Source organism: Rhodococcus opacus B4 (assembly GCF_000010805.1).
Classification (GTDB): Bacteria; Actinomycetota; Actinomycetes; order Mycobacteriales; family Mycobacteriaceae; genus Rhodococcus_F; species Rhodococcus_F opacus_C.
Genome location: NC_012522.1, coordinates 1,940,141 through 2,055,483, shown reverse-complemented (window position 1 = coordinate 2,055,483; position 115,343 = coordinate 1,940,141). Strand labels below are relative to the sequence as shown.

Genomic DNA, 115,343 nt, shown 5'->3' with positions numbered 1-115,343 from the left:
CATCGGCGATCCGATGACCCCCGGCGATCCCGTCCGGATCGGCCACCCGATGCGCGGCGTCCGCGAACTCGTCCTCGACGAGTGGTTGCGTCCGGTGCCGGTCGGGGTGGTGGGTGAGTTGTACGTGCTGGGGGACGGGCTGGCGCGCGGCTACCACCGGCGGGCCGGCGCGACTGCCGGCGCATTCGTGGCGAACCCGTTCGACCACCCGGGCTCGCGGATGTACCGCACCGGGGATCTGATGCGATGGACGAAGGACGGACGTCTGGAATATCTGGGCCGCAACGACTTCCAGGTCAAGCTGCGTGGCCAGCGAGTCGAGCCCGGGGAGGTGGAGGCGGCGCTCACCCGCTGCCCCGGTGTCGCGCAGGCGGTGGTCGTGGTGCGCCGCACACCCGCCGCCGAGGCGGTCCTCGCCGGGTACGTCACGGCCGGGGACGGCGCGGATCTCGACACGACCGAGGTGCTGCAGTTCGCCGCATCGGTGCTCGCGCCGTTCATGGTGCCCGCCTCGGTGACCGTCCTCGACCGGCTTCCGCTGGGAGCCAACGGCAAGGTCGACCGGCACGCACTGCCCGAACCCGAATTCGCCCCCCGCGTCTTCCGTGCGCCCGCCACCCCGTTCGAGTCCGCGGTGGCCGACGTGTTCGCCGACGTCCTCGGGACCGGCGTCGTCGGAGCCGACGACGACTTCTTCGCGTCCGGTGGCAACTCGCTGACCGCGACGCAGGTGGTCGCGCGCATCAACTCCGCGCTCGGTGCGGACGTCGGTGTGCGGGACGTGTTCGAGGCCCCGACCGTGCGGGCGCTCGCGGCGCGGATCGCCCGCGAGACCGCGGGCGGGGAGGCCCGCCCCGCGGTGGCGGTGCCCCGGCGCCCCGACCCGGTACCGCTGTCGTGGGCACAGCACCGGATGTGGCTCCTCAACCAGTTCGACCCGTCCTCGCCCGCGTACAACGTCGCGATGATCGTCCGCCTGTCGGGGGACCTCGACGTCGACGCGCTGACCGCCGCCCTCGCCGACGTCGTGGAACGGCACGAATCGCTCCGCACCCGGTACCCGTACGGCGACACGGGACCCACCCAGGTGATCGTCGGTGCGGGGCACGTCGCACAGCTCACCGTGTCGGCATCCGAAGATTCGGTACCGGGACAGATCTCGGATCTCGTGTCCGCGGGATTCGACGTCGCCGCCGAGGTGCCGATGCGGGCTCGGCTGTTCGCGCTCGGCGACCGCCGGCACGTCCTCGTCGTCGTGGTGCACCACATCGCGGCCGACGGGTTCTCGATGGTTCCGCTCGCCCGCGACGTGCTGACGGCCTACACCGCGCGGTCCGAGGGCTGCGCGCCCGGATGGGAGCCGCTGCCGGTGCAGTACCCCGACTACACCGTGTGGCAGCGGGAACTCCTCGGCTCGCAGGACGACCCGCACTCCCTGCTGTCCCGGCAACTCGGCTACTGGCGGTCCGCCCTCGCCGGCGCGCCGGCCGTGACCGAGTTGCCCACGGACCGTGACCGCCCGCCCCGCCGGTCGGCCGCCGGCGACCGGGTCACGTTCACGATCGGCGCCGACCTGCACCGCGAGGCGGTGGCGCTGGCGCGGACCCGGCGGTGCACCGTGTTCATGATCGTGCACACCGCCCTCGCCGTGCTGCTGTCCCGCTCGGGCGGCTCCGGCGACGTGGTGATCGGGTCGCCGGTCGCCGGCCGCGGCGAGGCCGTCCTCGACGACGTGGTGGGCATGTTCGTGAACACACTCGTGCTGCGGACCCACGTGTCGGGGACGTTCGAGAATTTGCTCGAGCAGGTCCGCGAGACCGACCTCGCAGCCTACGCACACGCGGACGTCCCGTTCGAGCGGGTGGTGGAAGCACTGAACCCGCCTCGCTCCCAGTCCCATTCACCGCTGTTCCAGGTGTTGCTCGAGTTCCGCAACACCGAGCACCCCGATCTCGCGCTCCCGCACCTCGAAGCCGAAATTCTCGAACCCGACGTCGAGGTCTCCCTGTTCGACCTGCACCTGACGATGCGGGAACGGTACGACGACTGCGGAACCCCGGAAGGGATGGCGGCCGGATTCACATACGCGACCGACATTTTCGACGAGGCGACCGTGCGGGCCCTCGCCGAGCGGTTCACCACGATCCTCGCCGCGTTCGTCGCGGATCCGAGCGTCCCCGTCGGCGCCGTCGACCTGCTGGCCCCGGACGAGCGCACCCGGATCCGTGAATGGAGCGCGGCGGCGGGGACGTTCGTGCTCGACCCCCGGCTGCAGCTCGCCCCCGAGGGTGTGACCGGAGCGGTGTACGCCGCCGACACGCGGGAGCACCACACCTCGGCACGCGCGGCGGCCGCCACGTTCGTGGCGCACCCGTTCGGGCCCCCGGGCGCGCGGATGGTCCGGACGGGCGCGCTCGCCCGGTGGACCCGGTCGGGACGACTGCTGACCGTCGACGCCGCCGGATCGCGGGCACGGTCGGTCGCGGACGTCGTGGAGAGTCACCCGGCGGTCCGCGAGGCCGTGGTCCTCACGACCGCGACCGGTGTCACGGCATTCTGGGTGCCCGCGGCCGCGGCGGCCGTGCTGCCGATGGCGGAAGACCTGCGGGAGTTCAGCGCCGCACGGCTCGACGCCCGCTCGGTGCCCGCCCGGTTCGTCGCACTCGGAGCGGTCCCGCGAACGGCGGGCGGCGAGGTGGACGAGAACGCGCTGCGCGCACTCGTTTCCGAGGCGGAGCCGGCGGCGCGACCCCGCTGGACGGTGCTGCAACGGTCGGTGGCCGAACAGTGGGCGGCCGTGCTGGGGCACGACGACTTCGGTCCCGAGGACGGATTCTTCGACGTCGGCGGCAACTCCCACCGCGTCGTGGAACTGCAGCGGCGTCTCGACGAACAGTGGCCCGGAGCCCTGCGGGTGGGCCAGTTGTTCGACCTCGTCACCGTGGCGGCGCAGGCCGAGGCGCTCTCTAATCCCACCGACAGCGAGGCGTCCGCGCCCGCCACCTACGAGTTCTGACCCAGCCGGGAGGAGGCAACCGTGACCGCGCGACATCCCACACCGGGCGAGGACGACATCGCCGTGGTCGGTATCGCCGCGCGCTACCCCGAGGCCGCGAACCTGGCGGAATTCCGCGCCAACCTCGCGGCGGGCCGGGATTCGGTGCGTCCGCTGTCGCGGTCCCGGGCCGAGGCGACCGGGCTGGGGCCGCCGTCCCACTACCACCCGATGGGTTTCGTCGAGGACATCTCCACGTTCGACTACTCCTACTTCACGCTGTCGAAACGGGAAGCGTCTCTGATCGATCCGCAACAACGGCTCGCACTGGTACTCGCGTATCAGGCGGTCGAGGACGCCGGCTATTCGGTGAGCGATTTCCGGGACAGCGCGACGGCGGTGGTGTTCAGCGCCGCCGCGTCGACGTATCCGGCGATGTGGGCGGAACCGGGTGTGCTGAGCACCCTGGGCAACGTCCCGTTCGCCGTCCCCGCCCGGATCGCGTACCACCTCGGCCTCACCGGACCGTGCTACGCCGTCGATTCGGGATGCAACGGGTCGCTCATCGCGGTGCACCACGGCTGCCGGGAGTTGCGGTCGGGTGACGCAGACTTCGCCATCGCCGGCGGAGTGAGCCTGCGGGTGAACGGTATCCGGGCCGACATGGCGGAGGGCTCCGCGGAACTGATGTCACCGGGCGGGCGGTGCCGCGCGTTCGATGCCGGCGCGGACGGCACCGCGGTCGGGGAGGGGGGAGCGGCGCTACTCCTCACCACGATGGCGCGCGCCCGCGCCGACCGGCTCCCGGTCCACGCCGTGATCCGGGGCACCGCAACGGTCTCCAGCGGCCATTCGTCCGCGACGATCAGCTCCCCGAGCGCCCGGGCGCAGGCGGCCGTCATTGCCCGGGCCTGGCAGAATGCGGGTCTCACCCCGGATGATGCCGGGTACCTGGAGGCGCACGGTTCGGGAACTCCGCTGGGCGACGCCGTCGAACTCGAGGGCATCGCGGCCGCGTTCCGGGACGGGCCGGGCGTCCTGCCGATCGGTTCGGTGAAGACGAACATCGGGCACCTCGACCACGCGGCCGGGGTCTCCGGCCTCGTGAAGGCGGTCCTCGCCGTCGAGCACGGCGAGCTGTACCCGTCGCTGCACTTCGAACACCCCACCGGCGGAGTCGATCTGGCCGGCAGCGGCATCGAGGTGGTCACCGCTGCCCGGACGTGGAGCGATCCGACCGGGCCGCGGCGGGCGGGGGTGAGTTCGTTCAGCCTCGGCGGCATCAACGCGCACTGCGTGGTGGAACAGCCGCCGGAGCGCGCCGCCGGCGCCCGGCCCCACGACGGCACGACTCGACTGGTCGCGGTGTCGGCGAAGAGCACGGGCGCGCTGGCCACGCTGTGCGCCGAACTGGCGACGGCAGTACGCGCGCACGACCTCGACGACGTCGTCTTCACCCTCAACCGCGGCCGCCCGCACCACGACCACCGGGTGGCGGTGCAGGCACGCAGCATTGCCGAACTCTCGCGGTCGCTCGCCGTGCGCGCCGCCGAACTCGGCGCCCGCGACGACGACTCCGCGCCGGCCACCCGGCCGCGTCCCGCCGTGGCGTTGCTGCTCTCGCCCGACCGGATGCCTGCCGCGCTGCGCGGCCGCGACCTGCCGCCGGAGCTTCCCGCCACCGGCGGCGAGGCGGACCTCCTCGCCGGGCAGATCGCGGTCCACCGGGAACTCCGCGCGGCCGGCGTCACCGTCGACGCCGTCCTCAGCGGCGGAGTGTCCCGCTACGCCGCCCGGTACCTGCGGGATCCGCTGTCGGCGGTGGACGCCGCCGACATCGCGGCCGCGGCCGAGAACCCCACATTCGACACGGACCGACTCGTCGCCGTCGCGAAGGGGATGCTCGCGGACGGACCCGTCGTCTTCGTCGAGCCGAGCCCGGCGGGACGCCTCGGCGCACTGCTCGCCGACGCGCTCCGCGGCAGCCGGGACGCCGACATACTCCGTGCGCCGGACACGGCCGACGCGGTCACGGACCTCCTCGCCGGGCTGTACGAGCGTGGCGTCGACCTCGACTGGGCGGCCGTCGACGCGGGCGACGACTCCGCCTGGCGGGTACGCCTTCCCGGTCACCCGCTGCGCGGGTCACGGTGCTGGTTCGACCTTCCCGGCCGTCCCGACTGGAGCGGCACCCCCGACGGTGCTGCGGCGGAACCGGGCCCGCGGCCGGTTCCCGCGGCACCGGAGGACAGCCTCGACTGGCTGCAGGCGACCCTGCGCGAACTGCTCCACACCGAGAGGGACGTCGACGCCGAAGACGACTACTTCGACCTCGGCGGAAACTCGCTCATCGGCATGCAACTCGTCGACCGGGTGTCGGACCGGTACGGAGTCCGGCCCAAACTCATCGATCTCTACGAACGGCCGAAGGTGGCGGACTTCGCCGCGCTCCTCGCGGACGGCACGTCCGCGGCCGGTGGGCTGCCACCGATCACACCCCGGGGACGGCACGTGATGTCGTTCGGCCAGGTACGCATGTGGTTCCATCATCAACTCGACGCCCCCACCACCATCTACAACCTCCCGATGGTCAGCGACCTGCACGGTCCGATCGACGAATCCGCCGTCCGCGGAATGTGGGACGACCTCGCCGCGCGGCACCGGGTGCTGCTGTCCAACTACGTCGAGGTCGACGGGGAGCCGGAACTGCGGATCCGCGACTCTCTCGGCGACTTCTTCCGCACCGCCGACGTGTCGGGGGAACACGATCCGGTGGCCGCCGCCCGGGCGCTCGTATCCGAGGCCGCGTCGGCGCCGTTCGACCTGGCCACCGACCCGCTCGTGCGGGCACTGCTCATCAGGCTCGGCCCGGACGAGCACGTCCTGCAGGTCACCACCCACCACTCCGTCAACGACGGGGGTTCGCCGAGGATCTTCGAGCAGGAACTGCCCGCCCTGTACGCGGCTCGCCGCGCCGGTCGCCCCGCCGACCTCGCGCCGCTACCCGTCCAGTACTGGGACTACGCCCTGTGGCAGCGGGAACTGATCGCGAGCGCCGCGCTCGACTCCGAACTCGAATACTGGAAACGAGTGCTCGACGACGTCCCGCTGCTGCGGCTTCCCACCGATTTCCCGCGCCCGGAGCGGAAGAACTTCACCGGGGCGTTCCACACGTTCACCGTCTCCGACACGCTGACACGAAGCCTGCGGGACGTGGCGCGGCGGGAGTCCGTGTCGCTGTTCGTGGTGCTGCTCTCCGCGTTCTACCTCCTCATGGCGAGCCGCAGCCACCAGCGCGACCTCGTGGTCGGCACACCGACCACCGGACGCAACCGGCCGGAACTGTCCGGCATGATCGGGTACTTCAACAGCACGGTGGCCCTGCGCGCCGACCTGTCCGGCGAGCCGAGCATCTCGGAACTGTGCGCACGGGTGCGCGACGTCGTGCTCGGTGCGCTCGAACACCAGGAGATTCCGTTCGACCGCGTCGTCACCGCACTCACCGGCGACCGGGACCTGAGCCGGACACCGTTGTTCGACGTCTGCCACGTCCACCAGGAACTGCCGGCGCTGCAGTCGCAGCACGGACTCACCGAGACGCTGTTCGACCAGGACGACCCCGCCGCCATCGCGTTCGGCGGGGTGCCGTCCGGCACGGCCAAGTTCGATCTCACCCTCGTCACCACGGAGCGGGGCGGCGAGGACGGCATGGCGGCCGGGCTCGAGTTCAGCACCGAACTGTTCACCGAGCAGACCGCCGCCGCACTGTGCGCCGAGTACGTCCGCATCCTCGACGGTGTCGTGGAAGCGACTCGCACACAACCCATTTCCTTGTTCCTGACCGACGCGGCCCCAACGCCGGAGTCGCGGCTGTTGGCACCGCCCCTGGTCCCGGCCGACCGGCCCCGGCAGCCCTCGACCGGCGCGGAACCGCCGAGCTACTCGACCGCACGGGTGACGGCGCCGCTCGACGGGCAGCCGGGTCACCCGGAACTGCTCGCCGCCTGGCTCACGCTCCTCGCCTGGTACACGGCGCAGGACGAGGTGGCGGCGGGCACCGTCGCGGGGCCGGGGAGACCGCCGCGACTCGTCGCCGTGGACCTGTCCGGAGAACCCACCTACCCGGAGCTGGTGGAGACCGTACGCGGGGAGCTGTCCGCGGACCCTCGCGCGGCCGACTCGGCGGTGCAGCACTTCCCGGTGCGCTGCGACGGGGAGCGTGACGGCGGTGACAATCGGGCCGGCCCGTCGCCCGTCGAACTCGGACTGTCGTGGACCCGCGGTCCCACGGCACTCACCCTCGAACTCGACTACGCCACCGACCTCTTCGACCGGAGCACCGCTACCGCGATGCTCACCGACCTCCGGCGGCTGCTCGCCGGACTCGAGGCTCATCCCGACCTGCCCACCCAGGAGGTGGCGATGGAGTACGTGCAACAGGACGACACAGGCTTCTCGACGGAGGCGGCGCGATGAGTGAAGGCAAGGCGATGAGCGTCGGTGTGGTGGGGGCCGGCACCATGGGCGCCGGGGTGGCCGAATGTCTCGCGCAGGCCGGCCATGACGTGATCGTCGTCGACCCCGACCCACAGGCTGTCGAACGGGCCCGGTCCCGGATGCGCGACTCGCTGCGGCTGGCGATACTCCTCGGCCGGGCCGACGGTCCGAAACCCGCCGAGGTCACCGCGCGGGTGCGCTGGACCGGGCAGCTGACCGATCTGCGCGACGCCGCCATCGTCATCGAATGCGTCCCCGAGCGAATCGACCTCAAGGAGAAGATCTTCGCCGAACTCGATCGGGTGTGCGCACCCGGCACCCTCCTCGCGTCGTGCACGTCGGGCATCCCCGTCGACCGGCTCGCCGCGAGCACCACCAGGCCGGAACAGGTGGTTGGGCTGCATTTCATGAACCCCGCCCCGCTCAAGGACACCGTCGAGGTGGTGCGGGGCCCGCGGACGTCGCCGCAGACGCTGGACCGCGCGCTGGCACTCCTCACCTCGCTGGGAAAGACCGGGATCGTCGTCGGAGACGGACCAGGATTCCTGCTGAACCGGGTCCTCATGCTCTGCATCGCCGAGGCGGCCGCCGCCGTCGGCGACGGCATCGCCGACGCGGAGACCGCCGACGCGTTGTTCGAAGGCTGTCTCGGCCACCCGATGGGACCGCTGCGGACCGCCGACCTGATCGGCCTGGACAACGTCCGCGACACGATGACCGCGCTGCGCGAGTCGACCGGCGACGACCACTACCGCCCGCCCGCCACGCTCGTCGCCCTGGTCGAGGCCGGCCACCTGGGACGCAAGACCGGACGGGGATTCCATGAGTACCGGTGAGGTGCTGCCCCTCACCTACGACCAGCTCGCGGTACTCCGCGCCCACCTCCCCGACGACACGTTCGCCCAGTACCTCGAACTCGAGAGTCCGCTCGACGAAGACCGGTTCCGCCGCGCACTGCACCGGACGCTGACCGAATGCCGCGGCCTGCACAGCACTTTCGTGCTCGACGGACCCGAGCCCGGTCAGATCGCCGGAGCCGCGGTGACCGGTCCCGACGTCCTCGACGGCACCGGCCCCGGGCTGCTCGCCGCGACGTGGATCGACCGGGAACTGACCCGCGCGATGGACCCCGCGACCGGACCCCTGTACGTGCACGTCCTGTTCCGGCTGCCGCACGGCCGATACGGCTGGTTCCAGCGCTACCACCGCCTGGTCAACGACGAGCCGGGAATGGCGGCGATCGTCCGCCGCACCGCCGAGGCCTACGAGTCGGGGGAGGCGGCCCCGACCGCGCCGCCGGACACAAGGCCGTTCGCGCCGCCCACCGTGCCGCTCACCTCCGACGCCCGCTACCGCGAGAGCGACGCCTGGGCCGACGACCGGCGCCACTGGGAGCAGTTGCTGGCCGGAGCACCGCGACAACAGTTTCCACCCGGACCGGACCCCGAAGACGGCAACCGGCGCCGCGTCACCGTTCCCGCCGACGGCGCCCTCGTACGGCTCGCGCGCCGCAGCGGCGGCGGCCCGGCAGCGGTCCTGCTCGCCGCGCTGGCGGTATACGCCCACAGTCGCGCCGGTGTCGACGACGTGGTGGTCGGATACCGGGAGCGCGGGTCCACCGCACCCGTACGACTCACCCTCACACCGAATCTCACGTTCGACGCACTGACCCGGAACGTCGGCCTGCAACTGCGCAGATCCCGCAGGCACCGGTTTCTCGCCACCGAAGACGGTGCGGCGGACGCGTGGTCGGTGACAGGCGGAATACGCGAAACCCTCGGCGTCGAGCGCATCGGTGAGAGTTCCGTCGCCGTCGCGCAGAGGTGGCCCTGCGAGGGCGACGGCGTGGACGTGGACGTGGAGGACCGGGGCGGCACGTGGGTCGTCGACGTCCACGGGCCGGCGGACGCCGAGGGATTCGCCCGAATCCTCACCGCCGCAGCAGCGGATCCGGGTGTGCGGTTGGGTGGGGTGGGTGTGTGGGGGTCGGGTGTGGGGTTGGTGTCGGGTGGTGTGGGTGTGGGGGTGCGGTTGTTGCCGGAGATTTTGGCGGGGGGTGTGGGGTTGGGTGGGGGTGGGGTGGCGGTGTCGTGTGGGGGTGTGGAGTTGTCGTATGGGGAGTTGGATGGGTGGTCGAATCGGTTGGCGCGGGTGTTGATCGGGTGTGGGGTGGGTCCGGAGGTGGTGGTGGGGGTGGTGGTGCCGCGGTCGGTGGAGTTGGTGGTGGCGGTGTGGGCGGTGGTGAAGTCGGGGGGTGTGTTCGTGCCGGTGGATGTGGGGTTGCCGGAGGTGCGGGTGCGGGAGATTTTGGTGGATTCGGGTGCGGTGGTGGGGTTGTCGGTGTGGGGGGTGGTGGTGCCGTCGGTGGTGGAGTGGTTGCGGGTTGATGATGTGTCGGTGGTGGAGGGGGTGTCGGGTGGTGTGGTGTCGGATGGGGAGCGGGTGGGTCGGTTGGGGGTGGGGAATGCGGCGTATGTGATGTATACGTCGGGGTCGTCGGGGCGGCCGAAGGGGGTGGTGGTGTCGCATGGGGGGTTGGCGAATTTGGTTGAGGAGGTGCGGGTTCGGTTTGGGTTGTGGTCGGGGTGTCGGGTGTCGCATGTGGCGTCGCCGGGTTTTGATGCGGCGGTGTACGAGTGGTTGATGGCGTTTTCGGTGGGGGCGTGTTTGGTGGTGGCGCCGCCGGGGGTGTTCGGGGGTGCGGTGTTGGGGGAGTGGTTGGAGGTGGAGGGGGTGTCGCATTGTTTTGTGACGCCGTCGGTGTTGGGTTCGGTGGAGGGGTCGTTGGGTTCGGTGCGGGTGTTGGTGGTGGCGGGGGAGGTGTGTGGGCCGGAGTTGGTGGAGCGGTGGGCGCCGGGTCGGGAGTTGTTCGATGCGTATGGTCCGACTGAGGTGACGGTGCAGGCGACGGTGAGTGATGCGTTGGTGCCGGGTGGGGTGGTGTCGGTGGGTGGGCCGGGGGTGGGTGTTGGTGTGGTGGTGTTGGATTCGTGGTTGCGGCCGGTTCCGGTGGGGGTGGTGGGGGAGTTGTATGTGGGGGGTGTGGGGTTGGCGCGGGGGTATGTGGGGTTGGTGGGGTTGACGGCGGTGTCGTTTGTGGCGAGTCCTTTTGGGGTGGGGGAGCGGTTGTATCGGACGGGGGATTTGGTGCGGTGGGATGGGTTGGGGGGTTTGGTGTTTGTGGGGCGGGCGGATTTTCAGGTGAAGGTGCGGGGGCAGCGGGTGGAGTTGGGGGAGGTGGAGTCGGTGTTGGTGTCGTGTCCGGGGGTGGGTGCGGCTGTGGTGGTGGTGGGTTCGGGTGGTGGGTTGGTGGGGTATGTGGTGCCGGAGGTGGGGGTGGTGGTGGATCCGGGTGTGGTGGTGGAGTTTGCGGGGTCGGTGTTGCCGGGGTTCATGGTGCCGTCGGTGGTGGTGGTGTTGGGGGAGTTGCCGGTGACGGTGGCGGGGAAGGTGGATCGGGCGGCGCTACCCGCACCCGACACGGCCCCGCGCGGACCGGACCGCGCGCCACGGTCCGCGGCGGAGGCGACGCTGGCGTCCGTGTTCGCCGAAGTACTCGGTGTCGACAAGGTCGGCTACGACGAGTCGTTCTTCGCGCTGGGCGGCGACAGCATCCTGTCCATCCGGCTCGTGTCCCGTGCCAAGGCACGGGGATTGGTATTCACCCCGCAACAGGTGTTCGAGCACCGGACGGTGGCCGCTCTCGCAGCGGAATCGGAGATCGCGGACCGTGAGACCCCGGTCGCCCTCGCCGAACTCGCGGGCGGCGGAATCGGGACCTTCCCGCCCACCCCGGTGGTCCGGTACCTGATCGAGCGCGGTGGACACTACGAGCGATTCAGCCAGAGCGTGCTGCTGGACCTCCCGGACGGCGTCGACGCCGACCGGCTCCTCGCGACCGTCACGGCGGTGATCGCCCGCCACGACATGCTGCGGTCGCGGCTGTACCGGGACGCGAACGGGCAGTGGCAGATGGAGACTCGCGCCGCGGTCGACGTCGACGCCGCGTCACTGCTCCGGCATGTCACGGTCGACACGGCCACCGGTCCCGGCGGACCGGCAGAGCTGATCGCGGCCGAGCACCAGGCGGCCGTGGAGAGGCTGCGGCCGTCCGACGGGGTCGTCGTCCAGTTCGTGTGGCTCGACCCGGGTCGATTGATCGTGGTGGCACACCACGTCGCGGTGGACGGGGTGTCGTGGCGGATTCTGCTGCCCGACTTCGTGACCGCCTGGCTTCAGGTGGGCGCCGGGACCGTGCCGGTCCTCCCGGAACCGGCGACGTCGATGCGCCGGTGGGCGCACGCGCTCGCGGAGGAAGCCGTCCGCAATGAGCGGACCGCCGAACTGGGGTGGTGGCGGAACGTCGTCGAGGGACCCGACCCGCTGATCACCGGCCGTCCCCTCGACCCGAGCGTGGACGTTGCGACCGCCCTGCAGGACGTGAGCGTCGAGACCTCCCGCGACGACACGTCCGTGCTGCTCACCGGGTTGCCGGACCTGTATCACGGGGGCGCCCTCGACGTTCTGCTGACGGCGCTGGTGGTGGCGTCGTCGAGGTGGCGAGCCGAGCGGGGGATCCCGGGAACGTCGATGCTGATCCGATTGGAAGGGCACGGCCGGGAGCAGCAGGTGGTGCCGGGCGCCGACCTGTCCCGCACCGTCGGCTGGTTCACGACGGTCTTCCCGGTCCGCGTCGACGTCCGCGGCGTCGACCTCGACGACGCGCTCGCCGGTGGTCACGACCTGGGCAGCGCGCTGAAGCGGGTGAAGGAACATCTCCGGGCCGTGCCGGACATGGGCATCGGCTACGGACTGCTCCGGTACCTGAACCCGGACACCACGGGCCGCCTGCCGGTCACAGAACCGGGACAGATCAGTTTCAACTACCTCGGCCAGGTTCCGGATCCGGCCGACGGCGGCACCGCGGCCGGCTGGACCCCGGCCGACGGATTCGGCGACCTGCGGTACGTCCCGGACCCGGACATGCCGGCGTCGGCGGCCATCGAGGTCAACGCGATCGTCATCGGCGGACGGCTCCGGGTCGGGTTCGGGTTCCCGGACACGCTGCTCGCGCGCGCCGAGGTGGAGCGGCTGGCGGCGAGGTGGCGGGAGGCATTGTCCGCACTGGTGGTCCACGCGCGCAGCGGGAGCGCCGGCGGACTCACACCTTCGGACGTTCCCCTCGTCGACATCACCCAGGACGACCTCGACACGTGGGAGGAACGCTTCGGCGCGCTGACCGACGTGTGGCCGCCCACCCCGCTGCAGGCCGGGTTGCTGTTCCACGCCCTCCTCGCGAAACCGTCGATCGACGCCTACACGGTGCAGGTGGAACTGCACCTGAAGGGCGCCGTGGACCCGGACCGGATGCGCCGGGCCGCGGCGGCGCTCCTGGAGCGGCACGCGAATCTGCGGGTGGCGTTCGTTCCCGCGCGGGACGGAACGTTCGTGCAGGTGGTGCCCGCGACCGTCGACGTACCGTTCCGCGAACTCGACCTCAGCGGCCTCCCGGCGGCGGCGCGGGCCACCGAACTGGACCGGGTCCGCACCGCCGACCGGGCGGCGCCGTTCGACCCTTCCGGGGCCCCGCTGGTGCGGTTCCTGCTCGTGTCGACCGGCAGCCGGGAATCGCGGCTCGTGTGGACCAACCACCACACCCTCCTCGACGGATGGTCGATGCCGCTCGCGATCCGCGAACTGCTCGCGCTCTACGTGGCCGGGGACGCCGATACGTCGGCATTGCCGCGGCCCCGGCCCTACCGGGACTTCCTGTGGTGGCTGCACCGCCGGGACCCGGCCGAATCGCGGGCGGCCTGGGCGACCGCGCTCGCCGGCATCGACGGTCCGACACTGCTGTTTCCCGACGCGCGGGGGCGGCAGCTGTCGGCTCCCCCCGACAGCGCCCGGTACACCGTGTCCGAGGAACTGACCGCCGGCCTCACGACCCTCGCGCGGAACCGCGACACGACACTGAACACGATGACGCAGGTGGCGTGGGGCATCGTGCTCGGCGCCGCGACGTCCCGCGAAGACGTGACGTTCGGGAGCACCGTGTCCGGGCGGTCGGCGCACCTGCCCGGTGTGGAGTCGATGATCGGCCTGTTCGTCAACACGGTGCCCACCCGCATCGCCCTCGACCCCCGGGAGACCCTGGGTGGGCTGCTCGACCGGACGCAAGCGGAACAGGCGGCCCTCCTCGACCACCACCACCTCGGCCTCGCCGACATCCAGCGCGCGGTCGGCACCGACATCGGGTTCGACACCGCGACCGTCTTCGAGTCGTACCCGATCGACCGGGGAGGCCTGACCGAGGACACCGACCTCGCCGGCATCCGGGTAGTCGACGTGCGCGGCGTCGACGCCACGCACTACCCGCTGAGCGTCGCCTTCTCGGTGGACACGCAGTTGCGCATGACGTTCCACTACCGGCCCGACCTGATCGACCGGGCTGACGTCGACTCGGTCGCGGGACGGGTCACCCGGGTGCTCGAGGCGATGGTGTCGGATCCGGGTGTGCGGTTGGGTGGGGTGGGTGTGTGGGGGTCGGGTGTGGGGTTGGTGTCGGGTGGTGTGGGTGTGGGGGTGCGGTTGTTGCCGGAGATTTTGGCGGGGGGTGTGGGGTTGGGTGGGGGTGGGGTGGCGGTGTCGTGTGGGGGTGTGGAGTTGTCGTATGGGGAGTTGGATGGGTGGTCGAATCGGTTGGCGCGGGTGTTGATCGGGTGTGGGGTGGGTCCGGAGGTGGTGGTGGGGGTGGTGGTGCCGCGGTCGGTGGAGTTGGTGGTGGCGGTGTGGGCGGTGGTGAAGTCGGGGGGTGTGTTCGTGCCGGTGGATGTGGGGTTGCCGGAGGTGCGGGTGCGGGAGATTTTGGTGGATTCGGGTGCGGTGGTGGGGTTGTCGGTGTGGGGGGTGGTGGTGCCGTCGGTGGTGGAGTGGTTGCGGGTTGATGATGTGTCGGTGGTGGAGGGGGTGTCGGGTGGTGTGGTGTCGGATGGGGAGCGGGTGGGTCGGTTGGGGGTGGGGAATGCGGCGTATGTGATGTATACGTCGGGGTCGTCGGGGCGGCCGAAGGGGGTGGTGGTGTCGCATGGGGGGTTGGCGAATTTGGTTGAGGAGGTGCGGGTTCGGTTTGGGTTGTGGTCGGGGTGTCGGGTGTCGCATGTGGCGTCGCCGGGTTTTGATGCGGCGGTGTACGAGTGGTTGATGGCGTTCTCGGTGGGGGCGTGTTTGGTGGTGGCGCCGCCGGGGGTGTTCGGGGGTGCGGTGTTGGGGGAGTGGTTGGAGGTGGAGGGGGTGTCGCATTGTTTTGTGACGCCGTCGGTGTTGGGTTCGGTGGAGGGGTCGTTGGGTTCGGTGCGGGTGTTGGTGGTGGCGGGGGAGGTGTGTGGGCCGGAGTTGGTGGAGCGGTGGGCGCCGGGTCGGGAGTTGTTCGATGCGTATGGTCCGACTGAGGTGACGGTGCAGGCGACGGTGAGTGATGCGTTGGTGCCGGGTGGGGTGGTGTCGGTGGGTGGGCCGGGGGTGGGTGTTGGTGTGGTGGTGTTGGATTCGTGGTTGCGGCCGGTTCCGGTGGGGGTGGTGGGGGAGTTGTATGTGGGGGGTGTGGGGTTGGCGCGGGGGTATGTGGGGTTGGTGGGGTTGACGGCGGTGTCGTTTGTGGCGAGTCCTTTTGGGGTGGGGGAGCGGTTGTATCGGACGGGGGATTTGGTGCGGTGGGATGGGTTGGGGGGTTTGGTGTTTGTGGGGCGGGCGGATTTTCAGGTGAAGGTGCGGGGGCAGCGGGTGGAGTTGGGGGAGGTGGAGTCGGTGTTGGTGTCGTGTCCGGGGGTGGGTGCGGCTGTGGTGGTGGTGGGTTCGGGTGGTGGGTTGGTGGGGTATGTGGTGCCGGAGGTGGGGGTGGTGGTGGATCCGGGTGTGGTGGTGGAGTTTGCGGGGTCGGTGTTGCCGGGGTTCATGGTGCCGTCGGTGGTGGTGGTGTTGGGGGAGTTGCCGGTGACGGTGGCGGGGAAGGTGGATCGGGCGGCGCTACCCGCACCGGAGTCCCCGGTGCGGGTGTTCCGGGCGCCGGCCACCCCGTTCGAGGCCGTCGTCGCCGACGTGTTCGGCGAGGTCCTCGGCGTCGACCGCGTCGGGTCCGGAGACCACTTCTTCCGGCTGGGTGGAGATTCACTGTCCGCAACCCGTGTGGTCGCCCGCGTCGACGCGGCACTCGGCATCGATGTCGGCGTGCACGCCCTGTTCGAGGCGCCGACCGTGGCGGAGTTCGCCGAACGCGCGGCGAAGGCCGGAACGCCGGCGCACCGGCCGGAACTGCGGGCAGCGCCGCGGCCCGAGCGAATTCCTCTGTCCCTGGCTCAGACCCGGATGTGGTTCCTCAACCAGTTCGACACCTCGTCGCCCGCATACAACATCGCCATGGCGTTCCGGCTCACCGGCGCACTCGACCTCGGCGCCCTCCGGTCCGCGGTGTCCGACGTGGTGCAACGCCACGAGACCCTCCGCACCCGGTTCCCGATGGCCGGCGAGGAACCGGTCCAGGTGATCCTGCCCGCCGCCGACACGGTGCCGGACCTGCCCGTCACCGCGGTGTCGAGCGAGGTGGAACTGCGCGAACTGCTGTCGGCAGCGGTCGCGCAGGGATTCGACGTCACCGAACAGATTCCGTTGCGGGCAGCGGTGTTCGAGACGTCCGGCACCGACCGGACGCTGCTGGTGGTGGTCCATCACATCGTCGCCGACGGGGTGTCGATGGTCCCGCTCGCGCGCGACGTGACCTCGGCGTACACCGCGCGGGCGGCCGGGCACGCCCCCGACTGGCCGCCGACCACCGTCCAGTACGCCGATTTCGCGCTCTGGCAGCGCCGCCTCCTCGGCTCGGAGGACGATCCGCAGTCGCTGGTGTCCCGGCAACTGGACTACTGGCGCAGCACACTGGCCGGGCTCCCCGCCGCGCTGGATCTGCCCGCCGACCGCCCGCGGTCGCTGCACCGCACCCCGGACGGGAGCAGGGTCGGATTCGAGATCGACGCCGATCTGCATCGCCGGCTGCTGACGACGGCGTCCACCCACCAGTCGACCGTGTTCATGGTCGCGCACGCCGTCCTGGCCGCGTTCCTCGCGAGAATGTCCGGTACCGGCGACATCGCCGTCGGCACCCCGGTCGCCGGACGCGGCGAGGCCGCACTCGACGACGTCGTCGGAATGTTCGTCAACACCGTCGTCCTGCGAACCGTGGTCTCCGACGCGGACCGGTTCTCCGACCTGCTCGACCAGGTGCGCGACGTCGACCTCGGTGCATACGCGCACGCGGAGGTGCCGTTCGAGAAGGTCGTGGAAGCGCTCGATCCGCCCCGCTCCACGGCGCACTCACCGCTGTTCCAGGTGCTGCTCGAGTTCCAGAACGTCGAGCGCCCCGACCTCTCGCTGCCGGGCGTCGAGGTGCACGGCATCGACCTCGGGGCCACCATCGCCCGGTTCGACCTGCAGCTGACGCTGGCAGAGGAGTACACGGACGACGGATCACCCGCCGGCATTACCGCCGGTTTCGCCTACGCCACCGACCTTTTCGACGCCGAAACCGTTGCCGGGCTGGCCGACCGGTTCGTCCGGATGCTCGATGCCGCTGTATCGGATTCGTCGATCCGGGTCGGCGACCTCGAGATCCTCGACGCCCTCGAACTTGACGAACTCGTGCCGATGCGCGGCTTCCCCGCGGTCGCGGAACGCCTGCTGCCGGACGTCCTCACTGCGGGCGCCGCACTCGCACCGGGCGCGACCGCGGTGTCCTGCGAAGGTGTCACGCTGTCGTACCGGGACCTCGACGAGCGGTCGAACCGGCTGGCCCGGGCGCTGATCGAGCGCGGCGCCGGACCGGATGCGTTCGTCGCGATCGGTGTGCCCCGGTCGATCGACTGGGTGCTGTCGATGTGGGCGGTCGCGAAATCGGGGGCGGCCTACGTGCCGGTCGACCCCGCCCTGCCGCCCGCGCGCATCCGCGGCATGCTCGAGGATTCGGGTGCGATGCTCGGACTGACGGTGACCGCGCACCGCGACCGACTGCCCGGGGTGCTGCCGTGGCTGCTGCTCGACGATCCCGACACCGCGAACGGGTATTCCCCCGGCGCGGTGACCGACACCGACCGTCCGCGTCCGCTGAGAGTCGAGCACGCCGCGTTCCTGCTCTACACGTCCGGGTCGACGGGAACACCGAAGGGCGTCGTGCTCACGCACGGCGGCATCGCGAATCTCGCTGTCGAGGAACGGGAACGGTTCGCGTCGATGCACGGGGCGCGGGTGTCGCACCTGGCGTCGCCGAGCTTCGACGCGTCCCTGTTCGAACTTCTGATGGCCTTCGCCGTCGGCGCGACACTGGTGGTCGTGCCGCCGACGATTATCGGGGGACGGGAACTGGCCGAGCTGCTCGAGGTGGAACGCGTGTCGCACGCCTTCTTCACCCCCACGATTCTGGACACCCTCCGACCCGAGGACCTGCCCTCCCTGCGGATACTCGCGATGGGGGGCGAACGGTTTCCACCCGAGTTGGCGGACCGCTGGACCCCGGGGCGTTTCGTCTTCAACGGGTACGGCCCGGCCGAGGCCACGGTCCAGACGACGATCAGCGAGGTGCTGTCGCCCGACGAACCGGTGAATATCGGCGGGCCCGGTCGCGGCGTCGACGTGATCGTGTTGAACACCTGGCTGCAGCCCGTTCCGGTAGGGGTGATCGGCGAACTGTACGTCGCGGGGCCGGGGCTGGCGCGCGGCTACCACCGGCGTCCGGCACTCACGGGTGCGTGCTTCGTGGCGAACCCGTTCGGCGAACCGGGCTCCCGGATGTACCGCACCGGCGACCTCGTGCGATGGACCGAAATCGGGCGGCTGGAGTATGTGGGACGCAACGACTTCCAGGTGAAGGTCCGGGGACAGCGGGTGGAGCTCGGTGAGATCGAGTCGGTGCTGTCGCGCTGCGACGGCGTCGGCCGGGCGGCGGTCACCGTGCACAGCGGCATCGGCGACCGGCTGGTGGGATACGTGACGGCGGAGGCCGGCGCGAGCATCGACACCGCGGAGGTGCTCCGGTACGCCGGGTCACACCTCGCGCCGTACATGGTGCCCACCCAGCTGGTGGTGCTCGATCGGCTGCCCGTCGGCCGCACCGGCAAGCTGGACCGCCGGGCGCTCCCGGCCCCCGTGCTCGCGCCCCGGGAGTTCCGGGCACCCGCCACCCCGGTGGAGGAGGCCGTCGCGGAGGTCTTCGCCGACGTCCTCGGCATCGACCGCGTCGGCGCCGACGACGACTTCTTCGAACTGGGCGGCAACTCGCTCGTCGCGACCCGGGTGGCGTCCGCGCTCCGCGACCGGCTCGGCACCGACGTCGTCCTGCAGTGGATCTTCCGCAACCCGACCCCGGAGGGTCTCGCCCGCCGGATCGTCGACCCGTCGGTGCTCGGAAGCATGCCGGCAGACGACGTGCTGAACGTCGTCGTCCCGCTCCGAGCGTCCGGTTCCCGACCCGCCCTGTTCTGCGTGCACCCGGCGGGCGGACTCGCGCTGGGCTACGCCGGACTGATCAGGCACCTCTCGCCCGACCGTCCGGTGTACGGGCTGCAATTGCCGATCCTCAGCGGCGGAACGACGTTCGAGTCGATGGAACAACTCGCCCACCGGTACGTGGTCGAGATGCGTGCCGTCCAGCCGCGGGGGCCGTACCACCTGATCGGCTGGTCACTCGGCGGTGTCATCGCCCAGGCGATTGCGGTGGAATTGCGTGAGTCGGGCGCCGAGGTCGGCACCCTCGCAATGATGGACAGCTACGTCGCGGAGGGTGACGACTTCGGTGACCTCGAGGTGAACGCCGAGGAATGGCTGCACGGGCTGGGCGTCGAATTCGAGGGCGGCGACGACGCAGGCCCGTCGTACCGCGAGCAACTGCTCGACATGCTCGGACGTTCGTTCGGCCGGGACCCCGCGTTCGCGTCGACCCTCCTCGGCCGCATCAGCACCGGGCTGGAGAACTCGAAGCAGATCTCCACCGGATACCGCCCGCGAGTGTTCGACGGCGACCTGCTGTTCTTCAGCGCCGCGCAAGCCGCCGACGGGGAGGAAGGCGAGCGGCCGTCGCCCGGCGTCTGGCAGCCCGTGATCACCGGCCTGATCGTCGAGAACAAGGTGGAGTGCGACCATCTGCGGATGACCACACCGGAAGCCCTCGCGGTGATCGGACCGATCCTGGAGAACTCCCTGGGGTCACGCCCCGATCGCTCTGCCGATGACGGCCCAGGACTCGCGTAGCTCCGTCTCGAACAGCCCCCACGAATGGGTGCCCTGCGAGAGATACGCGAACGTCGCCGGAAGGCCCAGCGAGTGCAACCGCGACTGGAACGCTGCCGCACACACGTTGGTCACCATTTCGACCACACTGCCGCCGATCGTCTGGGGCACCACCAGCACCGGGTCGTGGTTGTCGATGCCGCCCGGAAGCCCGTTGCCGCTCGAGACGAACAACTCTGTGCCGCGCAGACGTTCGGCGTTCACCATCGGATCGTGCACCCGCCACCGTGGGTCCACCGCAGGGCCCCACATGTTGGTCGCGTTGCCGCCGCCCCGCAATTCCACCATCGACCGCACCATCGCCTGGCCGAGCAGTCCGCTCGTCGCGGCGCAACCACTGTACGAGCCGACGGCCCGGTAGAACCCCGGAGCCTGGATCGCGAGGTCGAGCACCGCGCCGCCCGCCATCGACACCCCGCCGATGGCGTTCGCTCCGGTGGTCGCGAATCTGCCGTCGATGGCGGCGGGAAGTTCGCTCGTCAGGTACGTCTGCCACTTGTTCCTGCCGAGGACCGGGTCGTCGGCGTCCCAGTCGGTGTACATGCTGTACTGCCCGCCGATCGGCATTACCACGTTGACGTGCTTGTCGGCGAAGAAGTCCCGCACACCGGTGTTGTTGAACCACGAGATTCCGTCCGAGCCGCCGCCGATGCCGGTGAGGAGGTAGAAGGTGGGCGCCGGACCTCCCGACGCGGGAGAGATCACGTCGTTGGCCACCCACCGGCCCATCGACTCCGAATAGACGTCAACCCTGGTGATGCGCGGCTCCGCCGAGGCAGGCGACGGTCCGAGCGCCGCCCACGCGGGAAAGACCAGCAGCATCACCGCCAGCACACGCAGTGAGATCGTGGATCGCAGAGCTTCGAACGGTCGCATGGACGCCCCCTGGCTGTGGCCTGCCCTTCCAATCTAGGACCGCGGGGTACCTGCTTGGTGCGGTTCCGGTGAACCGGTGTAAAGATGATTCGGTGACCGACAACGACCGGCCCGACGAACGTTTCACGCTCGCGAGCGAGCGGACTTTCCTCGCCTGGATGCGGAGTTCACTCGCACTCCTGGCCGGTGGCATCGCGATGATCCACCTGGTCCCCGAATTCAGCACCGGGTGGGTGCGGACAACCCTCGGACTGATCCTGATCGGCCTCGCCGCCGCCGCGGCGCTCGTCGGCATGCGGCGGTGGTCGCAGGTCGAGAAGGCCCTGCGTGACGGCGCGCCGATGCCGCCTCCCCACGAGTTGTGGTTGTTCGCGGTGACACTGACGGTGGTGGCACTGGGAGCGGCGGTCGCCAGCCTGGTGGCCGCGTTCTAACCTGCAGAAGAGGTTTGCATCTCGCGAACCGGACGTGAAGACGAAGGAGTACACGGTGGCCCACGAACTCAAGCTCGGTTACAAGGCGTCCGCGGAGCAGTTCGGTCCGCGGGAGTTGGTGGAGCTGGGTGTTCTGGCGGAGCGGCACGGGATGGATTCGGCGACGGTGTCGGATCATTTCCAGCCGTGGCGGCACGAGGGCGGGCATGCGCCGTTCTCGCTGGCGTGGATGACGGCGGTCGGGGAGCGGACGGAGCGGTTGCAGCTGGGGACGTCGGTGATGACGCCGACGTTCCGGTACAACCCGGCGGTGGTGGCGCAGGCGTTCGCGACGATGGGGTGTCTGTATCCGGGGCGGATCATGCTCGGGGTGGGGACCGGTGAGGCGCTCAACGAGATCGCGACCGGGTATGCGGGTCAGTGGCCGGAGTTCAAGGAGCGGTTCGCGCGGCTGCGGGAGTCGGTGCGGTTGATGCGGGAGCTGTGGCTCGGTGACCGGGTCGATTTCGAGGGCGAGTATTTCTCCACGAAGGGGGCGTCGATCTACGACGTGCCCGAGGGTGGGATTCCGGTGTACATCGCGGCGGGGGGTCCGGTGGTGGCGCGGTACGCGGGCCGGTCGGGTGACGGGTTCATCTGCACCTCGGGTAAGGGGATGGAGTTGTATACGGAGAAGTTGATGCCGGCGGTCGCGGAGGGTGCGGCGAAGGCGGAGCGGGATGTGTCGGAGATCGACAAGATGATCGAGATCAAGATTTCGTATGACACGGATCCGGAGTTGGCTTTGGAGAACACCCGGTTCTGGGCGCCGTTGTCGTTGACGGCGGAGCAGAAGCATTCGATCGACGATCCGATCGAGATGGAGAAGGCGGCGGATGCGTTGCCGATCGAGCAGGTCGCGAAGCGGTGGATCGTGGCGTCGGATCCGGACGAGGCGGTGGCGCAGATCAAGCCCTATCTCGATGCCGGGTTGAACCATCTGGTGTTCCACGCGCCGGGGCACGATCAGAAGCGGTTCCTGGAACTCTTCGAGCGCGACCTCGCGCCCAGGCTTCGGGCGTAGGCGGCTTCGCCGCCCGTGCGCCTTTTTGGTAGCTGGAACAACCAGAAAGGCGCACGAGCCCGGAGGGCCTCAGAGCATGTTCACGCGCTTGTAGAGCCGTCGCGAGGGACCGCCCAGCAGATCGGCCTCGTCCAGAAACCGCATGAGCGGCTGCGAACTCTCCCGGATCTTCTCGGCCCGGAACCGGTTGTTCTTCGCCTCGCGCACCGCGCGTTCCGTGTCGAGACCGGCCGCCGCGTACACGGCCGGGTTGATCATGCTGGAGACGATCAGGTTCGATGCGATCGCGATGCAGGCACGGCTCGCGGCGCGGTGCACCTTGCTCATGCCCTCGGCCCGGCGCAGGGTCTCTTCCCGGGCGAAACGCATGTGCCGGGCCTCCTCGACCACGTGGATCTTACTGGTGACGCGGACGATCGGCTGGACGCGTGTGTCTTTCATCCAGTCGCGCTGCATCACGTCGAGGATCTCCTCGGCGACGAGAATGCCGGCGTACGCGACCTCCCCGGAGGCAAGCGCCTTGAATCCGCGACCCAGCGTGACCACGGACTTGCGCGGAACGTAGGAGGGGCAGCCGAACTTCTCGGCGGTGCGGGCGAACATCACCGAGTGCCTGCACTCGTCGGCGACCTCCGTCAGTGCGAACTGAAAGTGTGCCTGCGACGCGTCCTTGGCGTACATGTCCCGGATGACCATCTGCTGGAGGATCATCTCGAACCAGATTCCGGTGCCCATGATCGACGACACCTCGTGCTTCGTCAGCGTGATCTGCTGCTCGAACGTCATCTCGTCCCACATCGCCGTGCCGTACAGCGACGACCATTCGGGTGTGAGGCCGTACAGGTCGTCGGGGACGGGCGCGTCCCAGTCCACCTCGACGGTCGGGTCGTACGACATGCGTGCAGAGGACTGCAGGAGCCGGGCGCCTGTGTCCTGACGATCCGTGATCCTGGGATTGCCGAGAGCGAGCGTCGAGCGTGCCATGAATGTCCTCCATGTCAATGTTACCAGCAGTTACATCTAATCGTGGACCGAAATACTCTTGACGTCAATAGGCTTTGTGTACAAATGATGGACAGAATGGCCATGGTTTCGCGGGCGTCAAGCCCTCGGTGATGATCCCCACAACTCCCACTCGGGGCTTGCTCAAAATTTGCCGATCGTCTGTAGTGAGTTCTCGGCAGCGGGCCCGGATGATCCCTTGCCCTGGCATCACCCGGCAGAAAGCGGAATGAACCCATGTCTGATCAGAAGAGTGCCGCACAGCCCCACAGTGCCGATGTCGTCGTCGGTGCCCGCGTTCGGGTGCGCCGCGACGCCGACGCTCCCGCACCGGGCGTCGTGATCGAGGATTTCGCGGACCTGTCGCAGTCGGAGGGGCTCCTCGGACGCGATTGGGCGCCCGTGCACCGCTGGGCTGTCGCCCTCGACGACGGACGCCTCGTCTTTGCCGACGACGGCGAACTCGACCTCGACACCGAGTCGCCCAAGGCTGCGTGCGGCTGATTCAGTCGAGTCCGTCGGCGATCTCCTGAAGTTGGTCGACGGTGCCTGCGGCGATCGTTCGCACATGTTCGGTGACGACGGAGATCGGCCAGTCCCACCACGCGATCCGCAGCAGCGCGGCGACGTCGGATTCCGAATGGCGGTACTTGATGTGGACGGCCGGGTTTCCGCCCACCACGGCGTAGTCCGGCACCGATCGCGTCACCACCGAACCGGTCGACACGATCGCGCCGTGCCCGATGTGAACGCCGGGCATGATCGTCGCATTGCCCCCGATCCACACGTCGTTGCCGACGACGGTGTCGCCGCGCGACGGTAGATCCGCGAGCAGATCGGCATGCTCGGCCCATGCGCCTCCCATGATCGGAAAGGGGAAGGTCGAGACTCCGCTCATCCGATGGTTCGCGCCGTTCATGATGAACGTCGTAGCCGTCGCGAACGCGCAGAACTTCCCGATGATCAACCGGTCCGGACCGTAGTGGTGCAGGACATTTCGCGTCTCGAACTCGTCCGCGAACTCGGGGTCGTCGTAGTAGCTGTATTCCCCGACTTCGATCAGAGGGTTGTCGATCAGGGGTTTGAGCAGGACCACCCGGGGCTGACCCGGAACGGGATGCAGTGTCATCGGATCCGGTGCGGCACTCGTGGGCAACTGCTTCTCCATTCCTCGGCGCAGGCGTGCGCGACCTCCTGTATAGCGCCGTGCGGCGCTGCGCTGCACGTGTTTTACGGCGGATTCGGCTATTGCTAATGGGCAGGTCGGTTGCTAGAGTCGAACAAAGTTTCGAATGACCTTGGGGGAGGTTGGTCGTGGGGGATGTGGTGGCACCGGATCTTGAGGAGTTGCGGGCGTTTACGGCGCGGTTGCGGTGTGTCGAGGCGTGTGGTGACCGATGATGTCGCCACTGTTGTGCGGGAGGACCGTCAGGCTCGTCGGTTGCCGCGGGCGGAGTGGGACGGGGGGATCGCGTCGCAGATCGGGTTGGCGCGCAGGGAGTCTCCGAATCGGGGTGGCCGGCATCTGGGGTTCGCGCGGGCGGTGGTGCACGAGATGCCGCACACGTTGGCGTTGTTGCGGTCGGGTCGGTTGAACGAATGGCGGGCCACGCTGCTCGTGCGGGAGACGGCCTGTCTGTCGGCGCATGACCGGGGAATCGTGGATCGGCGGTTGTGTTCGGATCCCGACATTCTCGATGGGGTGGGTGACCCGGGCTGGTCGCGAAGGCGAAGGCCCTGGCGCCGGATTCGATGGCGTATCTGAGTGTGCTGATGCCGATGGAGCAGGCGGTCTGCGTGCAGGCCACGCTGGGGCGGGATGCGGACAGCCTGATCGCGACCGGGGACGGTGGCGGTCGGACGCGGAATCAGGTGATGGCGGATCTGTTGTTCGAGCGTGGTACCGGGGTGTCGGTGGCGGCGGGGGTGCCGGTGGCGGTGGATCTGGTGATTTCCGACGAGACGTTGTTGGCGGGTGAGGGCGAGGCGGCGGAGCTTCAGGGGTTCGGGCCGGTGCCGGCGTCGATTGCGCGGCAGTTGGTGGCGGACGCGGTGGATTCGGAGACCGAGGCCACCCTGCGGTTGATGTACGCGTGCCCGGTGTCGGGGGTGTTGACGGCGATGGAGTCGCAGGCGCGGACGTTCCCGAGGAGCCTGAGAAAGTTGATCGATCTGCGGGATCGGACGTGCCGGACGCCGTGGTGTGATGCGCCGATCCGCCATCACGACCACATTCGTTCGCGCCGGAACAAGGGTGTCATCACGGCGCAGAATGGGGCGGGTTTGTGTGCGGCGTGCAATTACGCGAAGGAGGGTGACGGGTGGGCCGCTCGTCCGGTGTGTCGGCCCGATCGCCGGCATCTCCTCGATCTGCGGATTCCGACCGGGCATCATTACCGGTCCGCGGCGCCCCGGCTGCCGTCCGCGGCGCGACGGTCGGAGATCGAGGCGATCCTGATCGCACACCTCCGAGCGTCATGAACCGGGAGGCGGTGTCCGGATACGCTATGGCCATGGCTGCGCCCGCGACACCTTCGCCTGTGAATCCACCCGCACGTCCCCAGCCGTCGAGTATCTTCATCGCCTCACCGGAGGGGGACACCGGAAAGTCCACCATCGCGCTGGGTGTCCTGCAGATGCTGTGCGCGTCGGCGGCGAGGGTGGGTGTCTTCCGTCCCATCGCCCGGTCGACGGAGGAGACCGATTACATCCTCGAATTGCTCCTCGAGCACACGACGGCGGATCTCGGGTACGAGGAGTCCCTGGGGGTGACGTACGAGCATGTCCACGCCGATCCGGAGGGCGCGCTCAGCGAGATCGTCGCCCGATACCATCAGGTGGCGGCCCAGTGCGATGCCGTCGTGGTGATCGGCAGCGACTACACCGACGTGGCCAGCCCGAGCGAACTCGGCTACAACGCCAGGATCGCCGTGAATCTGGGCGCACCGGTGCTGCTCGCGGTGAAGGGAGTCCGGCGCACCCCCGAGGAGGTCGCGCAGCTCGCCCAGCTCGCCATCGGTGAACTGACCGCCCACCACGCGCACCTGCTGGCCGTGGTGGCCAACCGATGCGACCCCGACGAACTCGACGCAGTCACCGACGCGCTGGCGACCACCGGTGTGCCCGCGTGGAGCCTGCCCGAGATCCCGCTGCTGGTCGCACCGACCATGGCCGAGCTTCTCGAGTCGATCGACGGCAGCCTGTTCAGCGGCGACCCCGAGTTGCTGCACCGGGAGGCACTGCGGGTGCTGGTCGGCGGAATGACGGCCGAGCACATTCTCGAACGGCTGACGGAGGGCACGGTGGTGATCGCGCCGGCCGACCGGTCCGACGTGCTGCTCGCGATGGTGAATGCGCATGAGGCCGAGGGGTTCCCGTCGCTGGCGGGCATCATCATGAACGGTGGGCTCGTGCCGCACCCGGCGATCGCGAAGCTGATGGCCGGCCTCAAGCCGCGGCTGCCGATCCTCACCACTGATCTGGGCACGTTCGACACGGCCAGCGCGGCCGCGCAGACCCGCGGCCGGGTGGCGGTCGGCTCGCAACGCAAGATCGACACGGCCCTGAGCGTCATGGAACTTCGAGTGGACACGCCGACGTTGCTGGAGCGGTTGAAGCTGCCCATCCCGTCGGTGGTGACTCCGCAGATGTTCGAGTACCAGCTGATCGACCGCGCCCGCCGCGACCGCAAGCACGTCGTGCTGCCGGAGGGCGACGACGACCGCATCCTCCGGGCGGCGGGGCGGCTGCTGCAACGGCAGGTGGCGCAGCTGACCATTCTCGGCGACGAGGTGCAGGTACGTCGCCGCGCGGCGGAACTCGGTGTCGACCTCGCGGACGCGCAGGTCCTCGACCCGCGAACGTCCGAACACGCCGGTCCGTTCGCGGCGGAGTACGCGCGGCTCCGCGCCCACAAGGGCATGACCGTGGACCGCGCCCGCGAGGTGATGACCGACATCTCGTACTTCGGAACCATGATGGTGCACTTGGGAATCGCGGACGGGATGGTGTCCGGTGCCGCGCACACCACGGCGCACACCATCCGGCCGTCGTTCGAGATCATCAAGACGCAACCGGGTGTGTCTACCGTGTCGAGTGTGTTCCTGATGTGCCTGTCCGATCGGGTGCTCGCGTACGGAGACTGTGCGGTGGTGCCCGATCCCACCGCCGAACAGTTGGCCGACATCGCGATCTCCTCGGCGCAGACGTCGTCCCAGTTCGGCATCGATCCGCGGATCGCGATGCTGTCGTATTCGACGGGTGACTCGGGCAGCGGCGCGGATGTCGACAAGGTGCGCTCCGCGACCAAATTGGTGCGGGAGCGTCGCCCGGACCTGTTGGTGGAGGGCCCCATTCAGTACGACGCCGCCATCGAGCAGAGCGTGGCCGACAAGAAGATGCCCGATTCGGAGGTGGCGGGCAAGGCGACGGTCTTCATCTTCCCGGACCTCAACACCGGCAACAACACGTACAAGGCCGTGCAGCGCAGTGCCGGTGCCATCGCCGTCGGGCCGGTGTTGCAGGGGCTGAACAAACCGGTCAACGACCTGTCGCGAGGCGCGCTGGTCGAGGACATCGTGAACACCGTGGCCATCACGGCGATCCAGGCGCAGGGAGCAGAGCAGTGACCGAGGGGTCCGTACTGGTAGTCAATTCCGGTTCGTCGTCGATCAAGTTCCAGCTGATCCACCCGGACACCGGTAAGTCCTGGGGGTCAGGCCTCATCGAGCGGATCGGGGAACCCGAGGGGCGCATCGTCTATCACCACCGCACCGGATTGGCGGAGCGCCACGTGCACATCGCCGACCACCGGGCCGGGCTGAAGATGGTGTCGGACATCGTCGCCGAGGTGGGCCGCCCGCTGCGGGAGTCGGGGATCGTCGCGGTCGGACACCGCATCGTCCACGGCGGCGACGTCTTCTTCGAGCCCACGATCATCGACGATTCGGTGGTGCAGGCCATCTCGGACCTGTCGGCCCTTGCGCCGCTGCACAACCCGGCGAACGTGATCGGGATCGAGGTGGCGCGGGAGGAGTTGCCGGACATCCCGCACGTCGCCGTGTTCGACACCGCGTTCTTCCACACCCTGCCCGCGGAGGCGTCGACGTATGCGATCGACCGGAAGGTCGCGCGGGAGCACGCCATCCGGCGGTACGGCTTCCACGGCACCTCGCATCAGTACGTGTCGGGGCGGGCCGCCGAGTTCCTCGGCCGGGACCTGTCGGAGCTGAATCAGATCGTGCTGCACCTCGGGAACGGCGCCTCGGCGTCCGCGATCCGCGGGGGGCTGGCCGTCGACACGAGCATGGGTCTGACCCCGCTCGAGGGACTTGTCATGGGCACGCGGTCCGGCGACGTCGATCCCGGGGTGATCCTGCACCTGCACCGCAGCGGCATGGGTGTCGATGAGATCGACGACCTGCTGAACCGGCACTCCGGACTCAAGGGCCTGTCCGGAGTGAACGACTTCCGGGAGCTGCTGACACTCGTCGGCAGAGGCGACCAGGATGCGGCGTCGGCCTACGACGTGTACGTGCACCGGCTCCGCAAGTACATCGGCGCCTATCTGGTGGAACTGGGCGGTGTGGACGTCATCACGTTCACCGGGGGAGTCGGCGAGAACAATGTCGACGTCCGCCGCGACAGCCTGGCGGGGCTGGGGCGCCTCGGCATCGTCGTCGACGACGAACGTAACCGGGCGAGTTCCCGGGACGCCCGCCGCATTTCGGCGGACGAGTCCGACGTCGAGGTGCTGGTCGTGCCGACCAACGAGGAGTTGGCGATCGCCCGGGCGGCGGTGGGGCTGATCGGGTCCTGAGCGTTCACAGCAGGCTCCTGGGCCTGATGGCGTTGGCGAGATCCACCAGCGTGTATCGGTGGGTGCGCTCGGGGGCGTTGCGGGCCAGTGCCCGCAGACCTGCCTCGGCGCCCTTGCGGAGACCGCGTTCGGTGAACGGCACACCGAGGATCTGTTCGAGTTCCGTCGCCGACGTGTGACCGGCACGCGTCCAGTCCAGGGCGGTGCCCAGCACGAGCGTGCGCATCTGCAGCGCCCGGCTCTCCTCCGGCGCGAGCGCGGTGACGCGGAGCGCCGCCTGCCGGAGCGCCGATTCGTCGATCTCCTCGATCGGCCGTCCGGACAGCAGCATCAGCACACTCGTCATCCGGGCCATGGTGAAGTGCCGGGACGTCACGGGAACCTGATCGAGGGCGGCGATGGCGCCGGGCAGATCTCCGCGTTCGGTGAGTTGACGTGCCAGGCCGAATGCCGCACTCACCAGGCTGTGGTCGGTGCGCCACACCGTCCGGTAGTACTTCTCGGCGAAGGTCCGCCACCGGTGGGAATCGGAGCTATCGCAGTGCTGCAGAATCAGTTCGGCGGTGGCCGCCAGCGCGAGTTTGGGAGCCGTCTCCCCGGGCATCGCCTGCAGGACGGACTCGAACCGGGAGAACGCCGTCTCGTACTCGCCGTCGATCAGCGTCGTGAGTCCGGCGTACCAGTCGACGCGCCAGTTCCCGACCGTCTCCGTCTCCAGGTCGCGCAGGAGTGTGGTGGCGGTGGCGGCGTCCCCGAGGTCGAGGTGCGCCTTCATCTCGGCGAGGGTCAGTTCGCGGGAGAACGACACGTCGAGGTCGCCGACGACCCGTTCGATACCGTTCTCGCGAGCGTGCCGAATGGAATCGAGGGTCTGCTGCGGTTCGCTGTGCACCGCGGCGGCCAGCAGTGGGGCGTTGGGGTCGGCCGGGTCGATCAGCGGCACCGCCAGCGCCTGCGCGACGGACTGCGGGTCGAGGTTCCGGTCCCGTTCGACGCCGTCGACGTACACGTCCGTCTGCTCGACCGCGTCGTCCGTGCCGAAAGTCGTTCGCTGCTTGCTGAACACGGTCGACAGTCCGGGATGCTCCTCGCCGGTCTGCTGCGCGAGCACCTCGCGGAGCACGGCGGTGAGCTGACCGGCCATCTCCTCGGCGGACGCGAACCGCCTGCTCGGATCGGGGTCGGTGGCGCGCAGCAGGAGTCGGTGGAAGAACTCGTATTCCGCGAGCAGCGGCGCCTTTTCGGGGGACGGGATCCCGTCGAGATACCGGCCCTTGTCGGACGGCATGTCGAGCGTCAGCACCGCGAGTGTGCGCCCCACCGTGTAGATGTCGGAGGCCACGGTCGGGCCGGTCTTGACGATCTCCGGCGCCTGATACCCCGGCGTGCCGTACAGGTAGCCGTAGTCCTCGATTCCGGCGACGGCGCCGAGGTCGATCAACTTCAGGGCGTCCTCGGTGACCATCACGTTGTCGGGTTTGAGGTCGTTGTACACCAGACCGGTGGAGTGCAGATATGCCAGTGCGGGAAGGATTTCGAGCACGTACGCGATGGCCTGTTCGACCGGCATGCGCTCGGGCCTGGTGTGCGTCGAGAGGACGTCGCGCAGCGAATGACCGCCCACGTACTCCATGACGATGTAGCCCATCGGGGTCCCGTCCGCCCGGGGGTGCTCCACGAAGTTGAAGATCTTCACGATGCTGGGATGCGCGACCTCCGCGAGGAACTGGCGTTCGGCCACCGCCACGGCCTGGGCCTCGGCGTCGCCGAAGTGCAACAGCCCCTTGAGAACCACCCACCGGTCACTGACGTTGCGGTCGATGGCCAGGTAGATCCAGCCGAGACCGCCGTGCGCGATGCAGCCCTGCACCTCGTACTGGCCGCCGATCAGTTCGTTCGGATCGAGGAGCGGACGGAAGTCGAAAGTGGCTCCGCACGAGGGGCACAGGCCGAACTCCGAGGCCTCGGACGTGGAACTGCCGCGGCCGACCGGCTTGTTGCACTTCCAGCAGAAACGTTTGCCCTCGGGAACCTTCGGGTCGGTCATCACCGCCGAGGCCGGATCGAGAGTTGTGACGACGGGCACCTCGACGAGTCCGCCGCCGAGACGCAGGCGCTGCCCGGACCGGGTGCGCGGTGACCGTGTCGAGCGACCGGTGCCGGACGCGCCGGACGGCCGGGACGTGGGCGCCGCCTGGGTGGCCGGCCCTTCGTCCAGCTCTTCCCGGACCGCGGCCCGCGTGGCCTCGTCCTCGGGTTCCCGGACGGCGGCCTGGGTGGCGAGGTCCTGGTCGGTGGACTCGGGGTTCTTCGAATGTTGCGGCATGCGTCCCTCAGTCCTGGTACACGGCGGACGGCGGGGCGGGGGACGGGCCCAGCACCGACAGCCACCGGTCGTACATTCTGGTCCACGTTCCGTCGCTGCGGATCCGTTCGAGTGTGCCGTTGACGAACCGCACGAGGTCCTCGTTCGCCTTGGTGATGCCGACGCCGTACGGTTCGGCGCCCATGCTGTCCCCGACGATCTCGAGGTACGGGTCCTGGGACGCCAGGCCGGCGAGGATCGTGTCGTCGGTGCTCACCGCGTCGACCTGCCGCTGCTGAAGGACCACCAGGCAATCCGACCACATCGGGACCGTGAGGATCTCGGCGGTCGGCGCGACCTGCTGCAACCGGGTCAGCGACGTCGTGCCGCGGACGACGCAGACCCGCTTCCCGTCCAGGTCGGCGGCGCTGCGGATCGGGGAGCCCTTCACGACCAGAACCCGCTGCTGCGCCTCGAAGTACTCGGAGGAGAACGCCACCCGTTCCTTGCGGTCGCAGGTGATGGTCATCGTCTTCGCCACGATGTCGACCATCGACTCCTGCAGCGCCTTCTCCCGATTCGCCGACGTGAGGATGCGGTAGTCGAGCCGGTCCGGGTCGCCGAACAGGTCCCGCGAGATCTCCCGGGCGACGTCGACGTCGAAGCCCTCGATGGCGCCGGTCGCGGGATCGCGGAAACTCATCAGATTGCTGCCGGTGTCGAGGCCGACGACGAGACGCCCCCGCGCGCGGATGGCGTCGACCGTCGGCATCGGAGTGCCGGTGTCGGGGAACGGGCGCAGGCTCGCGGTCGGGTCGCCGCAGTCGTTCGCGGGCGCAGGCGGTGCGGCACTGGTCTCGGGGGCCGGTGTCGCCGCCGCGGGAAGCGGGGGTTCGGTATAGGACACGCTCGGCGATCCGACGTGCTCGGGAGCGGCCTCGGCGCACCCGCCGGCCAGCACCGTGGCCGCCAGCAGCACCATCGCGATCCGGCGCCGCCTCACTGGTATTCCCTCAACCGAGGCCACAACCCGATGATAATTCCGCCGAACGCGACGAGTGTGAGGACGAGGGCACCGGAGCCGAGCGCGGTCAGCACCCGGGCCGCGGACTCGACGTTGGACCGCAGATGGTCGCGGGCGGTCCCGATCCCGTCGGTGAGCGCGTCGTCGACGGCGGTGAACTGGGCCGCGGAATCCGACGGTCCCGGCCCGATGGCAACTGTTGCCGCCGAGGCGAAGTCGCCTCGGGCGAGGATCTCGTTCATCCGATCGTGCGCGGAAGACCAGTTTTTCCAGGCCTCCTCGGCCCGCGCCACCTCGTCGTGGCCGACCGCGCGGTCGCCGTCGTGCGGATAGGCCGACAGCAGGGCGTCGAGCTGACCGGACTTGTCCTCGAAGACGGCGTCGTGGCCGCCGTTCGAATCCCGGCGGACCAGTTTGAGCGTCTCCTCGGTGCGCGCCTGCTGGGCCAGGATGCGCGCCGCGGTCAACTCGTGCATCGGGCGGGCACCCTGGGTCAGTGCGCGCTTGGTGTCGAGCGAGGAGATCAACCCGGCGACCAGCATCCACACCAGGAGGATCGCGGTGCACGACGACGCCAGGATCAGCCCGAGATTGAACGTGCGCCTGCTGAGCCTCGCGAGGACGACCTGCGCGACGAGCAGCGCAATGAGCGCGACGAGGACCAGGACCAGCGCCGTCCAGGGCGGACGGGAGTAGTCCCGCTGGATGTCCGCGACGTCGGCTTCCTGCCGGGCGTGCAATTCCTGGGCCATCGGCAGCATGCTCGTCTGCATCAGCGTGGACGCCTCGCTGAGGTAGGCCGCGCCCACCGGGTGACCGGTCCGGTTGTTGGCCCGCGCGGTCTCGACGAGACCGGAGTAGACGGTGAGGTCGGTGGAGATGGCTGCGAGCAGGCGCCTGCTGTCGACGTCGCTGGGGGCGAGCCCGCCGGACGCGTACACGAGGTCGGCGGAGGCGGTGCCGATCGCCTGCGCGTACGTGTCCCGGAGTTCGGGGGGTTCGAGACCGCCGGAGATGAACGCCGTCGTGGCCGCGGCGTCGGCCACCGACAGCGCGCTGTAGAGGTTCTGCGCCGAGAACGACAGCGGTTCGGTCTCGGCGAGGACGCTGTCGAGGGTGGCTTCCCTGCTGTTCACGGTCGATGCGGCCACGAATCCGGCGGTCAGGGTGAGCAGCACCAGGAGCGCGCCGAGGGCGGTGAGCTTGGCGGGTGTCGACCCCAGAAACGCGCGAAATTCCTTACGACGTGCGACGGCGGGGGCGACATCCTCGTCCGCGACCGCAGACAGGGCGCGGCTGCTGTGGGGTTCGATCGACGGCGCTTCACGCAGAACCACGTCGCACCCCTCCCGTGTCACGGCCGCACCTTGTGGGGAGCATATAAGCAGGAGTCGGTGACTGGGGATATCGGGCACTTCCGGCAGAAACCGTTAGTGTGAGGGAACTGCAGGGAGACCCATCAGGTCGGACAGGGGTAGTCGATGCGTGGTGACGGTGACGGCTGGGCGACCGGGCCGGACGGCAGTCGTCATTGGGGCAAGCACGGTGCAGCCGGGTTGTTGCTGCGTGCGCCGCTCCCGGACGAGACGCCGGCCGTGCTGCTCCAGCACCGTGCGGCCTGGAGCCACCAGGGCGGGACGTGGGCGCTGCCCGGCGGTGCCCGGGACAGCCACGAGACCACGACCCACGCCGCGGTACGCGAGGCGCACGAGGAAGCCGGCATCGAGAGCGCGGCCATCCGGGTCCGCTCCGAGGTCGTCACCATGGAGGCCGCGAGCGGCTGGAGTTACACCACGGTGATCGCCGACGCCGAGCGCCCGCTGCCCACCGTCGCGAACGGTGAGAGCACCGAACTGCGCTGGGTGCGGGAAACCGATGTCGCCGGGCTGCCGCTGCACCCCGGATTCGAAGCGGGGTGGCCGGGGCTGCGCACCACCGAGGTGCGACTGCTGCTCGACCGGCACGACGTGCTGGGTGAGAGCGGCGCGCCGGCGCAGCTGTCGCGGGCGCTGCCCCGCACGGTGCACCTGCCGGACGGCACCTACGGGTGGCTGCCGCGCATCGAGGTGCTCGAGGCGCTGGACACGGTCGGTCGCCTCGCCGAACCGGCAGGTCACGGCACCACGCTGGGCACCGTGACCGCGGTCGTCACCACCGACCCCGCCCTGATCGAACAGTTGCCCGCCACTGTCGTGGTCCTGCCGCCCGCCACGGTGCGCGACTGGCTCGAGCAGGCGTAGCTACGCGTTCTTCTGCAGCAGGGCCGACAGTGAGCGCGCGGCGGCCTGCGGGTCGCGGGCCTCGGTGATGGCCCGCACGACGACGATGCGGTCGGCACCTGCGGCGAGGATCTCCGGAACCCGGGACTCGTCGATGCCGCCGATCGCGAACCACGGGCGGTTCGGCTCGGAGTCGGCGGTCGAGCGCACCAGGTCGATGCCCGACGCGGTCCGTCCGGGCTTGGTGGGCGTCTCCCACACCGGTCCGGTGCAGAAGTAGTCGACGCCGTCCTCGATCGCCGCGAGGCTGGCCTGCGCGCGGCTGTGGGTGGACCGGCCGATCAGTACCTCCGAACCCACCACGGTCCGCGCGTACGGGACGGGCAGGTCGCCCTGGCCGAGGTGCAGGACGTCGGCCCCGGCCGCGAGCGCCATGTCGGCCCGGTCGTTGACGGCGAGCAGCGCCCCGTGCCGCCTGGCCGCGGCCGCGAGCACCGACAGCGCGGCCAGTTCGTCCCTGGCGTCCATGGTGCCGAATTTCTTCTCACCGGCCGAGCCCTTGTCGCGGAGTTGGATGATGTCGACGCCGCCGGACAGTGCGGCCTCGGCGAACTGCGCCAGGTCGCCCTTCTCCCGCCGAGCATCGGTGCACAGATACAAACGTGCTGTTCCGAGGCGGCGCCGACGGTCCGTGAGGTTGCTGTGATGCGAGGTGGTCACGGCATGACGGTAGCCTCTACGGTGAAAGTGCAACACGGGAGTCCCGGGGAACGTGGGGCTGAGAGGGGCTCACGCCGAGCCCGACCGTCATACCTGACCCGGATCATGCCGGCGCAGGAAGTGAGGTGGAGTTCAATGGCGAGATCGGTATCCGTCGTCGGAGGCGGAGTGATCGGCCTGTCCATTGCGTGGCGCGCAGCCCGTAACGGCTGGTCGGTGAAGCTGTATGACCCGTCGATCGGTTCGGGAGCGTCCTGGGTGGCGGGCGGCATGCTCGCCCCGCTGTCGGAGGGCTGGCCCGGTGAGGAGAGCGTCCTCGAACTGGGGAGCGCGTCGCTCGACCGGTGGCCCGAATTCGGGAAGGAACTGGAGGCCGGAGCCGGCGTCGACCTGTTCACGTCGGAGAGTTCGCTCACCGTCGCACTGGACGGAGCCGACGCCGAGGACCTGCGGACCATCGCCGAATGGGTGGGTGCGCAGGGGCGGGATCTGCAGATCCTCAACCGTGCCGAAGTCCGTGCCCTCGAGCCGATGCTGGGTCGCGGAGTCCGGTTGGGACTGTTGGCCGTCGACGAACTGGCCGTCGACAACCGGCTGCTGCTGCAGGCGTTGCAGCGGTGCGCCGTCGACGCCGGGGTGGAGCTGATCGGTGAGGCCGTGCGCAGTCTCGACGGGCTCGGCACCGACCAGATCGTCGTCACCGCGGGCATCGCGTCACCGGCCCTGTGGGCGGGACTTCCGGTGCGGCCGGTGAAGGGCGAGATCCTGCGGTTGCGGGCCCGTCCCGGGGTGACTCCCGCGCCGGGCCGGACCATCCGCGGCAGCGTCCACGGCAGGCCCGCCTACCTGGTGCCGCGTGCCGACGGCATCGTCGTCGGCGCCACCCAGTACGAATCGGGCAACGACACACAGGTCACGGTGGCCGGTGTGCGGGACCTGATCGCGGATGCCGAGGCGCTGATGCCCGCCATCGGCGAGTACGAACTGCGCGAGACCGCGGCGGGTCTGCGTCCGATGACCCCGGACAACCTGCCGCTGATCGGCCGGGTGTCCGATCGGGTCGTGGTCGCGACGGGACACGGCCGCAACGGCATCCTGCTCACCCCGGTGACCGCCGACGCGACGGTGGCATTGTTGGAGGGCTCGGCACTGGTCGAGGCGAAAGCCGCCGACCCCGGACGTTTCGAGAAAGTAGCGAGGTAGAGATGAGTGAGCAGCAAGTAGTGGTGCCGATCGGCATCAGCGTCAACGGCGAGGATCACGAGTTCACGGAACCGCTGACCGTCACCGGGCTGCTGGAGGCGCTGAACCTGCCGACCAAGGGCATCGCGGTGGCCGTGAACGGCGCCGTGTTCCCCCGCGCCCGGTGGGACGAGCTCGTGGTCCGGGGCTGGGAGATCGAGATCCTCACGGCGGTGCAGGGTGGCTGACGCGACTTCCGGCGTGCAGAAGGGCCTCACGATCGCGGGCCGCACGTTCGGTTCACGGTTGATCATGGGCACCGGCGGCGCCGCCAACCTGACGGTGCTCGAAGAGGCGCTCGTCGCGTCCGGCACCGAGCTGACGACGGTCGCGATGCGCCGCGTCGACGCCGCCGGCGGCACCGGGGTGCTGGACCTGTTGCGCCGGCTCGACATCGCGCCGCTGCCCAACACCGCGGGCTGTCGCGGTGCGGCCGAGGCGGTGCTGACGGCGCAACTCGCCAGGGAGGCGCTCGAAACCGACTGGGTGAAGCTCGAGGTCATCGCCGACGAACGCACCCTCATGCCCGACGCCATCGAGTTGGTCAGCGCCGCCGAGCAACTGGTCGACGACGGATTCGTCGTCCTGCCCTACACCACCGACGACCCGGTGCTGGCCCGCAGACTCGAGGACGTCGGCTGCGTGGCCGTCATGCCGCTGGGTTCGCCGATCGGCACCGGGCTCGGCATCGCGAACCCGCACAACATCGAGATGATCGTGGAAGGTGCCGGGGTACCGGTCATCCTCGACGCCGGCATCGGGACCGCCAGCGACGCGACGCTCGCGATGGAACTCGGCTGCGACGCCGTGCTGCTGGCCACGGCCGTGACCAGGGCGAAGGATCCGGCGCTCATGGCGTCGGCGATGCGCGGCGCCGTGGTGGCGGGGTACGAGGCCCGGCACGCGGGCCGCATCCCCAAGCGGTTCTGGGCGCAGGCGTCGTCGTAGATCTCGGGGTCGCGTCGGGGTCCGGTTCGGGGTCCGACCGGTACCAGGGGACGAGTCGGGAGTAGACCTGCGGCCGATGCGCGCCGGCCGCAGGTTCCGGCATCCTTCTCATCATGATTGAAGTGAGGGGACTGACAAAGACCTTCGGTGCGACGAAGGCGGTGGACAACCTGACGTTCAACGTGAAGCCGGGTATGGTCACCGGCTTCCTCGGCCCGAACGGTGCAGGCAAATCGACGACGATGCGCATGATCCTCGGGCTGGACCGCCCCACGGCGGGCAGCGCGCTGATCGACGGCAAGCCGTACAGCGACCTGGTGCAGCCGCTGCGGACGGTGGGGGCCCTGCTCGACGCGAAGTGGGTGCACCCCAACCGCTCGGCCCGCGCCCATCTGCAGTGGATGGCGGCGTCCAACTCGCTGCCGAAGAGCCGGGTCGACGAGGTGTTGCATCTCGTCGGGCTCACCGAGGTGGCGGGGAAGAAGGCCGGCGGTTTCTCGCTCGGCATGTCCCAGCGCCTCGGCCTGGCCGCCACGCTGCTCGGCGACCCGAAGGTGCTGCTGTTCGACGAGCCGGTGAACGGGCTCGACCCGGAGGGCATCGTCTGGATCCGGAAGTTCATGCAGCGCCTCGCTGCCGAGGGCCGCACCGTGCTGGTGTCGAGCCACCTGCTGTCCGAGATGGCGCTCACCGCAGAACATCTGGTGGTCATCGGCCGCGGCCGGCTGATCGCCGACACCACCGTGTCCGAGTTCGTCAGCAAGTCCTCGGAATCGACGGTGCGCGTGCGGAGCCCACAGCTGGACGCGCTGCGCAGCGCGCTCACGTCCAACGGACTCACCGTGCGCGAGGACGGATCCGAAGGGCAGCAAGCGCTCGTCGTGGTGGATTCGTCGACGGACGTCGTCGGCGGGATCGCCGGTTCGCAGGGCATCGTCCTGCACGAGTTGGCATCTCAGCGCGGATCGCTGGAGGACGCCTTCATGAAGTTGACCGGAGACGACGTGCAGTACCACGCAGAGGGCGTCGAAGATGTGATGAGGGGTGCACTGTAATGGCTGTTCTCAACGCCGAACGGATCAAGATCACGTCGACGAGGTCGCCGTGGTGGTGCACGGTCATCATCATCGTGCTGGGACTCGGCCTCGCCGCGGTCATCGGGCTGAGCGCGAAGGCCAGCATCAACTCCTTCAACAACCAGATCGCGGACGGTAAGCAACCGGATTTCGATCCGTTCCTGCCGCAGATGGCGGACGCCGTGGGCGGTGTGTCCGGTTTCGGCGTGCTGGTGCTGATGATCCTCGCCGCGCTCGCCGTGACCAGCGAATACCGGTTCGGCGTCATCCGCACCACGTTCCAGGCGATCCCGAACCGGGCGTCCGTCCTGATCGCGAAGGCAGGCCTGATCGGCGCGTTCGGCGCCGTGCTGACGTTCGTCCTCACGTTCGGTGCGTACGCCATCGCGAAGGCGACGGCGGGCGACGAGGCGGGAGCGGCCCTCACACTGACCGGTGCGGACGCATGGCGGTCGATCTACGGCGTCCCGATCTACGCGTTCCTGTGCGTGGTTCTCGCCGTCGGAGTCGGCACCCTGCTGCGCCAGTCGGCGGGCGCGATCGCCCTGCTGCTGCTGTGGCCGCTGCTGATCGAGAGCCTGTTCAACCTGTTCGGCTCGTTCGGCCAGAAGATCATGCCGTTCCTGCCGTTCCTCAACGCCAACAACTTCCTGGGGGCGCCGCAAGGGGTCGAATTCCACTGGGGCCCGTGGGGCAGCCTCGTGTACTTCGCGGTGTTCGTCTTCGTGATCTTCGGGGCCGGACTGGTGGTCGTCAACAAGCGCGATGCCTGACACCCGATACAGTGTTCTCGCCCTGCTCCTCCGCCAGGTGATCGTCGGGAGGCCTGGCTGAGGGCGACGGTGGGGCGGGAGCCTGTGGGCCGGTGCGAAATCCATTCGCGCCGGCCCACAGGTGCTTCTGCGTTAGGCTCCCGACATGCGACTACGGGGAGTTTTCACAGTCGGAGTGGCCGGTGCGATGGTCCTGGCCGGGTGCTCGTCGACGAGCGAACCCGATTCGCCGCCGGTCGATGCGAGCGCTCTCGCGGCCTCGGTCACCGAGAGTGGTGTGGTGGGGCACCTCGAGCAACTGCAGACCATCGCCGAGAGCAACGACGGCAACCGCGCGGCCGGAACGGCCGGCTACGACGCGAGCGTCGACTACGTCGCACAGATATTGGAAGACAAGGGCTTCGACGTCCAGACCCCGGAATTCGAGTTCCACAAGTTCGACGTGCGCACGGAGGCGCTGCGGTCCGGCGACCGGGACTTCGACGTCCGTGCGCTGTCGTATTCGCCGTCCACCGGTCCGCAGGGGCTCACCGCCCGCCTGGTGCCCGCCCCCAAGGACGACAGTCCGGGATGCGAGGTCACCGATTACGACGGCCTCGACGTGACGGGTGCGATCGTCCTCGTGAACCGCGGGGTGTGCCCGTTCGCGGCCAAGCAGCAGGTGGCGTCCGAGCGCGGGGCCGCAGGGGTGATCGTCGTCAACAACGAGGACGGGCCGATGAGCGGCGGCACCCTCGGCGACCCGGACGCGGGCAAGGTCCCCACCGGCGGGGTGAGCAAGGCGGACGGCGCCGCGCTCGAGCAGGCGGGGGGCGACGTCACCCTCACACTCGACACCACCACCGAGTCGAGCACCGCGCGCAACGTCATCGCGCAGACGAAGACCGGCTCGACCGAGGACGTCGTGATGGTCGGCGCGCACCTCGACAGCGTCCCCGACGGCCCCGGCATCAACGACAACGGCACCGGCGTCGCCGCGACCCTCGAAACGGCCGTGCAACTCGGCGGTTCGCCCGACGTCGACAACGCCGTGCGCTTCGCGTTCTGGGGCGCCGAGGAATTGGGTCTGCTCGGATCGGAGGCGTACGTCGACAGCCTCAGTGAGGAGCAGCGCAACGACATCGCGCTGTATCTCAACTTCGACATGCTCGGTTCCGAGAACGCCGGCTACCTCGCCTACGACGGCGACAATTCCGACAACGTCGGCGAGGGGCCCGGACCCGAGGGTTCCGCGGGCATCGAGCGCACGTTCACCGAATTCCTCCAGGGCGACGGCATCACCGCGGATGGCACGGACTTCGACGGCCGCTCCGACTACGGCCCGTTCATCGAGCACGGTATTCCCTCAGGTGGGGTGTTCAGCGGCGCCGACGAGACGAAGACCCCCGAGCAGGCGCAGAAGTGGGGCGGCACCCCGGGCGCCGTGTACGACAAGAACTATCACAGCGCGACCGATACGCTCGAGAACGTGGACCGGGCCGCGCTCGCCAAGAACGCCGCCGCGGTCGCGTATGCCGTCGGGGTGTACGCGGAGTCGCTCGCGGGGCCGAACGGAGTCCCCATCGGCGCGGACCGGGAGAAGGCGCGGGCCTCCGAGTGATATCCGATTCACCCCGGGGTTGTGCATGTGACGCTGAGTTACTCTTACTCTCGTGAGTGACGACCCGGCCGAAGAGAACAGTGCCGAGCCGGGCGCTGCGCAGACACCGAAACGGGGCGACAAGGTGCTGGGCTGGGTGGGATCGGTGAACCGGCAGCCGCAGCTGATCGAGGGGCTGCGGAGGGTTCGTCGCGCGCTCCCCGGCGATCCGGCGTTCGGCGACCCACTGTCCACGGCGGGTCCCGGGAGCGCCCGGGCCATCGCCCGCGTCGCCGACCGCTTCCTCGACCACCAGCCGGGCGCGTCCCGCGAGATGAGCCTCGGCGCGCTGCAGGTGTGGCAGGCGCTGCTCGAGCGCGCCGGACGCGGCCGGGGAACGCAGGAGGTGACCATCGTGTTCACCGACCTCGTCGGGTTCTCCAGTTGGTCGCTGCCCGCCGGTGACGGCGCCACGCTTGCCCTGCTGCGCGACGTCGCCCGAGCCGTCGAGACCCCCATCGTCGATCGGGGCGGACACGTGGTGAAACGGCTGGGTGACGGTGTGATGGCCGTGTTCTCCAGCCCGGACCGCGCGATCGACGCCGTCTTCGCCGCGCAGGAAGCGCTCGCGGGGGTCGAGGTGGACGGCTACCGCCCCCGCATGCGCGTCGGCATCCACACCGGTGTGCCCCGGCAGATCGGCAGCGACTGGCTGGGCGTCGACGTGACCATCGCGGCCCGCATGATGGAACTGGGCGGCGACGGCAACGTGATGGCGTCGTCCGCCACGCTGTCGAGCCTGCAGCCGGGCACCCTCGACGAACTGGGGGTCGGGGTCAAGCCGTGGCGGCGCGCCTTCTTCGCCCCCGCCCCCAGCGGGGTGCCCTCCGACCTCGGTATCTGGCGGTTGCGGCTCCGCCACCCGTGAGTACTGGTTAACCGCCGGACGTTAAGAAGTACTCACAGGTGCCGCAGGCGCCACAGGGGCGAGACGGGGCCGTGACCGGCACCCAGGTCGTACGACGCCTCCAGGCACTTGGTGACCCACTCCTTGCCGAACGCCACCGCATCGGGCACGGACCACCCGTGGGCGAGCGCGCTCGCGATGGCGGCCGCGAGGGTGTCGCCGCCGCCGTGGTCGTTGCCGGTGTCGATGCGGGGGCTGCTGAACTCGAGGAATCGGTCGCCGTCGAACAGCAGGTCGGTGCTCGACGCCGACGTCCGGAGATGCCCGCCCTTCACGATCGACCACTGCGCCCCGAGGGCGTGCAGCGCCTCCGCGGCCCGGCGCGCGGTGGCGTCGTCCACGACCTCGATGCCGGTGATCAGCCGGATCTCGTCGAGGTTCGGGGTCACCACCGTGGCGATCGGGATCAGCGTGTTGCGCACGGCGTCCAGCGCCTCGGCGTGCAGGAGCGGATCGCCGTGCATCGACGCGCACACCGGGTCGACGACCAGCGGGACCGGCCGGTCCCGGCCGATCCCGACCTCGGTGCACACGGCGGCGACGGCCTCGATGATGGCCGTCGACGCCAGCATGCCCGTCTTCGCTGCCCCGACCCCGATGTCGTCGACGACGCACCGCACCTGCGCGGCCACCGTCTCCGGCGGAATCTCGTGGAAACCGCTGACGCCCACCGAGTTCTGCACCGTCACCGCGGCGACCGCGACGCATGCGTGGACGCCGCACAGCGCCATCGTCCGCGAGTCCGCCTGGATTCCGGCGCCACCGCCGGAATCGGTGCCGGCGATGGTGAGGACGCGGACGGGGGTCTGGCCGTCGGGGGTCAGGGGCAGCAGCTTCACGAAGGGGACCTTACCGATTCTCTGAGGTGACGGATTCGAGGGGCAGATACACGCGGCCACCTGCGTCGACGAACTCGCTGGACTTCTCGGCCATGCCCGCCTCGATGGCTTCGATGGAGTCGAGGCCGTGCTTCTGCGCGTACTCGCGGACATCGGCGGAGATCCGCATGGAACAGAACTTCGGGCCGCACATCGAGCAGAAGTGGGCCGTCTTCGCCGGCTCCGCGGGCAGGGTTTCGTCGTGGAACTCCCGCGCCGTATCCGGGTCGAGGGACAGCGCGAACTGGTCGTGCCAGCGGAACTCGAACCGGGCCTTCGACAGCGCGTCGTCCCGTTCCTGCGCCCGCGGATGCTGCTTCGCGAGGTCCGCGGCGTGCGCCGCGATCTTGTACGTGATCACGCCGATCTTGACGTCGTCGCGGTTCGGCAGCCCCAGGTGCTCCTTGGGAGTGACGTAGCAGAGCATCGCGGTGCCGGCCTGCGCGATCATCGCCGCCCCGATCGCGGACGTGATGTGGTCGTACGCCGGTGCGATGTCGGTGGCGAGCGGTCCGAGCGTGTAGAACGGCGCCTCCTCGCACAGCTCCTCCTCGAGCCGCACGTTCTCGACGATCTTGTGCATCGGTACGTGCCCGGGACCTTCGATCATCACCTGCACGCCATGCGATTTCGCGATCTTCGTGAGCTTCCCGAGGGTACGGAGTTCCGCGAACTGGGCCTCGTCGTTGGCGTCCGCGATGGACCCGGGACGGAGTCCGTCGCCGAGCGAGAACGTGACGTCGTAGCGGTGGAGGATTTCGCAGAGTTCGTCGAAGTGGGTGTACAGGAACGATTCCCGGTGATGGGCCAGACACCATGCCGCCATGATCGAACCGCCGCGCGAGACGATGCCGGTCACGCGTTTCGCGGTCAGCGGGATGTAGCGGAGCAGCACCCCGGCGTGGACCGTCATGTAGTCGACACCCTGCTCGCACTGCTCGATCACGGTGTCGCGGTAGATCTCCCACGTCAGTGCCGTCGGATCTCCGTTCACCTTCTCGAGCGCCTGATAAATCGGCACCGTCCCCACGGGCACCGGCGAATTGCGCAGGATCCATTCCCGGGTCTCGTGAATGTTCTTGCCGGTGGAGAGGTCCATGATGGTGTCCGCGCCCCACCGGGTCGCCCACACCATCTTCTCGACCTCTTCCGCGATCGACGACGTCACCGCGCTGTTGCCGATGTTCGCGTTGATCTTGACCGCGAACGCCTTGCCGATGATCATCGGCTCGAGTTCGGGGTGGCAGCGGTTGGCCGGGATCACGGCGCGACCCGCCGCGACCTCGACGCGCACTGTCTCAGGCGAAACGCCCTCTCGTGCAGCGCAATACCGCATCTCGGGGGTGACGATTCCGGCACGGGCGGCGTCGAGCTGGGTGTCTGCCCGGTCGGCGATCCACGGCGCACGCAGATGCGGAAGCCCCGCGTCGAGGTCGATCGTGGCGTCCGCGTCGGTGTACGGACCCGACGTGTCGTACACGTCGAGGTGCTCACCGTTGGTGAGGTCGACGCGCCGGACCGGGACGCGGATGTCGTCGCCCGACTGCAGGTACTGCTTGGTGCTGCCCTGGATCGGTCCCGTGGTGACGGACGTGGCTGTAGATATGTCTGTGCTCATTGATGATGCTCCCTACGCCGGCATTACCCGGACAGGTTCGACGGTCGACGGCCCCTAGCCGTCCTCTCAGCCCGCTGGTGCGAGCCCCCGTGGATGTGTAGTTGTCCCGGAGACTGTAACCGAGATCTCTGTGAGTGAACATTCGGGGGAAACTTGGACAGCGGTTCCCTGCATCGGTATAAAGGGTGATGAACATCACATTTCGATTACGACACATATCCCCAGGAGATAGCCATGCTGACGGACGCGCAGGTCGTGGACGTGATCGACAACGCCGATCAGAACCGATTCGAACTCCGGCTGAGTGGTGACCTGGTCGGGATACTCGGGTACTTCGCCCTCACGGACACCCCGCCGGGCGCGGGTGCGGGAGTGGGAGTCGTGGCCCGGCCGCCGGGACAGCGGGGCCGGGGGCGTCAGGCCCCGGTGGTCTCGTTCATGCACACGGTGATCGTGGAGGATTTCGGTCACCGCGGACTCGCCGCACTCATGGTGGGGCGCTCCCTCGACCTCGCCCGCGGGTACGGCTGGAAGGTCCGGCCCGTATGCACGTACGTGCAGCGCTTCCTCGCGGGGCACCCCGAGTACCGCGATCTCGTGGCTCCGGTGGAGGCCTGACCGCGGTCGGGACACGAATCGACCACCCGTCGGCAACGAAACGGTTCCGGGGCCGGTGATTCCACTCGCGACGGTCCTCGTGAACTGATTCCATGAGTGGCATGGATCACATGTCGAACGGTTCCGAGTCGTCGGGGAGCATCACGGCCGCTGAGATGCGCGTGCTCGACAACCCTGCCCACGAACGATTCGATCTGTGGCTGGGGGACGAGCTGGTCGGCATCCTCGGCTATCGCGACGAGGACGACATTCCCGGGTTCACCGCCAAACCCGGCGAGGTGGTCGCGTTCATGCACACGGTGATCGTGGAAGACCTCGGCGGCCGCGGCCTCGCCGCGGTCCTCGTGGGCGAGGCGCTGGGTTCAGCGCGCCGGCGTGGCTGGAAGGTGCGTCCGATCTGCACGTACGTCCGGCGCTACGTGGCGCTGAACCCGGAGCATCTCGACATTCTGGTCGCGGAATAGGTCTCAGTCGCCGAGGTCGACGATGACCGGCGCGTGATCGCTGGCGCCCTTGCCCTTGCGTTCGTTGCGGTCGATCTCGGCCTTGTCGACACGGCCGGCGAGGGCGGGCGACCCGAGTACGAAGTCGATGCGCATTCCCTGCTTCTTCGGGAACCTCAGCTGGGTGTAGTCCCAGTAGGTGTAGACACCCGGGCCGGGGGTGTGCGGGCGGACGACGTCGGCGAATCCCGATTCGACGAACGCCTGGAAGGCCTCGCGCTCGGGCACGGACGTGTGGGTCTTGCCCTCGAACAGCGCCGGATCCCAGACGTCCTCGTCGGTGGGCGCGACGTTCCAGTCGCCGACCAGCGCGATCTGCGCGTCCGGATTCCGATCCAGCCATCCGACCGCATCCGTGTGCAGCTTCGCCAGCCACTCCAGCTTGTACGTGTAGTGCGGATCGGCGAGCTCACGGCCGTTGGGAACGTACAGGCTCCAGACACGGACGCCGTTGCAGGTGGCGCCGATGGCGCGGGCTTCCTGCGCGGGGGCGACCTCCGGGTCCTTGTGGAACCCGGGCTGACCCTCGAAGCCGATCTGCACGTCGTCCAGGCCGACGCGAGACGCGATCGCGACACCGTTCCACTGACTGAGGCCGACGTGCGCGACCTCGTACCCCAGTTCGCGGAACCGCTCGTACGGGAACTGCTCGTCCTTGCACTTGGTTTCCTGTATCGCCAGCACGTCGACGTCGGACCGCTGGAGCCAGTCCAGGATCCGGTCGGTACGGGCACGAACAGAGTTCACGTTCCAGGTTGCGATGCGCACGGCAGCCACCCTAGCGGCACGCTACGACAGATCCTCAGCCGCCGGGTTCGGTGGCGTAGCGGTACCGGTGGTGCGCCACGAAGCCGACGTTGCGGTACATCGCCTGCGCGCCCTCGTTCTCGACGGCGACCTGCAGGCACGCGTGGGTCGCGCCGTGCTCGCGTCCCCAATTGATCATGTCTCCGCAGATCAGGCTGCCGATTCCGCGGCGGCGGTGGTCCTGCGCCACCTCGACGGCGGTGAGCCCGACCCACCTGCGGTCGTCGGGAGCGGTCGTGACGGATCCGCGGGCGACGGCGAGGAGCGTCGAGTCCGCGGCGCCGATCCGGCCGAAGCCGAGCGTCCCGCCACGGACCGCGTTCAGCACGTCGACCGCGAAGTCGGGCAGCGCGGACCCCCGGTACCGATACAGGGCGAGCCAGTCCGGATCGGGGTGATCGGTGACGGTCGTAATTCGCGGGCCCTCGGGCAGCGCCAGGTTGTCGACGTCGGCGGCCATCACGACCACGTCGTCGCTGACGTTCCAGCCCAGCGGCACCTCGCCCAGGCGGTCGGGGATCAGCAACCGCAGCGGGCGGTCCCGCTCGGCGTACCACCCGCGCAGACGGTCGAGCGTGCCGCCGGGGGAGGGGTCGTCCAGACTCCCGACCGACCCGCGGTCGCCGAGCGGCGCCGCCGAGTTGGCGCGTCCGGTGAAGCCGTGGCCGTACCGGGCGAGCCAGCCGTCGATCCATGCATGCTCGATCCCCGGCCAGCCGTCGGCGGAGGCCAGTTCGAGCGACCGGATCTCGCTCGCCCGCACCGGGCGTGCGGGGACGGCTTTCAGCGCGACCACCCGCTCCGGCTCCACTTCGACCGCGGAGCCGGCGGCGTCGCGGACGACCACGACCGGATCGATGCTTTCGAGCACCCCGATGACGTCGGTCATCGGATGGCTGGAACCGGGCGGCAGCTGGTATCGCAGCACCACCCGGCTTCCGAGCGGAATGTCAGTCGTCATGCCCGAACGGGTCTTCGACCGTTCCCGGCACCCAGCTGAGACCGGGAACTCCCCAGCCCGCGCGCTTGATGGTCTTCTTGGCGGCGCGTGCGTTACGGCCGACCAGCATGTCGACGTAGAGGAAACCGTCGAGGTGACCGACCTCGTGCTGCAGCATGCGCGCGAAGAAGTCGCGTCCCTCGATCTCGACGGCGTTGCCGTCGGCGTCGGTGCCGGTGACCTTCGCCCACTCGGCGCGGCCGGTGGGGAACTGCTCGCCGGGAACGGACAGGCAGCCCTCGACGTCGTCGTCCGGGTCCGGCATGGTCTCGGGCCGTTCCGACGTCTCGAGGACCGGGTTGACGACGCATCCCCGGCGGCGGAACGGCTTGCCGGTCTCGTCGACGTCGGGGCAGTCGTAGACGAACAACCGCAGCGGTATTCCGACCTGGTTGGCGGCGAGCCCGACGCCGTTGGCGGCGTCCATCGTGTCGTACATGTCCGCTATAAGTTCGGAGAGTTCTGCCGGTGACTCGGACACCGTCTCGGTCGGTTCGTGCAATACCGGGTCGCCCACGATCCGGATGGGGAGGATGGCCATGGTCGTCAAGGATAGTGCGGCGCGCCCGAGCCGTTCGCGCTGCCCGCAGCGTTCGCCGTGGTTGAATAGTCGATGAAGTACAGCTGTGTAATTCGTTGCTCGGTCGGCCACGCGATCGAGGAGCCGGGGGAACGTGGTTTCGCTGAGGGCGAGCGAGAGCTAGCAGTCGAGGAGTGAGATGGACGGCGCAACAGCGCGTAGTCGGAACCAGTCCGAGCGCATCGACAGCGACAACTCCGTAGGGGTCGACCACGTCGGCGACGACGACGGCCTCTCGCGTCGAGAGCACGACATCCTGTCCTTCGAGCGCCAATGGTGGAAGTACGCCGGCGCCAAGGAAGAGGCGATCAAAGAGCTGTTCGACATGTCCGCCACCAGGTACTACCAGGTGCTCAACGCGCTGGTGGACCGGCCCGAGGCACTGGCAGCCGACCCGATGCTCGTCAAGCGCCTGCGACGGCTGCGCGCGAGCAGGCAGAAGGCCCGCGCGGCCCGTCGCCTCGGGTTCGACGTCACGTAGCTGCCGGTCGCTAAGGTCGACATCGTGAGTACTCCGAAACCCGAATCGTCCGGCCCGCCGTTACGTGCCCTCGCGATGGTGCTGATCGCCCTCGCGATTCTCTTCGCGGGTCTCGGGTTCGCCTCGCTCGGAGGTTCGGACTCGGAGGAGACCGCGGCCACTGTCACGACCTCGGCGGCTGCCACGACCACCGCCGCCCGCCCGACGACGGCCGCCGGAGCGGCGGGGGGCACCTCCGCTTCCGCGGCGAGCACGACGTCCGGCGCGTCCAGCACCACGAAGGCCGCCGACGCGGCGTCGGTTCCGGTGCGGGTGCTCAACAACAGTAACGTCACGGGTCTCGCGAGCCAGACCGCCACCGAACTGATGTCCTCGGGGTGGACGGTGTCGGAGACCGGCAACTACAGCGACGGCACCATCTCCGAAACCACGGTGTACTACGGGACTTCCGCCGCCGAGAAGGAAGCTGCCACGCAGATCGCGACGCAACTCGGGGTGTCGGCCGAGCCGAAGTTCCCGGGTATCGCGAATTCGTCTGCCGGTGTGGTCGTCATCGTCACTTCCGCGCAGTAGACCGGACGGTCGGTGCACCGGTGCCGCAGTTATGATCAGGTGCACTTCTTCGCCACCTCAAAGGAGCGGTTTGATGGCCTCGAGTTCTACCCGTCGGATGTCCTGGCGCATTGTCACCCCGGTGGTGGCCCTTGCAGCTTTCGGACTGACCGCCTGCAGTAACAACGAGGAGCCGACCGACGTTCCCGGCACCACGCCTCCCGTCTGGACCGGCGCCGCCGATCCCAGTGCCGCAGGCGTTCCCGGCGACGCCGAGAGCGGTTCGGGCGAACACGCGGAGAGCGGTGCGCTCACCGCGACGCTGAAGAACGCGGAGGGCGAGAACGTCGGTACCGCCACGTTCAAGCAGTCGGGAAGTCACGTCGAGGTCACCGTGTCCGTCAAGGATCAGACGCCCGGATTCCACGGGTTCCACGTGCACTCCGTCGGAAAGTGTGAGACGAACTCCGTTGCACCGACCGGCGGTGCGCCCGGAAACTTCCTGTCCGCGGGCGGGCACTTCCAGGCCGAGGGCCACTCGGGGCACCCCGCGAGCGGCGACCTCACCTCGCTGCAGGTGCTCGAGGACGGCACCGCCGAGTTGGTCACCAGCACCGACGCCTTCACGGTCGAGGACCTGAAGAACGGCGACAGCGGCACCGCGGTCATGATCCACTCGGGTCCCGACAATTTCGCGAACATCCCCACCCGTTACGCGCCCGCTCCCGATCAGGAAACCCTGAACACCGGTGACGCAGGCTCTCGCGTGGCCTGCGGTGTCATCGGCGCCGGCTGAGTCGCGTGACACCCCGGCTGCGGCCGGGGTGTCGGTGCGCTGCCGCGGGCTGCGGCCTGTGGTTGGATCGAAAACGTGGTAGTTCCCTTTCCCGGTTCGCCGCGGCCGACACTGGGTGTCGAGTGGGAGATCGCGCTGGTCGACAGGGTCACGCGGGATCTCTCCAATACGGCCGCGGAGGTGTTCGACGCGGTCGCGAATCTCGCGGGTCCGGAGGATCCCCGGATCACCAAGGAGTTGCTGCGCAACACCGTCGAACTCGTCACCGGCATCCACTCCACCGTCGGTGAGGCGATGGACGACCTCGGCGAGTCGCTCGACCTGCTGCGGCGGGCGGCGAACCCGCTCGGGGTCGATCTCATCTGCGCCGGAACGCACCCCTTCGCGCAGTGGTCGACCCAATTGGTCACGCGCACACCGGATTACGACGAGCTGATCGAGCGCACCCAGTGGTGGGGCCGTCAGATGCTGATCTGGGGCGTGCACGTCCACGTGGGTGTGTCCTCGCCGCAGAAGGTGTTCCCGATCCTCAACGCGCTGTTGCAGCGGTACCCGCATCTGCTCGCGCTGTCCGCGTCGTCACCGATGTGGGCGGGGGTGAACACCGGCTACGCGAGCAATCGCGCCCTGATGTTCCAGCAACTCCCCACCGCGGGGTTGCCGTACCAGTTCGCGAACTGGGCGCAGTACGAGGATTTCATCAGCGATCAGATGAAGACCGGCGTGATCACCAAGATCGGCGGGATGCACTGGGACATCCGGCCCGCGCCGCGGTGGGGGACCATCGAGGTCCGGGTCTTCGACGGCATCTCCACCCGCGCCGAACTCAGTTCTCTCGTCGCGCTCGTGCACTGTCTGATCGTCGATCTCGACCGGCGTTTCGAGGCGGGCGAGAACCTGCCGAACCTGCAGCCGTGGCACGTGAAGGAAAACAAGTGGCGGGCCGCGCGGTACGGGCTCGACGCCGAGATCATTCTCGACGAGGACAGCAACGAACGGCTCGTCACCGACGACCTGAACGACCTGCTCGAGAAGCTGGCGCCGACCGCCGCGCGTCTCGGGTGTGCGGACGAATTGGCCGCCGTGGCGGAGATCCCCCGCCGCGGCGCCTCCTACCAGCGGCAACGTCAGGTCGCCGAGGCGACCGGCGGTGACCTGGTGGCCGTCGTCGATGCGCTGGTGAAGGAGCTCGGGACCTGAAAGTCGGTCTCGGGCAGGACACTCGTCCACTTCCCGTTCACGTGTTGTTTACACTTGGCGGGTGTCGATCGACGATGTTGCCGTTGTGCGGTCGGGTGGGCCCGTCGATCGTTCCCGCATGTTCGCTGCGGGCGGGGCGCTCGGTGTGGCGATCCTGCTGGTCGTGGTCCAATCGGTCGCGTCCGTCCAGGGTTTCCAGGGCCCCCTCGAGAGCCTGTTCCGCGACTATGTCCTGACCCCCAAGTCGGCGTCCGTTCCGTGGGCCGGCCTCGCACTCGCGATGGTCGGTCTCACCAACCGGCAACGGGTTGTCGCGCTGTCCGCGGCGGCGGGCATCGATGTGGTGGTCGCCGCCGTGCGCTACCTGTCGGGTGGCCCGCTGACCGTCGGGAATGGCGCGACGTGGGTGCTCACCGCGGTGGGTATCTACGCCGCGGTCCGGTGGACCGGTGAGCAGCGGCGCAGCGCCCTCAAAGGTGTCGGGCTGGGTGCGCTGCTGATTCTCGCGACCAAGTTCGGCGACGCCTGGCTACAGGTCACCATCATGGCCGGGCCGATGGTCCTCGACGAGTTCGCCCAACTCGCGGATCACGCGCTGGGAAGCCCGTCGTGGCACATGGGGCAGTTCGTCGACGCGCTCGGCCCCGTCGGGTACGGCGTCCTGCACTGGGTCTACATCGAACTGCCCGTCGCGGCGATCGCGGTGGCCGTCTACCAACTGCGGAACGGATGGCCCTCGCACTACCTGGTGCGCACGTTCCTGCTGATCGGGCTCGTCGGTCCCGTGTTCTACGTGCTCTTCCCGGTGGTCGGTCCGATCTTCGCGTTCGGCACCGAGGGGCAGGGGTTCCAGGTCAGCGACTACTGGCCCAACCTCGTGCCCGCACCCGACTTCGCGCCCGAAGCGATACCGTTCGATTCGACGACCCCCCGCAACTGCATGCCGAGCCTGCACACCGCGTGGGCCCTCGCACTGTTCATCCATTCCCGGCAGGGCGCCTGGTGGCTGCGGCTCGGCGGTACGTTCTGGCTGGTGTGCACGCTGACGGCGACCCTCGGGTTCGGCTACCACTACGGCGTCGATCTGGTCGCCGGCGCAGTCCTGTGCCTGACCATCGAGTCCGCGCTCCGCGATCCCGAACGGGGGTGGGGCTGGTTCCGGGTCCGTCTCGTCGGCGGTGGCGTGCTCGTCCTGGCGGGACTGCTGCTCAGCTACCGCTACCTGGCGGTGCCGATGGGCCGATTCCCGGAGGTGTCCGGACCGCTCGTTCTCGGTGCCCTCGCCGCGGTGAGCCTCGGCTTCTACGCGACGTTCTTCGCCCGGCCCGACACGGCACTCGCCCGGTGGGGCAGCGGCGCGAAGGTGGCCGTCACGGACGTTCTGGCGGCTCCAACTCGTTGATCATCAGCAACCCGTCCTGATCGCGCTGCTCGCGGTACGCCACCCGGCCGACACTGTGCGCGATGACCGGTGCGGTGAACAGGGTGAAGATGCCGACGAGGATCAGCATCCAGATGTCGACGTTGCCGCGCAGTTCGAGGACTGCGCCCGCGAGAACCATGATCAGGCCGACCACCTGGGGTTTGGTGGCGGCGTGCATGCGGCGCAGGGTGTCCGGGAAGCGGACGATGGCGATGGCGGCCGTCAGCGCGAGCAGCGACCCGCACAGCATGAGTGTGGCCCCGATGACGTTCAGCGCGGTGGTCACGACTTGTCACTCACCCGGAACCGGGCCACCGACACCGAGCCGATGAATCCCACCAGCGACAACGCGACGATGGCGGGCACGATTGTCGTGTCGCCGGTGTATGCCGCCCACACGGCGAGTCCGCACATCGCGAGCGCGATCAGGGTGTCGAGGGCGACGAGGCGATCCAGCGAGTTCGGGCCGTCGAGCAGCCGGAACGTCGTGAGCACCCCGGCGACGACCAGGATGATCCCGGATATGACCGATACGACTGTCATGAGCTGCCCTCCTGAGCGGGGTCGTCGTACTGCTGGTCGCGGTTGTGCCAGGGGCTCGGTTTCCAGTCGGAGTCCCGTTCGAACGCCTCGATGAACAACCGTTCCAACTGCGCGACCGTGCGGTAGAACTGGCTGACCGCCTTCTGCGAGCCCATGTCCAGGACGTGGACGTAGACGATCCGCCGGACCTGGTCGATCTCGAGGACCATGGTGCCCGGAATGAGGTTCAGCACGTCGATGCACAGGGTCAGGACGAGGTCCGACTTGATCCCCAGCTGGTAGCGCAGGACGCCGGTGACGGGCGGGGGTCCCGGCCGCAGCGCGAGCCACGCGATCTGGAGGCTCGACTGCAACGAGTAGTACACGAACATCACGGCCAGCCGCAGCAGCGGGAGGACATGCACCCGGCCCTCCACGGGCACCCGCGGCAGGGGCATGAGCACCATGATGATCGCGCCGACGGCGAGCCCGCCGAGGATGTTTCCCCAGCTGACGTTGCCCCACAACAGGATCCACACCGACATCAGCCACAGCAGCGCGCCGAACTGGAGAATTCTCTCGCGTTTCATCGCGGCGCCTCCTGAGCCTCGCCGCCGGGGTGACCGCCGAGGACGGCGTCGATGTAGACGGACCGGTTCTGCAGATCGCTCGCCGCGCGATCGCTGATCTGGATGATCTGGCCCGCGAACACCGTCATCGCCAGCCCGACCGCGACGAGGGCGACGGTGGGGATCAGCATCATCGCGGGGATCCGGCCGACGTCGGCGCGGTCGACGAACGCGATGTCGGCCTCGGACTCGTCGAGCAGGGCCGACGGGCTGACGTCCGCGAGGTCGCCCTCGGGGGCGTCGGCGCGGGCCCGCCAGAACGCCTTGGTCCACACGCGTGCGACGACGTACAGGGTGAGGAGGCTGGTGACGGTGCCGCCGGCGACGAGGATCCAGGCCAGCACACTCGCGTCCGCCGAGCCGGCCTGCAGCAACGCGACCTTGCCGATGAACCCGGAGAACGGGGGAATGCCACCGAGGTTGAGGGCCGGAATGAGGAAGACGATCGCCAGGACGGGACTCGCCGCGGCGAGCCCGCCGAGACGCCGCAACGAAGACGACCCGGCCTGGCGTTCGATCAGACCGACCACCAGGAACAGTGTGGTCTGCACGAGAATGTGGTGGGCCACGTAATAGATGGCACCCGAGAGCCCCGACTGCGTGGACAGCGCCACACCGAACACCATGTACCCGATGTGGCTGACCAGGGTGAACGACAGTAGACGCTTGATGTCGCTCTGCGCGATCGCACCGAGGATGCCGACGAGCATCGTCAGCAGGCCGCAGACCATCAGCACGTTGTCGAGTTCGCCCTCCGGGAAGAGCAGCGTGTGCGCGCGGATGATCGCGTACACACCCACCTTGGTGAGGAGGCCGGCGAACACGGCGGTGACCGGGGCGGGCGCGGTGGGGTAGGAGTCGGGCAGCCACGTCGACAGCGGGAACACCGCGGCCTTGATGCCGAATGCGACGAGCAGCACACCGAAGATGGCGGTCCGCGTGCCGGACGGGATGCCGTCGAGGCGAGTGGCCATGTCGGCGAGGTTGAGGGTGCCGGTGGCCGCGTACGCGAAGGCGATGCCCGCCAGGAAGATCAGCGAGGACACCATCGACACCATCACGTACGAGACGCCCGCGCGGACGCGATCGGCGCTCGCACCCAGCGTCAGCAGCACGAAACTGGCGGCGAGGAGCACCTCGAAACCGACATACAGATTGAACAGGTCGCCGGCGAGGAACGCGTTGGAGATGCCCGCCGTCAGCGCCAGATACGTCGGCAGGAAGATCGAGACGGGCTGGTCCTCGCTGCCGTCGCGGATACCCTGACCCACGGCGTACGCCATGACGGCGAGCAGCACGATGGACGAGACCACCAGCATCATCGCGGACAGCCGGTCGACCACCAGCGTGATGCCGATCGGCGAATCCCAGCCACCTACCTGAACGGCCGTCGTCCCGTCGCGGTCGGCGAGGAACAGCAGCAGTCCCGACACGACGAGGACGCCGATCAACGCGACGAGCGTGATGATTCGCTGGGCCCGCGGACGCCGGCCGAGCACCAGCGTGGCCGCGGCGGCGAGCATCGGGACGAGGACGGGCAGCGGCGCGAGCGCCGTGACGACGTGCGGGGAAATGGTCACAGCTTCTCCCCGATCCCGGCCTTGTCGGTGTCCTCGTCGTCGTCGAAGTCACCCTCGTGCAGGTCTTCGTAGCATTCGAGGTCTTCGAGGTTCTTCAGTTCTTCCAGGGGAATGGGGTTTCCGTCCTTGTCGAAGGCGTCGCCGCTGAAACTGGGCTCGCCGGTGACCGGGTCGTCGGAGCGGTCGCGGTCGGGGGCCTCGGCCGGCGACCGGCGCCGCAGGACCTTGGTGTCCTCGGGGTCGTTCTCGACGGCGTCCTGCGTGGTGATCTTGAACGACCGGTACGCGAGCGCGAGCACGAAGCCGGCGATGCCCATCGTGATGACGATCGCGGTCAGGATCATCGCCTGCGCCAGCGGGTCGGCCATCGACTCGTGAATGGACCCGCGGCCCACGATGGGTGGGTTGCCGTCCGGCCCACCGGACGTGAGGATGAGCAGGTTGATGCCGTTGCCGAACAGCAGCAGCCCGAGCAGCATCCGGGTGATGCTGCGTTCGATGAGCAGGTAGACGCCGGCCGACACGAGGACGCCGATGATGACGAGAAATCCGATGTTCGCGCTCATTGCTGGTTCACCTCGACCTGTGCGTCGAGACGTGCCCCGAGGCTGCGGAGGACGTCGAGTACGAGTCCGACCACGATGAGGTACACACCCAGGTCGAAGAAGAGGGCGGTGACCATCTTGACGTGACCGATCACCGGCAGTGTCACCTCGAACACCGCGGACGAGAGCGCGGGGGCGCCGAGGAACAGCGACGCCAGCGCGGTGCCGGCGGCGAGGGTGAGCCCGAGCCCCAGGATCTTGCCCGCGTCGATCGGGACGGTCTCGCCGAGTTCGTATCGTCCGCCCGCGAGGTACCGCAGGACCAGCGCCAGACCGGCGGTGAGGCCGCCGGCGAACCCGCCGCCGGGCGCGTTGTGACCGGCGAAGAAGAAGTACACCGACAGCACCATGATGGTCGGGAAGATCAGCCGCGTCGTCACCTCGAGGACGAGTGACCGGTGTTTCGGGTCGATGAGGTCGCCGCCGAGCAGCCACGTGGTCTCGGAATGCGAGGCCGAAGAATCGGCGGTGACCGCGGGGGCGTCCGCCACCCGGGGGGCGCTGCCGAAGCGGCGATTCCGGAACACGAGGCTCGCGACACCCGTGGCCGCCACGAGCAGCACCGAGATCTCGCCGAGCGTGTCCCAGGCGCGGATGTCGACGAGCAGAACATTGACGACGTTCTTGCCGTTGCCGAGGTAGTACGCCGCGTCGGGGAGACGCTCGTAGATCGGCACCGAGTTCCGCGCGTTGATGGCGTACGCGCCGATCGTGGTGATAGTGGCACCGACCGCGACCGCCAGTAGTGCCCGCGGAATCTTGAAGCCGATCGCCCGGCGCTCGTCGACCTCGGCGGGCAGTTTCCGGAACACGAGGACGAAGATGACGAGGGTCAATGTCTCCACCAGGAACTGGGTGAGCGCGAGGTCGGGGGCACCGTGGAGAGCGAACAGCACACCGCAGCCGTAGCCGCTGAGGCCGACGAGGATCACGCTGGCCAGACGGTTGCGCATCACGGTCGCGGCGAGCGCGGCCGCGACCATCATCAGCCCGATCACGAACTGGACCGGCGAATCCCACAGGCGCACGTCGGCGCCGGTGTCGGTGCCGACGACGAGCAGCACCAGCGGCACCAGCACCAGGGTCCCGAGGATGGTCGCCTGCGTCAGCGGCAGCGAACCGCGCTGGGTGGCGCCGGTCAGCCGCATCGACAGGGCGTCCATGCCGCGCAGTGTCGCGTCGTAGATCCGGTCGGCGTTGCCGAGCGGCGGATGCTCGAACCGCAACCGGTTGACCCAGCGCTGCGCCACGAACAGCGCGGTGCCGACCGCGAAGACGAGCAGCGTGAGCAGCAGCGCGGTGTTGACGCCGTGCCACAGCGCGAGGTGGTAATCGGCGGCGCCCTCGGCGGGCAGGGTGCGCGAGTACGGCGTCAGCAGCTTCTCGAGCTGCGGCGCCACCAGTCCGGCCGCCAGGCTCAGGACGGAGAGAGCTGCGGGCGCGGCGAGGAACAACGGTCCGGGAGCGTGCATGCCCTGCACGGCCGGGCTCGGCCGCGCGAGCCGCTTGCGCCCGAACGCACCCCACATGAACCGCACGCTGTACGCGAGCGTGAGGATCGAACCCAAGACGACGACGCCGACGGTGACGACCCGCGCCGGGTCGGCGAGGACGGTCGTGCTCAGCAGGGAGTCGAAAGCGGCCTCCTTGCCGACGAACCCGAGGAACGGCGGCAGCCCGGCCATGCTGGCCGCGGCCATCGCGGCGAAGATCGTGAGCGCAGGCGCACGATTGCCGAGGTGCGCGAGTTTGCGGATGTCGCGGGTGCCCGTCGAGTGGTCGATGATGCCGACGACCATGAACAGTGCGGCCTTGAACATCGCGTGCGCGACGACCATCGTCATCCCGGCGAGCGCGGCGTCCCGGGTGCCGAGACCGACGAGCACCATCATGAAGCCGAGTTGGCTGACGGTGCCGAACGCGAGCACCAGCTTGAGGTCGAAGGCGCGCATCGCCCGCCACCCGGCGAGAACCATCGTCAGCAGGCCGAGCGTGATGATCGTGAACCGCCAGGGCGCCGCGTCGGCGAAACCCGGCGACAACCTGGCCACCAGGTAGATGCCGGCCTTCACCATCGCCGCGGCGTGCAGGTAGCCGCTGACCGGGGTCGGGGCGGCCATCGCGCCGGGCAACCAGAAGTGCAGCGGCACGATCGCCGATTTCGACAGCGCGCCGATGAGGACCAGCACGACGCCGACACCGGCGAGCCAGCCGCGCGGTGCGACCTCGATCAGTTCGGACAGGTTGTACGTGCCGCCTACCTGACCGAGGATGATGATGCCGACGAGCATGGCCAGGCCACCCGCGGTCGTGACCAGCAGGGCCTGCGTCGCGGCGCGGCGGCTCGAGGCGCGTTCGGCGTAATGCCCGACCAGCAGGAATGACAGGACCGTCGTCAGTTCCCAGAAGGTGTAGAGCAGCAACATGTTGTCGCTCGCGACGAGCCCGAACATGGCCCCGGCGAACGCCACCATCTCGGCGGCGAAGATGCCGAGTCGGGGTTCGTCGTCGGTGAAGTAGCGGGCGCAATAGACCAGGATCAAAGTGCCGATGCCGAGCACCAGCACCGACATGATCGCGGCGAGCGGATCGAACCAGAAGTCGAGTTCCATCGACAGACCCGGAGCCCACTCGATGGAAACCGTCTGAACCGTTCCCCAGTTCGCGATCACCCATCCGAGCGACGCCAGCGGAACGAGGGAGAGGGGGTAGAAACCGTTGCGGCCGAACTTGCGCACCACAAGCGGAGCCAGAACGGCGGCAACGGCATGGGCGAGCAGAACAGCAAGCAAAAGGCACTCCGTCGGGGGTCAGCGGGCGGCGGGGTGTCGGAACGAAACGAACCGAGTCTGTAGACCGTTCGCTTCGCTAGCGAACTGGGCTACGGGTACATCCTACTGGGTCGGTTATTCGGACCCACAATCGCGGCAAATCGGACTAAAGGGGCGCGCTGTGTTACGGGCGCGTCCGCGGACTGCACTATCTTGGGTCCGTGCCAGCCGAGATCCGAACCGCCGCGCTCGCCCACATCCGAGACCGCAAACTCCTCCAGACGCGATCGGCGGGGAAGTCCGCGTTCTACATGGCCGGCGGCAAGATCGACCCCGGGGAGAACGCCGAACAGGCTCTGCACCGCGAGATCCGGGAAGAACTCGACGCCGGAATCGTCGACGGGACACTCGAACGCCTGGGGGTCTTCGAGGCGCCCGCATACGGACATCCCGAGGGCACGGACCTGCACATGACCTGCTTCCTCGCCGAACTGAGCAGCGAGCCGCGGCCGACGAGCGAGATCGCCGAACTGCGGTACTTCACCGTCGACGAATATGCGGCGATGCCGGACGTCGCGCCCGGCTCGATGCTCGTGTTCCGCCGGCTGCAGTCGCTCGGCCTCCTCGATTAGGTGAGCGGCGCGGTGCCCTCCGGTGCACTGTGACGCTCACGGAGCGAGTAGACGCAGAACGCGACGACGAGCAGCATCGCCACGCCGGCGAGATGGTCGGACGCGGCGGTCGAGGCCGGCGACGACGGCAGACGGTGTTCGCTGGGTGCACCCGAGTACACCACCCGGCTGCGGGGGACCGTGGTCGCCGCGACGAACACCAGCGACGCGAACGGCAGTGCCAGACCGAGCACCGCGACAGGCGCGGAAGCAGGCAGCGCAGAGGCGAGCGCGAAACCCGTCCCCCCGCCCAGGACCGCCAGCCGGAGCAGGAGCCCGACGCCGTCGTTGCCGAAGTCGGGCGAGATGGTGGCGACCAGTGGAACGACGGCGGCGAGGCACAACCCCCACCCGGGCCGTCGCCGCTTCGGCGGAACCCTGACCGCCACCGCCATTCCCGCGGCCAGGGTGACGACGCCGACTGCCAGCAACGCGGGCGCGGGCGTCGTCACCCGCGGGGTCCGGAGGTCGTCGAGGACGAGGACGGCCGCGGCGGTGATCCCGGTCGCGGCGACGAGGAAGTGTCCGTCGATCCCCGGGAACCGTCGCCCGATCAGCACGGTGACCCCCAGGATCACGGCGAGCGAGAACGCCACGATCAGCCAGACCGTCAGGGGTTCGCCGAATTCCTGATCGTCGATCCACGCCCCGAGCAGCCGGTTGAGCAGGGCGAGCCCCAGGGCCCCGACCAGCGCGGTCAGGAGAGTCTTTCGTTCGGGGCGTTGGACCCGGAACTGCGACCGCGCCACCATCGCCGACGCGAGCGCGAGCACGAGAACGCCGCTCAGCAGCCACTGCGGGGGTTCGCCGATCGCCGAGGTGCTCATGCTCGCGGGCTCGACATACGCGGTGTCGCTGCGCGGCAGTTTCTGCACGCTCGCGAGGAGGAACGCGCCCGCGACCCCCAGCGTCAGGGCCAGCTGCGAAGCCCAGCGACCCCACACCGCGGCCACGGCCGCGCCCAGCAGGAACCCGGCCGTCGCGGTCTTGGCGAAGTGCAGGGCGATCAACGTGTCGACGCCGCCGGCGCCGGGCACCGCCCAGCGCGCGCCGATCAGGACGAGCGCACACGCCGCGGCCAGGAGCCACGACACCCGGCGGGAGCCCGACCGTTGCAGACCGCCCACCGCGATGACGGCGAGAACCAGCGCCACCACCACACCGGTCGGCTGGCTGCTGATCCACCGGTCGATCTCGCGATCGGAGGCGTTGATCGTCCAGGCCCGGTTGCGGGGATTGGTGAGGACGAACCCGGCCAGAGCGCCGGACGCGAGGGCAGCCGCGGCCGACAGGGGTTCCCGGAAGTCCATTTGCTCACGGTACTCGAGCGGGCAGGAATGGAAACGGCGAACCGGGCGTTGGCACCGAAGGCGTGCCCGAGAACGACTCCGATCGAAGAACCCGAGGCGAGGAGCCCCCTATGACGTCGATCAACGAGAAGGCCACCACCCTGCTGGAGCTGCACCGGCCCGGCAACCCCGTCATCCTGCCCACCGTGTGGGATGCGTGGTCCGCGAATCTGGCTGTGTCCGCCGGGTTTCAGGCGCTGACGGTCGGAAGCCACCCGGTGTCCGATTCGATCGGCAAGCCCGACAACGAGGGGATCACGTTCGACGAGCTGCTGCACCGCATCTCGCAGATCACCGCCGCCGTGGAGCTGCCGCTGTCGGTCGACATCGAATCCGGCTACGGGCTCGAACCCGCCCGGCTGATCGAGGGTCTGATCGGTGCGGGCGCGGTCGGCCTGAACATCGAGGACACGGTCCACAGCGAGGGTGGACGCCTCCGCGAGCCGCAGGAGCACGCCGACTTCGTCGGAGGGTTGCGGCAGGCCGCCGATTCCGCCGGGGTCCACGTGGTCGTCAACGCACGGACCGACCTGTTCGTGAAGCAGGTGGGCGAGGAGTCGGATCGTGTCGAACGCGCGATCGCGCGACTGAAGCTCGCCGCCGAGGCGGGAGCCGACGTGCTGTACCCCGTCGGCCGTCACGACGACGCCACCCAGAAGCGGCTCACGTCGGAGCTCCCGCTGCCCGTCAACGCGATAGGGCTGCCCGATCAGGACGATCCGGCGAGCTTCGGACCGCTCGGCGTCGCGCGGGTGAGTTTCGGCCCGTTCTTCCAGGCCGCCCTCGCCGCACACGCGGCCACGCTGCTCGGTCGCTGGTCCTGACCCGTGAGTACTTGTTAACCGCCCGCGGTTGAGAAGTACTCACGGGCGCGACAGCGCATACGCCTTCAGGTGCGCCACTTGCTCGGGATCGAGTGAGGGGCGCACCTTTTCGCGTGCCTCGGCCACGTCGGCCGCGGTGACGTCGGCGGCGTCGATGTTGCGGCGCATCGCGGCCAGCGCCGCCTCCCGCAGCAACGCGGAGCAGTCGGCGGCTGAGTAGCCGTCGAGATCGTCCGCCAGCGCGTCGAGGTCGACGTCGTCAGCGAGCGGGACCGCCTTCCCGGACGTCCGGAGGATCGCGCGGCGGGCGTCGCCGTCCGGCGGCGGCACGAACACCAGGCGCTCCAGGCGGCCGGGGCGCAGCAACGCCGGGTCGATGAGGTCGGGCCGGTTGGTGGCGCCGACCACCACCACGTCGCGCAGCGGTTCGACGCCGTCGAGTTCGGTGAGGAGCGCGGCGACCACCCGATCGGCCACCCCGGAATCGGAACTCTGGCCGCGGCGCGGGGCCAGGGCGTCCACCTCGTCGAGGAAGATCAGCGACGGGGCCGAATCCCGTGCCCGCTGGAACAACTCGCGCACCGCCTTCTCCGACGCGCCCACCCACTTGTCCATCAGCTCGGCGCCCTTGACCGCGTGCACACTCAGGTGTCCCGAACTGGCCAGCGCCCGAACGAGATACGTCTTGCCGCAGCCGGGCGGGCCGTAGAGCAGCACTCCGCGCGGGGGGTCGACGCCCAGCCGGGCGAACGAATCCGGGTGCTGCAGCGGCCACAGCACGGCCTCCGTCAGCGCCTGCTTGGTCTCCACCATGTCCCCGACGTCATCGAGGGTGACGCTGCCGATCGCGAGTTCCTCGCTACCCGACCGCGACAGCGGACGGATGACGTCGAGGGCGCCGAGCAGATCGTCCTGCGTCAGCGCCGGCTCGACGGGTTTCCTGGCCGCGCGGGACGCGGCGCGCAGGGCGGCTTCCCGGCACAGCGCTGCGAGGTCGGCTACGACGAACCCCGGTGTGCGGGCCGCGATCGCGTCGAGGGTGACGCCGTCGGTGGGGACCTGGCGCAGCAGCAGTTCCAGGAGAGCCCGGCGGGTGGAGCCGTCGGGCAGGGTGAGGGCGAGTTCGCGGTCGCACAGGTCCTGCCCGCGCAACCTGGTGTCGACCGACTCCGGGTGCGCCGACGTCGCGACGAACGCGACCCCGACGGTGTCGACCGCGCCGCGGAGCTGTTCGATGATCAGCGCCGACACCGGTTCCGGGGTGGACGGCAGCAGGGCGTCGATGTCGGTGATCAGCAGGACCCCGCCGCTGCGGATCGATTCGACCGCCGCGGTGACCCGCTGCAGCCGGGAGCCTGCTTCGAGCGCGCCGGCACTCGGCCCGTCGAGTTCGACCACCCGCCGGGACGCGAGAACCGAACGGGCGAGCGTCGCCTTCCCGACGCCGGCGGGACCTGTCACGAGGACCCCCAGATGGGGGGAGGCCCCGAGCGTGCGGAGCAGCTCGGGTTCGTCGAGTGCCAGCCCGAGCCACTCGGTGAGTTTGGCCGCCTGGGTGTGGGCGCCGACCAGATCCTCGACCGGGACCGGGGGCACGTCCTCGGCGGGACGGACGGGCGGCGCGGGCAGCCGGGACGGCGCCGCGGTCACCGTCGCGCGCACACCCTCCCCCCACCCGACCGCGGTGTTGGGCTGCACGCTCACCGGACCACCGGCCGGGTCGACCCCGGTCACGGTGAGCAGTTCGGACGTCCAGGCGACTCCGAACGTCCGGGACAGGGCCTGGGTCGCGGGGGCGGTACTGGTTCCGGGGCCCAGATCGCGGGGCAGCAGCGACACCGTGTCGCCGACCGTGAGGACCTTGCCGAGCAGGGCGTGACGCAGGGTGACGTCGGAGACGGAGGTGACGGCCAGATTCGAGCCGCTGACCGTCACCGTCTTCCCGCCGTACACGGTCACCGGTGTGACGACGACGGTGCTGTTCTCGGACAGCCCGGCGTTGGACAGTGTCACGTCGTCGAGGAGTGCGGTCCCGGTGGGGGTTCCGGTCGGCGCGCGACCCGCCACCGCGGCGGTGCGGCGCGCGCCGACGAGGGCGATCGCGTCCCACTCGCGGACGCCGAGCGCGGCCAGGGCTTCCGGATGCAGCCGGACCACGCCGCGCCGGGCGTCGGCGGCCGAGGTGTTCAGTCGGACTGTGAGCGCGAGTTCCGGTGAGGTCACGCCGTCGAGCCTACGTGCGGGAGCGAACTACCGGGCCCGGGGACGACGCAGTCCGAGCCGTGCCGCGGATCGCCTGCCGCGGGCGTCGGGCTGACGCCGGATGGCCCGCCGCTCGGACGGCTTGATGTCCCAGGTCTCGGGGCGTGCGGCCACCCACCGCTTGGAATGGACCGCGAACGGAATGTGCACGAGGTACACGGCCACGAGCGCGATCAGCAGGATGTACGGGTAGGTGACCAGGGCCGCCGCCGCGAGCGCCACGAGGACGAGTAGACCGGCCGCCATCCGCGGGGGCACGGACACCGTCTTCAGCGCCAGTGTGGGAATCCGGCTGACGATCAGCGCCGCGGAGATCACGGTCCACGCCACGACGACGGGATACGACGACCACCAGCCGTCACCCCACTGCGCGGCGGCGGCCAGCGGGGTCAGTGCGATCAGCGCACCCGCCGGCGCAGGCACCCCGGTGAAGTACTCGTTGGTGTAGCCCGGCGCGTCGTCCTCGTCGAGGAGCGTGTTGAACCGTGCCAGCCGCAGCACGATGCTCACCGCGTAGATCAGGGCGATGATCCAGCCGAAACTCTGCCCGTCCAGCAGTGTGACGTAGAGGACGAGGGCCGGTGCGACACCGAACGAGATGGAATCGGCGAGCGAGTCCAGTTCCGCGCCCATCTTGCTGGTGGCGTCGAGCAGTCGCGCGATCCGCCCGTCGAGCGAATCGAGGACCGCGGCGGCGCCGATCATGGCCAGCGCCGTCCCCAGATCGCCGTCCAGCGCGAACTTGACGGCGGACAGTCCCGCGCACAGCGCGAGGATCGTGACGACACTCGGCAGGATCCGCACCGCCTGCTGGGGTCGTCCCCTCCGCTGTTGCTTCGCGTTGGCGATCACGGCAGTTGAGCGATGACGGTCTCGGCGCCGATCGTCCGCTGTCCCCGCTCGGCGAGCAACGTGGTGCCCGCCGGGAAGTACGTGTCGACGCGGGAGCCGAACCGGATCAGGCCGTACGTGTCACCGATCGGGAGGGTGTCGCCGACCTTGGCGTCGCAGACGATCCGGCGGGCGAGCAGTCCGGCGATCTGGATGACCGCGACGTCGTGACCCTCCGCCGTGTGCAGCAGCATGCTGTTGCGTTCGTTGACCTCGCTGGCGTCGGCGAGGTCGGCGGACAGGAACTGCCCCGACCGGTGGACGACCTTCGTCACCTCACCGCCGACGGGGCTGCGCTGGACGTGCACGTCCAGCACGGACAGGAAGATGCTGACCCGGGGGAGCGGTTCGGTTCCCATGTCGAGTTCGGACGGCGGGACCGCGGAGTCGACGAGCGCGACCTCACCGTCGGCGGGCGCGACTGCGACGCCGACGCGGTTCGGCGGTACGCGGTGGGGATGCCGGAAGAATGCGGCGCAGGCAGCGGCGGAGGTCAGTGCCCCGCGGCGGACCCACTTGCGGTTGCGGCCGAGGACGGCCACGCCGAGTGGTGCGAGGACGAAGGGCAGCCCGGCCGGATGCAGGGGCGGAACTGCTCCGCGGACGAGGTCGACGATGTGACCGACGCTCGTGGGTTGCGGGGTTCCGGGGGGTGTGGGCTTGCGTGCCACGGGCTCCTCTAACTGTGTTCGGACGGACGTGCTGCCTGCGCGCCATCGCGCCGCACCCACAGATTACGTGAGCGCTTCCGGCTGCAACGGCATCAGGAGAGAGTACGCACTCGCGGGGTCGGATGTGTGAACGGATCGTGGCCGGACGGCGAGGGGCGTGATGGGTCCACCGACCCGGAACGTCAACTGCTCGCCCGGCAGCGCGTCGACGGCTTCGAGGAGAAAACCGGCATTCACCTGCACGTGGAAGCGGACCGGCTGTTCGGTGCCCGGATGGCCGACGACGATCTCGCCCGACTCCAGAACCCCCAGATCCACCCGGTCGCCCGCGTCGGTGAGGAGTGCCCGCAAGGCCGCCGAGGAGAAGGTGTGTTCGATTCCCGGGTCGCGGGGCGACAGGGCGCGATGGTCGGGGAAGGCGCCGTGGACGAGGCCGGTGGTGAGCTGTTCGGTGTCGCAGCGGAGGGTGACGGAGTCGGCGCCCACGCAGACGGTCACCGTCCGGTGGCGCCGCAGCAACCCGGCAGCGTCGTCGAGGAACGTGCACGGGACGACGGCGGAGATCGGTCGGTCCGGCGGTTCGAGCACGGCCGCCGTTCCGACCGCCAGCCGGTAGCGGTCGGTGGTGACGAGCCGCAGCACGTCGTGGTCCGTCTCGAAGAGGCAGCCGCGCAGCACCGGGAAGTCCGAGTCGGCGTCGGCGGCGAACCGCACGGCGCTCACCGCGGCGAGGAGGTCGGCGGTGCGGAGGACGACCCTCGACGCGCGGTCCGCGCGGACGTCGAGCAGTCGGCGAATTCTCGTCAGTTCGCGGCGGGCGTCGTCCAGCCCCTGCTCGAGCCGGTGGAGATGCCGGTCGAGAAGTCCATGGGCGTCGGTGCCGCCCAGCACGGCCGCCATCTCCTTCACCGGCATCCCCACCCGGCGCATCGCGGCGACGAGGACGGCGGCGTCCACCTGCCGGTCGGTGTACCAGCGGTACCCCGTGCGCGGGTCGACCGCGTGCGGGATCAGCACTCCGGCCTTGTCGTAGAACCGCAGCGCGCTGACCGACAGACCGGACGCGCGGGCGAGTTCACCGATGCTCAGCACGGCGTTCACTCTGCCCCGGCGGTCCGACAGTCGCGTCCACTTCGGCCAGTCGCGTCCAGTTCGTCACGGAGCCGGGTGATGGCCCCGCGGATCATCCGCCCATATCCGTCCTCGGCGAGTGACCCGCAGTTCTCCGCCGCCCGATCGAGATGGTGGCGTGCCTCGGCCGACTGTCCGAGGGCGTGATGAGCGGCCGCCGCATTGAGGTGCAGCGACGGGTAGAAACCCGCGACCGACAGCGACGGGTGATGCGCGCGGGCGCGGTCGTCGGTCAGCGAGTCGGCGGCGCGCAGGGCCCGCAGATCCCAGCGCAACTCCTCGGCGGGGTCTGTCTGGACGTCCGCCATGTAGTGGGCCAGCGTGACGACGTGCAACGGGTCCGGCGCGGTGTCGCCGGACCCCTGGAGGGCGTGCCACACCTCCTCGAAGATGTGCCGGGCGCCCTCCCGATCACCCGCTACTGCCCGTCCCTGCCCCTGCGCGATCCTCGCCATGACGGCGTCCGGTGTGTCCATGCGGACCACGCTGAGGCCTCGACGAGGTCGAGGGTCAACCCGGTTACTTGCGCTCGGCTGCCGACTTGATCCGGGCGAGGGTGGTGTTCATGCCGTTCACGAGGTCGACCTCGAAGTCCTCGTTGCCGCCGAGGACGGTCTTGACGAGGAACTGCGACACCTTGGACGTGCCGGTCGGGGCTTCGCGGCGCTCGATGACCTTTGTTCCGCCTGAGGTCGGCTCGAGTTCGTACGACCAGATCGTGCGGTTCTCGAGGATCCGGAAGGCGATGGCCTTGTTGGGCTGGAACTTCACGACCTTCGACGTGGTCGGCCACACGAGCAGGCCCTTGCGGTTGATGTTGACGGTTTTCGTGCCCTCCTCGACGACGCCGCCGAGGACGCGCATCTTGCGGCACTGGGGGCTCCATTCGCCCATCCGCTTCAGATCCGAGACGACAGCCCACACGTCTTGCGGTGTCGCGTCGATGTCGATGCTTGCTTCGAGGGTGGTTGCCATCGGCTGTCTCCAGTCAGGGAAGGTGGTACGTACGGTAACAATTACTTTCGCGTCATGGTAGGCCCTGTGGCCAGAGGAGTGTGCGGTAGGTCACTGAAACCCGGCCCGGACCGCAGTTTTCCAGCACTTCCGCGCGCCTCATCGAAACCGTGTAACCAAACGGGCACGATGGGCGATGAGTCAATAGTGCGACGAACTGTCGCCGATGCAATGGCGCAAATTGGAAAGTTGTCGAGTCGGTGTTCGGAAGTGATCGGTAGTGAATGTTCATTCGATCCTGCGGTGGGACCGCAGCCCTCTCCCTCTACTCGAATCAGCCCGATTGCAAGGACGTCCGTCCTCGTGGCCGAGTGAAAAACTCGAACGTCTGATGACGCCACGCGAAATCGAGGAAGCTCTCCGCGGCCGGTTGTAGACGCGTCGTGGCTCCCGCAATCCCGCCACTCTCCGCCAGGACGCGGGGGAGACTGGGGTTGTGGGAGCCGAAGAGTGCGTCGTGGTCGGAACCGGTGCGGTCTCCGCCGAGGAAGTGGTCCGGGTGGCGCGCCTCGGCGCGCCGGTGCGGATCTCGCGGGACGCGGTGTCGGCGATGGCCGAAACCCGCAAGCGCATCGAGGCGCTGGCCGAGGACCCGAAACCCGTGTACGGGATCTCGACGGGTTTCGGGGCGCTCGCCACCCGGCACATTCCTTTCGCCCTGCGCACGCAGTTGCAGCGCAGTCTCGTCCGCTCGCATGCCGCCGGAAACGGGCCCGAGGTGGAACGCGAGGTCGTGCGCGCTCTGATGCTGCTGCGGCTGTCGACCCTCGCGACCGGCAGGACCGGGGCCCGGCCGGAAGTCGCGCAGGTCTACGCCTCGCTGCTGTCGGCGGGGATTACTCCCGTGGTGCACGAATACGGCAGTCTCGGGTGCTCCGGCGATCTGGCGCCGCTCGCGCACGTCGCGCTCGCGGTGATCGGCGAGGGCACGGTGCGGGATTCGGACGGCGAACTCGTGCCGGCCGCGACAGCGCTGTCCGTCGCCGGGATCGCACCGGTCGTGCTGGAGGAGAAGGAGGGGCTCGCCCTCATCAACGGCACCGACGGCATGCTCGGCATGCTGCTGCTGGCGTGCGAGGACCTGCACGCGCTCCTGCGGCTGGCCGACGTCACGGCCGCAATGAGCGTGGAGGGACTGCTCGGCACCGACAAAGTCTTCGCCCCGGACCTGCAGGCGCTCAGGCCGCACCCCGGCCAGGCCTGCGCCGCCGCGAACATGGCCCGGTTGCTCGCCGGCTCCGAGATCGTGCAGAGCCACGCCAACCCGAGTTGCACCGTGGTACAGGACGCCTACTCGCTGCGGTGCGCGCCGCAGGTCGCGGGCGCCGCGCGGGACACGCTCGCGCACGCGGAGCAGGTGGCGTCGTGGGAACTGGCGAGCGCGATCGACAATCCGGTGGTGACCCTCGACGGCCGGGTGGAGTCGAACGGCAACTTCCACGGGGCGCCGGTCGGGTACGTCCTGGACTTCCTGGCCATCGTCGTCGCGGACGTCGCGAGCATGAGTGAGCGTCGCACCGACCGGTTCCTCGACGTCGCCCGCAATCACGGGCTGCCGCCGTTCCTGGCCGACGACCCGGGTGTCGACAGCGGCCACATGATCGCGCAGTACACGCAGGCCGCGATCGTGTCCGAACTGAAGCGGCTCGCGGCGCCGGCGAGCGTCGATTCGATTCCGTCGTCGGCGATGCAGGAGGACCACGTGTCGATGGGGTGGTCCGCAGCCCGGAAGCTGCGCCGGGCGATCGACGGGCTCACCCGGGTCCTCGCGATCGAGGCGCTGACGGCCGCCCGCGCGCTCGACTTGCGGGCCCCGCTCGCACCCTCGCCGGCGACGGGGGCGGTGCGCGACACGATCCGCGAGCACGTCGCCGGACCGGGAACCGACCGTCACCTCGCTCCGGAGATCGAGGCCGCAGTCGCCCTCGCCGCCTCCGGTGCGCTGGTCGCGAGCGCGGAGGCGGTGGTGGGGCGGCTGGACTGCGTCCGTTGATGGCTCGAGTCTCGAGAACTACCGTGGAATGCAGGAGATGGTCCGCATGACTCTCGCGGAGTTCGACACGCGCCGGAAGACCGTCGACACCGACCGTGGGCCGGTCAGCTACCTCGATTCCGGCGCCGGCCGCGTGGCGTTCTTCATTCACGGCGTCGGCACGTCCGGCTACCTCTGGCGCAACGTGATCCGTCAACTCGAGAACGAACGACGGTGCATCGCCCTGGACCTCCCGCTCCACGGTCACACCCCCGCCGCGCCCGATCAGGACTTCACGCTGGGCGCGCTGGCCGACGTCGTCGCGGCCACCTGCGACGCGCTGGGTTTGGAGACGGTCGACGTGGTCGCCAACGACACCGGCGGCGCGGTCGCGCAGATCTATGCCGCCCGACACCCGGACCGGTTGTCGACGCTGACGCTGACGAACTGCGAAACCCACGACAACGTACCGCCGAAGGCGTTCCTGCCGACCGTGTTGCTGGCCCGGGCGGGACTGCTCGCCCGCATCCTGCCGCCGTTGACGAGGAAGGTGACGAGAGCTCGTACATTGTTGTACGGCATGGGGTATCAGAACGTGCATGCCCTGCCGGACGAGGTCGTGGCGGCGTACGTCGAGCCGCTGCTCGGCACCCGCGACCGCGCGTTGCTCTTCCAGCGCTGGATCGCCTCCCTGCATCCGCGCGACCTGCTCGCGGTCGAGCCGGACCTCGCGGCGCTCGAGGTGCCCACGCTCCTCGTGTGGGGGACCGGGGACATGTTCTTCCGGACCACCTGGGCCTACCGGCTCCGCGATCTCGTTCCGGGAGCGCGGGAAGTCGTGGAGATCCGGGGCGGCAAGCTGTTCTTCCCCGACGAGCGTTCGCGCGAACTGGTGGTCGAACTGCGCCGCTTCTGGGCGGCCCGGTCCTGAGCCGCGCTCAGCGCAGCGGGTCGAAATGCCGCATGACGGACGGCACGTCGCCGCCGGTCATGGAGTCGGCCATCATGCGTCCGGTGAGCGGCCCCAGCGCGATGCCCCACATTCCGTGGCCGCCCGCCACGTGCACACGGGGGGAGCGGGTGGCGCCGACGAGCGGAAGTCCGTCGGTGGTGCACGGCCGGGATCCGACCCACTCCTCTCGACGCGCTTCCCAGTCGATGCCGGTGAACATCGGCGTCGCGGCCGCGATGATCGCCTGTACGCGGCGCGGGTCGAGAGGTGCATCGGGACTGCGGAATTCCATCATTCCGGCGACGCGGAACCGGTCGTGCAGCGGAGTGCACGCCACGCGCTGGGTGGGGAAGTAGATCGGGTTCTTCGGCATCTGATCGGGCTGGACGCTGAAGCTGTATCCGCGGCCCGCCTGCACGAGGGCGCGGACACCGAACGGGCGGGCGAGAGTATTGAGGTGTGCACCGCCGGCGAGGACGACGGAATCGGCGGTCACCGTGCCGCCGGACGCCGTGACCAGCCGGACGCCCGACCGTCCCAGATCCTGCACCGCCGCGACGTCGAAGCCGGACCTGATCTCGCCGCCCCGGGCCCGGACCGCGTCGGCGAGCGAATGGACGAAGCGCGGCGGGTCGATGAAGCGCTGGTTGCGCAACCGCAGACCGCAGTGCACGCCGTCGCCGAGACTCGGTTCGAGAGAGTGGATCTCGTCCCGGTCGACGCGGTCGTACTCAACCTCGCCGCCCGCGGCCTCGACGTGCCGGAACTCGTCGACGAGCGCCTCACGGTCCTCGTCCGACTTGAACGCGGTGAGGAACGGGTCGGCCAGATGGGTGTGCTCCCGCACGCCGCCGTCCGCGAGTTCGTCGTAGGCGCCCAGGGAGATCCGGTTGACCTCGGCGTACACCTTCATCGCCGCCGCCCACCGGGACGGGGTGCAGTGCCGGGCGAAGCCGGCGAGGAAACGCACCAGCCGCAGATCGGTCGTGAACGGAACATAGACCGGCGAGGACGGATTCAGCATCGCGCGCAGGCCGTACCGCAGCACGGCCGGTTCGGGCAGCGGCAGCGTCAATGCCGGTGCGAGCCAGCCCGCATTGCCCCAGGACGCATCCGCCGCGACACCCGTACGGTCGACGACGGTGACGCGCACGCCGCGCTCCTGGAGGAACCACGCCGTGGACAATCCGACGACGCCTGCTCCGACGATCGCGACATGGTCAGGGCGCTGCACTGTGCTCATGACTCCATGATCGGCGGGTGACGGAGCCGGGGCAGTGGCCGTTCGGCCAGTCCCGGACAGCACCCCCTGTGCAATCGGCCAGGGGTCACATATTCCGCAGTCCCGTCAGCTTCAGGTGCAGCATCAGGATGAGCCGGGTGTCGGCGTCGGTCAGGTCCACTTCGCACGAATCGACGCAGCGCCGCAGCCGATTCCTCAGGGTGTTGGGGTGCACGTGCAGCGCCGCGGCGGCATCGGCGACGTCGCCGCCGTGCGCAAGGAAGGCGCGGGCCGTGGCGACGAGATCGGTGCCGTGCTGCTCGTCGTGCCGGGTGAGCGCGGCGAGCGGGGTGAGCTCGCCGAGGCCGTCGAAGATGTCGGCGACGCGCAACGCCAGCACGGACGCGAGACTGTCCCGCATCGTCCCCGCGACACCGCCGGACCTCGTGTGCTGCAGCACGGTGAGCACCCGATCGGCGTCCCCGCGCGACAGGTGCGCCTGGCTGGCCGTGCTCACCTCGCGCCCGACGGCGACGACGAACGCAGCCCCGCTGCGGGCGCGACCGAGGAAGTCCTCGGCGAGGCGCCGGACGTCTTTCTCCGACGCGGCGATGACCACGTAGATGACGTCGTCGAGCTGGGCTGCCACCGAATCGACCGCCAGCGTGTCGAGGTACAGGCCGAGGGAGGCGAGCAGACCGGAGGGCAGCGGGCGCCCGACCGCGACGGGGGCGGCCGCCGCGACGGTCAGCCGTCCCTCCAGCCGGAGGTCGTCGGCGGCGCGGAAGGCGGGCTCGCCGCCGTTGATCAGCGCGCGGACCCGGTCGACCTGCATCCGGCGCGTCACGTCCACCCTTTCCCGCTCCGCCGCGATGTGCTCCGCGACGACCGGGACCGCGGACCGCAGGATCGATTCCTGTTCCGGGGTGGGGGCCGACGTCATCGCCGCCCAGATCGACCCCACCGACCGTCCCGCGTCCCGCACCGCGATCACCGCGCGGGGAGTCATGTTCGGCAGTCGCATGTCCACGTAGAAGACGTCGGCGTCCCGGTGCAGACGCTCGAAGACGCCCGCGTCTTCGAGGAGTTGCCGGTACTTCCCGGGGACCTGCCGTCCCAGGATGGTCTCGATGCGCGCTTGGTCCACGGCCTGCTCGCCGCTCGAATAGGCCAGGACCGTCGAGTTCTCGTCCTCGATCGTGATCGGGGCGCCGATCAGCTCGGCCAGCGACCCCGCCACCGTGAACAGGTCTTCACCGCGCAGGTCCATGGGGCGAGCCTAGTTGGCGGGCGCGGTCCGGCCGGGTCTTCGCCGCGGTTCCGTGTCATCGAGACACGGCACTCCGGGTCCTGGCGGTGGCCACCCGTCAGGGGCATTGTGGGGGTATGGCGGCGACGCAGGGCGGAACCGGAACGATGACCGCGTGGCGCGTGGTCGCTCCGGGCCCCGTCGCGGGCCACCCGCTGGAACGGGGAAGCGAACCCGTTCCCGAGCCGGGACCGGGCGATCTTCTCGTGAAGGTTCTGGCGTGCGGAGTGTGCCGGACCGACCTGCACGTGACCGAGGGGGATCTTCCCGTGCACCGGCCCCGGGTGACTCCCGGTCACGAGGTGGTGGGGGAGGTTGCCGCACTGGGTGATTCGGTGACCGGGTCCTTCGCCGTCGGAGACCGTGTGGGGATCGCCTGGCTCCGGCACACGTGCGGACAGTGCGCGGCCTGCCTGCGCGGTGCGGAGAACCTGTGCAGGCAGTCGCAGTACACGGGATGGGACGCGGACGGCGGGTACGCCGAATTCGCGACGGTCCCGGCCGGCTACGCGCTGCACCTGCCGGAGGGCTACACGGACACCGAACTCGCCCCACTGCTGTGCGCCGGGATCATCGGCTACCGGGCACTCGAACGCGCCGCGGTGCCCGTCGGCGGCGCGCTGGGCATCTACGGGTTCGGCGGCAGCGCGCACCTCACCGCCCAGGTCGCGGCAGCGCGTGGCGTCCGGGTGCACGTCATGACGCGAGGGGCGCAGGCCCGGGCGCTGGCCGAACGGCTCGGGGCGGCATCCGTGCAGGGCGTGCGCGACGTGCCGCCGGAGCCCCTCGACTCCGCGATCCTGTTCGCCCCGGTCGGCGACCTGGTGCCCGTCGCGATGGAGGCGCTCGCCGACGGCGGCACCCTCGCCGTCGCCGGCATCCACCTCACCGACATCCCCGCGCTCGAGTACCAGCGGCACCTGTTCCGGGAACGGCAGATCCGCAGCGTCACCGCCAACACCCGTTCGGATTCCGTCGAATTCCTGCGCATCGCAGCGGAACACCGGCTGAGCATCGACACCCACCCGTACCCACTCGACCGCGCCGATCGGGCCCTCCGGGACCTGTCCGGCGGAAAGTTCAGCGGTGCAGCAGTTCTCGAGCCGTAGAGGGAGAGAGATATGAGCGAACATGCAGGGGCACCCGTCGTCGTCGGTATCGACGGTTCCCGCGCCGCGCTCGATGCGGCGCGCTGGGCCGCAGGCGTGGCGGTCCGGCTCGGCGCCCCGCTCCTGCTCGCCCACACGTACCCGGACGAGGCCACGTTCTACAACGGCACCGCCATGATGATCGACGCCCAGTTCATCCAGGAACTGCGCGAGGACGGCAATACGATGCTCGACGCCGCCACCGCCGCCGCCCTGCAGGATCGGCCCGGTCTCGCCGTCGAGCGCGACGTCCGATCCGGCACCGCGGCATCCCACCTGATCGAGTTGTCGCGGGCGGCGCGGATCGTGGCGGTCGGCGCGCAGGGTGCGGGCGCCGTCACCGATTATCTCCTCGGATCGACGGTCCTCCGAACGGTCAACCACGCGCACAGCCCGGTCGCGGTGGTCCGGGGAGCGCCGGCACCGGCGTCGCCGGACACCCGCCCGATCGTCGTCGGCGTGGACGGCAGCAAGGTCAGCGAGAAAGCCGTCGAGGAGGCGTTCGCGCTCGCGTCCGCGTTCGGGGTCGGCCTGGACGCGGTGCACGCGTGGAGCGGGGAGAAGCAGCACGGACTCGCGCACGCGTCGAAGTACGTCGACTGGGCCGCCTACGAGGAAGCGGAGAAGGCGGTCGTGTCCGAATGCCTCGCCGGTATCCGGGACGAGTACCCCGACGTTCCGGTGACCGAGGTGACGACGCAGGGGGCGTCCGCCGACATCCTGCTGCGGCACGCGGCGACCGCGCAACTGCTGGTGGTCGGAAGCCACGGCCGGGGCAAGCTGATGGGTGCCCTGCTCGGATCCGTCAGCCAGAATCTCGTCCACCACGCCCCCTGTCCCGTCCTCGTGTGCCGGACTCGGCAGTGATCCCGGGATACGCTCCTGTCATGGCTGGGGTCGAGGGTGTCCTGCTCGATATAGACGGTGTGCTGGTTACGTCGTGGCATCCGATCGACGGCGCCGCCGCCGCGGTGCGGGAGGTGCGCGAGCGCGGACTCGCGTGCGCGTACCTCACCAACACGACGTCGAGGACGTGCGACGAGATCGCCGACGCTCTGCGGTCGGCGGGCATCGAGGCCGACTCCGGCGAGATCGTCACCGCGGCCCGGCTCACCGCCGAGTACGTCCGGTCGACCTATCCCGGTTCGCGGGCCTGGGTCCTCAACAGCGGCGACATCACCGCCGATCTGTCCGGCATCGAACTGGACGACGAGAACCCGGAGGTGGTGATCCTCGGCGGCGCAGGGCCGGAATTCACCCACGGCGCACTCAGCCGCGTGGTCGAGCTGATGCTCGACGGCGTCCCCGTCGTCGCGATGCACCGGGGCACCACGTGGGCCACCCACGACGGGCTGCGCATCGACACGGGCACTTACCTCCCGGGTATGGAGGAGGTCGCGGGAACCAACGTCGTGTCTGTGGGCAAGCCGTCGCTCGCCGCGTTCCTCACCGCCACCGATCTGATGGGCACGGGTCCGGACGTGACGATGATGGTCGGCGACGACCTGACCGGTGACGTCCTCGCCGCGCAGCGGGTGGGACTCACCGGTGTGCTGGTGCGAACGGGCAAGTTCCGCCAGTCGATTCTGGACCTCGCCGCGCAGCGGCCGGACCACGTCGTCGACTCGGTCGCGCAGCTGCCGAAGCTCCTCGACGAACTCGCCTGACCGGGGTCCGCGACGAACCGGCCCGGAGCGGGTACTCTCGCGGCGAATCCTCCAATTCGACGTTCCCAGAAGGAGCTTCCATGCTCGCTGTCTCCACCCCCGTCACCTCGACCGCCTCGGCATCGCGTACTCGTATCTCGTCTCTGTTCGGCCGACGGCTGGCACGTGTGGGAGCGGCGATGGCCGTCGGTCTGGGTGTCGCGGCGGGTATCTCGGTGGCCGGCGCAGGCGTCGCCGGTGCCGCCCCCGTCAACTGCGTCTCCCCGCCGTCGGCAAACGACGTCCAGGTGTCGGACACCGCGAGCTGCGGCGCCAAGGCGACCGAGGCAGGCACCGCCCGCGCGATGGCCGCGGACAGCGGCACCGCGGTGAGCGTCGCCAACGGACACAGCGGGGCCACCACGTACGCCAACGGATACGGAACGTCGCTCGGTGCGTCGACGGGCTCGGGTCAGGCGTACGCGGTCTCGCTCGGCGGCGGCATCGCCCGTTCCGGTGCGGCCGACGGCACCACCACCGTCGCGATCGCGGGCTGGGGTTCGGGTGCGACGGCCGACGCGAACGGCGTGGATTGCGTCGGCGCGCTGTCCCTCGCCTTCAACCTGAACACCGGTCAGGTCTGCGCGATGCGCTGATCGCCCAAGCGCAGCGCTTCCGTCCCGACCTTGCACTCACCCTGTTCGAGTGCTAAAAATGCACTTGGCACTCGCCGCGGGTGAGTGCCAGGTCGGGACGGTGAGACCGGGAACCAAAGACACCCCTGGTCGTCCGTCGCGGGCACCGAACTCGGCCGAAGGCGTAAATGAGGCGACCCGAACAGCGGTCGCCTTGTGTGTCACCCCCAATCCGGAGGATCACTTCGCAATGGCCAAGATCATCGCGTTCGACGAAGAGGCCCGTCGCGGCCTCGAGCGGGGACTCAACGCCCTCGCCGACGCAGTCAAGGTGACGTTGGGCCCCAAGGGTCGCAACGTCGTGCTCGAGAAGAAGTGGGGCGCCCCCACGATCACCAACGATGGTGTGTCCATCGCCAAGGAGATCGAGCTCGAGGACCCCTACGAGAAGATCGGTGCCGAGCTGGTCAAGGAGGTCGCCAAGAAGACCGACGACGTCGCCGGCGACGGAACCACCACCGCTACCGTTCTCGCCCAGGCGCTCGTCCGTGAGGGCCTCCGCAACGTCGCTGCCGGCGCCAACCCGCTGGGTCTGAAGCGCGGCATCGAGAAGGCCGTCGAGGCCGTCACCGTGTCTCTGCTCGAGACCGCCAAGGAGATCGACACCAAGGAGCAGATCGCTGCTACCGCTGGTATCTCCGCCGGCGACCCGTCCATCGGCGAGCTCATCGCCGAGGCCATGGACAAGGTCGGCAAGGAAGGCGTCATCACGGTCGAGGAGTCCAACACCTTCGGCCTGCAGCTCGAGCTCACCGAGGGCATGCGCTTCGACAAGGGCTACATCTCGGCGTACTTCGCCACCGACCCGGAGCGTCAGGAAGCCGTCCTCGAGGACGCGTACATCCTGCTCGTGAGCTCCAAGATCTCCACGGTCAAGGATCTGCTGCCGCTGCTGGAGAAGGTCATCCAGTCCGGCAAGCCGTTGGTCATCATCGCCGAGGACGTCGAGGGCGAAGCCCTGTCCACCCTGGTGGTCAACAAGATCCGTGGCACCTTCAAGTCCGTGGCCGTCAAGGCTCCCGGCTTCGGTGACCGTCGCAAGGCTCAGCTCGCCGACATCGCCATCCTCACCGGTGGCGAGGTCATCAGCGAAGAGGTCGGACTCTCCCTGGAGACCGCCGGACTCGAGCTGCTCGGCCAGGCACGCAAGGTCGTCATCACGAAGGACGAGACCACCATCGTCGAAGGCGCGGGAGACCCCGAGGCCATCGCCGGTCGCGTGTCCCAGATCCGCGCCGAGATCGAGAACAGCGACTCCGACTACGACCGCGAGAAGCTGCAGGAGCGCCTGGCCAAGCTGGCCGGTGGCGTTGCAGTCATCAAGGCCGGCGCTGCCACCGAGGTGGAGCTCAAGGAGCGCAAGCACCGCATCGAAGATGCCGTGCGCAACGCCAAGGCTGCCGTCGAAGAGGGCATCGTCGCCGGTGGTGGCGTGGCTCTGCTGCAGTCGGCTCCCGCACTGGACGACCTGAAGCTCGAAGGTGACGAGGCCACCGGTGCGAACATCGTTCGCGTCGCCCTCGAAGCACCGCTGAAGCAGATCGCCTTCAACGCGGGCCTCGAGCCCGGCGTCGTTGCCGAGAAGGTGCGCAACCTGCCCGCAGGTCACGGCCTCAACGCCTCGACCAACGAGTACGGCGACCTGCTCGAAGCCGGCATCAACGACCCGGTCAAGGTCACCCGCTCCGCGCTGCAGAACGCAGCGTCCATCGCGGCTCTGTTCCTGACCACCGAGGCCGTCGTCGCCGACAAGCCGGAGAAGGCCGGAGCGCCCGTGGGCGACCCGACCGGCGGCATGGGCGGTATGGACTTCTAAAGGCGGCTACGCCTCCCGTGAGTGGCTGAGGAGTCTCCGGACTCGTCGACCGCTTACGGGCACGAAGTGCTCCGACAGAGCCCGGGACACCAACTGGTGTCCCGGGCTCTGTCGTGTGCGGACGTCATTCAGTGGCCTGCCGGCATCAGCATCCAGGCTGCGAGGTAGACGAGGGCCGCGGTGCCTCCGGTGACCAGTGTGGCCACCACGGTGAGCAGCCGGACGAGGTTGACGTCCACCGAGAAGTACTCGGCGACGCCGCCGCAGACGCCTGCGAGCATCTTCTGGCTGTCGGAACGAGTGAACTGGCGGGGAGTGTTGCTGTCGAATGTCATGCCTCCATCCTGTTCGGCGAATCCGGCGCGCACCATCGGGATGTACCCCGATCTGCACCCTGGTCTTTCACCCTGAACTGGAGCGACGCGCCGAAGAGCTCGATATCCCACACAATGGGTCGAATTGGTGTAAAGATGGGAATTTTTATTTGCATCAATCTTAATTCTGGACAAAAGGGATGCGCATACCACGGTCGGCGAAGAGATGTGCGAAATTGCCCATTCATCGTTTCTTCAGCGGGAAATTCAAGGGCAATGCCAAGAAAAGGTTCGGAAATGATGAGCCGAAGTATGTTCTGTCGCTCTTCGATTACGGACGCCGGGATCCGAGAGGCGGGATCTCGGCATATACCCTGGCAGTGCGGCATGTTCGCGAGGTAATTGGGGATTAGCCGGTCTCTATTCGCCGGTTCTTTGTTAAGTCAACGATCGCAAATGTTTACCACTTCGTGCTTATTCGGAGCGAAAACTCGGGTACAAATGACGGAGCCCCTGATCGCAGGGGGGAGTTAGAAAATCCACTGCGTCGAATAGGAGTAATACTATGTCCGACAGCCTTCTGGGTCTGCTCGAAGCACTCACCACACTGATCGGCTTCCTCGGGTCCGTCGGGGGATAGGGACACCCCGTTTCGACCCCACTTCTGAACGAGAGCTGGAGTTCACATGACATCATGTGAGCTCCAGCTCTCGCCTCTACGGAGTCGGGCAGGCGACGTCGCAGCGAAGGAGAACGATGGTCAACCGCACTGCAGCGGGTAGGTACGGGATGCGCTTGGCGCTCGCGGTCGCTCTGACGACGGCCATTCCCTGCCTCGGGGTCCAGGCGTCCGCTTCCGCCGATCCCGCCGAAGACGCCACCGTCGCGGCCGGCGGCTCCCACCTGGTGAGCACCGACCCGATCGACGACCGGCAGTCGACCATGCACGTGTACTCGGCCTCCATGGGCCGGGAGATTCCGCTGCGCGTGATCACCCCCGCGGACACGAGCGCCCCGAGGCCGACGCTGTACCTGCTCAACGGTGCGGGCGGCGGCGAGGACTCCGCCACGTGGCAGGCCCGGACCGACGTCGTCGACTTCTTCGCCGACAAGAACGTCAACGTCGTCACGCCGATGGAGGGCGCATTCAGTTACTACACGGACTGGGAGCAGACCGACCCCGAACTGGGCAACAACAAGTGGACGACGTTCCTCACGCAGGAACTTCCGCCGATCGTCGACTCCGCGCTCGACACCAACGGCGTCAACTCGATCGCCGGCATCTCGATGGCCGGTAGCTCCGTGCTGAGCCTGGCGCAGTCGGCTCCCGACCTGTACCAGAGCGTCGGCGCCTACAGCGGGTGCGCGATGACCAGCACCGACCCCGGCCGCGCGTACGTACAGATGGTCGTCGAGGGTCGCGGCGGCGGCGACACCTCCAATATGTGGGGCCCTGACGACGGTCCTGGCTGGGCCGCCAACGACCCGTACGTCAACGCGGAGAAGCTGCGCGGACTCGACATCTACGTCAGCAACGGATCCGGGCTGCCCGGGGCGGGCGATCAGCTGAACGCACCGGGAATCAACGGCGACGTCGGAACGCTCGCCAACCAGATCCTCGTCGGCGGCGTCATCGAGGCCGCCACCAACCAGTGCACCCACGCGCTGGCGGACAGACTGAACGAACTGCAGATCCCCGCGACGTTCGACTTCCGGCCGACCGGCACCCACTCCTGGACCTACTGGCAGGAAGACCTGCACAAGTCGTGGCCGATGCTTGCCGCGTCGATCGGCCTGTAGCGTCCGGTCTCGGAACAGAATCGACCCCCGCAGATCCCGGATCTGCGGGGGTCGAGCCGTCTAGTCTGACGAAGTGGAGACAGTACCGATCCAGATGCCCGACGGAACTACCACTCCGGTTCGCCTGTTTCCCGGCCCGGACGACGCCCCCGTGATCGTGGTGTTTCCCGGCCTGGGAATTCCGGCCGGCTATTACGAACCCTTCGCCGAGGAACTCGTGTCCCGGGGTTTCAACGCGGCGATCGGCGAACTCCGCGGCCAGGGCGACAGCCGGCCCCGGCCGAGCAGCGACAGCACGTACGGCTACCACGAACTGGTGTCCCTGGACTTTCCCGCGATCTTCGAGGTGGTGCGCGAGCGCTTTCCCGCGGCGACGCCGTTCCTGCTGGGGCACAGCATGGGTGGTCAGCTCGGCGTGATGTACGGGGCGCGGATCCGCGGCCGGCTCGGCGGGATCGTCCTCGTCGCGTCGGGGTCGCCGTATCACCGAGGATTCCCCGGGATCCATGCCCCGCGGATGCTCGTCGGCGCGGCGGCGATGTCGATGACCGCCAACCTCGCCGGGTTCTGGCCCGGCGACAAACTGGACATCGGCGGGTTCGGGCGGCAGTCGAAGGTGCTGATCACCGATTGGTCGCGGTTCGCCCGCACCGGCAGGATCGAACCCGACGGCGCCGACATCGACTACGAGGAACGCATCGCCCGGCTGAAACTGCCGGTGCTGTCCGTGACGGTCGAAGGCGACGATCTGGCTCCGGAATCGGCGGCGAAGAACCTCCTGGCGAAGCTTCCGAACGCCGACGTCACTCTGTGGCACCAGCCGCAACCGCTCGGCCACAACGGGTGGATCCGCGAGCCCGCGAGCACCGTCGACCGGATCGTCGACTGGATCCACGACCACACCTGAGCCGTGAGTACTTGTCAACCGCCGGCGGTTGACAAGTACTCACGGGCGGGTGAGCATCTCCCACAGGAACGTGAACGTGAGCGCCGATTTGAATGCGGCCTGCGCGTTGTCCGCGGCCCCGCCGTGGCCGCCCTCGATGTTCTCGTAGTACCAGACCTCGTGGCCCTGCTCCTCGAGCAGCGCCGTCATCTTGCGGGCGTGGCCGGGGTGGACCCGGTCGTCGCGGGTGGAGGTGGTGACGAGCATCGGCGGGTAGTCGGCGGCTGCGTCGGTGTTCTGATAGGGCGAGTACTCGCTGATGAACTTCCAGTCGTCCGGGTTGTCCGGATCGCCGTACTCCGCCATCCACGACGCCCCGGCGAGCAGCAGGTGGTACCGCTTCATGTCGAGGAGCGGAACCTGGCACACGATCGCGCCGAACAGTTCCGGGTAGCGGGTGAGCATGACGCCCATGAGCAGTCCGCCGTTGCTGCCGCCCTGGATTCCGAGCTGCTTCGACGTCGTGATGCCGCGGGCGACGAGGTCGCGGGCGACGGCGGCGAAGTCCTCGAACGCCTTGTGCCTGCCCTCCCGCACCGCCTGGGTGTGCCACGACGGGCCGTACTCGCCGCCGCCGCGGATGTTCGCGACCACGTACGCGCCGCCCCGTTCGAGCCACGCGAACCCGACCGAGCCGCTGTACCCGGGGACCATCGAGTTCTCGAAGCCGCCGTAGCCGTACAGCATGGTGGGGCAGGGTCCGGTCACGTCGTCGCGGCGGACGACGAAGTAGGGGATCTCGGTTCCGTCGTCGGACACCGCGAAATGCTGCGACACCGACATGCCGTCCGCGTCGAAGAACGAGGGCGCCTGCTTGACGGGTTCGAGCGCACCCCCGACCGAGCCGTACAGCAGCGTCGCAGGGGTGGTGAATCCGCTGGAGTTGACGAAGAAGTCGTCGCCGGTGCGCGGATCGGTGCTGATGATCCCGCTCGCCGTGAGTTCCGGGACCCCGTCGAGAGGCTTCTCCTCCCACCCGGTGTCGTTCGGCGTCAGCACCGACAGCTTGGTCTGCACGTCCGACAGCCGCACGAGGAGGAGGTGGTTCCTGGTCCACGTTCCCTGTTCGAGCGACGTGTGCTCGTCCGGCGTGAACAGTGGCGTCAGCTCACGGGATCCGCCGAGGAAGTCGGTGTAGTTCGCGGCGAGCAGCGAACCGGCCGGGTAGACGACGCCGTCCACCTGCCAGTCGGTGCGCGGACGGATGGTCAGCCACTCGCGGTACACGGACGTGCCCGCGTCGTCCGGGGTGTCGATCCGGACCTTCGACCCGTCGGGGAGCAGTTCGTAGCGTTCGGAGTTGTAGAAGTCCATCGACCGGCCGACGAAGTGCCGCTCGTACCCGGGGGTGTCGTCGTACGACGCGCCGACGGACACGTCGGTGGTCTCGCCCTCGAAGACGGTGACCGCCTCGGTGAACGGTGTGCCGCGCTGCCAGCGTTTCGCGATTCTCGGGTAGCCGGAGTCGGTCATCGAACCTTCGCCGAAGTCGGTGCCGACGTACACGGTGTCCTTGTCGATCCAGCTGATGCTGGTCTTCGCCTCGGGGACGTCGAAGGCGTGGTCGCCGCCGACGAATTCGCGCTTCTCGAGGTCGAATTCACGCACCACGGACGCGTCGGCGCCGCCGCGCGAGAATGACAGCAGGGCACGTGACTGCTCGGGTCGCAGCACGCTGGCGCCGGCCCACACCCAATTCTCGCCCTCCCGTTCGGCGAGTGCGTCGACGTCGAGCAGGACGTCCCACTCGGGGTTCTCGGTGCGGTACTGCTCGAGCGTCGTGCGCCGCCAGATGCCCCGCTTGTGTTCGCCGTCGCGCCAGAAGTTGTACAGGTACTCGCCGCGCATGCCCGCGTAGGGGATCCGGTCGTCCGTGTCGAGCACGTCCAGGATCCGGCTCTCCAGCGCGGAGAACCCGGCGTTCTCGGTGTACTCGGCGAGCGTGCGGGCGTTGCGCTCCCGCACCCAGTCGAGTGACCGTTCCGCGGTGACATCTTCGAGCCAGAGGAAGGGATCCGTCATGGCGCCATTCTTGCAGGCGGTGTCGTGCCTGGTCGCGGCGGCAAAGGTGTGACGCATGAGGCTACTCGCGGGTAATGCGACCGCGTGCAGACAGCGAATCGGGACGGGACTACCCTGAACAACCGTGACCTCACACTATGACGTCGTTGTCCTCGGAGCCGGTCCCGGTGGGTACGTCGCTGCTATCCGCGCGGCACAACTGGGATTGAGCACTGCCATCATCGAGCAGAAGTACTGGGGCGGTGTGTGCCTGAACGTGGGCTGCATCCCCTCGAAGGCTCTTCTCCGCAATGCCGAACTGGCGCATCTCTTCACAAAAGAGGCCAAGTTGTTCGGTATCTCGGGTGAGGCGTCCTTCGACTTCGGCGCCGCGTTCGACCGCAGCCGCAAGGTTGCCGAGGGCCGCGTCAAGGGCATCCACTTCCTGATGAAGAAGAACAAGATCCCCGAGTACGACGGCAAGGGCACCTTCACCGACGCCCACACCATCGAGGTCGAGCTGACCAAGGGCGGCACCGAGACGGTCACGTTCGACAACGCGATCATCTCCACCGGGTCCACCACCAAGCTGCTGCCCGGCACCTCGCTGAGCAAGAACGTCGTCACCTACGAAGAGCAGATCATGACCCGGGAGCTGCCCGGATCGATCCTCATCGTCGGCGCGGGCGCGATCGGCATGGAGTTCGGATACGTCCTCAAGAACTACGGGGTCGACGTCACCATCGTCGAGTTCCTCGACCGGGCGCTGCCGAACGAGGACGCGGACGTGTCCAAGGAGATCGAGAAGCAGTACAAGAAGCTCGGCGTCAAGGTCGTCACCGGTGCCGCGGTGCAGAGCATCGACGACGACGGCTCCAAGGTCACCGTCGCGATCAAGAACAACAAGTCCGGCGAGACCGAGACCGTGGTGGTCGACAAGGTCATGCAGTCCGTCGGGTTCGCTCCCCGCGTCGAGGGCTTCGGTCTCGAGAAGACCGGGGTGCAGCTCACCGACCGCGGTGCCATCGGCATCACCAACACGATGCAGACCAACGTGCCGCACATCTACGCCATCGGTGACGTGACGGCCAAGCTGCAGCTCGCGCACGTCGCGGAGGCGCAGGCCGTCGTCGCCGCGGAGACCATCGGCGGTGCGGAAACCCTGCCGATCGACGACTACCGGATGATGCCGCGCGCGACGTTCTGCCAGCCGCAGGTCGCGAGCTTCGGGCTGACCGAGCAGCAGGCCAAGGACGAGGGCTACGACGTCAAGGTGGCGACGTTCCCGTTCGCCGCGAACGGCAAGGCGCACGGCCTCGGTGACGCCACCGGATTCGTCAAGCTGATCGCCGACACCAAGTACGGCGAGCTGATCGGTGGGCACCTGATCGGCCCCGACGTCTCCGAGTTGCTGCCCGAGCTGACCCTCGCGCAGAAGTGGGACCTCACGGTCAACGAGCTGGCCCGCAACGTGCACACCCACCCGACGCTGTCCGAGGCCCTGCAGGAGGCCATCCACGGCCTCGCCGGGCACATGATCAACTTCTGACCCGAACACCGAGAGGGCCCGCACAGTCTCTGTGCGGGCCCTTGTCGTCTCTCACCGGGCTGCTTCCGCGATCCGATGGCGAAGTGTCCGTTCCGATGGCATCGTGGGGAAGATGACCATGCCGGACAGCACGCCAGAAGGATCCGAGGGCGAGTACAGCCTGGACGAAGAAGACCAGTTGCAGCCAGAGGACACGTTGGTCGACCGAGGCGTGGACGACGTTCTCGACGAAGGGTATTCGCCTCCGGAGAAGCCGCTCGGGCTCGACGCGTTCGGAACGACGGCCGCCGAGCAGCGCGAAGGGGAGACCCTCGATCAGCGGCTCGCGGAGGAGGAACCGGATCCGGCGTTCGAGGAGGACGACGACGCCGAGATCCTCGACGACAACGAGGTCGGACGGCAGCGTTCGGGCCGGCTTCTCGCCGAGGACGAGGGTTCCGGGGCGGACGAAGAGAAAGATCTGGTCGCGTCCGACATCGGGATCGACGGGGGAGCGGCGTCGGCCGAGGAGGCCGCGGTCCACATCGTCGACGAAGAGTCCGATCTCGACGACCTCAGCTGACGCGATCGGCGTCGTACTTTTCCTGCGCCGCCCTGACGTCGGGCACGCGCGATTCGACCAGTTCGATCAGGTCGATCAGGCGTGAACCGACCTCGGCGCCGAGCGGCGTAAGGCTGTATTCGACCTTCGGGGGGATGGCCTCGAGCACCTCGCGGACCACCAGGCCGTCTCGTTCGAGTGCTTGCAGTGTCTGCGACAGCATGCGTTCGCTGACGCCGTCGACGCGCCGGCGGAGGGCGCTGAATCGATAGTTGCCCTCGGTCAGTGCCGCGAGCGCGAGCACACCCCAGCGGCCGGTGACGGTCTGCAGGGTCTCGCGCGACGCGCAATTGCGTGCGAAGACGTCGGCTTCGAGGGTGCGGTCGTCACTGTCCTGTGCTGGGTGCGCGGGCTTGGACATGCGCCCAGTGTATCCCACGAACAGGAAGCACTTACTGAACTATTTGCACTTACGAAAAATTAGTGCATGATGGAAAGTGAGCTTGAACAGTCAACTCGCACCACTACGCGCTAGGAGTTCGTCATGACCATCGCCGTCACAGGAGCAACCGGACACCTCGGCAGGCTCGTCGTCGAGGCACTGCTCGACAAGGGCACCCCCGCCACCGACATCGTCGCCGTGGTCCGCACCCCCGCCAAGGCCGAAGGCCTCGCGGGCAAGGGGGTCGAGATCCGGCAGGCCGACTACGGCGACCGCGCCGCACTCGAGACCGCATTCGCCGGCGTCGACAAGCTGCTGCTCGTCTCGGGCAGCGAGGTCGGGCAGCGGATCGCCCAGCACGCCAACGTGATCGACGCCGCGAAGGCCGCCGGGGTCGGCTTCGTCGCGTACACCAGTGTCCTCGACGCGCAGAACTCCCCGCTCGGACTCGCCGTGGAACACCGCGCCACCGAGGATCGTCTGGCGCAGTCCGGGATCGACTTCGCCCTGCTCCGCAACGGCTGGTACTGGGAGAACTACCTCGGCAGCATTCCCGCGGCCGGCGAGACCGGTGCGCTGTTCGGAAGTACCGGAACGGGTGTCGTCGCCGCCGCGGCCCGCAAGGACTACGCCGAAGCGGCGGCCGCCGTCCTGCTCGCCGACGGGCAGGCCGGCAAGGTCTACGAACTCGGTGGCGACGAGCGGCTGACGTACAGCGAACTGGCAGACGTCATTTCCTCCGTCATCGGAAAGTCGGTGTCGTACAAAGACCTTCCGCAGTCCGAGTACGCCGCGGTGCTCGAGGGTGCCGGACTGCCCGCACCGGTCGCGAGCATGCTCGCCGATTCCGATGCGGGAGTCGCCGTCGGCGCCCTCGACACCGAGAGCGGCGACCTGCAGACGCTGATCGGTCGCAACTCGACCCCCGCTGCGAGGGCCCTCGGCCTGTGAGTACTTATTAACCGCCCGACGTTGACAAGTACTCACGGGTGTAAGCCACCCAGCTCCCGAACTCGGTGATGTCCGTCGCCCCGTCGACCGCGTCGTGGGTGCAGCTGAAGCCGACCACGGCGCGGCCGTCGGACAATTCGACGCTCGTCAGGGCCATCGGGGCGGGCAGTGCCGCCAGGAAGCTGCCCAGGCCGGCGGGCGACACCCGGAACAGTTCGCCGACGATCTCGGATCCCAGGCCTGGGCCGCGGCGCACGAGGCCGGGCTTGGGTGGGGTGGTGGCGAGCGCGGTGAGCCGGTACGCGTCCGTCGTGGTGACGGTGCCGACGAAACGTGCGCCGATGTCCTCGAGCTGGAAGTGCAGGGGCTGCCCGCGCAGGTGCGCGCCGAACACCGCCAGTTCCACCCCCTCCTCGACGAGGGCGGGCGCGGGCGCGCCGACGAGACGGGCCGCCAGGTCGACGGCCACCTGATCGGCGAACGCCGGGACCACGAACATGACACCGAACGGTTCGCCGGCGGCGGTCGGTGCGCCCGGCACCGCGACCGCGGCCATGTCGAGCAGGTTGCAGAAGTTCGTGTACGTGCCCATCCGTCGGTTGATGCCGATCGGATCGTCTTGCACGGCAGCGATTGTCGGGTGTTCGGTGGTGGTGGGCAGCAGGAGTCCGTCGAAACCGGCCAGGAGGTCCCGTGCCTGCGCCTTGACGCGGGTGAGCGTGTCGAGGTCGGCGGCGAACTCGTGGCCCGCCGGCTTCCGCGCCGATTCGACGATGGCCGTGACCACCGGATCGGCGCCGGCCGGCTCCGTACCCAGGAATCGCCCGACGGCGGTGTACCGCTCGGCGACGACGGCGCCGTCGTACAGCAGCCGGGCGGCGTCCAGTAGCGGGGAGATGTCGACCGGTTCGACGGAGAACCCGCGGTCCGTCATCGACGTCAGCGTGTCGGCGAACGCCGCGCGGTACTCCGGTGTCAGCACGGCGAGGTTCGCGTCCGCGGGAATCGCGACGCGCGGCTGCGCGGGCGCGGCGAGCCGGACGTCGGACGGCCACGCGCGGCTGCGCGGGTCCGCGGTCGCGGGACCGGACATGATGCGTGCGGCGGTCACCGCGGTGTCGAGTTCGGTGGCGAACACGGTGACGCAGTCGTAGTCGACGCACGCGGGGACGACGCCGTCGGCGGGGATGGCGCCGAGTGTCGCCTTGATCCCGACGAGACCGTTGAACGCCGCCGGGACCCGTCCGGATCCCGCTGTGTCGGTGCCGATTCCGATGTCTACGATGCCGAGAGCGACGGCGACGGCGGAACCCGAACTGGATCCGCCCGACACACGTTCGGGGTCCCACGAGCACCGGACCGCACCGTACGGACTGCGTGTCCCGACCAGTCCGGTCGCGAACTGGTCGAGGTTCGTCTTCCCGAGTACGACGGCGCCCTGTTGGACCAGGCGGCGGACGGAACTCGCGGTGACGTCGGGGAGGTAGGCGAATTCGGGGCACGCGGCCGACGTCGGGAGCCCGGCGACGTCGATGTTGTCCTTGACCGCCACGACCTTCCCGGCCAGGGGCAGGTGCTCGCCGGCGTCGAGGCGGGCCTGCACGGCGGCGGCATCGGAGTGGACGTCCTCGGCGGGCCGGAGGGTGATCCACACCTCCGGGCGGTCCACCTCGGCGATCCGCCGGTAGGCCTGCTCGACGCGGGCGGTGGGGGACAGGGCGGTTTGTGCGGGGTTCACGGCATCGACAGTCATCAGTTTTCTGCTCCAATCACGACGAGAGGGGTGCCCGGTTCGACGATTGCGCCCGGTGACACGAGGATTTCGAGCACGGTGCCCGATGCTGTGAACGCGACCGGCATCTCGAGTTTCATGGCCTCGAGCACCACCGCGTTCTGGCCCGCTTCGACGCGTTGCCCGGCCCCGACCTCGACGCGCCACACACTTCCGACCATCGGCGCCTCGACGACGACGGCACCGGGCGGAAGTTCGCCCCGTGCGGACGGCTCGGGAGTGGGCGCCCGTTCGACACGGTCGAATTCGCCCGACGCATGCCACGCCGACTTCTCGGCCTCGAACGCCGCGGACTGCCGGGTGTCGAACTCGGCGATGGATTCGGCGTTGTCCTGCAGGAACTTCAGGTGGTCGGCGAACGCGAACGTCCCGTCGGAGATCTCCGCGTCGAACCGCCCGGCCGCGGCCTGCGCACGGTACTCGAGCAACTGCTCCGGGGTGACGGGTTCCCACACGATGCGGTCGAAGAACCGGAACATCCACGGTTTGCCCTCATCGAACGGGCGGTGCTGCCGGTAGCCCGACCAGATCGGGACGGTGCGGCCGATCAACTGGTAGCCGCCCGGCGACTCCATCCCGTAGACGCACAGGTACTTGCCGCCGATTCCCACGGCGTCGGACGGGGTCCACGTGCGGGCCGGGTTGTACTTGGTGGTGACCAGTCGGTGCCGCGGGTCGAGGGGCACGGCCAGGGGTGCGCCGAGGTAGACGTCGCCGAGCCCGAGCACCAGGTACTCGGCGTCGAACACGGCGTCGCGGACGTCGTCGACGCTGTCCAATCCGTTGATCCGCCGGATGAATTCGGTATTCGACGGCAGCCACGGCGCCTCGTCACGGACACCGCTGCGGTAGCGGTCGATGGCCTCGGAGATGGACGGGTCGTCGAACGACAACGGCAACCGGACCGTGCGACTCGGGACCACCAGGTCGTGCGTCGCCGGCAGCAGTTCCTCGATGTCTTGCAGGATGTCCAGCAGCCTTCCGGCGGGGAGGCGGTCCGCGTCGAAGTGCAGGTGCAGCGATCGGACACCCGGCGTGATGTCGATGACGCCCGGGACGCGCCGCCGGACCAGCGCCTCCGACAACGCATGGACGCGCATGCGGAGTCCGAGGTCCAGTTCCCGGTCACCGTACTCGACGAGGATGTTGTCGTCGCCGGCGCGCAGATACACGACCTCCGGTCGGTCGAGCACGGGCGCGATCCGGTGGAGGACCCCGCCGTCGGACACCGCCGACCGGATTGCCGCGGGCGGAACATCCTGTCTGCGAGACGAATCCGATGCCCGCAGCGAGTGCGCACCGTCGTCGGAGACCGCGAGAAACCGCACGCTGTCGCCGGGGCGGATCTGCCCGAGCTTCCACCGGTGGGCCCTGGCCACGGTGAGCGGGCACGCGAAACCGCCGAGGCTCGGGCCGTCGGGGCCGAGCAGGATCGGGGTGTCGCCGGAGACGTTGAGGGCTCCGACGCTGTACGGGTTGTCGTGCAGATTCGACGGGTGCAGTCCGGCGTCGCCGCCGTCGGTCCTCGACCACACCGGCTTGGGGCCGTCGAGTCGGAGTCCGGTCCGGTTCGCGTGAGTCTGGACCTTCCAGGTGGTGTCGTAGAACTGCGCCATGTCGGAATCGGTGAAGTAGGCGGGCGCCGGCTGCGGCCCCTCGGTGACGGCGAGATGCCACACGTGCGTGAACTCCGGGCGCGAGTCGTCCGGGACGGGGTGCGGCGCGCCGAGACCCGTGGTGTTCTCGAACAGCGAGTCGTCGAACAGGCCCAGCACATCGCCCGTGGCGACGGCCTTGCCCGTGATGCCGCCGAACCCGCCGAGCGTGAACGTGGATGCGCTGCCGTGATACAGCGGGGCGTCGATCCCGCCCCGGAACGCGACGTACGTACGCAGGCCCGTGTCGGCGGGAGTGCCGACGTCGAGGACGGACCCGGCCTGCGCCTCCACGGGTTCCCAGAGGGGGATCGGCTCGCCGTCGAGGGTGACCGGGGCGTCGGCGCCGCCCACGCAGATCACGGTGGCGTCCGAGAACAGCAGTCGCGGCCCCTGCAGGGTGCATTCGAGCCCGGGTGCGCCGGCCGGATTGCCGACCGCCGTGTTGACCAGCTGGAACGACAGATCGTCCATCGGCCCGGACGGGGGAATGCCGACCTCCCACAGCCCGATTCGGCCGGGGTGGTCCTGCACGGTGGTCATAGTTCCCGCGCGGAGGACGTCCACGCGGCGGCCGGTGGCCCGCAGATCGGCCAGCGACTGCGTGGTGTGCTCGGCTTCCAGGACGGTGTCGGCGACGCAGATCCGCCGGAGCTGGGGAAGGTTGGTCTGGATCCCGTAGATGTGGGTGTCGGCGAGCGCCTCCGCGAGGGCCGCGAACGCCGCCGTGCGCCGGTGGCCGCGGGTGATCACCTTCGCGAGCATCGGGTCGTAGAAGGCGCTCACCTCGGTGCCCGTGTCGACCCACGTCTCCACCCGCGTGTGGGCCGGGAACTCCACCCCCGTCAGGCGTCCGGCGCTGGGGCGGTAGTCGTGGCCGGGGTCCTCGGCGTAGATGCGGGCCTCGACGGCGGTTCCGCTGATCGCGGGTCCGGAGTCGGGCAGCCCGTCCAGCATGGCACCGTCGCCGCGGGCGAGTCTCAGCATCCACTCGACGAGATCCACCCCGGTGACCTCCTCGGTCACCGGGTGCTCGACCTGCAGCCGGGTGTTCATCTCGAGGAACGACGCCTCACCGCGGTCCACGTCGTAGACGAACTCGACGGTTCCGGCCGACCGATAGTTCACCGAGGACGCGAGACCGCGGGACGAGGCGAGGAGTTGTTCGACGAGTTCGTCCGACAGTCCGGGCGCCGGCGCCTCCTCGACCACTTTCTGGTTGCGGCGCTGCAGCGAGCAGTCGCGGGTGCCGAGGCTGAGGGTGCGACCCCGGCCGTCGCCGAAGACCTGCACCTCGATGTGACGGGCGCGGGCCACGAAGCGTTCCAGGAACACCCCCGACGAGGAGAAGTTGGCCTCGGCGAGGCGCTGGACGCGGTCGTAGGCTTCGTGGAGTTCCGCGGCGTCGAAGCAGGCCTGCATCCCGATTCCGCCACCGCCGCCGACCGCCTTGATCATCACCGGATACCCGATATCGGAGGCCGCGGACAGCGCCGCGTCCACGGAGTCGAGGAGCCCGCTGCCCGCGACGAGCGGGACGCCGACGGCGCGGGCGGCCTCGCGCGCGGTGTGCTTGTTCCCGAAGGTGCGCAACTGTTCGGGGGTGGGGCCGACGAACGCGATGCCCGCGGATTCCGCCGCCGCGGCGAACGCGTCGTTCTCCGACAGGAACCCGTATCCGGGATGTATCGCGCCGGCTCCCGTGGCCAGTGCGGCCTCCACGACGGCGTCGGCCCGCAGATACGACTCGTGGGCGGGAGCCGGGCCCAGCCGGACGGCGACGTCGGCCATCTCGACGTGTGCGGCCGCGGAATCGGCGTCGGAGTACACCGCGACCGTCTTCAGTCCGAGAAGATGCGCGGTTCGCATGATGCGGCAGGCGATTTCGCCTCGGTTCGCGACGAGCAGGGTGTCGAAGGAGTACTCGATCGGCGGCGTATTCATCCCTGTGGACATGGTTGTATACGCTAAGGACGAGGTGTTTCACCGAGATTTCTCGAAGTAAAGCGTGGGTTAGTAACACCTCTCACGGTGTCGAGGGCTGCACCGGGGGAACGAAGTCGAAGGTCGCGCCGAGCAGCCACACCAGCAGCAGGACCACCGGTAGGTGGAACATGAACTGCAGGAACGTGAATCCCACCAGATCGCGCGCCCTGAGCCCCAGTACCGCGAGCAGGGGCAGCATGAAGAACGGGTTGATCAGGTTCGGCAGCGCTTCGGCGACGTTGTACACCTGGACCGTCCAGCCCAGGTTCATCTGGACGTCGGTGGCCGACTGCATGACGTACGGGGCCTCGACCAGCCACTTTCCGCCACCCGACGGCACGAACAGGCCCAGCACGACGGTGTAGAGGGCGATGACGACGGTGAACGCTCCGCCGCTGCCGATGTTCGTGAAGAAGTCGGCGAGATGCTCCGAGATGGTGACGCCGTTTCGACCCTCGGCCTTGGTGAGGATCGCGGCCATCGCGGCGTACAGCGGAAACTGGACCAGAATGCCTGCCGTGGCCGGGACGGCCAGGGCGACGGCTTGCAGGAATTTGCGCGGCGTCCCGTGCAGCACCAGCCCCAGCATGAGAAAGACCAGCAGGTAGCCGTTCAGGCTGCTGACAACCGTGAGCAGGGGTTTGGTCGCCAACTGGGAGACGAGCCATCCCAACGTCATCAGGCCGGCGAGCACCGGCAGGATCCGGCTGTACTCGAGCCATTCGCCCGGACGCGATCGAGGCGGGACCTCCTTCGGACGGTCGTCGAGGTCGACCTCGAGGTCCTGGGCGGTGGTGACGGCGGCGCCCCTCGGCGCCGAGAAGTGGGCGATCACCACGGTCAGGGCGATGATGATGGCGCACATCAGCAGCGACTGCCAGGTGAAGATCGTGGTTCCGAAGTCGAGGACGCCGGTGATCTGCAGCAGCGCCGGCGGCAGGGAGGCGGCGGTGGCCTGGAGCTGGGCGGCGGAGGACGACATGCCGAGCGCCCACACCGCGCCGAGGCCCATGAACGCGGCGGCGCCCAGGGCGCGGTAGTCCACCCGCAGGTCGGTTCGGCGTGCGATCGCCCGGGCCAGCAGCCCGCCGAACACCAGGCTGAGCCCCCAGTTCAGGAACGAGACCGACATGGAGAGGAAGGCGACGAAACTGACTGCGCTGCGTGCAGTCCCGGGCACCTTTGCCAGACGGTCGATCAGCCGGGCCACCGGCGGGGACGTCGCGACGACGTACCCGGTCAGCACCACCATCGCCATCTGCAGGGTGAACGCGGTCAGATCCCAGAACCCGTCGCCGAACGCGTCCACCACTTCCTGCGGAGACGAACCGTTGGCCAGCGCGGCCACCGCGACGACGAAGACGCCGACGAGGGCGAAGACGTAGGCGTCCGGAAACCACTTCTCCGTCCACCCGGCCAGTGACTGCGCGACCCGCGCCAGACCCTTCTCGGAACGGACGTCTTCGGTGGCGGAGGTCATGCGGCCGTTCCTCTTCTGTGCGCGCTGCGGAGCCTACGAGTAGTCGCGTTCGATCCTCAGCGTTCCGATGGTGGTGGCGAGGGCGTCGTACTGCGTCACCAGGAAACAGAACTCGATCAGCCGGCGATCGTCGAAGTACGCTCCGAGCGCCGACCACGTGGCGTCGTCCAGATTGTCGGTGGTGACGAGTTGGTCGACGGCGGTGAGGATGGCGCGGCGGCGCGCGTCCCAGCCTTCCGCGTCGGGACCTTCCAGCACCTGTTCGAGCAGGGCCGGGGTGACCCCGGCCCGGCGTCCGAGGCGCACGTGGTGGTCCATCTCGTAGCCGCACTTCCGCAGGTGCGCCACCCGGAGGATGATCAGTTCGGTCTCGTGCCGGGAGATCTTGCCGCCCGGCATCAGCTTGCCGGAGTAGTGCAGCCACGCACGGAAGAGGCCCCCCGTCCGGCCCACCGTGCTGAACAGATGCGCGTCCGGGACGCCGGCGACGCGGGAGATGATGCGCCACAGCGCCCAGTTGACGGGGCCGAGTTCCTTCAGACGCCCCGGTGGAATGCGTGCGGTCACTCCGCCCCCTCTCCTTCTCCCCGCCCCTCGCAGGAACGGTTGCGTGCGTGCGTGGTTCGGTCGAATGCGTCACTTCGGTCGTACGAGATACGAGGCCCCGAAGTGGGAGGGCCCGAAGTGCGAGCATACGCACAGAATCCGTCCCGGGTACCCGGGACGGCGCGGAAACCGAGTTGGACCTCTGTCTCAGTCGCGGATCGCCCAGGCCATACGTGCGAGGGACAGTGCCTGTTCCGCGCGCTCGATCACCACTTCCCGCGACTCGCTGATGTGCGCGAGCAGCGTGTCGTACGCGGTGTCGAGTTTGCCGTCCAGTGCGAACTCGGCCACCGCGATGTGCTCGTCGATGGTCGCGCTCATGCGATCAGGGGTCAGGTAGTCGAACATCCGGACCGGCCGCACCTTCGCGTTCACGTTGACGAGCGCATCGGACAGTGCCCGGTTCCCGGCCGACCGCAGCAGCACCGTGTGGAACTGTTCGTCGAGAGCGACGAACCCGGCGTCCGGTTCGGGGTTCTCCTTCCGCAGCGCGTACCACCGCTCGAGTTCCGGTCCCAGAACGTCCGGGTCGTGCGAGAGCGACTCGTCGGCGCGGACCCGCGCGATCCCCTGGAGCTCGAGGGTGATGCGCAGTTCGTACAGTCCGGCCAGTTCGTCGATGCGAGGGCGGTACGGAAACAACCCGCCCACGTCGCGCTGCACGAGTCCGTCGGCGAGGAGCCGCGCCAGGGCCTCCCGTACCGGTGTCCGGGACACCCCGTAGGTGTCGGCGAGACGCTCCTCGCCGAGTCGCTGTCCCGGCGGGATCCGTCCGCTCATCAGGTCGGTGCGCAGCGACAGGTACACCTGGTCGCTGAGGGACCCGGCCGGTTCTCGGCGTGCCATCAGATCGCCATCGCCGCGCGGACGTCGGAGACCGCGGTCCGGACGTCGGAATCGGGTGCGGCGCCGCCGTCTCCGGACGACGTGACCCGCCCGGATTCGAGGACGTAGTAGCGTTCCGCGGATTCGAGCGCGAACCCGATGTGCTGTTCCACCAACAGAACTCCGAGTCCACCGCGACGGGTGAGTTCCATGATCGTGCGTTCGATCTCCGCCACGACGGACGGCTGGATTCCCTCCGTCGGCTCGTCGAGAATCAGCATCTTCGGTTCCGTGATCAGCGCCCGCGCGATGGCGAGTTGCTGGCGCTGGCCCCCGGAGAGCAGACCGGCGCGCCGGTCGAGCAGGCCGCGCAGCGCCGGGAACAGATCCAGCGCCTCGCCGACGAGTTCCTTGCCGCGCTTGCGGCCGTCCGCCACCACCTGCAGGTTCTCCGCGGTCGTCAGCTGACCGAACGACTGCTGGCCCTGCGGCACGTACGCGAGGCCGCGCGCCACCCGGGCGCTGGGCCGCAGCGCCGTGACGTCCTCGCCGTCGAACAGCACGCGCCCGGAGTTGACCTTGATCAGTCCGACCGCGGCCCGGAGCAGTGTGGTCTTGCCTGCACCGTTGTGTCCCATCACCGCGGCCACCCCGTCCGTCGGGACCGTCAGCGACACTCCGTGGATCACCTCGGTTCGGCCGTACCCGGCCCGGACGTCGTCAAGCTCGAGCATCGCTGTCCTCCTTCGAAACGTCGGGCTGAAACTCGGGGGCGGCGCCTGCGGCGGCGGTTCCGAGGTACACCTCCTGCACACGGGGGTCGGCCTGCACCTGCTCGACCGTTCCCTCGCTCAGCACCTTCCCGGCGTGCAGCACCGTCACCGACGTCGCGAATGCGCGCATGAAGTCCATGTCGTGCTCGACCACCACGACGGTCCGTTCACCGCCGATGCGGCGCAGCAGGTTTCCCGTCTCCTCGCGTTCCTCGTGGCTCATGCCGGCCACCGGCTCGTCGAGCAGCAGGACGGAACAGTTCTGCACCAGCAGCATGCCGATCTCGAGCCACTGCTTCTGCCCGTGCGCGAGGATGCCCGCCGGCGTGTCGCGGAGTTTGCCGAGACCCGTGACGTCGAGCGCCTCCTCGATCGCGGGGAGCACCGTCTTACGGCGGCGCAGCAGCGTGAGCGCGGAGCGGCCCGCACCCGCCGCGATGTCGAGGTTCTGGAGAACCGTCAGCTCTTCGAACACGCTCGCCGTCTGGAATGTGCGGCCCACGCCGAGGCGGGCGATGCGGTGCACCTTCTTGCCGATCAACTCGACACCGGACTTGGTGACCGAGCCCGTCGCCGAGACGAGCCCGGTGATGGCGTCGACCAGCGTGGTCTTGCCCGCGCCGTTGGGGCCGATGAGGAACCGCAGATCGCCCTGCATCAGGGTGAGGTCGACGCCGTCGACCGCCTTGAAGCCGTCGAAGCTGACCTTCAGGTCCCGGACCTCGAGGTACTCGCTGGACATCCCGGCGTTGCCGCCGAGCACGGGCTCCTTGGCCGCGGTGGGAATCGTCATCTTGCCATCTCCATTCGTTCCGTCGCCTCGGTCTGGTCCTCCGGTCCGGGCGGGGCAGGTTCGTCGGAGGCGGCCTTCTTCTTCCGCTTCAGCAGCGCGAACAGTCCCGCGACGCCGGCCGGGAAGAATCCGACGACCACGATGAACAGCAGGCCCTGCGCGTAGGTCCAGCCGGAGGGGAACGACTCCGAGAAGGCGCTCTGCGCCCACGCCACGCCGATCGCGCCGAGGACGGGGCCGAGGAGCGTGGAGCGTCCGCCGATGGCCACCCCGATCAGGAACGCGATCGACGGGACGATGCCGACGTCGGCGGGGGAGATGATGCCGACGATCGGCACGAACAGCGCGCCCGCGAGTCCGGCGAAGAACGCTGCCGTCACGTAGGCGACGAGTTTGATGTTCGCCGGGTCGTACCCGAGGAATCGCACGCGTTCTTCCTGGTCCCGGACGGCGACGAGCAGTTCGCCGTAACGGCTGTTCATCAGTTGCCGGGTGACGGCGACGACGGCCAGCAGCACCCCGGCGGCGATGAAGAACAGCATCTGCTTGTTCGCCGGATCGTTCAGGTTGAATCCGAAGAACGTGCGGAACCGGTTGAGGCCGTTGCTTCCTCCGGTGCTCTGCTGGCCCACCAGCAGGATGGCGAACGCGGCGGCGAGCGCCTGGCTGAGGATCGCGAAATAGGCGCCCTTGACGCGGCGCTTGAACACGCCGAGACCGAGGACGAACGCCACCAGGGCCGGGACCAGGAGGATGCCCAGAATCGTCAGGATCGGCGACGTGAACGGCACCCAGTAGCCCGGCAGTTCCCGGATGCCCGCGATCTGCATGAAGTCGGGCACGGTGTCGCCGCGGAAGTCGGCGTCGGCGATCTTCAGATGCATCGCCATCATGTACGCGCCCAGCCCGAAGAACACACCCTGGCCGAGGGTCAGCATGCCGCCGCGGCCCCAGGCGAGACCGATGCCGACCGCGACGATCGCGAAGCACAGGAACTTGCCGAGCAGACTCAGCCGGAAGTCGCTGAGGACGGCGGGGGCGACGACGAACAGAAGCAGCGCGGCCAGTGCGAATCCCGCCCACGCGCGGTAGCGGCCACTCGTCAGGATGCTCATACGAGACTCCTCGTCTTGACGGCGAACAGGCCCTGCGGCCGAACCTGGAGGAACACCACGATGACCACGAACACGATGACCTTGGCGATCGACGCCGTGGTCGAGTACTCGACGAACGAATTGAGGATGCCGAGCGCGAACGCGGCGATCACCGCGCCCTTCATCTGCCCCAGGCCGCCGACCACGACCACCAGGAACGCGTCGATGAGGTAGCTCTGCCCGATGGTCGGGCTCGTCGAGCCGATCAGGGTCAGCGCCACCCCCGCGACACCCGCCAGCCCGGACCCGATGAAGAACGTCGTCACATCGGTTCGGCGACTGGAGATCCCGCTCGTCTCCGCGAGGTCCCGGTTCTGCACGACGGCGCGGATGCGGCGTCCCATCGACGACTTCTGCATCGCCAGCGACAGTGCGACGACGGCCACGACGGCGAGCACCAGGATGAACAGCCGCGTCTTCGGGACCACCGCGCCCAGGATCTCCACCCCGCCGGAGAGCCAGCCCGGTGCGGCGACGTTGACGGCGGGCGCACCGAAGACGTCCCGCGCCAGCTGCTGCAGGATCAACCCCACCCCGAACGTCACCAGCAGTGTGTCCAGCGGCCGGTGGTACATCCGCTTCACGAGCGTCACCTCGAGGAGGACGCCCATCGCGCCACCGACCACGAAGCCGACGAGCAGAGAGATGAACAGAGAACCGGTGGCGCTCGACACCACCTGCTGCACCACGTATGCCGTGTACGAGCCGGCCATGATGAATTCGCCGTGGGCCATGTTGATGACGCCCATCTGGCCGAACGTCAACGACAGCCCCAGCGCTGCCAGCAACAGGATCGATCCGATACTCAACCCGGTGAACAGCTGTCCGATCACTACATCCATGGATGTATGTCCTCTCTCTTCCCTCGTGCTCGTCGGACCGTGTTCTAGCTACCCAGCGACTCGGCCCACGGGTAGGACTTCAGGTAGGGGTCCGGCTGGATCGGGGTGCCCGAATCCCAGACCGTGTAGATCAGGCCGTCGTTCCGGATCTCGCCGATCCGCGCGGTCTTGGTGATGTGGTGGTTGGACCCGTCGATGGTGACCAGTCCCTCCGGCGCGGCGAACGTGACACCGTCCGCGTTGTCCTGGATGTCCTTGGTGGCGAAGGAGTTCGCCTTCTCGACGGTGTTCTTCCACAGGTACACGGACGTGTATGCGGCTTCCATCGGGTCGGACGTCGGCTTGTTCGCGCCGTACCGGGCCTTGTACGCGTCGACGAACTTCTTGTTCTCCGGCGTGTCGATGGTCTGGTAGTAGTTCCAGGCCGTCAGCTGGCCCTCGATGTTCTGGACGCCGATGCCGCCGACCTCCTCCTCGGCGATCGACACCGACACGACGGGCATGTCGGCGGGCTTCAGGCCGACGTTCGCGTACTCGCGGAAGAATGCGACGTTGGAATCGCCGTTCAATGTGTTGAACACGGCATCCGCGTCGGCGGAGCGCACCTTGTTGACGATGGTGGAGAAGTCGGTGGAGCCGAGCGGCGTGTAGTCCTCGCCCTTGATCTCGATGCCGTTGGCCTCCGCGTACGCCTTGATGATGCGGTTGGCCGTCTGCGGGAACACGTAGTCGCTGCCCACCAGGTACAGCGACTTGACGCCCTTCTCCTTCAGATAGTCGAGGGCGGGCACGATCTGCTGGTTGGTGGTGGCACCGGTGTAGAAGATGTTCTTCGAATCCTCGAGGCCCTCGTACTGCACGGGGTAGTAGAGCAGCGAGTTGTTGTCCTCGAAGACCGGCAGCATCGCCTTGCGGCTCGACGACGTCCAGCCGCCGAACACGGCCGCGACGCAGTCGCTGCTGATGAGCTTCTCGGCCTTCTCCGCGAACACGGTGGGCTCCGAGGCGCCGTCCTCGGCCACGATCTGGATCTTCTTGCCGAGCACGCCGCCCGAGTTGTTGATCTCGTCGACCGCGAGCGCGATCGAGTCCCGGACGGTCACCTCGCTGATGGCCATGGTGCCGGACAGCGAGTTCAGCGACCCGACCTTGATCGTGTCCCCGGATGTGTCCACACAGGACGCCGCCGTGGACTCGCCGGCCGTGTCGGACGCCTTGCTGCCGCAACCGGTCAGCACGAGCCCGATGGCGGCGAGCGCGGTCGGTGCAGCGAGGGCGCGCTTGGAGAAGGTGCGCATGTACGGGCCTTTCCGTCGGAGGACTTGGTGACCTCCGCAACCCGGGACATGTATCCGCCCCACGTATACAGAGGTGTATTCGTGGGGCGAACATTAAGCGGCCGTTGTTGCGTCCGAATGTCTGTCGGTGACGTGTTCGTGACGCGAATTACGGTTGCGTGAACAACCGCTCACAGTGCCTCCGGTGCCGCCGGTTGCGCTCGCAGCCGCGGCGAATGTCACACCGGTTCAGTCAGATTGGACCGATGTGACATCGGGCGACCCAGTGGGACGGAACTCAGCGGGACGGAACTTCAGCGGATCAGGTACGGGGAGACCGAACTCTGGTGCTCGCTGATGTCGAGTTGCTTGCCGAGCGGCGGGAAGGCGCGCTGCGGGCAGTTGACGCGCTCGCACACCCGGCAGCCGGCGCCGATGGGGGTGCCCGGGTTGGAATCGTCGAGGTCCAGACCGTCGCCGTAGACGAGGCGGTGGGCGTGCCGGATCTCGCAGCCGAGCCCGATCGCGAAGATCTTGGCGGGCTGACCGTAACGCTGGGCGCGGCGCTCGACGGTGCGGGCGATCCACAGGTACCGGCGTCCGTCCGGCATCTGCGCGATCTGGTTCATGATCTTGCCGGGGTACGCGAACGTCTCGTACACGTTCCACAGCGGGCACGTTCCGCCGCTGGTGGAGAAATGGAACCCGGTGGCCGACTGCCGCTTCGACATGTTGCCTGCCCGGTCGACGCGCACGAACATGAACGGGACACCACGCAGCTTCGGGCGCTGCAGCGTCGAGAGGCGGTGACAGATCGTCTCGTAGCTCACCGAGTAGAACGCCGACAACCGTTCGATGTCGTACCGGAAGTCCTCGGCGACGTCGTGGAACTGGCCGTAGGGGAGGACCGTGGCCGCAGCGAAGTAGTTGGCCAGCCCGAGCCGGGCGAGCGCGACCGACTCGTCGCTCGTGAAGCCGCCCTCCGCCACCAGCTTGTCCAGCAGGTCGCCGTATTCGAGGAACGCCAGCTCGGTCGCGAACTTGAACACCTGCTGCCCACCGGACAGGTGCGGCGAGATCTCCAGCAGCCGCGACTCGGGGTCGTACCGGTGCAGGACGTTCTCGCCGAGGTCGATGCGCTTGACGATCTGCACGTCGTGCACGGTCTGCAACCGGCGGGCGATCTCACCGCCGACGTCGCCGCGGTGGAACCGCATCCGCGCCGTCAGCTCCTCCGCGGCCGTGTCGAGTTCGTGCAGATAATTCTGCCGCTGATAGAAGTAGTCGCGGACCTCCTCGTGCGGCATCGTGATCGCGCCGCTGCCGCTGCCGTCGCTGTAACGGTCCTCCGTCGCGAGAGCCAGCTGGGCCGTGGTGTTGCGGAAGCGGCGGTGCATGTTGACCATCGCCTTCGCCAGGCCCGGGTGCGACGCGACCATCTCCGCGATCTCCTGGGCGTCCGCGTCGATGCCCATCTCCTGGTCCAGCGCGACCTCGCGCATCTCCGCGATCAGGCGCGTGTCGTCCTGGGAGGAGAAGAACGTGGTGTCGACGCCGAAGACCTCGCTGATCCGCAGCAGCACCGGCACCGTCAGCGGCCGGACGTCGTGCTCGATCTGATTGAGGTAGCTGGCCGAGATCTCCAGTGTCTTGGCCAGCGCCGCCTGGCTCAGGCCACGCTCGGTCCGGAGCTGACGCAACCGGGTGCCGACGAAGGTCTTGGACATACGGCAATGGTACCGGCGCAGGTCAGATGTGCGAACGGAACCTTCGCAAGATTTACTCGCTCGGGTAGGGCAGATCAGGCCTTGTTCTCCGACCGCGGGGCGCCGACGCCAGGGTCGATCCGGAACGGGCCCGACGCGGACGGTGCGACGGGGAAGTCGAACATCGCAGTCGGCAGATACACGGTCGAGCAGGAGTTCGGGATGTCCACGACTCCGGAGAGTCTGCCCTCGATCGGTGCGGCGCCGAGTAGGAGATACGCCTGCTCGGGGCTGTACCCGAACTTGGTGAGGTAGTCGATCGCGTGGAGGCACGCGCGCTGATACGACAGGTGCGAGTCGAGATACTTCTGTTCCCCGTCCAGGGTGACGGACGTCCCGGAGAACGCGAGCCACTCCGAATACTGCGGATCCGTGTTGCCGGGCATGAAGATCGCGTTCTCGGACACGCCGTACGTGTCCATCCCGCCGGGGATGAGGTCGACGCGCAGGTCGATGAAGCCGCCCATCTCGATGGCGCCGCAGAACGTGATCTCGCCATCGCCCTGGGAGAAGTGCAGATCGCCGACGGACAGGTTCGCGCCGTCGACGAACACCGGGTAGAAGACGCGGCTGCCCTTGGTCAGGTTCTTGATGTCCTGGTTGCCGCCGTTCTCCCGTGGGGGAGCGGTGCGGGCGGCCTCGCCGGCGACGCGGTCGAAGTCCGCGTCTGACAGGGACCCGAGGACGGCGTCCTGCGGTTCGGGCGGCAGGGCGAGTGGGGGAACCCGGCCCGGGTCGGTGGCGATGAGCGCGCCCTCCCGGGCGTTCCACTTCGACAGCAGGGCGGCCGACGGTGCGGTGCCCATCAGTCCGGGGTGCACGATGCCGGTGAACGAGACGTGCGGGACGTGCCGCGACGTGGCGGTCTGACCGGAGAAGTCCCAGACGGCCTTGTAGGCGTCGGGGAACTGCTCGGTGAGGAATCCGCCGCCGTTGTGGCGGGAGAAGATGCCCGTGTAGCCCCAGCCCTGGCCGGCCAGCGGGCCGGAATCCTCCTGGGGGATGGGCCCGACGTCGAGGATGTCGACGATCAGCAGGTCGCCGGGCTTCGCGCCCTCCACGGCGAACGGTCCGGACAAGGTGTGCACGGTGGTGAGTGGTGCGTTCAGGATGTCGTCGGCGGAGTCGTCGTTGTGGATGGCACCGTCGAACCATTCGCGGCAGTGCACGCGGAAGGAGTCGCCCGGTTTCACCGTGACCGCGGCCGGGATGTCGGGGTGCCAGCGGTTGTGGCCGACGATCGCCTGGTCGGTGAACTTCTTCGAGGAATCGAGCGGAAACAGCAGTTCGGGCATGTGCGCTCCTTCGGTGGCCGGTCAGGGACGAGGAAGTCGGCGGTGCAGCGGATTGTTCGTGACGGGTGAACGCCCTGATGCGGCCCGCGGCGGCGGTCCGGGGACAACGGCCGGTTCCTGAGCCGACCGCTTCGTTGCGTCGAGAAGCGTCATCGCGGACGACGATCCGTGTCCGAGGCGCGGGGAGGACACGAGCCGGGTGGCGTCGCCTTCGCATCCGGGGCAGGAGACCGATCGGGGCACGTCGGCCATGGGGAACGACCGCTCGAACCGGCCGCAGTCGGCGGCGCATCGGAATTCGTACAGCGGCATCGTGGTGCCCTTCGCCCGGAGGAGACCATTCGAGGTCACGGTAGCCGACCCGATCGGTGATTGCAGTCACATCGAGCGCGTCCGAGGTCACCGCGCAGGCGGTGAACTGCACGTCCGGCGCGAGCAACTATCTGTGTACGACGGGTTGCGTGCATGTGGTTCACCACCTGCGAATATTTGCTACTGGCGAGTATTTTTACTCCCCGATCGGGCAGGTCTGACGCTGAACTTTATTAACAGTCTTTGCAAAGCGCTGTGAAAAGCTAGCCAAGATTGGCAGTAGCAACAGGTAGACGCCACTTTTTGCTTATGTCATTCTCGGTGAGTACATACGAAGGGCCTGGCAAGGGTGTGAAGCAGTACATCCGTACCGGACCAGAAGTCGAAGAGAGTGGAGTCTTGATGTCGACCACCGGCACCCCGAAGACCGCAGCTGAAATCCAGCAGGATTGGGACACCAACCCGCGCTGGAAGGGAGTAACCCGCAACTACACGGCGGAGCAGGTCACCAAGCTCCAGGGCACCGTTGTCGAAGAGGCGACCCTCGCACGCCGTGGTTCCGAGATCCTCTGGGACCTCGTGAACAACGAGGACTACATCAACTCGCTGGGCGCGCTGACCGGTAACCAGGCAGTTCAGCAGGTCCGTGCGGGCCTCAAGGCCATCTACCTGTCCGGCTGGCAGGTCGCCGGTGACGCGAACCTGTCCGGACACACCTACCCCGACCAGAGCCTCTACCCGGCCAACTCGGTCCCGCAGGTCGTGCGCCGCATCAACAACGCGCTGCTGCGCGCCGACGAGATCGCCAAGGTCGAGGGCGACACCTCCGTCGACAACTGGCTCGCCCCGATCGTCGCCGACGGTGAAGCCGGCTTCGGTGGCGCGCTCAACGTCTACGAACTGCAGAAGGCCATGATCGCCGCCGGTGTCGCCGGTTCGCACTGGGAGGACCAGCTCGCGTCGGAGAAGAAGTGCGGCCACCTCGGTGGCAAGGTGCTCATCCCCACGCAGCAGCACATCCGCACCCTGACCTCGGCTCGCCTCGCGGCCGACGTCGCGGACGTTCCCACCGTGGTCATCGCCCGCACCGATGCCGAGGCCGCGACCCTCATCACGTCCGACGTCGACGAGCGCGACCGCGAGTTCCTCGACGGCACCCGCACCGCCGAGGGCTTCTACGGCGTGAAGAACGGCATCGAGCCCTGCATCGCCCGCGCCAAGGCGTACGCGCCGTACTCCGACCTCATCTGGATGGAGACCGGCGTGCCGGACCTCGAGGTCGCGAAGAAGTTCGCCGAGTCCGTGCGCAGCGAGTTCCCCGACCAGCTGCTCGCCTACAACTGCTCGCCCTCCTTCAACTGGAAGGCGCACCTGGACGACGCGACCATCGCGAAGTTCCAGAAGGAGCTCGGCGCGATGGGCTTCAAGTTCCAGTTCATCACGCTGGCCGGCTTCCACTCGCTCAACTACGGCATGTTCGACCTGGCTCACGGCTACGCCCGCGAGGGCATGACCGCCTTCGTCGACCTGCAGGAGCGCGAGTTCAAGGCCGCCGAGGAGCGTGGCTTCACCGCCATCAAGCACCAGCGTGAGGTCGGCGCCGGCTACTTCGACAGCATCGCCACCACGGTCGACCCCAACACGTCGACCGCTGCGCTGAAGGGCTCCACCGAAGAAGGTCAGTTCCACTAGGAACTGAGCCACTTCTCCGGGACTTCAACGCACCAGTCGGGCGGCCCGCAATTCGCGTTGCGGGCCGCCCGTGCCGGAGTCCGAGGCTTTTGGAAGTACCCGGTGAGCTACCCATGTGCTCGCCGAATCGGTTGTCACCGAAGCGCAGTCAAGGTTGAGGAGATACGACGTGACCAGCGAAAAGATTCAGCGCGTCGGCGTGATCGGCGCCGGGATCATGGGTGCCGGAATCGCCGAGGTGTGCGCCCGTGCGCACGTCGACGTTCTGGTGTTCGAGCAGACCCGCGAGCTCGCGGCGGCGGGGCGTTCGCGCATTCTGCGTTCGCTCGATCGCGGAGTGAGCAGCGGCAAGATCACCGAGCGGGAACGTGAGCAGGCCGCCTGGCGGCTGCGGTTCACCTCCGACCTCGGTGATTTCGCGGACCGGCAGTTCGTGGTGGAGGCCGTCGTCGAGGACGAGAAGGTGAAGAGCGAGATCTTCACCGAGCTCGACGAGGTCGTGACGGATCCGAACGCCGTGCTGGCGTCCAACACGTCCTCGATCCCGATCATGAAGCTGGGCATCGCCACGAAGTCCCCGGAGCGGGTCATCGGGATGCACTTCTTCAACCCCGTGCCGGTGCTCCCCCTCGTCGAGTTGGTGACCACGCTCAAGACGAGCAAGTCGGTGTCCGAGCGGGCCGAGGCGTTCGCGAGCGACGTGCTGGGCAAGCAGGTCGTCCGGTCGGCGGACCGTTCCGGATTCGTCGTCAACGCCCTCCTGGTGCCGTATCTGCTTTCGGCGATCCGCATGGTGGAGTCCGGGTTCGCCACCAAGGAGGACATCGACAAGGCAACGGTTCTCGGCCTCGCGCACCCGATGGGTCCGCTCGCGCTGACCGACCTGGTGGGCCTGGACACGGTCAAGTCCATCGCCGACTCCATGTACGAGGAGTTCAAGGAGCCCCTGTACTCGGCACCGCCGCTGCTGCTTCGCATGGTCGAGGCCGGGTTGGTCGGCAAGAAGTCCGGCGCAGGCTTCTACGAGTACGGCGACAACGCCCGTGCCGGCAAGAAGGCCAGCTAGAAGGTAGGTAGGCGACTACACCCCAGAAAGGTCGACCGCATGTCCAGCACCGCAGCATACGGATCCAGCATCCTGGGGTATCCCCGCATCGGACCTCGCCGTGAACTCAAACGAGCCCTCGAGGCCTACTGGCACGGCACGGGCACGAAAGCCGACCTCGTCGCCGTCGCCCGGGATCTCCAGGAGGAGACGTGGAGTGAGCTCGCCGCGACCGGTCTGACCCAGGTCCCGGGCAACACGTTCTCCTACTACGACCACGTGCTCGACAACGCGCTGCTGTTCGGTGCGGTGCCCGAGCGGTTCGCGCCGCTCGAGAACCAGCTCGATCCGCTGGACTTCTATTTCACGCTGGCACGTGGCAGGCCGGACTTCCCGCCGCTCGAGCTGGTGCGGTTCTTCGGCACCAACTACCACTACCGTCAGCCCGAACTCGACGAGAACACCGAGTTCTCGCTGCGGTCCGAGACCCTGCTGGACGAGTTCGAGCGGGCGAAGGCACGCGGGATCGAACTGCGCCCCGTCGTGCTGGGGCCCGTGTCGCTGCTCCTGCTGTCGAAGGTCGGTCCGACGTCGAAGCGGCACGGCTTCTCGACCCTCGACCTGCTGGACAAGCTGCTGCCGGAATACGAGCTGCTGTTCGAGCAGCTCGCGAAGGCCGGCGCCACGTGTGTCCAGCTGGACGAGCCGTCGTTCACCGAGGACCGCACGCCGGAAGAGCTGGCGGCGCTCGCCCGGGTGTACGAGAAGTTGTCGCACGCGCCGTTGCGTCCCCGCATCCTCGTCACCGGCCCGTACGGGCATCTCGGGGAAGCCCTCGCCATTCTCGCCTCCACCAAGGTCGAGGCTCTCGGTCTCGACCTCGTCAGTCACCGGCTCAGTGCCGACGAACTGGCGGCGATCCCGGGCATGAAGCGCAAGCGCATCTACGCCGGTGTGGTCGACGGCCGGAACGTGTGGCGCGTCGACCGGTACAACACGCTGACGTACCTGAACACGCTGAAGGACGTCGTCCCCGATCTCGTGGTCTCGACGTCGACGTCGTTGCTGCACGTGCCGTACGACGTGTTGTCCGAGTACGACATCCCGGGTGACGTCGCGGACCGGCTCGCCTTCGCGAAGCAGAAGGTCGGCGAGGTGGTCTCGCTGGCCAAGGCGCTGACCGAGGGCCCGTCCGACAGGTGGCGCAAGCGTCCCACGTCGGTGCACTTCAAGCTCAAGCACGCGGTGCGCGCACGGGTCAACGCGATCAAGCCGGACGACCGCATCCGCGCCCCGTACGAGGAGCGACGGGTCGCGCAGCAGGAGCGACTGAACCTGCCGCTGGTTCCGGCGACGACGCTGGGTTCGTTCCCGCAGACGGACGCGATCCGCCGGGCCCGGTACGAGCTGGGGCAGGGGCGCCTGGAGTGGGACGAGTACTACAAGCGGATCCAGGCGGAGATCGAAAGCACGATCCGGTTGCAGGAGGACATCGGTCTCGACGTCCTGGTGCACGGTGAGCACGAGCGCAACGACATGGTGCAGTACTTCGCCGAGCTTCTCGAGGGGTATGCCTTCACCCACAACGGCTGGGTGCAGGCTTACGGTTCGCGGTGTACGCGTCCCCCGATCCTCTACGGGGACGTGTCGCGGCCGAAGCCGATGACCGTCGAGTGGATCGCGTACGCGCAATCACTGACGGACAAGCCGGTCAAGGGCATGCTGACGGGTCCGGTGACGATGATCGCGCGGTCGTTCGTCCGCCAGGATCAGCCGCTGTACGAGACGGCCGACCAGCTGGCGCTGGTGATCCGTGACGAGATCGCCGACCTGGAGGCGGCGGGCATCGCGATCATCCAGGTCGACGAGCCGGCCATCCGCGAACTGCTGCCGTTGCGCGAGAACGGCCGCGAGGCGTATCTCGAGTGGGCGGTCGACGCGTTCCGTCTGGCGACGGGTGCGGCGAAGCCGGAGACGCAGATCCACACGCACCTCACGTACACGAGCCGGGCGTCGGTGGTCGACGCCATCGAACGGCTCGATGCGGACGTGACGGCGATCGTGGCGACGCGTTCGATCACGTGGGTGCTCGATGCCATCAAGGAGCGGGCGCTGACCCACGGGGTCGGTCCGGGTGTGTACGAGAGCCGGTCGGCCCGGATTCCGGATATCGACGAGTTGGACGAACTGCTCACCGAGGCGAGCGAGTCGGTCTCACTCGAACGGTTGTGGGCCAACCCGGACGGCGGACTGAAGACTCGCCACTACTGGCAGCTCGAGCCTTCGCTGCGCAACCTGGTGGCGGCCGCGAAGCGTCTGCGCCGGCGGTCCGAGAAGGAAGAATCCGAGGACTGAATTCCTCTGGCGTGTCCGGGGTCACCGCGGCATCGGTGGCCCCGAGCGTGCGTTCGGTCGCGCCAACAGGTAGGCATGTACGCATGGTTACCGCAGCCGCATACGCCGTCACGTCCGCCGACAGCCGTTTCGAGAAGACCACCGTGCAGCGCCGCGAACTCGGACCGCTCGACGTGCTGATCGAGATCAAGTTCGCCGGGATCTGCCACTCCGACATTCACACCGCCCGCAACGAATGGGGCAGCACCCACTACCCGGTCGTACCCGGGCACGAGATCGCGGGCGTGGTGAGCGCGGTCGGCTCCGACGTCACGAAGCACCGGGTCGGCGACCGCGTCGGGGTCGGCTGCTTCGTCGACTCCTGCGGCGAATGCGACGCCTGCCGGACCGACGAGGAGCAGTACTGCTTCAACCGAGTGACCGGGACCTACAACGCCAAGGGACGCGACGGCGAGCGGACGCAGGGCGGCTACTCGACGCACATCGTCGTGACGGAACGATTCGTCCTGTCCATCCCGGACGGCCTCGAGCTGGACGTCGCGGCGCCCCTGCTCTGCGCGGGCATCACGTTGTACTCACCGCTCGCCCACTGGGGCGCCGGACCGGGCAAGAAGGTCGCCGTCATCGGGATGGGCGGTCTCGGACACGTCGGCGTGAAGATCGCGCATGCGATGGGCGCCGACGTCACCGTGCTCAGCCAGTCCCTCGGCAAGAAGGACGACGGCCTGAGATTCGGCGCCGACCACTACTACGCCACCTCCGATCCGGACACGTTCACGCGGTTGCGCGGACACTTCGACCTGATCGTCAACACGGTCTCGGTGAATCTCGACATCGACGCGTACCTGTCGATGCTCGCGATCAACGGCACCCTCGTCGAATTGGGACTACCGGAGAAGCCGATCGAGGTGCGCGCGTTCAGCCTCGCGGCGAACCGTCGTAGCCTGGCCGGTTCGATGGTGGGCGGGATCGCTCAGACGCAGGAGATGCTGGACTTCTGTGCCGAACACGGAATCGGGGCCGAGATCGAGGTGATCTCGGCGGATCAGATCGACGGCGCCTACGACCGTGTGGTCGGCAGCGACGTGCGGTACCGATTCGTGATCGACACGGCAACGATCTGACCTACGCGTCACCGAGCTGATCTCGCAGCGACGCCAGGGTCTTCGCGAGCAGTCGGGACACGTGCATCTGCGAGATGCCGACCCGGTCGGCGATCTGGGTCTGCGTCATGTTGCCGAAGAACCGCAGCATGAGGACGGTCCGTTCCCGTTCGGGCAGCGACTGGAGCAGGGGACGCAGGGTCTCGTGGTTCTCGACGTCGTCCATCGCGGCGTCGTAGTCGCCGAGCGTCTCCACCATGGACAGCTCGCCCGCCCGGTCCGAGGACGTGTTGTCGACGGAGACGGTCTGGTAGGCGTTGCCGGCGAGGAGTCCCTGCGCCACCTCTTCCTGTTCCAGGTCCAGGTGCTCGGCGAGTTCGCTGACGGTGGGGGCGTGGCCGAGGCTCTGCGACAGTTCGGCGACGGCCTGGCTCAGCGCGAGGTGCAGTTCCTTCATCCGGCGGGGCACCCGGACGGCCCACCCGGTGTCGCGGAAATGCCGCCGGACCTCGCCCATGATGGTGGGAACGGCGAACGACACGAAGTCCGATCCCCGCTCCACGTCGAACCGGTCCACGGAGTTGACCAGGCCGAGGCGCGCAACCTGCACCAGGTCGTCGTGCGCCTCGCCGCGGCCGTCGAAGCGGCGTGCGATGTGCTCGGCCAACGGCAGGCAGCGGGTCACGACGGCGTCGCGCAGTCTGCTGCGCCGGGGGTCGTCCTCGTCGAGGGCTGCCATCTGTCGAAACAGTGCTGTGACGTCCTGATACTCGTCCGGCCACCGGGCCGTGTGCCCCCCACTGTGAGTATGGGACGTCACAGACTCAGGCCGTTCTTCACCTTGGTGAATTCCATGGTGGTGACGAAGCCCGCGGTGGCGGGGTCGGGTTCCTGTCTCAGGTCGACCGAATCGGTGAGGGCGTTGAGGACGTGCCAGGCGAACGAACGCTCGCCGAGGGAATCGACCGAGGTGGTCGTGCTCGACACGTCGACTCGCAGGGTGCCGTCGAGAAATTGCAGCCGGCACACCAGAAGTGCATCCGGTGTCGCGCGGACGATCAGCTGGGTACAGATCTCGTCCATGGCCAGTTTGATGTCGGCGATGGAGTCGAGGTCGAAATCTTCGTGGATGGCAACGGTGGCTGCCAGGGCGCGCAGTACGGAGAGCTGATCGGGCGTTGCTCGCACGCGCAGTTCGACGACGGGATGTGTGTGATCCTGGTCGGGTTCGATTGTCTTGGCGATGGCCATGAGACCTCCGGGTCGGGCGTACCGTGCTGTCTGCGAGTGGTGGGTCGGCTCGCGCTGCTGAGAAGTCAGGGTAGCGATCCGGCGACACCGCAGGTGGAATACCGCAGAACAGGACCGATCAAACCAGTCCGATCAGTACGTTTGCGCGGGTAGTGTGGGCGGCACGATCAGCGTTCCTGAGGCCCTCGGCAGGGTCATGGCGGTCACGGGAGACGAGTGAGTGGGATGCCTGACGAGATTCACCTGCACACGTTGACGAGTGACGTCGACGCCGACGCGGTCACCGTCTCTCTCGACTCCGTGCTCGAATTGCTGGAGCCCGAGGACGAGTTCGAGGTCGTGCTGGACACGGTGTGCCGTCGGATCGTGTCGACGTTCCCGGGTGCGGCGATGGCGGGGGTCACGGTCTTCCTGCCGACCGGTCCGGTCACGGCGGCGGCGACGTCGGATGACGTCGTGGCACTCGAGGAGTTGCAGTACCGCTTCGGTGAGGGCCCCGCGCTCGACGCGGTGCGCTCCCACGTACCCGTGCGTGCCGACCGCGCCACCGCGTACGAGAGATGGCCGGCGTACGCGGCGAGTTCCGAGCCGGCCGGCGTCCACAGCTATCTGTCCGTGCCCCTGCCCGGCGCGGAGCAGTCGGCCGCATTGAATCTGTACGGACTGTTGCCGCACGCCTTCCACCGGATGGACGAGTCGGTGCTCGAGTTGCATGTCGAGGCGGCATCGGTCGCGGTGCGCAACGCGCGACGGTACGGCGAGGCGAGAAATCTGATCGAGCAACTGCGGATCGCACTCCGTTCCCGTTCCGTCATCGACCAGGCGAAGGGAATCGTGATGGCGTTGCGGGGTCTCGACGCCGAGACCGCATTCGACGTTCTCGTCACCCGTTCGCAGCGCGAGAACGTCAAACTTCGGGTGGTCGCAGAACGTGTCGTGGCGGCGGTTTCTGCCCGCACAACCGTGCATAACGGTTTGTAATCGCTCACCAGGGCAAATGAGAGCCCGAGTATCTGTTATTTCCTTGTGACACATCACAGGCGGGAGTAGTCTCGAACCGAGGTTGAACACACAGCCGATGTCGGGAAGCGCTGCCGTAGCAGACAGTGTCATGTGTCCGAGGTCGGGTCTGTCTGCAAGTGCTCCGCTTCCCCTCTCAATGTTCGAGATGGGGTGAGCCATGTCTGTTGGTCAAGGGGTCCCAGAACCTGAAATGGCGTGTTCGGGCACGGAGTTCGGTACCACGTACAAGCCGAGGGTAACGCTCGCGGCCGTCGGTTCCGCTCCGACACGCTGTGCGAGCGCGGAATTCACTTCCGAGCGACTGGGTTCCGGGGTGATGTTGGTAGGGGTGCGAGGCGAGATCGACCTGTTCAGTGCACCGGGGTTCCGTGATTACGTGTGCACGCGGATCTCGCCCGAGGGGCAGTTCATCCTCGACATGTCGAAGGTGGACTTCATCGGGATCGCGGGTCTGTCGGTGCTCGACACCGTGCACGCGACGAACGTGCGGGACGGGCGGACGTGGGCGATGATCTGCGGTCGTCCGGTGTACCGGCTGCTCAGGGCGGCGGGCCAGGAGTCGAGCTACCCCTGCTTCGCGTCCGTGGACAGCGCACTCGGGGCCTGGCACGGCCGAACGGCGTAACCGGCCGAACCGGCGCCCGAGTTCAGTGGGCGCCGGTTCGACTCGTGCGCGGAGGGGCCGACACGCAGCGGCCGTAGGCGCGCAGGGTGTCGGTGGCGACCCGGTCCCACGAGTAGCGGGCGCGGGCGCGATCGCAGCCCGCCATGCCGTAACCCGTGCGCAGGGCGTCGTCGTCGAAGATCTGTCGCAGGGCCTCCGCCAGGCGGACCGGATTGCGGGGGGAGATCAGGCGTCCGGTGATGCCGTCGACCACCGTGTCACGCATGCCGCCGACGGCGGACGCGACCACCGGGGTGCCGCAGGCCATCGCCTCGAGCGGCACCATGCCGAACGGCTCGTACCACGGGGTGCACACGACGGCGTCCGCCGAACGCAGCAGCGGGGGCATGGCGTTTCGCGGCACCCGCCCGACTATCCGTACCCGATTGCGCACCTTCGACTCCCGGGCGAGCGTCAGAAGTCTGGACGCCTCGGGGTCGTCGGCGACGTCGTCGGCGGCCGGTCCGCCCGCGATGACGAGCTCGGTGTCGGGGAAGTGGGTGAGCGCCTCGATGGCGGTGTCGAAGCCCTTGCTCGGCGCCAGCCTGCCGACCATCACGAGGCGGTGGCGTTTGCCCTTCTCGTCGGCGCGGCCGTCGGGGGTGAACTCCGTGACGTCGACACCGGACGGAACGACGGACGTGCGCGAACGGGGCAGGCCGAGGTGGGAGAGTTCGAAGACCTCGTCCGTGCACGTCGCCACCACGCGGGTGGCGCCGCGGGCGATCAACTGCTCCAGGTGAATCCGGTTGTGGGTGCTCGACGTGTCCGCGCGCTCGAACCGCTGCTCGACCACCCCCAGCGCATGGAACGTCTGGACCACCGGAATTCCGAGCGTGCGGGCCGCGAGTTGCGTCGCGATCCCGGACATCCAGTAGTGGGCGTGGACGATGTCGGGCCGCTCGGCCTCCCACTCGGCCTTCAGGAAGCTGCCGAATGTCCCCATCAGCGGCAGGATCTCGGCCTCCGGCACGGGCCGGGCGGGGCCGACCGGTACGTGCACGACGGTGTACCCGCCCGCGGTCGTGACCCGCTCGGGGGCGTCCACACTCTCGGCCCGCGTGTAGACCGTGACGTCGTGGCCCTCCCTCGTGAGGGCCGCCGACAGTTCGGCGAGATGAATGCTCTGCTCCCCGACGTCGGCGCCGTCCGGCACGTCGAGGGGACTGGCGTTGGCGGAAACCATCGAAATCCGTAATCGTCTCGCGGTGCCGACGGCGGCCGTTCTCATCGGCTGCCCGCCGCACACGGGAGGTCTGGGTTCGCGATGAATGGCCGTCATGCCACGGGGATTCCCGAACTTCGGGTTTGTAAACCGACCGACTCGCATTCTGTCACGGGACGGGTGACACGAGCCGGCCGGTTTTGCGTTCTAATACCAGCGACGCCTGCCGCCGACCGCACGCCCGGTCGCGCCGAGAATCCACAGGACCACACCGATCACCACGAGGATGATGCCGATGGTCCAGAGCCAGTTGAGGCCGGTCAGCCATCCGATCAGGAGCAAGATCAGTCCGAGCACGATCATGACGTTCCTCGATTCTTCATCCCACCGAAGTGACGAGCGAGTCCGGTCGCGGACCCTCCCGCACCCCGTCGACCCCTGCGCCCATTGCGTAGGTCAGATGCCCGCCGAGCGCGCCGCCGAGTCCGATCGCGAGGAGTCCCGCGGTGCTCGTGGCGACAGCGCGTCCGTCCGTCCCGTGCCTGCGGCGAACGTAAGACGCGAGCATGGCCACGACACCGATGGCGTTGGCCCCGGCGTGGATCAGTCCGACGCGGCGCTGACGGGTGTCGCGTTCGGCCCAGTCCGCCCAGCCGGTCATCAGTGTCGGGGGAGTGGCGAGTAGTCCCAGGGCGATCAGCCTGCGTGCGCCGACGTGATCGCGGAATGCCAGATCGAAGACGCTTGCGCCGACCCACGCCCCGATGGGAACGCTGACGAGAACGGGATGCACGGGATGCCCGAGCCAGGACCCGCGCAACAGCGCACCCGTGTCGCCACGCAACAGCGCACCCGTGTCGCCACGCAACAGCGCACCCGTGTCGCCACGCAACAGCGCACCCGTGTCGCCACGCAACAGCGCACCCGCGTCGCCACGCAACAGCGCACCCGCGTCGGATGAGCCGAGCGCCCCCTGGATCCGCTGCTGCAGAAACCGGCTGCCGCCGTCGAGGAACTCGGCGGCTTCCGCTTTCCGGAACAGCCGTTCGAGGTTCATGACTTCCGGTTACCCACGGCGACGCGAAGAAAACCGGTCCGCCTTGTCGTCGGTGCAGGTCGGGCGTAGCGTCGGGACCACGTTCTCGAAGGTGAGGTGAGTGCCGTGAAACTCAATCTCTTCGCAGCTTGGGTCAGCTTCGCTCTGGTTCTGCTCTCGGTGGTCTGTCTCGGCGGTTTCCTCGTCGCCGCGGGATCCGGGCAGGGCGGCTGGGCGGTGATCTCCGGGTCTCTGTGCGTCGTCGCACTGGCCGGAGCAATGGCGCTGTACGGCGGAACCGTGCGCCACGACCACAGGTTGCATCACGAAACGCCGCACCTGTTCTGACTGCGGCACATTCCGGCGGAATCAGGATTCCGCGAGCCTCCGCTTCTCCGCGTCGATGTCGAAAGTCGCAGGCGGCCAATCGAGGTCGAGTTTCTCCAGGGCGTCGATCAGCAACTCGGTGACCGCGAGCCGGCTGTACCACTTGCGGTCACACGGAACCACGTGCCACGGCGCGTAGTCGGTCGACGTCAGGTCCAGCATGGCCTGATACGCGTCCTGGTAGGCCGGCCACAGCAAGCGCTCGTCGACGTCCGACGGGTTGTACTTCCAGTACTTGTCGGGGCGTTCCAAGCGCTCGCGCAACCGTGACTTCTGCTCGTCGAGAGACACGAACATCGCGACCTTGACCAGGGTCGTGCCGCCTGCGACGAGTTCCTTCTCGAATTGGTTGATCTCGTCGTAGCGGCCGCTCCAGACCTCTTCCGGTACGAGATCGTGGACCCGGACCACCAGCACGTCCTCGTAATGCGACCGGTCGAACACCCCGAGTTGCCCGCACCTTGGCAGGGCCCGGTTGATCCGCCACAGGAAGTGGTGGCGCTTCTCCTCGGGAGTGGGAA

94 protein-coding genes, 1 pseudogene and 2 riboswitches (2 of these 97 running past the window's edge) are annotated in these 115,343 nt (G+C 68.6%); of the genes and pseudogenes, 46 read left to right on the top strand and 49 right to left on the bottom strand.

Features of this window, described 5'->3' with window-relative positions; genetic code table 11:
* The 4 genes in view from ROP_RS09565 to ROP_RS09550 are tightly spaced (at most 21 nt apart) and all read left to right on the top strand, a layout consistent with a single transcriptional unit that may run on beyond the window.
* Positions 1 to 3,016, top strand: the 3' portion of a protein-coding gene (locus tag ROP_RS09565) for a non-ribosomal peptide synthetase (RefSeq protein ID WP_043826400.1). The gene continues 6,119 nt to the left of window position 1, outside the view; only the last 3,016 of its 9,135 coding nucleotides appear in the window; its start codon lies beyond the left edge, outside the window; its stop codon occupies positions 3,014 to 3,016.
* Between the two features lie 21 nt (positions 3,017 to 3,037).
* Complete coding sequence (locus ROP_RS09560) at positions 3,038 to 7,471, top strand: condensation domain-containing protein (RefSeq protein ID WP_012689126.1); 4,434 nt, start codon at positions 3,038 to 3,040, stop codon at positions 7,469 to 7,471.
* Positions 7,468 to 8,328 (top strand): 3-hydroxyacyl-CoA dehydrogenase family protein, encoded by an 861-nt coding sequence (locus ROP_RS09555; RefSeq protein WP_012689125.1) that lies wholly within the window; start codon positions 7,468 to 7,470, stop codon positions 8,326 to 8,328. Before ROP_RS09560 ends, ROP_RS09555 begins: the two co-directional genes overlap by 4 nt.
* A complete protein-coding gene (locus tag ROP_RS09550) occupies positions 8,315 to 19,780 on the top strand; it encodes a non-ribosomal peptide synthetase (protein WP_043824503.1) in 11,466 nt (3,821 codons plus the stop codon). The genes ROP_RS09555 and ROP_RS09550 overlap by 14 nt, the downstream gene beginning before the upstream one ends.
* Here ROP_RS09550 and ROP_RS09545 read toward each other — a convergent pair.
* On the bottom strand, positions 19,736 to 20,695 hold the full coding sequence (locus ROP_RS09545; protein WP_012689123.1) for an alpha/beta hydrolase: 960 nt from the start codon (positions 20,693 to 20,695) through the stop codon (positions 19,736 to 19,738). The two genes, ROP_RS09550 and ROP_RS09545, sit on opposite strands and share 45 nt — an antisense overlap.
* A gap of 92 nt (positions 20,696 to 20,787) precedes the next feature.
* On the opposite strand from ROP_RS09545, the gene ROP_RS09540 reads away from it, so the two are divergent.
* Both ROP_RS09540 and fgd read left to right on the top strand, forming a co-directional pair.
* Positions 20,788 to 21,129 carry a YidH family protein gene (locus ROP_RS09540; RefSeq protein WP_043824501.1) on the top strand — a complete coding sequence of 114 codons (342 nt, stop codon included), beginning with the start codon at positions 20,788 to 20,790 and terminating at the stop codon, positions 21,127 to 21,129.
* A gap of 55 nt (positions 21,130 to 21,184) precedes the next feature.
* Entirely contained in the window at positions 21,185 to 22,192 is a 1,008-nt protein-coding gene (fgd, locus tag ROP_RS09535; RefSeq protein WP_012689121.1) for a glucose-6-phosphate dehydrogenase (coenzyme-F420), read from the top strand.
* Between the two features lie 69 nt (positions 22,193 to 22,261).
* On the opposite strand, the gene ROP_RS09530 is transcribed toward fgd, so the two are convergent.
* The gene (locus tag ROP_RS09530; RefSeq protein WP_012689120.1) at positions 22,262 to 23,176 is read right to left on the bottom strand and encodes an AurF N-oxygenase family protein; all 915 of its coding nucleotides are present in this window, start codon (positions 23,174 to 23,176) and stop codon (positions 22,262 to 22,264) included.
* Between the two features lie 255 nt (positions 23,177 to 23,431).
* On the opposite strand from ROP_RS09530, the gene ROP_RS09525 reads away from it, so the two are divergent.
* Positions 23,432 to 23,698, top strand: a complete 267-nt coding sequence (locus ROP_RS09525) for a hypothetical protein (RefSeq protein ID WP_012689119.1) — start codon at positions 23,432 to 23,434, stop codon at positions 23,696 to 23,698.
* A gap of 1 nt (position 23,699) precedes the next feature.
* Here ROP_RS09525 and ROP_RS09520 read toward each other — a convergent pair whose 3' ends face one another.
* Positions 23,700 to 24,362 carry a CatB-related O-acetyltransferase gene (locus tag ROP_RS09520; protein WP_012689118.1) on the bottom strand — a complete coding sequence of 221 codons (663 nt, stop codon included), beginning with the start codon at positions 24,360 to 24,362 and terminating at the stop codon, positions 23,700 to 23,702.
* 146 nt (positions 24,363 to 24,508) lie between these two features.
* Here ROP_RS09520 and ROP_RS09515 point away from each other — a divergent pair.
* The 3 genes and pseudogenes from ROP_RS09515 to ROP_RS09505 all read left to right on the top strand — a co-directional run bounded on the left by ROP_RS09515 (position 24,509) and on the right by ROP_RS09505 (position 29,012).
* Positions 24,509 to 25,675, top strand: a pseudogene (locus tag ROP_RS09515) (HNH endonuclease).
* A 26-nt stretch (positions 25,676 to 25,701) separates the two neighbouring features.
* Positions 25,702 to 27,822: a phosphate acetyltransferase gene (pta, locus tag ROP_RS09510; RefSeq protein WP_050785193.1), complete on the top strand. Its 2,121-nt coding sequence runs from the start codon at positions 25,702 to 25,704 to the stop codon at positions 27,820 to 27,822.
* Positions 27,819 to 29,012, top strand: a complete 1,194-nt coding sequence (locus tag ROP_RS09505; protein ID WP_012689114.1) for an acetate kinase — start codon at positions 27,819 to 27,821, stop codon at positions 29,010 to 29,012. Before pta ends, ROP_RS09505 begins: the two co-directional genes overlap by 4 nt.
* Before the next feature lie 4 nt (positions 29,013 to 29,016).
* Here the strand turns inward: ROP_RS09505 and ROP_RS09500 are convergent, their stop codons facing one another.
* From ROP_RS09500 to ROP_RS09490, 3 genes are read right to left on the bottom strand one after another with little or no spacing between them, the layout of a single operon-like run.
* The gene (locus ROP_RS09500; RefSeq protein WP_012689113.1) at positions 29,017 to 31,338 is read right to left on the bottom strand and encodes a serine/threonine-protein kinase; all 2,322 of its coding nucleotides are present in this window, start codon (positions 31,336 to 31,338) and stop codon (positions 29,017 to 29,019) included.
* A gap of 7 nt (positions 31,339 to 31,345) precedes the next feature.
* Positions 31,346 to 32,320, bottom strand: coding sequence for a glutamate ABC transporter substrate-binding protein (locus ROP_RS09495; RefSeq protein ID WP_012689112.1), 975 nt, complete (start codon positions 32,318 to 32,320; stop codon positions 31,346 to 31,348).
* On the bottom strand, positions 32,317 to 33,699 hold the full coding sequence (locus ROP_RS09490) for a hypothetical protein (RefSeq protein ID WP_043824498.1): 1,383 nt from the start codon (positions 33,697 to 33,699) through the stop codon (positions 32,317 to 32,319). Before ROP_RS09490 ends, ROP_RS09495 begins: the two co-directional genes overlap by 4 nt.
* Positions 33,700 to 33,822: 123 nt before the next feature.
* Between ROP_RS09490 and ROP_RS09485 the strand changes: the two genes are divergently transcribed.
* Entirely contained in the window at positions 33,823 to 34,581 is a 759-nt protein-coding gene (locus ROP_RS09485; RefSeq protein ID WP_012689110.1) for an NUDIX hydrolase, read from the top strand.
* Here the strand turns inward: ROP_RS09485 and thiE are convergent, their stop codons facing one another.
* Positions 34,582 to 35,280, bottom strand: coding sequence for a thiamine phosphate synthase (gene thiE / locus ROP_RS09480; protein WP_012689109.1), 699 nt, complete (start codon positions 35,278 to 35,280; stop codon positions 34,582 to 34,584).
* A 24-nt stretch (positions 35,281 to 35,304) separates the two neighbouring features.
* A riboswitch (TPP riboswitch) is annotated at positions 35,305 to 35,419 on the top strand.
* Between thiE and thiO the strand changes: the two genes are divergently transcribed.
* The 7 genes from thiO to ROP_RS09445 all read left to right on the top strand — a co-directional run bounded on the left by thiO (position 35,416) and on the right by ROP_RS09445 (position 41,826).
* Positions 35,416 to 36,483 (top strand): glycine oxidase ThiO, encoded by a 1,068-nt coding sequence (gene thiO / locus ROP_RS09475; RefSeq protein ID WP_043824496.1) that lies wholly within the window; start codon positions 35,416 to 35,418, stop codon positions 36,481 to 36,483. It overlaps the preceding riboswitch by 4 nt.
* 2 nt (positions 36,484 to 36,485) lie before the next feature.
* Positions 36,486 to 36,710, top strand: coding sequence for a sulfur carrier protein ThiS (gene thiS / locus ROP_RS09470; protein ID WP_012689107.1), 225 nt, complete (start codon positions 36,486 to 36,488; stop codon positions 36,708 to 36,710).
* On the top strand, positions 36,703 to 37,470 hold the full coding sequence (locus tag ROP_RS09465) for a thiazole synthase (protein ID WP_012689106.1): 768 nt from the start codon (positions 36,703 to 36,705) through the stop codon (positions 37,468 to 37,470). Before thiS ends, ROP_RS09465 begins: the two co-directional genes overlap by 8 nt.
* Before the next feature lie 113 nt (positions 37,471 to 37,583).
* Positions 37,584 to 38,525 carry an ABC transporter ATP-binding protein gene (locus ROP_RS09460; RefSeq protein WP_012689105.1) on the top strand — a complete coding sequence of 314 codons (942 nt, stop codon included), beginning with the start codon at positions 37,584 to 37,586 and terminating at the stop codon, positions 38,523 to 38,525.
* Complete coding sequence (locus ROP_RS09455) at positions 38,525 to 39,319, top strand: ABC transporter permease (RefSeq protein ID WP_012689104.1); 795 nt, start codon at positions 38,525 to 38,527, stop codon at positions 39,317 to 39,319. Before ROP_RS09460 ends, ROP_RS09455 begins: the two co-directional genes overlap by 1 nt.
* 145 nt (positions 39,320 to 39,464) lie before the next feature.
* Positions 39,465 to 40,919 carry a M20/M25/M40 family metallo-hydrolase gene (locus ROP_RS09450; RefSeq protein ID WP_012689103.1) on the top strand — a complete coding sequence of 485 codons (1,455 nt, stop codon included), beginning with the start codon at positions 39,465 to 39,467 and terminating at the stop codon, positions 40,917 to 40,919.
* 52 nt (positions 40,920 to 40,971) lie between these two features.
* Positions 40,972 to 41,826, top strand: a complete 855-nt coding sequence (locus ROP_RS09445) for an adenylate/guanylate cyclase domain-containing protein (RefSeq protein WP_043824493.1) — start codon at positions 40,972 to 40,974, stop codon at positions 41,824 to 41,826.
* A 32-nt stretch (positions 41,827 to 41,858) separates the two neighbouring features.
* On the opposite strand, the gene thiD is transcribed toward ROP_RS09445, so the two are convergent.
* Together thiD and thiC are read right to left on the bottom strand one after the other, a co-directional pair.
* Positions 41,859 to 42,704: a bifunctional hydroxymethylpyrimidine kinase/phosphomethylpyrimidine kinase gene (thiD, locus tag ROP_RS09440; RefSeq protein WP_012689101.1), complete on the bottom strand. Its 846-nt coding sequence runs from the start codon at positions 42,702 to 42,704 to the stop codon at positions 41,859 to 41,861.
* Between the two features lie 10 nt (positions 42,705 to 42,714).
* Positions 42,715 to 44,361: a phosphomethylpyrimidine synthase ThiC gene (gene thiC / locus ROP_RS09435; protein WP_012689100.1), complete on the bottom strand. Its 1,647-nt coding sequence runs from the start codon at positions 44,359 to 44,361 to the stop codon at positions 42,715 to 42,717.
* A riboswitch (TPP riboswitch) is annotated at positions 44,354 to 44,462 on the bottom strand. Its footprint overlaps the gene before it by 8 nt.
* 133 nt (positions 44,463 to 44,595) lie before the next feature.
* On the opposite strand from thiC, the gene ROP_RS09430 reads away from it, so the two are divergent.
* On the top strand, positions 44,596 to 44,979 hold the full coding sequence (locus ROP_RS09430) for a GNAT family N-acetyltransferase (protein WP_012689099.1): 384 nt from the start codon (positions 44,596 to 44,598) through the stop codon (positions 44,977 to 44,979).
* Positions 44,980 to 45,080: 101 nt separating this feature from the next.
* On the top strand, positions 45,081 to 45,443 hold the full coding sequence (locus ROP_RS09425; protein WP_043824492.1) for a GNAT family N-acetyltransferase: 363 nt from the start codon (positions 45,081 to 45,083) through the stop codon (positions 45,441 to 45,443).
* 3 nt (positions 45,444 to 45,446) lie between these two features.
* On the opposite strand, the gene ROP_RS09420 is transcribed toward ROP_RS09425, so the two are convergent.
* The 3 genes from ROP_RS09420 to ROP_RS09410 are packed head-to-tail and all read right to left on the bottom strand — an operon-like array spanning position 45,447 to position 47,830.
* Positions 45,447 to 46,250, bottom strand: coding sequence for an exodeoxyribonuclease III (locus tag ROP_RS09420; protein ID WP_012689097.1), 804 nt, complete (start codon positions 46,248 to 46,250; stop codon positions 45,447 to 45,449).
* A gap of 34 nt (positions 46,251 to 46,284) precedes the next feature.
* Entirely contained in the window at positions 46,285 to 47,250 is a 966-nt protein-coding gene (locus ROP_RS09415) for an N-acetylglutamate synthase, CG3035 family (RefSeq protein WP_012689096.1), read from the bottom strand.
* Positions 47,240 to 47,830, bottom strand: a complete 591-nt coding sequence (locus tag ROP_RS09410; protein WP_012689095.1) for a peptide deformylase — start codon at positions 47,828 to 47,830, stop codon at positions 47,240 to 47,242. Before ROP_RS09410 ends, ROP_RS09415 begins: the two co-directional genes overlap by 11 nt.
* Before the next feature lie 178 nt (positions 47,831 to 48,008).
* On the opposite strand from ROP_RS09410, the gene ROP_RS09405 reads away from it, so the two are divergent.
* The 5 genes from ROP_RS09405 (at position 48,009) to ROP_RS09385 (ending at position 52,300) form a co-directional block, all read left to right on the top strand.
* Positions 48,009 to 48,350 carry a DUF3263 domain-containing protein gene (locus ROP_RS09405; protein WP_012689094.1) on the top strand — a complete coding sequence of 114 codons (342 nt, stop codon included), beginning with the start codon at positions 48,009 to 48,011 and terminating at the stop codon, positions 48,348 to 48,350.
* Between the two features lie 24 nt (positions 48,351 to 48,374).
* Positions 48,375 to 48,923, top strand: coding sequence for a LytR C-terminal domain-containing protein (locus ROP_RS09400; RefSeq protein WP_012689093.1), 549 nt, complete (start codon positions 48,375 to 48,377; stop codon positions 48,921 to 48,923).
* Positions 48,924 to 48,996: 73 nt separating this feature from the next.
* The gene (gene sodC, locus ROP_RS09395) at positions 48,997 to 49,698 is read left to right on the top strand and encodes a superoxide dismutase[Cu-Zn] (RefSeq protein ID WP_043824489.1); all 702 of its coding nucleotides are present in this window, start codon (positions 48,997 to 48,999) and stop codon (positions 49,696 to 49,698) included.
* Positions 49,699 to 49,773: 75 nt separating this feature from the next.
* Complete coding sequence (locus ROP_RS09390) at positions 49,774 to 50,898, top strand: glutamate--cysteine ligase (protein ID WP_012689091.1); 1,125 nt, start codon at positions 49,774 to 49,776, stop codon at positions 50,896 to 50,898.
* Between the two features lie 118 nt (positions 50,899 to 51,016).
* A complete protein-coding gene (locus ROP_RS09385) occupies positions 51,017 to 52,300 on the top strand; it encodes a phosphatase PAP2 family protein (protein WP_043824487.1) in 1,284 nt (427 codons plus the stop codon).
* Here the strand turns inward: ROP_RS09385 and mnhG are convergent.
* From mnhG to ROP_RS09355, 6 genes are read right to left on the bottom strand one after another with little or no spacing between them, the layout of a single operon-like run.
* Positions 52,269 to 52,607: a monovalent cation/H(+) antiporter subunit G gene (gene mnhG / locus ROP_RS09380; protein ID WP_012689089.1), complete on the bottom strand. Its 339-nt coding sequence runs from the start codon at positions 52,605 to 52,607 to the stop codon at positions 52,269 to 52,271. The two genes, ROP_RS09385 and mnhG, sit on opposite strands and share 32 nt — an antisense overlap.
* The gene (locus ROP_RS09375; RefSeq protein ID WP_005251754.1) at positions 52,604 to 52,864 is read right to left on the bottom strand and encodes a monovalent cation/H+ antiporter complex subunit F; all 261 of its coding nucleotides are present in this window, start codon (positions 52,862 to 52,864) and stop codon (positions 52,604 to 52,606) included. The genes mnhG and ROP_RS09375 overlap by 4 nt, the downstream gene beginning before the upstream one ends.
* The gene (locus ROP_RS09370) at positions 52,861 to 53,433 is read right to left on the bottom strand and encodes a Na+/H+ antiporter subunit E (protein ID WP_012689088.1); all 573 of its coding nucleotides are present in this window, start codon (positions 53,431 to 53,433) and stop codon (positions 52,861 to 52,863) included. Before ROP_RS09370 ends, ROP_RS09375 begins: the two co-directional genes overlap by 4 nt.
* Positions 53,430 to 55,052 (bottom strand): Na+/H+ antiporter subunit D, encoded by a 1,623-nt coding sequence (locus ROP_RS09365; protein WP_012689087.1) that lies wholly within the window; start codon positions 55,050 to 55,052, stop codon positions 53,430 to 53,432. The genes ROP_RS09370 and ROP_RS09365 overlap by 4 nt, the downstream gene beginning before the upstream one ends.
* Entirely contained in the window at positions 55,049 to 55,618 is a 570-nt protein-coding gene (locus ROP_RS09360; RefSeq protein WP_012689086.1) for a Na(+)/H(+) antiporter subunit C, read from the bottom strand. The genes ROP_RS09365 and ROP_RS09360 overlap by 4 nt, the downstream gene beginning before the upstream one ends.
* Positions 55,615 to 58,449, bottom strand: a complete 2,835-nt coding sequence (locus tag ROP_RS09355; protein ID WP_012689085.1) for a Na+/H+ antiporter subunit A — start codon at positions 58,447 to 58,449, stop codon at positions 55,615 to 55,617. Before ROP_RS09355 ends, ROP_RS09360 begins: the two co-directional genes overlap by 4 nt.
* Before the next feature lie 200 nt (positions 58,450 to 58,649).
* Between ROP_RS09355 and ROP_RS09350 the strand changes: the two genes are divergently transcribed.
* Positions 58,650 to 59,060: an NUDIX hydrolase gene (locus ROP_RS09350; RefSeq protein WP_012689084.1), complete on the top strand. Its 411-nt coding sequence runs from the start codon at positions 58,650 to 58,652 to the stop codon at positions 59,058 to 59,060.
* Here ROP_RS09350 and ROP_RS09345 read toward each other — a convergent pair.
* Positions 59,057 to 60,409, bottom strand: a complete 1,353-nt coding sequence (locus ROP_RS09345) for a hypothetical protein (RefSeq protein WP_012689083.1) — start codon at positions 60,407 to 60,409, stop codon at positions 59,057 to 59,059. The genes ROP_RS09350 and ROP_RS09345 overlap by 4 nt on opposite strands.
* 110 nt (positions 60,410 to 60,519) lie before the next feature.
* On the opposite strand from ROP_RS09345, the gene ROP_RS09340 reads away from it, so the two are divergent.
* Complete coding sequence (locus ROP_RS09340; protein ID WP_012689082.1) at positions 60,520 to 61,272, top strand: isocitrate lyase/PEP mutase family protein; 753 nt, start codon at positions 60,520 to 60,522, stop codon at positions 61,270 to 61,272.
* A gap of 39 nt (positions 61,273 to 61,311) precedes the next feature.
* Here the strand turns inward: ROP_RS09340 and ROP_RS09335 are convergent, their stop codons facing one another.
* From ROP_RS09335 to ROP_RS09310, 6 genes are all read right to left on the bottom strand, one after another.
* Positions 61,312 to 63,495 (bottom strand): AAA family ATPase, encoded by a 2,184-nt coding sequence (locus ROP_RS09335; RefSeq protein WP_012689081.1) that lies wholly within the window; start codon positions 63,493 to 63,495, stop codon positions 61,312 to 61,314.
* 27 nt (positions 63,496 to 63,522) lie between these two features.
* Positions 63,523 to 64,386, bottom strand: coding sequence for a CDP-diacylglycerol--serine O-phosphatidyltransferase (gene pssA, locus ROP_RS09330; RefSeq protein ID WP_012689080.1), 864 nt, complete (start codon positions 64,384 to 64,386; stop codon positions 63,523 to 63,525).
* Positions 64,383 to 65,096, bottom strand: coding sequence for a phosphatidylserine decarboxylase (locus ROP_RS09325; protein WP_012689079.1), 714 nt, complete (start codon positions 65,094 to 65,096; stop codon positions 64,383 to 64,385). The genes pssA and ROP_RS09325 overlap by 4 nt, the downstream gene beginning before the upstream one ends.
* Positions 65,097 to 65,159: 63 nt before the next feature.
* Positions 65,160 to 66,197 carry a MerR family DNA-binding transcriptional regulator gene (locus tag ROP_RS09320; RefSeq protein ID WP_012689078.1) on the bottom strand — a complete coding sequence of 346 codons (1,038 nt, stop codon included), beginning with the start codon at positions 66,195 to 66,197 and terminating at the stop codon, positions 65,160 to 65,162.
* Complete coding sequence (locus tag ROP_RS09315) at positions 66,194 to 66,703, bottom strand: hypothetical protein (protein ID WP_012689077.1); 510 nt, start codon at positions 66,701 to 66,703, stop codon at positions 66,194 to 66,196. Before ROP_RS09315 ends, ROP_RS09320 begins: the two co-directional genes overlap by 4 nt.
* Before the next feature lie 43 nt (positions 66,704 to 66,746).
* The gene (locus tag ROP_RS09310) at positions 66,747 to 67,202 is read right to left on the bottom strand and encodes an SRPBCC family protein (protein ID WP_012689076.1); all 456 of its coding nucleotides are present in this window, start codon (positions 67,200 to 67,202) and stop codon (positions 66,747 to 66,749) included.
* A gap of 475 nt (positions 67,203 to 67,677) precedes the next feature.
* On the opposite strand from ROP_RS09310, the gene hutH reads away from it, so the two are divergent.
* Positions 67,678 to 69,234: a histidine ammonia-lyase gene (hutH, locus tag ROP_RS09305; protein WP_012689075.1), complete on the top strand. Its 1,557-nt coding sequence runs from the start codon at positions 67,678 to 67,680 to the stop codon at positions 69,232 to 69,234.
* 46 nt (positions 69,235 to 69,280) lie between these two features.
* Positions 69,281 to 70,144: an alpha/beta fold hydrolase gene (locus tag ROP_RS09300; protein ID WP_012689074.1), complete on the top strand. Its 864-nt coding sequence runs from the start codon at positions 69,281 to 69,283 to the stop codon at positions 70,142 to 70,144.
* 7 nt (positions 70,145 to 70,151) lie between these two features.
* Here the strand turns inward: ROP_RS09300 and ROP_RS09295 are convergent, their stop codons facing one another.
* Both ROP_RS09295 and ROP_RS09290 read right to left on the bottom strand, forming a co-directional pair.
* A complete protein-coding gene (locus tag ROP_RS09295; protein WP_012689073.1) occupies positions 70,152 to 71,408 on the bottom strand; it encodes an NAD(P)/FAD-dependent oxidoreductase in 1,257 nt (418 codons plus the stop codon).
* Positions 71,409 to 71,493: 85 nt separating this feature from the next.
* Positions 71,494 to 72,657 (bottom strand): helix-turn-helix domain-containing protein, encoded by a 1,164-nt coding sequence (locus ROP_RS09290; protein ID WP_012689072.1) that lies wholly within the window; start codon positions 72,655 to 72,657, stop codon positions 71,494 to 71,496.
* 146 nt (positions 72,658 to 72,803) lie between these two features.
* Between ROP_RS09290 and ROP_RS09285 the strand changes: the two genes are divergently transcribed.
* The 5 genes from ROP_RS09285 (at position 72,804) to groL (ending at position 78,001) form a co-directional block, all read left to right on the top strand.
* A complete protein-coding gene (locus tag ROP_RS09285; RefSeq protein ID WP_012689071.1) occupies positions 72,804 to 73,805 on the top strand; it encodes a zinc-binding alcohol dehydrogenase family protein in 1,002 nt (333 codons plus the stop codon).
* Positions 73,806 to 73,817: 12 nt separating this feature from the next.
* Positions 73,818 to 74,711 (top strand): universal stress protein, encoded by an 894-nt coding sequence (locus ROP_RS09280; protein WP_012689070.1) that lies wholly within the window; start codon positions 73,818 to 73,820, stop codon positions 74,709 to 74,711.
* A gap of 20 nt (positions 74,712 to 74,731) precedes the next feature.
* Positions 74,732 to 75,511 carry an HAD-IIA family hydrolase gene (locus tag ROP_RS09275; protein WP_012689069.1) on the top strand — a complete coding sequence of 260 codons (780 nt, stop codon included), beginning with the start codon at positions 74,732 to 74,734 and terminating at the stop codon, positions 75,509 to 75,511.
* An 80-nt stretch (positions 75,512 to 75,591) separates the two neighbouring features.
* The gene (locus ROP_RS09270; RefSeq protein ID WP_043824483.1) at positions 75,592 to 76,146 is read left to right on the top strand and encodes a DUF6764 family protein; all 555 of its coding nucleotides are present in this window, start codon (positions 75,592 to 75,594) and stop codon (positions 76,144 to 76,146) included.
* Positions 76,147 to 76,375: 229 nt separating this feature from the next.
* Positions 76,376 to 78,001 (top strand): chaperonin GroEL, encoded by a 1,626-nt coding sequence (gene groL, locus ROP_RS09265; RefSeq protein WP_012689067.1) that lies wholly within the window; start codon positions 76,376 to 76,378, stop codon positions 77,999 to 78,001.
* Between the two features lie 128 nt (positions 78,002 to 78,129).
* Here groL and ROP_RS09260 read toward each other — a convergent pair whose 3' ends face one another.
* Positions 78,130 to 78,336, bottom strand: coding sequence for a PspC domain-containing protein (locus ROP_RS09260; RefSeq protein ID WP_012689066.1), 207 nt, complete (start codon positions 78,334 to 78,336; stop codon positions 78,130 to 78,132).
* Positions 78,337 to 79,071: 735 nt separating this feature from the next.
* On the opposite strand from ROP_RS09260, the gene ROP_RS09255 reads away from it, so the two are divergent.
* Together ROP_RS09255 and ROP_RS09250 are read left to right on the top strand one after the other, a co-directional pair.
* Complete coding sequence (locus tag ROP_RS09255; RefSeq protein WP_012689065.1) at positions 79,072 to 80,115, top strand: alpha/beta hydrolase; 1,044 nt, start codon at positions 79,072 to 79,074, stop codon at positions 80,113 to 80,115.
* A 73-nt stretch (positions 80,116 to 80,188) separates the two neighbouring features.
* Positions 80,189 to 81,022, top strand: coding sequence for an alpha/beta hydrolase family protein (locus ROP_RS09250; protein WP_012689064.1), 834 nt, complete (start codon positions 80,189 to 80,191; stop codon positions 81,020 to 81,022).
* 39 nt (positions 81,023 to 81,061) lie between these two features.
* Here ROP_RS09250 and ROP_RS09245 read toward each other — a convergent pair whose 3' ends face one another.
* Positions 81,062 to 83,140, bottom strand: coding sequence for a prolyl oligopeptidase family serine peptidase (locus ROP_RS09245; RefSeq protein WP_269454437.1), 2,079 nt, complete (start codon positions 83,138 to 83,140; stop codon positions 81,062 to 81,064).
* A 67-nt stretch (positions 83,141 to 83,207) separates the two neighbouring features.
* Between ROP_RS09245 and lpdA the strand changes: the two genes are divergently transcribed.
* Positions 83,208 to 84,611, top strand: a complete 1,404-nt coding sequence (gene lpdA, locus ROP_RS09240) for a dihydrolipoyl dehydrogenase (protein WP_012689062.1) — start codon at positions 83,208 to 83,210, stop codon at positions 84,609 to 84,611.
* A gap of 112 nt (positions 84,612 to 84,723) precedes the next feature.
* Positions 84,724 to 85,173, top strand: a complete 450-nt coding sequence (locus ROP_RS09235) for a DUF5709 domain-containing protein (RefSeq protein ID WP_012689061.1) — start codon at positions 84,724 to 84,726, stop codon at positions 85,171 to 85,173.
* Here the strand turns inward: ROP_RS09235 and ROP_RS09230 are convergent.
* Complete coding sequence (locus ROP_RS09230; RefSeq protein WP_012689060.1) at positions 85,166 to 85,573, bottom strand: winged helix-turn-helix transcriptional regulator; 408 nt, start codon at positions 85,571 to 85,573, stop codon at positions 85,166 to 85,168. The genes ROP_RS09235 and ROP_RS09230 overlap by 8 nt on opposite strands.
* 123 nt (positions 85,574 to 85,696) lie before the next feature.
* On the opposite strand from ROP_RS09230, the gene ROP_RS09225 reads away from it, so the two are divergent.
* Positions 85,697 to 86,545 carry an SDR family oxidoreductase gene (locus tag ROP_RS09225; protein WP_012689059.1) on the top strand — a complete coding sequence of 283 codons (849 nt, stop codon included), beginning with the start codon at positions 85,697 to 85,699 and terminating at the stop codon, positions 86,543 to 86,545.
* A 7-nt stretch (positions 86,546 to 86,552) separates the two neighbouring features.
* Here the strand turns inward: ROP_RS09225 and atzF are convergent, their stop codons facing one another.
* The 13 genes from atzF to ROP_RS09160 form a co-directional block, all read right to left on the bottom strand.
* Positions 86,553 to 88,298, bottom strand: coding sequence for an allophanate hydrolase (gene atzF, locus ROP_RS09220; protein ID WP_012689058.1), 1,746 nt, complete (start codon positions 88,296 to 88,298; stop codon positions 86,553 to 86,555).
* Positions 88,298 to 91,948, bottom strand: a complete 3,651-nt coding sequence (uca, locus tag ROP_RS09215) for an urea carboxylase (RefSeq protein WP_012689057.1) — start codon at positions 91,946 to 91,948, stop codon at positions 88,298 to 88,300. Before uca ends, atzF begins: the two co-directional genes overlap by 1 nt.
* A gap of 70 nt (positions 91,949 to 92,018) precedes the next feature.
* Complete coding sequence (locus ROP_RS09210) at positions 92,019 to 93,458, bottom strand: short-chain fatty acid transporter (RefSeq protein WP_012689056.1); 1,440 nt, start codon at positions 93,456 to 93,458, stop codon at positions 92,019 to 92,021.
* Positions 93,459 to 93,491: 33 nt separating this feature from the next.
* On the bottom strand, positions 93,492 to 94,025 hold the full coding sequence (locus ROP_RS09205) for a carboxymuconolactone decarboxylase family protein (RefSeq protein WP_012689055.1): 534 nt from the start codon (positions 94,023 to 94,025) through the stop codon (positions 93,492 to 93,494).
* Between the two features lie 186 nt (positions 94,026 to 94,211).
* Positions 94,212 to 94,910: a GntR family transcriptional regulator gene (locus tag ROP_RS09200; RefSeq protein ID WP_012689054.1), complete on the bottom strand. Its 699-nt coding sequence runs from the start codon at positions 94,908 to 94,910 to the stop codon at positions 94,212 to 94,214.
* The gene (gene urtE / locus ROP_RS09195) at positions 94,910 to 95,623 is read right to left on the bottom strand and encodes an urea ABC transporter ATP-binding subunit UrtE (RefSeq protein ID WP_012689053.1); all 714 of its coding nucleotides are present in this window, start codon (positions 95,621 to 95,623) and stop codon (positions 94,910 to 94,912) included. Before urtE ends, ROP_RS09200 begins: the two co-directional genes overlap by 1 nt.
* A complete protein-coding gene (gene urtD / locus ROP_RS09190; RefSeq protein WP_012689052.1) occupies positions 95,610 to 96,455 on the bottom strand; it encodes an urea ABC transporter ATP-binding protein UrtD in 846 nt (281 codons plus the stop codon). The genes urtE and urtD overlap by 14 nt, the downstream gene beginning before the upstream one ends.
* On the bottom strand, positions 96,452 to 97,570 hold the full coding sequence (gene urtC / locus ROP_RS09185; RefSeq protein ID WP_012689051.1) for an urea ABC transporter permease subunit UrtC: 1,119 nt from the start codon (positions 97,568 to 97,570) through the stop codon (positions 96,452 to 96,454). The genes urtD and urtC overlap by 4 nt, the downstream gene beginning before the upstream one ends.
* On the bottom strand, positions 97,567 to 98,451 hold the full coding sequence (urtB, locus tag ROP_RS09180; protein WP_012689050.1) for an urea ABC transporter permease subunit UrtB: 885 nt from the start codon (positions 98,449 to 98,451) through the stop codon (positions 97,567 to 97,569). Before urtB ends, urtC begins: the two co-directional genes overlap by 4 nt.
* Before the next feature lie 44 nt (positions 98,452 to 98,495).
* Positions 98,496 to 99,749 carry an urea ABC transporter substrate-binding protein gene (gene urtA / locus ROP_RS09175; RefSeq protein ID WP_005563339.1) on the bottom strand — a complete coding sequence of 418 codons (1,254 nt, stop codon included), beginning with the start codon at positions 99,747 to 99,749 and terminating at the stop codon, positions 98,496 to 98,498.
* Between the two features lie 293 nt (positions 99,750 to 100,042).
* Entirely contained in the window at positions 100,043 to 101,455 is a 1,413-nt protein-coding gene (ramB, locus tag ROP_RS09170) for an acetate metabolism transcriptional regulator RamB (RefSeq protein WP_012689049.1), read from the bottom strand.
* A gap of 74 nt (positions 101,456 to 101,529) precedes the next feature.
* Positions 101,530 to 102,789 (bottom strand): formamidase, encoded by a 1,260-nt coding sequence (gene fmdA / locus ROP_RS09165; RefSeq protein WP_012689048.1) that lies wholly within the window; start codon positions 102,787 to 102,789, stop codon positions 101,530 to 101,532.
* Between the two features lie 21 nt (positions 102,790 to 102,810).
* Entirely contained in the window at positions 102,811 to 103,101 is a 291-nt protein-coding gene (locus ROP_RS09160) for an FmdB family zinc ribbon protein (RefSeq protein WP_012689047.1), read from the bottom strand.
* 402 nt (positions 103,102 to 103,503) lie between these two features.
* On the opposite strand from ROP_RS09160, the gene aceA reads away from it, so the two are divergent.
* The 4 genes from aceA to ROP_RS09140 all read left to right on the top strand — a co-directional run bounded on the left by aceA (position 103,504) and on the right by ROP_RS09140 (position 109,317).
* Complete coding sequence (aceA, locus tag ROP_RS09155; RefSeq protein WP_012689046.1) at positions 103,504 to 104,793, top strand: isocitrate lyase; 1,290 nt, start codon at positions 103,504 to 103,506, stop codon at positions 104,791 to 104,793.
* A gap of 169 nt (positions 104,794 to 104,962) precedes the next feature.
* On the top strand, positions 104,963 to 105,859 hold the full coding sequence (locus ROP_RS09150; protein WP_043824475.1) for a 3-hydroxybutyryl-CoA dehydrogenase: 897 nt from the start codon (positions 104,963 to 104,965) through the stop codon (positions 105,857 to 105,859).
* 39 nt (positions 105,860 to 105,898) lie between these two features.
* Positions 105,899 to 108,193: a 5-methyltetrahydropteroyltriglutamate--homocysteine S-methyltransferase gene (metE, locus tag ROP_RS09145; RefSeq protein WP_012689044.1), complete on the top strand. Its 2,295-nt coding sequence runs from the start codon at positions 105,899 to 105,901 to the stop codon at positions 108,191 to 108,193.
* Positions 108,194 to 108,276: 83 nt separating this feature from the next.
* Positions 108,277 to 109,317, top strand: coding sequence for an NAD(P)-dependent alcohol dehydrogenase (locus ROP_RS09140; RefSeq protein ID WP_012689043.1), 1,041 nt, complete (start codon positions 108,277 to 108,279; stop codon positions 109,315 to 109,317).
* Position 109,318: 1 nt separating this feature from the next.
* Here the strand turns inward: ROP_RS09140 and ROP_RS09135 are convergent, their stop codons facing one another.
* Complete coding sequence (locus ROP_RS09135) at positions 109,319 to 110,116, bottom strand: RNA polymerase sigma factor SigF (RefSeq protein ID WP_012689042.1); 798 nt, start codon at positions 110,114 to 110,116, stop codon at positions 109,319 to 109,321.
* Positions 110,113 to 110,547 (bottom strand): ATP-binding protein, encoded by a 435-nt coding sequence (locus tag ROP_RS09130; RefSeq protein ID WP_012689041.1) that lies wholly within the window; start codon positions 110,545 to 110,547, stop codon positions 110,113 to 110,115. Before ROP_RS09130 ends, ROP_RS09135 begins: the two co-directional genes overlap by 4 nt.
* A gap of 225 nt (positions 110,548 to 110,772) precedes the next feature.
* Here ROP_RS09130 and ROP_RS09125 point away from each other — a divergent pair, with 225 nt between their 5' ends.
* Complete coding sequence (locus tag ROP_RS09125; RefSeq protein ID WP_012689040.1) at positions 110,773 to 111,528, top strand: GAF and ANTAR domain-containing protein; 756 nt, start codon at positions 110,773 to 110,775, stop codon at positions 111,526 to 111,528.
* 358 nt (positions 111,529 to 111,886) lie between these two features.
* Positions 111,887 to 112,195, top strand: a complete 309-nt coding sequence (locus tag ROP_RS09120; RefSeq protein ID WP_231869040.1) for an STAS domain-containing protein — start codon at positions 111,887 to 111,889, stop codon at positions 112,193 to 112,195.
* A 22-nt stretch (positions 112,196 to 112,217) separates the two neighbouring features.
* Here ROP_RS09120 and ROP_RS09115 read toward each other — a convergent pair whose 3' ends face one another.
* The 3 genes from ROP_RS09115 to ROP_RS09110 form a co-directional block, all read right to left on the bottom strand.
* Positions 112,218 to 113,420: a glycosyltransferase gene (locus ROP_RS09115; RefSeq protein ID WP_043824472.1), complete on the bottom strand. Its 1,203-nt coding sequence runs from the start codon at positions 113,418 to 113,420 to the stop codon at positions 112,218 to 112,220.
* Between the two features lie 186 nt (positions 113,421 to 113,606).
* Positions 113,607 to 113,762 carry a DUF6131 family protein gene (locus tag ROP_RS43405; protein ID WP_012689037.1) on the bottom strand — a complete coding sequence of 52 codons (156 nt, stop codon included), beginning with the start codon at positions 113,760 to 113,762 and terminating at the stop codon, positions 113,607 to 113,609.
* Between the two features lie 16 nt (positions 113,763 to 113,778).
* Positions 113,779 to 114,456 carry a DUF2231 domain-containing protein gene (locus ROP_RS09110; protein WP_012689036.1) on the bottom strand — a complete coding sequence of 226 codons (678 nt, stop codon included), beginning with the start codon at positions 114,454 to 114,456 and terminating at the stop codon, positions 113,779 to 113,781.
* A 96-nt stretch (positions 114,457 to 114,552) separates the two neighbouring features.
* On the opposite strand from ROP_RS09110, the gene ROP_RS09105 reads away from it, so the two are divergent.
* Entirely contained in the window at positions 114,553 to 114,783 is a 231-nt protein-coding gene (locus tag ROP_RS09105) for a hypothetical protein (RefSeq protein ID WP_012689035.1), read from the top strand.
* A gap of 21 nt (positions 114,784 to 114,804) precedes the next feature.
* Here ROP_RS09105 and ROP_RS09100 read toward each other — a convergent pair whose 3' ends face one another.
* Positions 114,805 to 115,343 carry the 3' portion of a polyphosphate kinase 2 family protein gene (locus tag ROP_RS09100; protein ID WP_012689034.1) on the bottom strand. 322 nt of this gene lie beyond the right edge of the window, so the window shows 539 of its 861 coding nt (coding positions 323–861); its start codon lies beyond the right edge, outside the window; it ends in the stop codon at positions 114,805 to 114,807.

Bases quoted from the DNA above. Each gene is read 5' to 3' on its own strand.
- ROP_RS09110 (WP_012689036.1), bottom strand. From the start codon at position 114,456: ATGAACCTCGAACGGCTGTTCCGGAAAGCGGAAGCCGCCGAGTTCCTC.
- ROP_RS09125 (WP_012689040.1), top strand. From the start codon at position 110,773: ATGCCTGACGAGATTCACCTGCACACGTTGACGAGTGACGTCGACGCC.
- ROP_RS43405 (WP_012689037.1), bottom strand. From the start codon at position 113,762: ATGATCGTGCTCGGACTGATCTTGCTCCTGATCGGATGGCTGACCGGC.
- ROP_RS09360 (WP_012689086.1), bottom strand. From the start codon at position 55,618: ATGAGCGCGAACATCGGATTTCTCGTCATCATCGGCGTCCTCGTGTCG.
- ROP_RS09370 (WP_012689088.1), bottom strand. From the start codon at position 53,433: ATGAAACGCGAGAGAATTCTCCAGTTCGGCGCGCTGCTGTGGCTGATG.
- ROP_RS09230 (WP_012689060.1), bottom strand. From the start codon at position 85,573: ATGTCCAAGCCCGCGCACCCAGCACAGGACAGTGACGACCGCACCCTC.
- pta (WP_050785193.1), top strand. From the start codon at position 25,702: ATGGCCATGGCTGCGCCCGCGACACCTTCGCCTGTGAATCCACCCGCA.
- ROP_RS09210 (WP_012689056.1), bottom strand. From the start codon at position 93,458: ATGACCTCCGCCACCGAAGACGTCCGTTCCGAGAAGGGTCTGGCGCGG.
- urtE (WP_012689053.1), bottom strand. From the start codon at position 95,623: ATGCTCGAGCTTGACGACGTCCGGGCCGGGTACGGCCGAACCGAGGTG.
- ROP_RS09285 (WP_012689071.1), top strand. From the start codon at position 72,804: ATGACCGCGTGGCGCGTGGTCGCTCCGGGCCCCGTCGCGGGCCACCCG.
- ROP_RS09485 (WP_012689110.1), top strand. From the start codon at position 33,823: ATGCGTGGTGACGGTGACGGCTGGGCGACCGGGCCGGACGGCAGTCGT.
- groL (WP_012689067.1), top strand. From the start codon at position 76,376: ATGGCCAAGATCATCGCGTTCGACGAAGAGGCCCGTCGCGGCCTCGAG.
- atzF (WP_012689058.1), bottom strand. From the start codon at position 88,298: ATGACTGTCGATGCCGTGAACCCCGCACAAACCGCCCTGTCCCCCACC.
- thiO (WP_043824496.1), top strand. From the start codon at position 35,416: ATGGCGAGATCGGTATCCGTCGTCGGAGGCGGAGTGATCGGCCTGTCC.
- ROP_RS09255 (WP_012689065.1), top strand. From the start codon at position 79,072: ATGGTCAACCGCACTGCAGCGGGTAGGTACGGGATGCGCTTGGCGCTC.
- ROP_RS09530 (WP_012689120.1), bottom strand. From the start codon at position 23,176: ATGGCACGCTCGACGCTCGCTCTCGGCAATCCCAGGATCACGGATCGT.
- ROP_RS09525 (WP_012689119.1), top strand. From the start codon at position 23,432: ATGTCTGATCAGAAGAGTGCCGCACAGCCCCACAGTGCCGATGTCGTC.
- ROP_RS09260 (WP_012689066.1), bottom strand. From the start codon at position 78,336: ATGACATTCGACAGCAACACTCCCCGCCAGTTCACTCGTTCCGACAGC.
- urtB (WP_012689050.1), bottom strand. From the start codon at position 98,451: ATGGATGTAGTGATCGGACAGCTGTTCACCGGGTTGAGTATCGGATCG.
- ROP_RS09375 (WP_005251754.1), bottom strand. From the start codon at position 52,864: ATGACAGTCGTATCGGTCATATCCGGGATCATCCTGGTCGTCGCCGGG.
- ROP_RS09290 (WP_012689072.1), bottom strand. From the start codon at position 72,657: ATGGACCTGCGCGGTGAAGACCTGTTCACGGTGGCGGGGTCGCTGGCC.
- ROP_RS09550 (WP_043824503.1), top strand. From the start codon at position 8,315: ATGAGTACCGGTGAGGTGCTGCCCCTCACCTACGACCAGCTCGCGGTA.
- ROP_RS09120 (WP_231869040.1), top strand. From the start codon at position 111,887: ATGTTGGTAGGGGTGCGAGGCGAGATCGACCTGTTCAGTGCACCGGGG.
- ROP_RS09405 (WP_012689094.1), top strand. From the start codon at position 48,009: ATGGACGGCGCAACAGCGCGTAGTCGGAACCAGTCCGAGCGCATCGAC.
- ROP_RS09500 (WP_012689113.1), bottom strand. From the start codon at position 31,338: ATGCCGCAACATTCGAAGAACCCCGAGTCCACCGACCAGGACCTCGCC.
- ROP_RS09275 (WP_012689069.1), top strand. From the start codon at position 74,732: ATGGCTGGGGTCGAGGGTGTCCTGCTCGATATAGACGGTGTGCTGGTT.
- ROP_RS09340 (WP_012689082.1), top strand. From the start codon at position 60,520: ATGACGTCGATCAACGAGAAGGCCACCACCCTGCTGGAGCTGCACCGG.
- ROP_RS09520 (WP_012689118.1), bottom strand. From the start codon at position 24,362: ATGGAGAAGCAGTTGCCCACGAGTGCCGCACCGGATCCGATGACACTG.
- metE (WP_012689044.1), top strand. From the start codon at position 105,899: ATGTCCAGCACCGCAGCATACGGATCCAGCATCCTGGGGTATCCCCGC.
- ROP_RS09245 (WP_269454437.1), bottom strand. From the start codon at position 83,140: ATGCGTCACACCTTTGCCGCCGCGACCAGGCACGACACCGCCTGCAAG.
- ROP_RS09270 (WP_043824483.1), top strand. From the start codon at position 75,592: ATGCTCGCTGTCTCCACCCCCGTCACCTCGACCGCCTCGGCATCGCGT.
- ROP_RS09280 (WP_012689070.1), top strand. From the start codon at position 73,818: ATGAGCGAACATGCAGGGGCACCCGTCGTCGTCGGTATCGACGGTTCC.
- ROP_RS09315 (WP_012689077.1), bottom strand. From the start codon at position 66,703: ATGGACACACCGGACGCCGTCATGGCGAGGATCGCGCAGGGGCAGGGA.
- ROP_RS09555 (WP_012689125.1), top strand. From the start codon at position 7,468: ATGAGTGAAGGCAAGGCGATGAGCGTCGGTGTGGTGGGGGCCGGCACC.
- urtD (WP_012689052.1), bottom strand. From the start codon at position 96,455: ATGACGATTCCCACCGCGGCCAAGGAGCCCGTGCTCGGCGGCAACGCC.
- ROP_RS09415 (WP_012689096.1), bottom strand. From the start codon at position 47,250: ATGACGACTGACATTCCGCTCGGAAGCCGGGTGGTGCTGCGATACCAG.
- aceA (WP_012689046.1), top strand. From the start codon at position 103,504: ATGTCGACCACCGGCACCCCGAAGACCGCAGCTGAAATCCAGCAGGAT.
- ROP_RS09300 (WP_012689074.1), top strand. From the start codon at position 69,281: ATGACTCTCGCGGAGTTCGACACGCGCCGGAAGACCGTCGACACCGAC.
- ROP_RS09200 (WP_012689054.1), bottom strand. From the start codon at position 94,910: ATGGCACGCCGAGAACCGGCCGGGTCCCTCAGCGACCAGGTGTACCTG.
- sodC (WP_043824489.1), top strand. From the start codon at position 48,997: ATGGCCTCGAGTTCTACCCGTCGGATGTCCTGGCGCATTGTCACCCCG.
- uca (WP_012689057.1), bottom strand. From the start codon at position 91,948: ATGTCCACAGGGATGAATACGCCGCCGATCGAGTACTCCTTCGACACC.
- ROP_RS09345 (WP_012689083.1), bottom strand. From the start codon at position 60,409: ATGGACTTCCGGGAACCCCTGTCGGCCGCGGCTGCCCTCGCGTCCGGC.
- urtA (WP_005563339.1), bottom strand. From the start codon at position 99,749: ATGCGCACCTTCTCCAAGCGCGCCCTCGCTGCACCGACCGCGCTCGCC.
- ROP_RS09460 (WP_012689105.1), top strand. From the start codon at position 37,584: ATGATTGAAGTGAGGGGACTGACAAAGACCTTCGGTGCGACGAAGGCG.
- ramB (WP_012689049.1), bottom strand. From the start codon at position 101,455: ATGTCCAAGACCTTCGTCGGCACCCGGTTGCGTCAGCTCCGGACCGAG.
- ROP_RS09450 (WP_012689103.1), top strand. From the start codon at position 39,465: ATGCGACTACGGGGAGTTTTCACAGTCGGAGTGGCCGGTGCGATGGTC.
- ROP_RS09310 (WP_012689076.1), bottom strand. From the start codon at position 67,202: ATGGCAACCACCCTCGAAGCAAGCATCGACATCGACGCGACACCGCAA.
- ROP_RS09160 (WP_012689047.1), bottom strand. From the start codon at position 103,101: ATGCCGCTGTACGAATTCCGATGCGCCGCCGACTGCGGCCGGTTCGAG.
- urtC (WP_012689051.1), bottom strand. From the start codon at position 97,570: ATGAGCATCCTGACGAGTGGCCGCTACCGCGCGTGGGCGGGATTCGCA.
- fmdA (WP_012689048.1), bottom strand. From the start codon at position 102,789: ATGCCCGAACTGCTGTTTCCGCTCGATTCCTCGAAGAAGTTCACCGAC.
- ROP_RS09140 (WP_012689043.1), top strand. From the start codon at position 108,277: ATGGTTACCGCAGCCGCATACGCCGTCACGTCCGCCGACAGCCGTTTC.
- ROP_RS09545 (WP_012689123.1), bottom strand. From the start codon at position 20,695: ATGCGACCGTTCGAAGCTCTGCGATCCACGATCTCACTGCGTGTGCTG.
- ROP_RS09225 (WP_012689059.1), top strand. From the start codon at position 85,697: ATGACCATCGCCGTCACAGGAGCAACCGGACACCTCGGCAGGCTCGTC.
- ROP_RS09385 (WP_043824487.1), top strand. From the start codon at position 51,017: ATGTTCGCTGCGGGCGGGGCGCTCGGTGTGGCGATCCTGCTGGTCGTG.
- thiS (WP_012689107.1), top strand. From the start codon at position 36,486: ATGAGTGAGCAGCAAGTAGTGGTGCCGATCGGCATCAGCGTCAACGGC.
- ROP_RS09130 (WP_012689041.1), bottom strand. From the start codon at position 110,547: ATGGCCATCGCCAAGACAATCGAACCCGACCAGGATCACACACATCCC.
- ROP_RS09410 (WP_012689095.1), bottom strand. From the start codon at position 47,830: ATGGCCATCCTCCCCATCCGGATCGTGGGCGACCCGGTATTGCACGAA.
- ROP_RS09235 (WP_012689061.1), top strand. From the start codon at position 84,724: ATGACCATGCCGGACAGCACGCCAGAAGGATCCGAGGGCGAGTACAGC.
- ROP_RS09425 (WP_043824492.1), top strand. From the start codon at position 45,081: ATGGATCACATGTCGAACGGTTCCGAGTCGTCGGGGAGCATCACGGCC.
- ROP_RS09455 (WP_012689104.1), top strand. From the start codon at position 38,525: ATGGCTGTTCTCAACGCCGAACGGATCAAGATCACGTCGACGAGGTCG.
- thiC (WP_012689100.1), bottom strand. From the start codon at position 44,361: ATGAGCACAGACATATCTACAGCCACGTCCGTCACCACGGGACCGATC.
- ROP_RS09115 (WP_043824472.1), bottom strand. From the start codon at position 113,420: ATGGTTTCCGCCAACGCCAGTCCCCTCGACGTGCCGGACGGCGCCGAC.
- ROP_RS09295 (WP_012689073.1), bottom strand. From the start codon at position 71,408: ATGAGCACAGTGCAGCGCCCTGACCATGTCGCGATCGTCGGAGCAGGC.
- ROP_RS09430 (WP_012689099.1), top strand. From the start codon at position 44,596: ATGCTGACGGACGCGCAGGTCGTGGACGTGATCGACAACGCCGATCAG.